This window comes from Nostoc sp. XA010 (genome assembly GCF_020829625.1).
Classification (GTDB): Bacteria; Cyanobacteriota; Cyanobacteriia; order Cyanobacteriales; family Nostocaceae; genus Nostoc.
This window is the reverse complement of record NZ_JAIVFX010000011.1, coordinates 57,672-173,014: the sequence shown is the minus strand read 5'-3', so window position 1 is coordinate 173,014 and position 115,343 is coordinate 57,672. Positions and strand designations below refer to the sequence as shown.

Here is a 115,343-nt window from a genome sequence, read left to right as displayed (position 1 = left end):
GGGGGCAGGGGGCAGGGGGAGTTAGAAGTTAAAGCATTGGCTTAAAGGCTCATTCATCTCCCTCAAAGACTCATTCATCTCCCTCAAAGACTCATTCACCCACCTTAGAACTCCGTTCATCCACCTTAGAACTCCGTTCATCCACCTTAGAACTCCGTTCATCCACCTTAGAACTCCGTTCATCCACCTTAGAACTCCGTTCATCCACCTTAGAACTCCGTTCATCCACCTCAAAACTCCGTTCATCCACCTCAAAACTCCGTTCATCCACTTCAGAACTCCGTTCATCCACTTCAGAACTCCGTTCATCCACCTCAAAGACTCATTCATCCCCACTCCCTACTACTCCCCACTTATGGACAAAAAAGGTCATTCTCGCAATTTTATCTACACAGACTGGATTTTAATCGAAACCCAGTTTGACCCCGATCAATTGCACTCTAAAGAAACCGTCTTTACAATCGGCAATGGATACCTGGGAACAAAAGGCAGTTTTGAGGAAGGTTATCCTCATGCATTGCCAGCTACTTTCATCAACGGTGTCTACGACGATGTGCCGGTGGTGTACACTGAACTGGCAAATTGCCCTGACTGGCTACCTTTGGTAGTGATTGTAAATGGCGAATCTCCTACGGAGACGCTACGCGAACGCTTCCGTCTCGATCAAGGTAAAATATTGCGCTATGATCGTCAGCTTGATTTACGCTACGGACTTCTTAGCCGTTACTTACGTTGGCGCTCTCCCAGTGGAAAGACTATAGATATTCACTTTGAACGCTTTGCTAGTTTTGCAGATCAGCATGTGTTAGCGCAACGCTGCCATTTAACACCAGTAGATTTTGATGGGGTAATCGAAGTTCAGGGAAGTATCAACGGCTATCCAGAAAATCAGGGTTTTAATCACTGGGAAGGACTAGATCAAGGCAAGACTGACCAAGGAATCTGGTTGCAACGCCGCACCCGTCACTCCCGAATTGAACTCGGTATGGGCGCAACTATGAGAATATCAGGCGCTGAAGCATCTTTGCAAGTCAGTACTGCGCCTGGTTATCCAACCTTGAGCATGACCTACCTGGCTAAATCACAACAGACCGTAACGGTAGAAAAAATCGTGACAGTTTTTACTTCGCGGGAGACTGAAACACCAGTTTCAGCAGCTACAGAAAAACTGGCGCACCTGCCAGATTACGCAACACTACTAAAAGCCAATCAGCAGGCATGGGATGAGGCGTGGCAGCAAAGTGACATCCTCATTGAAGGGGATAGCACAGCTGCTTTTGCTGTTCGCTACAATCTCTTCCAACTGCTGATTGCAGGGTCACGCCATGATGACAAGGTGAGCATTCCTGCTAAAACTCTTTCTGGGTTTGGCTATCGCGGTCATATCTTTTGGGATACAGAAATTTTTATGCTGCCCTTTTTTCTGTTCACCCAACCAGCGATCGCTCGAAATTTACTCAGTTACCGTTGGCACACCTTACCAGGAGCTAGACGCAAGGCTGCCCATTACGACTATAAAGGGGCAATGTTTGCCTGGGAAAGTGCTGATACCGGAGATGAAGTAACACCACGTTGGGGACTCAATAGTGATTTTTATGGTGAAGACGTGCGGATTTGGTGCCGCGATCGCGAAATTCATATTAATGCAGATATTCCCTACGCCGCTTGGAACTACTGGCAAGTCACTGCTGATGATGAGTGGATGCAACAGCGCGGCGCAGAGATTATTCTGGATGCCGCTATGTTCTGGGGTAGCCGAGTCGAATTCAATTCTGAGCGCCAACAATATGAAATTCGGGGAGTGATCGGAGTGGATGAATATCATGAATTCGTCCACAATAACGCCTTTACAAATCGGATGGCGCAATGGCATTTAGAGAAAGCGATCGCAGTTTATGATTGGTTGGCTCAAAAGTTCCCCGAACGAGCTACTGAACTAGAACACAAACTCAAACTCACCCCACAAGAGCGAACGCACTGGCAAGATATCATCGCCAAAATGTTGTTTCTCCATGACTCATCAACAGAACTAATCGAGCAGTTCGAGGGATTTTTCCAATTGGAAGATATCAACTTAGCAGATTACCAAGGGCGCGATCGCTCCATGCAAGCCATCTTGAGTATTGAGAAAACCAATAAATGTCAAGTAATCAAGCAGCCAGATATCTTGATGCTCCTTTATTTAATGCGGGAATCAGCAGATTTTCCCTACAACGAAAAAGCATTGCAGACCAACTGGAACTACTACGCACCCCGCACAGACATTACTTATGGTTCGTCCCTTGGCCCAGCAGTTCACGCCATTTTAGCTTCCGATTTGGGCAAATCAACGGAAGCTTACGAAGTGTTTATGCAGGCGTTAATGGTGGATCTTGAAGATAACCGAGGTAACACCAGCGATGGAATTCACGGTGCTACTGCTGGTGGCGTTTGGCAAGCTGTAATTTTTGGATTCGGCGGCATTCAACTCACCGAAAATGGCCCCGTAGCCAACTGCCATCTGCCTGATGCCTGGACACGTCTAAAATTTAAACTGCACTGGCGCGGAAAATGGCACGACTTCGATCTACGCAAAGAACAAGTCGCCCAAGATATAACTCCTCAACTAGAATATCTCCAACTTTCCCTCTCCCCAAATCCCCCAAATTTTCCATCAAAAGCTTCTGAACACCAAACTTCCCGCCCTCCCTCCCCTGCTCCCTCATCTTCCCCAGTCCCTAGTCCCCAGTTCCCAGTCCCCAGTCCCCATTCTCTCAACATCCAAGGATTCATCTTCGACCTAGATGGAGTGCTAACAGATACAGCAGAACTTCATTACTTAGCTTGGCAAAAGCTAGCAGATGAAGAGGGTATACCCTTTAATCATCAAGCTAATGAAGCCCTGCGGGGCGTATCCCGTCGTGCTTCTCTGATGCATATTATTGGAGATAGACCATATTCAGAAGCACAAATCGAGGAGATGATGGAGCGTAAGAATCGCTACTATGTAGAATCGATCCAAAACATGACACCCAAGGATTTGCTACCAGGTGCGATCGCTCTCTTGGATGAACTGCGACAAGCTGGGATTAAAATCGGTATTGGTTCAGCTAGTAAAAATGCCCGCACAGTGATCGAGCGATTGGGCATTGCCGATAAAGTAGATGCGATCGCTGACGGTTATAGTGTACAGCAACCTAAGCCAGCACCCGATCTATTTCTGTACGCAGCCAAGCAGCTAGGACTCGAACCAACGCAATCTGTAGTTGTAGAAGATGCCGTAGCAGGCATTGAGGCAGCTCTAGTCGGTGGTATGTGGGCAGTAGGACTCGGCCCTGCTGAACGAGTTGGAGCTGCTCATATTGTTTTGCCCAGCTTAGAAGGGGTCAAATGGGCAGAGTTAAGAGCTAAATTAAGCAATATTGCCAGATAAAAGGCTTGCTCTTTCTGATCTTTACTAACTGATAACTGTTAACCTCCAAAAGCTAAGATCGTCTGAGAATAGAATCTAAAAGAAAAGGCAAGTTTTAGATATCCAAATTAGGAGTCAGAGAGTGAATTTGGACGGATTAGCTTTACAGATAGAGAAGATGCGTAAGCGCATCGCCCTTTTGCAACGCCAGAGTGAACAGCAAAATGTACAGGAAGATATTGAACTCGTTACCGCAGTATTAAAAGAAGTCCACCTAGCTTTAGAAGAAGTGCAAATAGCTACCATCACCTCCCATGAGTTTCGCACCCCTTTGGCATTGGGAATGTCCATCGTCAAGCAGGCTGTAGATTTACATGGCGGCGAAATTTGTGTCGAAAGTGCGATCGGTGCGGGAACTACCTTTACCGTAACTCTGCCATTTTCGAGAAATTTGAATATATAGCGGCTTGCACAGCTTTTAAATCAATTTACACTTTAGAAAACTTTATAAATAATCAATCACTTTTATTTATTGAATTCAGAATAAAATATAATTGCTTCTATGGTAAAAGGTCTTTAAAGTGGGGTTAGCCGGTCAACAATAGGTTGATTGTAAAGTTTTTCTTAAGAGTAACTTAGGGAAAGCAATTCAAATACTTTGTATATTTAAGTGTGAGTTTAAAATATTACGCCTGTGGTAATCTCTAACAAATCAGAATACGCACTTTTAGCCCTGTTAGAGTTGGCAACCTGCTACCCTAACGGTGAAGCCCTGCAAATTCGAGAGATAGCGGCATTACAAGACATCCCAAACCGCTATTTAGAACAACTCCTAGCCACATTAAGGCGTGGAGGTTTAATTAAGAGTATACGCGGAGCCAAAGGTGGCTACGTTTTAGCACGAGATCCCGGAAAGATTACAGTGTTAGATGCTTTTAGCTGCATGGAAGGATCAGATATCGTGGCCTCTAATCCTGAACCAACTCCCAACACGGTAGAAGGTGAGCTAATTCAGGAAGTCTGGCAGGAAGCACGTCAGGCTGCTAACTCAGTTTTGGAAAAATATACACTCCAAGACCTTTGCGACCGAAGATCAATGCGAAAGCAAAAGGAACTCATGTATTACATTTAGAAAGGATGAAGTAGGAAAATTTTCATTTTTAGTATAAAACTAATAACCTGTGAGGCTGTTATATGCCTGAAGCCAATTCTCAACAGCCTATAAATAGTGTCGCTACTCTTATAGAGAGTTATGCAGCAGGAAAGCGGGACTTTAGTAAAGTAGAACTTGGTAGTGCTGATTTGCAAGGCATTAACTTGAAAGGTTCTGACTTTAGTTATGCTGATTTGAGTGAAGTTAACCTGAGTGGTGCAAATTTGAGGGGAACTGATTTGAGTTTTGCCGATCTAGGTCAAGCTAATCTCAAGGATGCCGATTTGAGGGGAGCATTATTGATGTCAGCGAATCTCCGCCAAGCTGATCTCAAAGGAACGAAGCTGGAAAAAGCAGACTACGATCGCAGCACCCATTTTCCTCAAGATTTCGACCCAGTGAAAGCGGGTATGCAGATTAAATCAGAAAATTGATTGAAGTTCAATGATGCTACTTGCCTCAAGATAGAAGATATTTGTCCTCAAAAAGTTGTACTTTGGTGAAAAAGCCTATCGATGAGGTTGACAATGGAGGCTAAAAGTGAAACCCTCAACCGACGCGCACCAATAATCACTGCTGGAATTTTTCTTGGTGTAGGTATTGGAGGGTTTATTGATGGAATTTTACTGCATCAGATCCTCCAGTGGCATCACATGCTTAGTAATATTCGACCTCTGACAAACATGGCGAATATAGATTTGAATATGGTATGGGATGGGTTATTTCATACATTTAATTGGGTATTCACCGTGATAGGAGTTGTCTTGCTATGGCGTGCGGGAGGACGTGAAGATGTTCCTTGGTCATCACAGACCTTTATTGGCTCAATATTGATTGGTACTGGGTTGTTTGACTTCTTTGAAGGTTTAATTGACCATCAAATTCTCGGTATCCATCATGTAAAATCAGGGCCAAATGAGTTAGCTTGGGATTTAGGATTTCTTGCATTGGGTGCGCTACTTATTGTCATCGGCTGGATAATGATAAAAAAGACAAGAGTCATTAGTCAATAGTCATTGGGCATGGGGCATTACCGCAAGGCGGAAGTCAAAAGTCAAAAGTCAAAAGTTTTGTATATCAAAGCTTTTGCATGGTATTGGGCATGGGTTAATAATCATAGTTCTTATCCCCTTGCCCTCTGCCCCCTACCTCCCCACTCCCCCCTATGACAGATACTTTTGAAAAAACTAGCTGGAGTTGGCAGCTTTCTCAATTTCAACAACAAGCGGGAGAATGGTGGGAATACCAGTTTTACCGCTTTGAACGCGCTTTGCCCGAATTGCCTACTGGATGGTCAATTAGTCCAAGGCTTGGTGAGTTGCTGAAATTCCTGTTTTGGCTAGTACTAGGTTTATTTATAGTTTGGGTGGGTTGGCGATTATGGCAAGAATTCAGTCCTTATGTATATTCTTGGCTGAATAGAAGTGGCAATCTCACTGATTTTCGTGTAAAAAGTCGCTCTAGTGAGTCATCCATAGCCCTTTTGTTGGAGCGATCGCAACAATTTTACCGTCAAGGTAACTACCGTGAGGCTTGCCGTTGTATTTATTTAGCAATGTTGCAGCAGTTGGATAAAAATGCGATCGCACCCCACAAACTCAGCCGCACTGATGGAGAATATCTGCAATTGCTGCGATCGTCTGTGACTCCTATACAGCCTTATGAAACTTTAATTACCACTCATGAGCAATTATGTTTTGGTAATGCCGAGATTTTGTCAGACAATTATGAGCAGTGTCGGCAAGCTTATCGGGAAATTTCCCCAGAGTGAAGAGAACGTGGGGTTAGGGATACTAAAATCATAGAATAGCTAAAAAAACAATAATTTTAAGGAAAATTAATAAAAAAGTAAGGAAAAGCGAGAGACAGGCATAAAGACTTATCCTCGCTTTATGATTACCTAAGCTGTGAGAGTTGCAATCGCCTTATCTACAGCTTCCAAGGCAGTGTTTACTTCCGCTTCTGTGACAATTAGCGGTGGCACAAATCGGACTACTTTTGGGCCGGCAGGTACCAGTAATACACCCTCGTTGATGGCAGCATTGACGACATCTGCTGCGGTTAGTTCAATATTGGCTCGCAACTCCAAACCGTTGATTAAACCCCAACCGCGAACTTCGCCAACCTGCTGAGGATATTTAGCTGCGATCGCCTGCAATCCAGATCGCAATTGTTCACCTCTATCTTGCACATTCTGTAAAATATTTTCCCGTTCCAACGTCTGGCAAACACTAAGTGCTACACCACAGACAAAAGGATTTCCACCAAAGGTGCTGGCGTGTTCCCCTGGTTGAAAAACATCACAGAATTTCTTACTCATCATTGCACCGATGGGGATACCGCCACCTAAGCCTTTGGCACTGGTGAAAATATCCGGTTCAACGCCGAGATGTTCGTAAGCCCATAATTTGCCACTGCGTCCCATACCAACTTGCACTTCATCGAAAATCAATAAAATGCCAGTTTCATCGCAAATCTGCCGGAGCTTTTTAAAATAGGCAACATCTCCTGGACGCACACCGCCTTCTCCCTGCAATGGCTCAATCAGAATTGCCGCTACCCGATAATCGCCTTCATCCAACTCACTAATCGCCACTTCCACAGCGTTAATATCGTTGTAATTTACGTAGTGGAAACCAGGAACCAAGGGATCAAAATATTTTTGATACTTCGGTTGTGCTGTAGCGGTAATCGTTGCCAAAGTCCGTCCGTGGAAACTGGCATTGGCGGTTAAAATAATCGGTTTTTCAATGTCTAATACTGTATGGGCATATTTCCGCGCCAGTTTAATTGCAGCTTCATTAGCTTCAGCTCCAGAGTTGCAGAAAAACACGCGATCGGCACAAGAATGTTCAACAAGCCATTTTGCCAATTCACCTTGCTCAGGAATGTAGTACAAATTAGAGACATGGTGCAGTTTCTGGATTTGGCGTGTCACCGCTTCTACCATAACTGGGTGGGCGTGTCCTAAAGTACAAGTGGCAATTCCAGCCACAAAGTCCAGATATTCTCGCCCCTGTGTATCCCAAACCCGGCATCCAGCACCCCGTTCTAGGGCTAAGGGAAACCGGCCATAGGTAGACATGACAGCTTCATTGAAGCTATCTGCATCAAAGGGACTGGATGCTACAGACCCTGAATCTGGGGGGATGGTGGCTTGTTCAACGAGAGTTTGTAGGCTCACTACCGCTCCTCCTGAGAGTTTTTCATCATATAGTTATTTACTAGTTTCCTAGAAATCCCTAAAAAATACTTTTTACTTAGCACAACTCGTACTTCTTCTTAGGCTAACGCTTATATAACCTCAAAGACATAGCGGTGGTGAAAAAAAACTTTGTACTCAACACTTGAGCAAAAATATCAACGTATCCAAAAAGAGTTAATGACTGGGGCGATCGCTCTTGGCGGTGTTTTCCTGATTGGCACTTTGTGGTACTCGTTAGTGGAGGGCTGGGCATGGGAAGATGCAGCTTACATGACAGTCATCACTTTAGCGACTGTGGGATATGGAGAGACGCATCCACTGGGTAGCCGAGGACGGTTGTTTACAATTGCCTTGATTTTGTTGGGTGTAGTCAATATCGGTTACATTGTCAACAGATTTACAGAAGCGATCATTGAAGGCTACTTTCACGAAGCAATTCGGCTACAGCAGCAGAGGCGGTTAATGGAATCCCTAACAGAACACTACATCATTTGTGGATTTAGCCGGACTGGTCGTCAAATTGCCAAGGAATTTCGGGCAGAAGACGTACCTTTTGTAGTGATTGATTCGGAAATGGAATCTGTGCAAAGGGCGCAGGCGGAAGGTTACACGGCATATCAAGGTGATGCTACCCTAGATGACACACTTCTGAAAGTTGGTATTGAACGGGCGATGTGTATTGTTGCGGCCCTTCCTTCAGATGCCGAAAATTTATACATTGTTTTATCTGCCAAAACACTGAATTCGGCAATTCGGGTGATTGCACGGGCAAGTACAGAAGAGGCTTTGCAGAAGTTACGACGCGGTGGTGCAGATGAAGTCATATCGCCCTATATTACTGGTGGAAAGCGCATGGCTGCTGCGGCTCTCAGACCCCAAGTATTGGACTTTGTAGACGGGATTTTGACAGGTGCAGACCGTCAATTGTATATGGAAGAATTTTTACTCGATCCGGCTTTTTGTCCCTTTGTCGGTCAAACTTTGCAAAAAGCGAGATTGCGATCGCAATCTGGGGCATTAGTTCTGGCAATTCGCCGCGTTGATGGCACTTTAATCGGTGGCCCCACTGGCGATACGGTGTTAATGCCAGGCGATCGGTTAATTGGTATGGGTACAGCAGAACAGTTGCGTAGCCTTAACCAAATTCTTGGCCCAATTGGTTCTCAGCAATTGCGGCGACCGAAAAATAGCTAATGGGGAGCACTGGGAGTGAAGTTAACAGTTATCACCGAAGAGGCGGAGGGGCAGTTCTCGCTCTTAGCAGGGGGAGCAATGCCTGTCCCGTTCGCGCAGCGTCTCTTAGAGTTGCCGTGAAGCGGAGCGGAACATGGGTATTAAGCCCCGCCCTAAAGAAGGCGTTCTCGATTGGTCGGCAGGGCGAACGCACGGTATTTCTGAAACCCTTACTGGGTAAGGATATTGACGAAAAAATAGGCTAAATTTAAAAACGCCGAAACCCTTGTTATTAAAGGATTCTTATACTTTAGATGCGTTTGCCCTGGATTGGTCGGAGCACAAGATCCGTTACTACCTCCCCCCTGCTCCCCGCTCCCTGCTCCCCTGCCTCTTTTGACCATGATGCAAGGTAGCTGTAAAACAAATGCAACTGATAGCGAAAGCTTTCTGGACAAATAGGTTTTGACTAGCCATGTTGATGTGAGTTTGGATCATGCATGCTGCAATTTCTCTTGATTAGTAACTCAGAACCTGGAACTTCGAGTTTAGAACTCGGAGTTTTTAGAATTTTAAAACACCAAGTGAAGATTTGGGTTAAACGAATATGAAGTTCAACCTAAATTTCACTTGAAAGAAAAGAAGGCTAAATACTACCAGACTGCATTAGTTGTCAAGGCTTTTAACCAACATCCTAAAGAATATCTCAAGATTTGATGATTTTAGAGGGAGACAACTATCACATTCGACTTTTAATACCTCTAATATCTCAATTCTTTTCTAGCCACTCCAAAATACTGGCTTTGCTTTCCACCAAACCTTTATAAACCAGTGATTCCGGTGTCATTGACTGAATCGCAGCATACAGCTTAGACCGTAACATTGGGTCTTTTTTCACTACACTACAATCTCGAAAATAAGTACGAATGGTAAAAAGTGCCGCTTCATACTCTGGTAGCCCCCAAATTACTTGGCGCTCAATTCGCAGATAAAGTCTGGGATGCTGTGAATCAAAGCTTCTACCTTCCCATTGGTTAACAGACACACCAGGCGGTGGTTCGGGATGGTGGTTAAGGCGGGTGTCGGTACTCAAACCCCAAGCAAAGCGCACCATCGGTTTGTGGGTAATCATTGTATGAGCGATCGCATCCCCTCGCCGATTAATTTTTTCCATACCAGCCACAGGTGCATGGATTGCGGCAAAATCTTTACCAATTTTCTCCTGGGCTGACCAGTGATTGGGATAGCAGAGATGAACTGCACTCAGCCAGTTGCTACCATCAGCAGACCGACAGATAATTGTCAGGTCTTCTTGTACCTGTGCTGCTAAAGCATCAAGGGTAGAGGCGTAAGCTGGAACAACTGAACTACCCTCAACTTGCTGTAACTGTAATTCTGCATCTAAATAGATGGTTTCTTTGGTAAGTTCGCTGTGAAATGCCACAGTGTTGTCTATTGACTTTTGGTATTGAAAATGCTGTGGGTGTTCTTGGGCGAGGCGATTAATTATCAGACGAGCGAGCGCACCTGCCACAGCTTTAGAATAATTGCTGGTTTGGTAGTACTTGCTCAACCGTTCTCCACGAGCTAAAAGTTTAGCCTGACGGTAGTGGGCAAAATTATCATCAATTTGAAATACCTGCTGATCAGCCTGAGTATTACCAAAACAGGAACCAAAAGCCATCATCCCCGGCTTGACTTCGTAGCGTCCACTCATCAGAGGGAAGTAGTAAGCTGCACTATTAGAGGCTTCGACTGTCTTAGCTTCCTGGAAGAAGTTGTTGTCTAAAGACACAGATTCTATGATGCTTGTTTTTTATTCTCCTCATTTCCAATATATATGAAGCGATAAGGAAGAAATAACCAATGACCAATGACAAATGACCAATAACTAATAATCAATTTCTTTCCACCCATGCATGGCTGCTAAACTTTTTGTAACCCATTCGATCACAACTGGGGGAGCTTCTGATATCAAAATACTAGGATAAACTGCTGCACCCCAATCAGGATGCACTAGCACACGGCATTGATTTTTAATCACTGGATAGTTAAGCAAAGCTTTGACAACTGCTGTGTCATCGTGGGGAATTGCTCCGGGATGAGACAGTAAAGGATAGCCTGTACGAGGGTCGATCAGGTCTGTTAAATAGCCGCGATCGCGCAGATTAAATGCCAAATCGCAGCCAAATCTCATAAACTTTTCTCGCAAGCGTTCTTTCTCTGTCTCTACTTCTGCTGTCTTTTCGACTAGTTGATAACGCGATTGCTGTAAGACAATCACTACTCGTAAAAATGGCTGCTGTTTCCAATCTGGTAATATCCGTTCGCAGTTGGCACAGATATATTGACTGGGAGCATGAATTGAAATTTGAACCGCTTGTCCCATTTCGCCAACTAAATTAATAGGACAGCTCTGCTCCGAAGTGTAAACCTTGGGATAGTTCACTAAATTGATTCGGTTTTGGCAAGTTTTTTAATTTAATCTCCGGTATAGATGATAGCTCTTAAAAGTTCATAAAAATCATCAGTTTTCTATAATATGTTACTTTTTTTGGCAGTATTTGCTAATAATTAGATAATTTTAATCCGATTTTTATCCTTTATTAACCTGTTCTCATGGGATTTGTTGTGATCGCTATCAACATTGGCATAGGTGCAGCGTGTGTTATACAAGCAATGCCTATGGCGGGCTACGCCTATGCTCCTGAAATCTGTTTCATTAAAATCCCAAAAAATGAACTCGATTTCACCCAATTAATTGAGTTTTAAAGAATTCACCGGCACATCATCCCAAGAATCCACTGTCCGCAATCGCGCTACCCAACCAGCTTCCTTTTGCGTCTTGGTCAAATTATTCTGAAATGAATCATGACAATCTTTGGCTTGAGATTCGTTACAAGTAGCAATACAGGCATGAATCATCCCAGACGGATCAATTTGCTCATTTACCCAAATAGTCATAGAATATTTCCTCAAAAACTGTAGCGAAAAAAGTTATTCGTCATTTTAGAATACTATTAGAGCCATTGAACCTCACACCACTAGAAGTGGCGTGATTCCTGCTTCAACGATCTCTGCCGGAATTGCTCCAGGACTTACAAGTTCTCCACAGGCGTATATAGCATCCGGCGCACCGACGGCTGCTGTCAAAATTCTCAACCCTTCACTCAGAATATTTAGACTTGCGTTTACGTCTCTCAGGTTGTAATTACCACAACTAGGGCAAGACCATTCACGCAGCTTTAAGTCTTTAACCAATGGGTTGATTGATTTGCAAGAATTACAAGTCTGAGATGAGGGATAAAATGTACCAACTTTTTGTACAATTCTGTCATGCCAAAAAGCTTTGTATTCCAGCATGGTCACGAACTTAGTCCAACTAGCGTCTGAAATGCTTAAAGCTAATTTGCGATTCTTTACCATATTGGCAACCCGTAAATCCTCGATACAGATAATACTGCTTTCTTTGATTAAACGGGTTGAGAGTTTGTGCAGAAAGTCATCTCTTAAATTCGTAATCCTATCATTTGTACGAGCCAGCTTGATTTTCGCTTTGACTCGGTTGCTACTACCTTTGACACTGCGGGATAGTTTTTTGTGTGCCTTCTGTAACTTCCTATGCAGAGTTCTATAATACTTGGGGTTCTCTACTGTCTCGCCATTACTAGTAGTCAGGTAAGATTTCAGCCCTAAGTCCAATCCAATATTCTGTGTGACTTGAGGATACTTTTCTATCTCTATTTCGCACAAAATGCTAGCAATATATTTACCTCTCGGAGTACGAGTTACGGTAACGTTTACAAGCTTCCCGGTAATGTCTTGAGACTGGTGAAACTTAATCCATCCTAACTTGGGAAGCTTTAAACGATTCTCTATTACCTGAATGTTGCCGTTAGTAAGGTTAGTTTTGTAAGACTGTTTACACCCATGCTTCTTTTTAAATTTAGGAAAACCTACACCCTTCTTACCTTTGATCTTCTTGAAGTCAGCAAAAAAGTTTTTGTATGCTGTCTCTAAATTCTTGAGTGAATTTTGTAAGGCAAACTTATCTACTTCCTTCAACCATTCAATTTCTTTCTTGAGTATAGTTAGCTGTTGACTACAAGCGTTGTAGTTTAAGGTTTTTCCCTCACTTGCATATAACTCTTTCTTCAGTGCCAAAAAGCGGTTGTACACATATCTGGCACAACCAATTATCTTATTGATTAAGACTTCTTGGTTGTGTGTGGGTATGAGAGTAACTTTAAATGCTTTTTGGATGGATGACAATTTATTGAATTTGCTGAATACCTCTCAATTTTAACACAAAGTCATACTTAATATAGAGCGCCTAACTCATGACTGGAAGTCACGAGTGTGCGTCTTGAAGACATCAATTTTGGATTTTGGATTGCCGATTTTGGGGTTTTGCATGAGTGCGGCTCGACTGAGCGATCGCCGAATGTCTCAGTCGAACTATTTTGGATTCATTTTGAATTTTAAATTCTGATCTCCTCTTTCATAGCGACGGCGGTAGAGTAATTCTAACTGTCCACCATATTCTTGAATCCAGGCAATCTGGCGCTGGTAGAGTCCCCGGAAGGTGTTGGCAAATAAAAGTGTAAAGATTGCCACTACCAACCCTGATGCAGTGGATACTAAAGCTTCACTAATTCCAGATGTTACACCTGTTGTTTTAGTACCTCCCACATCTCCGATATTTAGAGAGGCAAAGGAGTTAATTAATCCTAATACAGTGCCGAGAAGCCCTAACAGGGGCGCAAGACCAATAATTGTCTCAAAAATATTTTGCGAGCGCTTGAGTAAGGGGATTTCGGCTTGGGCTTCACTTTCTAATGCCAAACGAAAGTCTTCTGGTGTCGCCTCCTCCAGTTCTAAAGCTGCTAAAAAAATCCGAGCAATGGGTAAATCAGTATTTTTCTGCAATTTATCTAAAGCACCAACTACATTATCAAGGCGATAAAGTTGTAGCACCTCTCGCACTACCTTGTTTTGCCGATTATTTATCTTTACCCAAAAGATGATCCGTTCGATTATCAGCGCCACTCCTAACAAAGAGAACGCAAGCAGAGGCCACATGACTATGCCACCTGCTGTAAACAGATTATTAATTTCCATCTATTATTTTTAACTCACCAACAACGCTAGATTAACAGATCGTTGAGATGAAGCAGTTTAATGCTGCATTGTAGTTACAGCAACTTTTCAGCTATCCTCAGTTTGGCCGATCGCGATCGCAAGTTATTGAGAATTTCTTTTTAGCAGTAACTTTAACCAATCTTAAGGAGTTCAGATTATTCCTACACCAGAACAAAAAACACAGTGCTATATATTGTGCTGCTTGTTTACTAAGCTTTATTTGCCTATTAATATCGTTCGTATGGATGAACGGACAAAAAATCTATTCTTGTTGGCAGGTGAGGAAAATATTATAGAGATATACCCTAACGGTAAATGGAGATACATAGGATGAGCAAGCCTAATTTTCATGCAATGAGTCAGAAAGAGTTACATGATTACGTTCTTGCTCATCGGGAAAATCAGGAAGCCTTCTACGCTTATGTAGATAAGCTGCATGTCGAAGGTAATTGGATTGAAATGCCACCGTTACAGTCAGAACAAGATTTAGAAAATTATCCTAAATTCATTGAGCGTATTCGCAGCATTTCTGAGCCACAAGATGGAGCAGTTTAAGGCTTACAGCAACTTTTCAGCTATCCTCAGTTTGGCCGATCGCGATCGCGGATTCTGACTAATTTCCTCTTCTTGTGCAATAATTGGTTTTTTTGTCAAGACCTTTAATAAAGGTGAATTTCTTAAACCATGTTTCACCGGGCGGTCTTCCAGGCTGTGAAAACTGATAATCGCAATTCTGCCACCAGGGACAAGGGCATTTGGGGCTTTATCCAAAAAGGTTTCTAGGGATTTTAACTCATCGTTGACGACAATTCGCAGAGCTTGAAAAACACGGGTAGCGGGGTGAATTCTCCCATAACGGTATTTCGGGGGAACTGAAGAAGCGATCGCATCAGCCAATTCTGTAGTCGTGTGCAAGGGTCGCCGTTCTACAATGCGACGAGCAATGCGCCGCGATAATCTTTCCTCACCGTATTTAAAGAAAATATCAGCTAATTCTGTTTCATCCCAATTATTAATCACATCAGCAGCAGTTAGCGATCGCCCTCTATCCATTCGCATATCCAAATTTGCAGCTTGGCGAAAGCTGAAACCTCGTTCTGCTTGGTCTAAATGGTAAGAACTTACCCCCAAATCGGCTAAAATACCATCGAAAGTATTAGGGGGAAACTCGTAGTCAGCAAAATTGCTATAAATAAATTGTATGCGAGCCTCCTTCGGAGGAGCTTCGCTAACGCTAAACTCTGCTAATTCTTTCCTTGCTGCTGCTAAAGCATCCTCATCTTGGTCAACTGCCGTTACCCGTACATCGGCAGCAGCTTCTAAAATCAAGCGACTGTGACCACCACCGCCTACCGTCACATCTAAATAATGTCCACCTGGGCGCACCGCCAAACCCTCAATTACCTCCCGTCCCAAAACGGAAATATGAGAAAAAGCCAGTTCTTCTAAATCTAGCGGTGTTTGTAAATCTGATTTCATTTTTAAATTTTAATTTTATTTTTGTTTCTATTTGGTAAAACTTACACCAAAAACCTCTTAAACTTCTATTCCTCCGTGTCCTCTGCATCGCGCCAGTTGCTTCAAGTCGGGGAGCCCGCCCAACACACTGGCTTCTCTGTGGTTCGATTTAAGTCCTGTTTAGCACTTATTTCCAATTCCCAACATCAGGATTTTAAATGCAAAAAGAGATTAGATGAAAAAAAACCTGTGCCTCAATCCCTTGCATATCAAGCTTCCCTATAATAATTGAAGAGGTGCAACGAAATGAAACATCAATTACAACACCTTCGCTGCTATCCTCTCTCCAACATAACCCTGTAGAGTCAAATTTATATAGATTAGATTGCCCCTACAAACCTCATTTTGGCAGACTAGATAAATCGGCTGTGGTTGGCATCTAGGCGGTTCAATTCAAAATTTTCACGAACGGAGAACACGAAATCTATGACCAGACTAGAAACCCGCACTGAACCAATGGTGCTAAACATGGGGCCACACCACCCCTCAATGCACGGCGTTCTGCGGCTAATCATGACTCTGGATGGCGAGGATGTCGTTGACTGTGAACCAGTTATCGGCTATTTGCACCGGGGAATGGAAAAAATCGCCGAGAACCGCACTAATGTAATGTACGTTCCCTACGTCAGTCGCTGGGATTACGCGGCGGGAATGTTTAACGAAGCCGTCACTGTCAACGCCCCAGAAAAGCTTGCAGGTGTTGCTGTCCCCAAACGTGCTAGCTACATCCGCGTCATCATGCTGGAGTTGAACCGCATCGCTAACCACTTGCTATGGTTTGGCCCCTTCCTTGCTGACGTAGGCGCACAAACTCCCTTCTTCTACCAGTTCCGCGAACGGGAGATGATTTATGATTTGTGGGAAGCTGCTACAGGTTATCGGATGGTGAATAACAACTACTTCCGTATTGGTGGGGTAGCAGCCGATTTGCCTTATGGTTGGGTAGATAAGTGTCTGGAATTTTGCGACTACCTATTACCCAAAATTGATGAGTACGAACGTTTAGTAACTGATAACCCCATCTTCCGGCGACGTGTTGAGGGACTTGGTACTATCACCCGTGAAGAAGCAATTAACTGGGGGCTTTCTGGCCCAATGTTACGCGCATCTGGCGTGCAATGGGATTTGCGGAAAGTTGACCATTACGAATGCTACGACGATTTCGACTGGGATGTGCAGTGGGAAACCGCCGGTGATTGCTTTGCCCGTTACGTAGTGCGGATGCGGGAAATGCGCGAATCTGTGAAGATTATTCGCCAAGCAATTAAAGGACTTCCTGGCGGCCCTTACGAAAATCTGGAAGCCAAGCGTTTAGCCGCAGGTAAAAAATCCGAGTGGGACGCATTTGATTACCAATTCATCGGCAAAAAAGTTTCCCCCACTTTTAAGATGCCCAAGGGTGAAATCTACGCCCGTGTAGAAAGTGGCAAAGGTGAATTGGGAATTTATTTGGTTGGCGATGATAACGTCTTCCCCGCACGTTGGAAGATTCGCCCAGCAGACTTCAACAACCTCCAGATTGTCCCACATTTACTGCGGGGCATGAAGGTTGCAGATATTGTGGTGATTCTCGGTAGTGTTGACGTAATTATGGGATCTGTAGATAGGTAGAAAATATCTATCTAACATTTTTTAGAGCAGTTGTGTTACGCAACTGCTCTTTTTTTATAATTTTTAAAGACGCGATAAATCGCCGTCTGTACAACAATCAGTCTTTTGTAGAGGCGGCGATTTATAGGGTCGCTAATCTAGCTATAAAAAATTTTTACTCATATAACAGATGTACGAAATATTTATAGAGGTTTAAAAAAATCCTCGTATTTTTGACAACATAGATTTGCAACTGCTACCGATTTTACGAGAAACTCTCAAAATCTCTTATCGAGCAGATTTTTGTGTTGGCTACTTCAACCTCAGAGGTGGGCGAAGATATTACAAGAAGATTGCTTTTTAGAAACACTAATTATTTGCCCAAAAAACTTACTTGGTTTCAATGGTGAAATTGCCAATAAGTTTCAAATTTATCCAGATTTGATAATTGAAATTTTATCACCTGACCAATTTCCTAACCGGGTGATTGATAAAATTATTTTCTGCATTAATCATGGTACAAAATTAGGTTGGTTTATTGACTCTAACGACAAATCGGTGATAGTATTTCAACCTAATAAATTGCCAGAAGTAAAATATAATAATGAGAAATTGACTGTTCTTGATGTATTAGCAGATTGGCAAATTACGCCAGCAGATATACTTAGTTGGTTAAAGGTTAAATAGTTAAAATGGCAACTGCTCTATTTTTTTTACACTTCAGTTAAGCATTTCTTTCTTCTCCCTGTTCCCTCTGCGTCTCTGCGGTAGCTGCGGCAAGCTCTGCACTCCTTTGTCGCTACCGCTAGCTCAAGACGCTCGTTCGCCCTTAGAAGACTCGCTAACGACGAGAAGCGCTTGGCGCAGCCTCTCGTAGAGAAGACTGCGACCTCCTCACCGCTTTGCCTCTACGTTAAAAAAATTAATTGACTTTGACAAAGACACGACTTAAATAAAAATCGCCAAAAAGCTTAATTTATCGAACCGCCAAGTCGCCAAGAACGCAATGTTGGGTTCCCCTACGGGAAGTTCCTTCTCTTCTCCCTTTTATATTTTATACTTGACAATATTCGTAGTTGTCACGGAAACCGTTGAGTACTTGTGAACACTATACGGGATCTTTTTTCTGTGCATCAGTCAGGCTATTTTTAAATACTCTATCCACGTAACAAACGTATATTTAAGTATGCAATCGATAAACCAAAGAAATCAGTTTCTTGATTACACCAAGGGAATATTAATTTTCTTAGTAGTATATGGTCACATAATTCAATATGTAGCATACAACGGCAATGGATTTTTTCAAGACCCAGTTTTCAAAGCTATATACATATTCCACATGCCATTATTTATGGCTATTAGTGGGTTTATATCTTTTTCTTCTATTGAAAAAAGTACATTTTTTAACATTACTAAAAAACGATTTTTCAATCTTATTGTTCCAATATTATCTTGGTCTATTTTGTATAGCATAACATTTTGTTTAATTGAGAAAGAGTGTACTATGCATAGTTTTATCCGCTATTTAACTAACAATATAACTAGCAATTTTTGGTTTTTATGGGCATTATTTATGTCTATTATCACAATAGCTTTTCTTAAACGCTTTAATTATGACAAATTATACGGGATAGTTTTAAGCTTCTGTGTAGTTCTTCTTATTCCAGACAAAGGGAATATACCTCTATTTAAATATACTTTCCCATTCTTTTGTATTGGATATTTGCTTGCACAGCAAAAAGAGCATTTAGAATTAGAGGTAGCAAATAAAAGTAAGCTATTGCTTACTGGCGCTCTTTTCTTAACCATTTCTAGCTACCTACTTTGGAATACAAAAACTTATATTTACGTTTCTGGAATGACTAATTTTTGGTCAGTTACACTTCGTTACTTTACTGGATTTGTAGCATCAATTCTCGTAATGCAACTCGTTTGGAAATTTTACAAATTTAGTTCTAAATCTTTCCGTTGGTTTATATGTGAAATTGGCAAAGGAAGTCTTTATATATACATCCTCCAAACATATTTTTTTACCTTTGCCTCTAAGTTTCAATATCCACTCCACCATAACTTTTTATTTTTACTTTCTATTTATCCTATGTCAGCTTTCTTATTGAGCTTTTGCTTACTCCAAATTGGTAATTTTTCTGAGCGCAATGCTTTAGTCTCCAAATTATTATTTGGTCGGGTTTCAAGCGGCAATCAATCTATTAAGCAATTTAATAGTAATTCTTAATGACATTACACTTAGTAAAGTGGGACGTTATGAACTCCCAGTCACAGAAAAAGTATAACTACAACGGCATCTCGGCAACCTACGAAGGCGGCGGTATTTATAACGGTGGCATAATGAATGCTAAAAACACCATTATCCTTACAAATACCACATCTTCTAACCAGTATTAAGCCGAGTAATTTTCTGCAATATAGTGTAAAAACCCCTATCTTGTCTGGGTTTGAAAGTTTGCAGCGCTTTTTTTACGTAACGGGACTTAAAGATTCAAAAAGATAAGGGAGTTATTGAAACTCAAATTTTAGAAAAACCAAACATATTATTTGTAAATTTACAAAATTCTTAATTTTAAATTTATAATTTTGAATTTTCTCTGGTGCGAATTAGAAAATTGAGTTTCTTAATAATTTCTTTTAAATTCACCGAAGAGGTTGAATAGTATTATGTTTCGTTAAAATTGAATTGCTGCTACAAATACAAGAACGTATTTAAATAAGGTCTAATAAATTACTATAAAAATCCGGTAGCATTTACTTAGCCGTAATTTTAGAACCGTGCAAATTCATCCTCAGTCCGAATTTCATCATAGGCGCGATCGCCCTGAACAGGGTTTGCAAAATTTGCTCGATCGCCTTGTTAAAACAATGCAGCGCGATGAGTTAGTTCGGCAAACAACCAATCAACTCAGAGAATCGCTTCAGGTTGACCGAGTGGTGTTGTATTATTTTTACAGTCAGTGGCAAGGACAAGTAACTTTTGAATCCTTGAGTTCTAAAGAATTCTCAATACTTGGTTCCACTGGCCCCGATGATTGTTTTAACAGCGAGTATGCTGCTTTATACTTAGCAGGACGCGTAAGAGCGATCGCTGATATTGAATTAGAGCCAATCGAGCCTTGTCACCGAGATTTTTTGTGCAATTTGCAGGTTCGCGCCAACTTGGTTGTACCAATTCTCACACCTAAAGGATTATGGGGATTGCTAGTAGCACATCACTGTCAAGGGCCTCATTATTGGTCGCCATCAGATATAGAAATGATGCAAACAGGGGCACAAACTCTAGCAACAGATCGTAATATTTTGGAGAGTTAAGTCACTGTGTATTCACATAGCATACAGTTAAGTAGCAGAAATCCTCACCAGCGCTGATTTTTCTAGATAAGGAGAAAAAACTGTGAAATTTGCTTACACGGTTATTTGGGTAGACGATGTAGTTAAGACCGTTGAGTTTTACGAAAAAGCCTTTGGTCTAGTTCGTCGCACTCTCGTGGATAAGGGACAATCTATCTGGGCGGAAATCGAAACCGGAAACACCACACTAGCCTTCTCCTCTAGTAGCGAAGCACAAAAGTTATTTCCTGGTGGCTGCCATCACAATGATGCTACACAACCACCGACATTAATCCAAATATCATTTATTACTCCTGATGTTGGTAGCGCTTACATGAGAGCGATCGGAGCAGGCGCAAAAACCCTAGATGCCCCTAAAAGCCAGCCTGGGGGACAAATGATTGCTCGTGTCCGCGATCCCAATGGTGTGCTGGTGTCGTTGGTGAGCGCCTAAGTAGCAAATTGCCTTGAACGCGATTAATTGGGCTGAGGATTGCGATCGCATGGAACTGCAAACTTCCCAAGTTTTGTCTGTCAATAAATGCCAGCGCTTATGCCACAGTGGTCGATATTATAGGGTTTGTAGACCGTTAGGGAAATTAGGAATTATGAATTTTGGTTTGTATCATTCATAATTCATTTGTTTTCTCAACACTTTAATCTCAAATCTCAAATTTTATGGATTCAAATCCAGCATTGTGTGCAGCGATCGCTAATCACATTACCACCAATCCTCAACAACGAATTACTTTTGCCCAATTCATGGACATGGCATTATACCACCCTGAATACGGCTACTATTCCAGCGATGCAGTCAAAATAGGTTTTAAAGATAGTGATTTTTTCACCTCTCCCAACCTCTGTGCTGACTTTGGCGAGTTGCTAGCAGAACAATTTTTACAAATGTGGGAGATTTTAGGAAAACCTGTACCCTTTTCTTTGGTAGAAATGGGAGCAGGTCAAGGATTGCTAGCTTTGCATATCCTTAAATATCATCAACTGCACTACCCAGATTTTTTTACCGCCCTGGAGTACATCATTGTTGAAAAATCCCCAACTTTAAGACAACAACAGCAGCAACGCTTGCAAGATTTCCCGGTGCGTTGGTGCAATCTAGAGGATATACCACCAAATGCGATCGCAGGCTGCTTTTTTTCTAACGAGTTAGTAGATGCGTTCCCCGTGCATCAATTCATCCTAGAAACGGGAGAACTCCGAGAAATTTATGTAACCACAGATCAGAATAATCAAGAAACTAATCCTCCATGTCCATCATTTGTAGAAGTCACAGGAGAACCATCAACGCCCCAACTAGCTGAATATTTGGATTTACTGGAAATCGACTTAACTCAAAGTGCATATCCAGATGGCTACCGTAGTGAAATTAATTTAGCTGCTCTAGACTGGTTGAGTATAGTAGCAGACCGCTTGCAGCGCGGTTATGTGTTAACAATTGATTATGGCTACCCCGCCAGTCGTTACTATAATCCCAGGCGATCGCAAGGAACGCTACAGTGTTATTACCAGCATCGTTTCCATGACAACCCCTATATTAATATTGGGCGACAAGATATCACTGCCCATGTTGACTTTACGGCTTTGGAACGCTGGGGTGAGCGGTGTAGTTTAGAAAAAGTTGGTTTTATCCAGCAGGGATTATTTTTGATGGCGTTGGGGTTAGGCGATCGGATTGCAGCCCTTTCTTCTCAACAGCAATCTCTCTCACAGTTACTACAGCGCCGGGACTCACTACACCAGCTTATAGATCCTACAGGACTCGGCGGCTTTGGAGTCTTAATTCAGAGCAAAGGTCTGGACAATACAGAAATTTCTCAACCACTACTCGGATTGACTTTGCCAAAGTAAACGTAAAGAAAGAAAAGTTAAAACTCTATTTAAGAATGCAGTATCAGTCGGATTTAGACTAGCATAACAGTGATTACTGTAAAGCTAAACACAATACCAAAGTAATAATTATGTCCACCCATGATCTGTTAATGCTAGTAACTTTGCTTACTCCAGGGATTTTACTTTCAGTGATAATTATGGTGACTTTTGCGGCTGGTGGCTAATTGCCAGAGACGTTAGTCATTAGTCAGTGAATAGCTATCAGTATTTAAAGATAACTGTTCACTGATAACTGATATTAAAATCAAACAATGGAAACGCGATGTCTACAACAGGCTACGCCTACGCTGTACCAAAGGAACTTGAAAAATGAAGGTGGCATTTCTGGGAACTGGACTGATGGGACTACCAATGGCTCAAAGGTTATTAGCCGCAGATATACAGCTAGTTGCCTACAATCGCACCCCAGAAAAATTAGCACCACTACAAGCATCTGGGGCTGAAATTGTTACACATCCTCGCCACGCCATTCGTGCTGCTGAGTGCGTAATCCTCATGCTTACTAATGCCCCAGCCATTTATAATGTGTTGCTTTCAGACACTGCTTGGCAAACTCTGGAAGGGCGCACAATCATCCAAATGGGAACAATTACTCCTACAGAAAGCCAGGAAATTAGAGATGCAGTTGTTGCGGGTGGTGGTGAGTATTTAGAAGCACCTGTATTAGGGAGTATCCCAGAAGCAAAAGCTGGCAAGTTGAGTGTTATGGTAGGGGCCGAGCCAGAACAATATGAACGCCACTTAAAGTTACTCCAAAATTTTGGGACAGAACCTTTACTTATTGGGCCAGTGGGATCTGCGGCGGCGCTCAAATTGGCGCTAAATCAACTAATAGCTTCCTTGACAACTAGCTTTGCTCTGAGTTTGGCTTTTATCCAGCGTCAAGGTGTTGATGTGGATGTGTTTATGCAAATATTGCGCGACAGTCCACTCTACGCACCTACCTTTGACAAAAAGCTACAACGGATGTTGGATGGCAATTATGCTGATCCGAATTTTCCCACAAAACACTTGCTCAAAGATACAGAATTATTTATCTCGGAAGCGAAATCTCGGAGTTTGGATCTCAGCAGTATTAAAGGTGTTCGGCAAATCTTGCAAACAGCCGTAAAAATGTCATTTGCTGATGATGATTACTCATCACTATTTTCTGTAATTAAAGAATGGGGAGAGTGATCGAGGAATAAGCTTTCGTAAGGTAGCACAGCTAACTGTGCTACCCTACTTGAAAAATATTTTTGAGACACATTGAGGAAATCTCCCTACACCCCGGCATCCCTGATATGCTTTTTGAAAATGCTGAATCAAAAGGTTTTAACTGAATTGTTAATAAGGATATTACTGCCCATTAGTAGTTGATTGAGGAAATGGTAGAGATTCGGGCTGAGGCTGAGGCTGGGGTTCTGGTTGAGGATTGAGAAATTCCTGCCAAGCCCTAATTTGCTCTTGCGCCGCACTATAAGCAGCACTACCTCGTGGAATCGATTTGGCAATATCAATCCCTCTGCCAATATCAGACTGACCTTGAGAGCGTGCTATTTCTAACAATTGCTGACTCCACTGGTCAATAGCCTGATTCGCATCCATACGTAAGATGCTATTATTTGAAACCCGATCTGCCAGCCGAATTGCCTCAATTAATGCTTCTGGCGTGCCAGCTGCGCCCACTTGCTGCGCTTTTTTCCAGTTTTCTCTGGTGCGGATTTCCCCTTCCCAGCCATTTATAGCAGTTTGTGCTTCTTGTGAAAGCGCCCTTCCCGACGAGGCAATTTGTTGAGCTACGCTAATGGCGGCGGTGAGATCTCCACTTTGAGCCAGTTCTTGTGCCTGATCTAAGTAAGGTTGGTCTTGAATTCGCTGAATTTTTCCTACCCAAGTGCGAATTTTTTTCCGTGCTTCTGGATATAATGCACGACCTCTACGAATTTCGCTAGCCTGGGCGATCGCAGCTTGCAAAGAGTTGATATCATCAAATATTGCTATCTGTTCGGCGCGTTCTAAATAAGGTTGGTCTTCAATTGTCTCCACTTGGGCACGCCAGCGACCCATTTCTTGCCTAGCTTCTTTAGCGCGGGGATTATTCGCAGGGATCAATTGCACTTGAGCGATCGCTGCTGTTAAATTAGGGACTGTTCCCTGGCTAGCTAATATTCTCGCTTTTTCTAAATTGGCAACATCTTCAATTTCTAACTGCCAACGAGCAATCAACTGCTGTGCTTCGTTATACACTGGTCTGGAAGGATCAATTTGTTGTGCTTGAGCGATCGCTGCCTCTAAACCAGAAACATTACCTATCCAAGCACTTCTTTTCGCGTCAGCTATGGCGATAAAGTCATCTGTTTCACCCTGTAGTTTCGCAATCTCTGGAATTTGTCTAGCAATATCTAGTGCTGCATCCGCATCCTGCTTGTCTAGTTTTGCCTTTGCCAATTCCAGCATTTTGCGTCCAAATACCGGAATCGCTTCCTGAGCTTTTTGGTAAATGTAACTTTCTTGCCCAATAGACTGAGCTAACTTGATAGCTTCTAATAAATTATCGACAACTTTGCTGTTTGCTAAATTTTCAGCTTTTCCTAACTTATCGCCATCTTCCCGTGCTGAGGCAATTAGACGATTCAATTGGTCGTATTTAGTACCCGCCCAGTATTGATTGTCTACGCGCAGCATTTTGGCGGATAACATAAATGCCGATTGCCATCGCCGTTCCTTAACTTCAGCGATCGCACCGTTGTATGTGGCTTCTGCCTTTGACCAAATTGACTGCCACTTGTCAACTTGTTCATCGACTAATTTATAAGCTGCCACATCTTCAGGTATCTTACGAGCAGTAGCGATCGCTTCCTCTAAATTACCTGTTTGGAAACTTTCATCAGCTAGCTTCAAAATATCCCGCGACCATTCTTCGATGAAACGATCAATTTCTCCATGTAACGGGTGATTTTGTGGTAGTTGCTTCACCAGAGCGATCGCTTGCAATAAATCGTTCACTGTCTGTTTAGAAGCCGCCAACTGAGCGCAGTGTAGCCGCACCGAAGCACTAGCTAGCGGCCAGAAAATCGAGGGGCAATTAGGGGCAGAGGGCAACTTTAGCAGCATTGCCATTGCCAAAAATCCTACACTGCCGGGAACCAACATTAGTAGTACCAGCCACAATGTCCAGCTTTTCATCCAGCGTGGCCATTTCCCAGGACTTTTACTGAGTTGAGCAGTTTCTTTTGAATTACTATTTATATGTAATCCTTTCGTATGGTTTTTTTTTCGCCGCTTCACTGACTTGGAGTTAGAACCAGTAGCTGGGGAATCAAATGGCTGAGTTTCACCGAATTGTTCTGTTCGGGATAATCTTTTGTTTTGATCTGGCTCTCTTCCACTGGCTGAAGACCAACTGTCTGGAATATCCCGCTCTGTCATCTCTCACACCAAAATAATTGAATAGCGCTCTGTTTTAGGTAGATAATTCCATTGTTGACATAGTAACTTTCTCATCATTAAAAAGCTACTTTTTTGATTATCTCTCTCCACAGAGTACCATTAGCAAGATAAAAATCAGTGATATTTTATACGTTATCCTAAAACAGTAGATTCAGCTTGCAAATCGGCAATTAGTTGAGCTAACTGATCGCTACTTGCCTGATAAACGTTGCCGCAAAATTCGCAAGTTGCTTCAGCACCATCATCTTTAACAATCATATCTTGCAGTTCCGCTTCTCCCAAAATCTTCAGTGCCCCCAAAACGCGATCAAAAGAACAACCACAGTGGAAGCGCAGCATTTGCCGTTCGGGAAAGATTACCAGCCCCATGTCTCCCAACAGGTCGTTAAAGATTTCCGTTAAAGTCTTCCCAGCTTGCAACAATGGCGTAAATCCTGCTAGACCAGCAACCCGTGATTCTAACGTTTCTACTAAAGCTTCGTCTCTAGCAGCTTTGGGCAATACTTGTATCAGTAATCCTCCAGCCGCAGTTACTCCACCTGCTCCCACAAACACACCTAAAACTAAAGCTGAAGGTGTTTGTTCGGAATTCACCAGATAATGAGCCACATCATCGCCAATTTCCCCAGAAACTAGTTCCACAGTACTAGAGTAAGGATAACCGTAACCAATATCCCGGACAACGTAGAGATAGCCACCACCCACTGCACCACCAACATCTAGCTTACCTTTGGCATTGGGAGGCAATTCCACCGATGGATTCCCGACATACCCTCGTACCGTACCATCTAAGCCTGCATCTACCAATATGCCACCCAAAGGCCCATCGCCCTTTACCCGGACATTCACCCTTGACCCAGGTCGCTTCATACTAGAAGCCATTAACAAGCCCGCCGCCATAGTCCGACCCAGTGCTGCCGTTGCCACATAGGAAAGCTTGTGACGTCCCCGTGCTTCTTCTGTTAAACGTGTGGTGATCACACCTACGGCACGAATTCCACCTTCGGCTGCTGTTGCACGAATTAACTGATCCGCCATGAATAACCTTACATTTCTTAACAAGTTCGCTCTTTCTATTCTAAGTTCTCTGCTGGTAGAAATGTGACCCTGCAATAATCAGTGATTGTATTTGCAATATTAGAAGTAGCAATGTCTCACCTTTAGGTAATCCTATAAAAATGCTGGGTAATTTTCAACAAAGCCAACTGCGGATCGAAATTGAAGCATCAACAGATGCAATTCGTGATAGTCTACTGCATCCGGTGCAACTAGAAAAATGGCTCTTAGGGCAACGCTTTGCGCCAGGAATGCCAGAAGAACTGCTTCCCGGATTCCAGTTTACAACCTGGACTGGGCCAGTTGCGATTCATCATCAAGTAGATGTTGTCAAATCAAACTGTCTCCGCTTGGTACTTAGCGGAGGCATTGACGGATTCCACGAATGGTACTGGGGAGAAGGTTGGGTACAGTCCCGCTTAGAAGGAGTTTCACTTTTGCCTTTAAATTTGGGTCAAACTTTGAGTTTGTTGAGCTTACGTCAGTTTTTGGCAACTCAAAAACGTTGATTTAATTGACATAAAGAGATTGGAGATTGAGAATTGGGCATTGGTTATTCTTTGCGTCCCCAGTCAATACGGTTCGGATAAGATCCCCCCGCCTGTGGCGACCCCCTTAAAAAGGGGGATAAATGAGGAAATTAGCCCCCCTTTTTTAAGGGGGGTTGGGGGGATCTTCGCAGGGTAAACAAGCTAACCGAACCGTATTGCATCCGCAGTCCCCAGTTTATGAACTAGAAATAATACCTACAATAATTTTTATCAGCATAAATAAATCTTCTGGAACTTGATAACGTTTCTGGTCTTGAATCACCTGACGATTTGCACGATGGTAAACTCCAAAACGCCAGTCTTCACCAGTCGTAACTGCTCCATATAGAAGTTCAGATGTAGATTTAGTCCATTGATCAAGTGCTATTAATTCAACAGCAAGTTGAGTAAATCCTCGCACTAAATCAGATTGTTTGGCTTCGATAACTAATAAATTTTGAGGGGCTGCAATATAGTAGTCGAGAGTCCCTTTTAGATAATTGTTGACAGCAATAGAATATTCTATATTGAGTCTCTGATTAGTTAAAGCACATACTTCAAACAAAATTGGCCCAATTAAAGCTTCGCGTCTAGTAGTTTCATTAACTAAATCAATATGAGATAAATTACGGCGAAGTTGCTGTTGTAAAAATTGGATATCTAAAATTTCTGATGATTCAGGTAATGTTATATTTTTCCTTTCAATAGTGCAATTTAATTCGGCTAGAATATCATCAATTGTGAAAGGCAATTCAAAATATCGGCTGAAAGTATAAGATTCACCAACTTGGAGAATGCGGCGGGAACTCATAATAAAACCTAAGCCAAATTTATCCTCCTATTTTATATAAACTTCGTCAACTCACGTCTTGCGCCAGAGTAGCTGGCCGATCGCCACATTAGCATCGCTGGGATTCAGCCCCGCCTTAGCCTTTTCTAGTCTCGCAACAGCAGCTTTAAAAGCTTGTCCTGTTTCCTTAATTTGCAGAATAGCGATCGCACCTGTATTCCCATCTGCTGATATTGGTTCATAGATGTGATCGCCTTTTGCATTGCATTGGACTAAGTAGCCATTCTAATTTTTAGGGCTTTGAGTTGTGCGTCGATTTGCGATCGTTGTAACTGATTCTGCTGGGTATTGCCGTCTTTTTTTTAATTGAGCTTTTTTGCAAAACTGCCATAATTTGACGTTTTCGCCCTGGAGGGTGAAAACGATCGCTTTTGCTTTTATTACAGATAAGTGCCTTGACTATATATATTGAGTAGTAAATATCAAGTTTATATACAGCTAGGTTTGATATAGCAATTAGCGCATTTTAGTACAATATCAAATCTTTATAATTTTATCTGAAATTTTATTTTGTCTTTATTTACTTTTAAAAAATTTGTATTAACAGAATAAAGCTTTTTCAAACCAATTAATAATTAAGCAAACTTAGGAGTTTTTCTATCAAGATAAATTATATACATTAAGTTTAATGCTGTATAAAATAATTTAAATAACCACATTTTTATATAAAAATACTTATTCAAAAATCAAAATCGCAGTTTGGAGTTTTATAAAGTTATAATAAGCACGACTTGTATAAAAAGGTTGTTTGGTTTGCTTGATTATATCTTTAATTATGGGTATTTTGGTTAATTTATCAGTATTAATACTTAATAAGCTTCATCTATACATTTTTTGGCAAAATTCAGTTTTTAGAGCGCCATACTTATATCAATATATATTGACACCTACGATTTTTTGGTAAATTCAAACTTATTTTTAATTTACTTTGTATAAATTCCCACTATGTAATATCTGTTCTGAAGATGTGTAATACACATTTCTTAAACAACTAGTTGCTTGACCTATTTAGCAAGAGTAGTAAGATACTTACATGGGCACGAAAAAGTTACCAGATATACAGTTTACGCTTATATCTATTACTTTGGGCTGACCTGACTTTAATCCCAACAATCAAATGAGAACTAAGATTATGGAAAGCACATTGTTTACCGCATTAAGCACCAACGAAGAAGCTAACCTATCGGGCGGATGGGGTTCTTATACCTATAGCCCTACTGTTATTCAGGGCGCAGGCGGTCCTGCTTCTAGCGGTGGTTCCATTAATAATGGAAGTGGAAGTTCTGGATCTGTTAATCTTGGCGGTCCTGGTACCGTTTTTGTTTTTGCTTCTAGATAATAAATGTAAAGACGCGATTAATCACGTCTCTACAGAGATCAAGTGGTAATTCTAAAAGTATTTAACCTGTTTCTTCTGTAGGTTAAGTTACTTTTGAACCAGTCTTAAACAGCTAATTGGCAGGTTCTACGCTAGCCATTAGCTGTTTCTTTATTTTTGCTAGATTAACATACGTTTATTGCCGCCCACACGCTTTATTCAACAAACTTAACAAAGTGCCTGGGCGATATAATTTTTTTCAATTAATAAATATTTCAGCGAGTTAAACGTTTTTATATTAAAAAAAGAAGTTATATCCATTCAAACTTGGGTTGTATACAATAACTACAAAAAAACCGTTTTTACATAAAAATATTTATTCAAAAATGCAGAATCCCAGTTTTGAGTTTTAGATATTTATTTAAGTGGAACTTGTATAAAAATGTTGTTTGGTTTGCTTGACTATATCTTTACTACTGAGACTTTTCATTAATTTACCAGTATTAATATCAGTATTTATATTTAATATAATAAACTTAAATTATACATTTTTTGACAAAATTAAACTACTTGCTTGCAAACTGCTGTATGTTTTTATTTCTTAAAAGAATAATTGCTTGACCTATCTAGCAAGAGCCGTATAATAACTCTGGCGGCACAAAACTGCTATCTTCAGAAATCGACCATATTCATCACAATCTAAAGTTTAATGAACTTAATGAACGACAGCAAAACGCTTTTTACAGAACTGACTTCCAACGAAGAAGCAAGTATGTCTGGAGGTAAAAAAGCTGACAAGAATGAAAAGCCTAATAAGCAGCCGAAAACTGTAAATTATGTCTTTTTCTTTGGAGATATTAATGGCGCAGGCGGTGGTGCAGCTACTGGTGGTGCCATTGGCGGCGACTCTGGATCTGCGGTTGGCGGTACAGGTAACGCATTTATATTCGGTTGATAATTAAAATTTCCAAATCATGCCTGATTAGGAATTAGCAATATTTCTTATTTCATCAGGGTTTTCAAACTTAACAAATTCCGATTGACTGTTTTTTCATAGCTACAGTCAATGGGAATTGGTATAGCTTTTTTCGGAAAATACTGCTTATCTTTTAGTAGTCGATTAGAAAATAAGCGCTATTGTGTACACGGATAAAACCCTGATATTTTTTTGGTTTTTCTCACAATGTTATTGCATATTTGGGTGTAAAATTAAATACCAAGTTTTTACATAACATAGCAAAGAAGATTGTGGAGTAAATTATTTTTAATTTTCAGCCGTCAACACTTGCTCTACTGTTAATTCTAACTCTGGAAAAATTTTAGATTGAATGCATTGAGTACCAACAAACTCGACTGGTTCATATAATTCTTCAATCAATGTGAAAACAGTCACTTTGTTTGTTAATGGATCAACAATCCAATACTCTGGAATATTTAAAACGTTATATTCAACTCGCTTGGCTCGATAGTCTACGGTCTTTGTTGATTCGCTAACCACTTCTACCACCAACAAAGGGGGTGATTCGTTGAGTTCAATAACTGCTTCTCGGTTTCTCAACTCTCGCCACTGAGGTAATGGAATCACAACTACATCTGGAATCCTCGATGTATCCCATCTGCCAGCACGGGGGGAACGAACACCGATAACCATTTGTTTAGAAGTCCAATCTAACTTTAACCGGAGAATTTCTGCTCGGAAACAAACATTGATAAATTCTGTTACTGCACCATGTTGCCCACTTCCTAGACTCATGGGAATTAGTTCTCCATTGACCAATTCATAGCGGGTATCAGTGCCATCATCATATTTCAGGTATTCCTCAAAAGTGAGCTTTGGGGTGGTTATAGTCATTACTTCCCGTTGCAAATTTTTAGCTTGCTTTGACAACTAACACCGAACAATTAGCCTCTTCCACAACTTGACTGCTAACAGAACCCTGAACAATTCGCTTCATCCCCATCAATCCCCGGCTGCCAATTATAATCAAGTCAGTTTTGTAAATATTGGCAAGGCGAATAATCTCTTCGGCAGGATCACCAGTTACCAGTTCTAACTCACTGCTGACTGATAACTTTTGCTGATAGGCTTGCAGTTGTTTTTCAATCTGAAAATAAGAAAATGTTGGTGACTCTGGCTGAGGACGATCGGCAGGTAGTTCCATCTCTGATTCTGGTGTGGGAAACACATGACAAAAAATAACCTTCGCATCTTTTGAGAACGCCAAATCATCTAAAGCCTGAATTACTCGATCTGAAATTTCCGAACCGTCCAGAGCTACCAAAACACTATTTAGCACCGCTCTCGTCTCCTAAAGAGTAGACACCTTACATAAGTATCTAGCAAAATTCGTCGGCAGCGACACTAAAGCAATTTTTTATTTACTTATTAGTTTATATATTTGAGACGGGGCATAGGTCGCTTTCACACCACTTTCATGCTAGCAAATTATAGCAACTGGTCTAGAAAAGCTTTTTTTTCACAAGCTTCTGGGAGAGGAAAACCCTCTTCCAGAAACTACCGTCGGCAATGCCCGACTTGTGGACGCTTAAAGGACATCTGAAGGCAGAATAGTAATGGCGTGCCGCTATCCAAACTTTATAGTTATAAGAAAAAATTAACCATTCCAAATCACTCTTCTTGCTGAACTCGGCGTCGGACTGAATCAGCATGAGAAGGTAAACCTTCTGCTGTCGCTAACACATCAATGGCACTAGCCACATTTTGTAGCGCAGTTTGGGAGTATTGAATAATACTAGAGTGTTTGAGGAAAGTTTCCACCCCTAATGCCGAAGCATAGCGGGCAGCGCCAGAAGTTGGCAGGGTATGGTTAGGACCTGCCAAATAGTCTCCTACAGCTTCTGGTGTCGAGTAACCCAAAAAGATTGCCCCAGCGTGGCGAATCTGTGGTAATAATGCCCAAGGGTCTTTGATTTCTAATTCCAGGTGTTCAGGGGCAAATTCATTTGAGAGTTCTGCTGCTGCTTCGAGCGATTCCACAAGGACAATCAAGCCGTAGTGAGCGATCGCTTTTTCGGTGTCTATTCGCCGTGGATGATCAACTAGCTGTCTTTCCAAGGCTAATTGCACGTTTTTCGCCAAAGCCGCATCTGTTGTCAGCAAAATTGCTGCCGCCATTGGATCGTGTTCGGCTTGGGCTAGCAAGTCAGCAGCTACATGCACCGGATTTGCGGTTTCATCGGCAATCACCAGCACTTCGCTGGGGCCTGCCAAAGAATCAATGCCAACGGTGCCATAGACAAGTTTTTTCGCTAGGGTGACATAAATGTTACCAGGCCCAGTAATCACATCCACTTTCGGAATTGTTTCTGTGCCATAGGCTAAAGCAGCGATCGCTTGTGCGCCCCCAATGCGATAAATTTCTTGCACTCCTGCTTCTTGGGCAGCTACCAAGACTGCTGGGTTAATTGCACCCCCTGGCCCTGGTGGTGTCACCATCACAACGTGAGGTACAGCAGCCACCTTTGCCGGAATTGCATTCATCAGCACTGTACTGGGATAGGAGGCACGGCCACCAGGCACATACAACCCCGCCCGATCTACGGGGGTGTACCGTTTGCCCAACACTACTTCATCGTCGCCAAAGTGTACCCAGCTTTTTGGGACTCGCTGACGATGAAACGCTTCAATTTGGCGGCAAGCTAGGCGAAGTGCGCCCAACAACTCTTTTGACACCTGTTGATAGGCTGCATCTAGTTCCGAGCCTGTGACTCGGAGTTCTTCTGCTTTGAGGGTTTGTTTGTCAAATTCGGCTGTGTAATGCAATACAGCTTTGTCGCCTTGGCGCTTCACTGCTTGCAAAACTTCCCGCACCGTTGCTTCTTTGTGAAGCACCTGTTCGTCATGGGTGCGATCGCAGATCCGTTGTAGTTCTGCTCTAACGTCTGCCTGCTGAGTAATGATTCGCAGCATGGAGTAAGGACAATGCCAAAATTATAATAATATTCACACCTGAGATTTAGTATTGCTCTTGACCCACTGGGGTGTGCAAGCTGACTCTAATTCTCTTCTCTAGCTTAACCTGAATTTTTTTGATACTCTCAAGTCTGCCAGCATCTAGTTTGCTTGACAAGGCCACTTAATTGCTCAGTCAAACCAGCCAGAGGCAGGAAGCAGGCGTGCCATTTCCTGCTACTCTTACGCCCTTATCCTCACTCCTTACGGGGTGCGGGTGGTGTATTTACACATCCAATCCCCCAGATTTACAGGGGGTAGGGTCTGAGTATAATTTTTCTTTTCCTAACTTTTAGTAGTTAACATCTGTACAGAGACGATAATATAGTATCGATTCTATACTTTTAAACCCCTGAAGTTTAGCTATTTACAGTTCCTTGCCTTTGACAATACACCTGTTTTCAGAACAGATTGATTATATTGGCAATCACATTGCTTAATCAGGTGATGAGTTAGCGTTGACTATTTTACATGTACCTTATTTTAACGCATTTCCTTAATTGACGACACACCAAATTAAGGACTGGGGATTCGGGAGCAAAGACTAAAGACTATCTTCCCCAATCTCCAGTACCAAATTTCCAATGATAGATTTTTTTTTAGGAAATTATAACATTGGCAATTTGGATGCTATATTAGTAAGTCTAGTAGTGTGTGTACATATTAATAGTATTTTTGGAATTGACTGTGGCGAATACAAAGTCTGCTCTCAAGCGTGCCCAAATCGCAGAACGTAACCGACTGCGTAACAAAGCTTACAAATCAGCAGTCAAGACGCTGATGAAGAAATACATTAATGCTGTAGCTGTCTATACAGCTAATCCTACCCCAGAATTAAAACAAGAAGCACAAGCTCGCTTATCCGAGGCTTACGCCAAAATCGATAAAGCGACTAAGCGGGGTGTCCTTCACCCAAATAATGGGGCAAGGAAAAAGTCAAGATTGGCTCACAGGCTAAAACCCGTGACACAAACAGCTGAGTAGCCATTGGTCATTTGTCCTTAGTCATTTAGTGATTGGTAACAAAACAAACGACAAATGACGAAGGACAAACAACAAAGGACAAATGATGCAACTGATAGACACGCACGTTCATCTCAACTTTGATAGTTTCCAGCCGGATTTAGCAACAGTGCGATCGCGGTGGCAAGAAGCAGGAGTAGTACGTTTAGTACATTCCTGTGTTCACCCCGAGGAGTTTTCTAGAATTCAATCCATAGCGCACGAGTTTCCTGAAATCAGCTTTGCCGTAGGATTACATCCTTTAGATGCTGAGAAATGGGATCGCGAGACAGCCGAGAAAATCAAAACTTTAGCGAGTTCTGACTCTGGTGTGGTAGCAATTGGGGAAATGGGGCTGGATTTTTACAAAGCTGATAACTATGAGCATCAGCTAATGGTGTTTGAGTCGCAGTTAGCGATCGCATCTGAACTCAACTTACCAGTGATTATCCACTGCCGCGACGCTGCGGTGGCAACCAGAGAAGTGTTGGAAAAATGGCGGGAACTTAAAGGAGAAAGAGTGCGGGGCGTCATGCATTGCTGGGGAGGAACGCCAGAAGAAACTCAATGGTTTCTCGATTTGGGGTTCTACATCAGCTTTAGCGGAACGGTAACGTTCAAAAACGCCAAAGCGATCCAATCCTCGGCGGCGATGGTAAGTAGGGATCGCCTACTGATTGAAACAGACTGCCCATTTCTCGCCCCAGTTCCTAAACGGGGTGAGAGGCGCAACGAGCCTGCCTACGTGCAATATGTAGCCGAGCAAGTAGCTAAACTGCGTCAGGAGACGGTAGAGGCGATCGCCCATCAAACCACCCAGAATGCCTGTGAATTATTTGGTCTGTCAATATAAAGCGTGCAATAATTCTCTTTTATTCCGTTGTGCTAAAAAAAATAAAACTCTAGAGAGGGAAAATATGGTAATATTATTCCCTCAAAAACATTTTGCTTGCGCCATAATGATAAAGGAAGGAACCTAAAATTTCTGAGCCTAATTTTCCATACTCTTATCGGCTTGGCCATCCTCCAAATCTCTACAAGCGGATGCTCTCCACACATGACTAACTGTGCCAACCTAAGTTGAGCAAGATTGCACAATATCGGCTTGGTATGTATCGAACCTATTCAAAATCGTTAAACGAAATTGCCTTGTGAGTACAATCCAGCAAAATGAAGTGATTCTGATTCAAAGCCGACAAGGTGCGGATCATTCCCTCAGTCTTAGGATATCTAGGATATCACTGGGAGTATAAATAGCCGGGTGGATATAAGACACACCGTCTAGAGCTGCGTCAGCAAATTAACGCGCTTTTTGGAGGGGAAATGAAGAAAGTAGATAAAACTCAGGAATATCTCAACTGTATATTCTTCTTAAATCAAGACTATAGTGGGTTTTTGGCGTCTGAGTCCCTGATTTTGGCCGATTACCCCCTTGTCCAAATTGCTCATTCCAGCTTTAATGGCTGCGTTTGCCCACACCTGTAAATAGCAAGTGTGTAAGAAGGAGTTCCCAAACAGCTAAGGACACTAGCTAGCAGTGGGAAGCGTAAAACAGCAGTGTCCAAGGGAAAATTTTACCAGGTTGACAAAGGAAGAGGCATGACTAAAGAAACATACATGGAACCCGCCTTTCTGTTGCCCGACTTGATTGAAATCCAGCGTTCGAGCTTTCGCTGGTTTTTGGAAGAAGGGCTGATAGAAGAACTTAACTCCTTTAGTCCTATTACAGATTATACGGGCAAATTAGAACTGCACTTTTTGGGTCATAACTACAAACTCAAGGAGCCAAAGTACAGCGTCGAAGAAGCCAAGCGGCGGGATAGTACTTATGCCGTCCAAATGTATGTTCCCACACGGTTGATTAATAAGGAAACCGGGGAAATCAAAGAGCAAGAGGTATTCATTGGTGATTTGCCTTTGATGACCGATCGCGGCACGTTTATTATTAACGGAGCCGAGCGGGTAATTGTCAATCAAATCGTGCGATCGCCAGGCGTTTATTACAAATCAGAAATCGACAAAAACGGGCGACGTACTTATTCAGCTAGCTTAATTCCTAACCGGGGAGCATGGCTGAAATTTGAAACAGACCGTAACGATTTGGTGTGGGTACGCATTGACAAAACCCGCAAACTGTCAGCGCAGGTACTTCTAAAAGCTTTAGGGTTATCAGACAACGAAATCTTTGACGCTTTACGCCACCCCGAATATTTCCAAAAAACCATCGAAAAAGAAGGGCAATTCTCTGAAGAAGAAGCCTTGATGGAGTTATATCGGAAACTACGTCCTGGTGAACCACCCACAGTATTAGGTGGACAACAACTCCTAGATTCTCGTTTCTTTGACCCGAAACGTTATGACCTTGGTCGCGTCGGACGCTACAAACTCAACAAGAAATTGCGCCTTTCTGTTCCAGACACAATGCGCGTGCTGACTGCTGGCGATATCTTGGCAGCTGTAGATTACCTGATCAACCTAGAATATGACATTGGTAATATCGATGACATTGATCATTTAGGCAACCGTCGGGTAAGAAGCGTCGGTGAATTGCTGCAAAACCAAGTGCGGGTGGGCTTAAACCGCTTAGAGAGAATTATTCGGGAACGGATGACCGTATCCGATGCTGAAGTGCTAACTCCTGCTTCCTTGGTGAACCCCAAACCATTGGTAGCAGCAATTAAAGAATTCTTTGGTTCCAGCCAGTTAAGTCAGTTCATGGATCAAACAAATCCTTTAGCAGAACTGACTCACAAACGCCGTCTGAGTGCCCTTGGCCCTGGTGGTTTAACCCGCGAACGCGCTGGGTTTGCCGTGCGGGATATTCATCCTAGTCACTATGGACGCATTTGCCCCATTGAGACACCAGAAGGCCCCAACGCCGGATTGATTGGCTCCTTAGCAACCCATGCGCGGGTTAACCTGTACGGCTTCCTCGAAACACCATTTAGACCTGTAGAAAATGGGCGTGTCAGATTTGATGTGCCTCCAGCCTACATGACAGCCGATGAAGAAGACGATCTACGGGTTGCTCCGGGAGATATTCCTGTAGATGAAACCGGGCACATTATTGGGCCACTAGTGCCAGTCCGTTATCGCCAAGAATTTTCCACCACAACACCAGAACAGGTGGACTACGTAGCAGTATCTCCCGTACAGATTGTATCGGTAGCAACCAGCATGATTCCCTTCTTGGAGCATGATGACGCTAACCGAGCGCTGATGGGATCGAACATGCAACGGCAAGCAGTACCTCTGCTTAAGCCAGAACGTCCTCTGGTGGGTACTGGTTTGGAAGCCCAAGGAGCAAGGGACTCCGGGATGGTGGTTGTATCGCGTACTGATGGCGATGTCACTTATGTGGATGCTACAGAAATTCGCGTCCGTCCTAAACCTAATACCCAAGAGATTAAGTACACCCTTTCCAAGTACCAACGTTCCAACCAAGACACCTGTTTAAATCAGAAACCTCTCGTCCGCATTGGTGAACGGGTTGTTGCTGGTCAGGTATTGGCTGATGGCTCCTCCACCGAAGGCGGTGAATTGGCGCTAGGACAAAATATCGTCGTTGCCTATATGCCTTGGGAAGGCTACAACTACGAGGACGCGATTTTAATCTCTGAAAGACTGGTGCAGGATGATGTCTACACCTCAATTCACATTGAAAAATATGAAATTGAAGCTAGACAAACCAAACTCGGGCCAGAAGAAATTACCAGAGAAATTCCCAACGTCGGGGAAGATGCCTTGCGTCAGTTGGATGAACAGGGAATCATTCGCATTGGGGCGTGGGTAGAAGCTGGTGATATCTTGGTAGGAAAAGTTACACCCAAGGGTGAATCTGACCAACCGCCAGAAGAAAAACTGTTGCGTGCAATTTTCGGTGAAAAAGCGCGAGATGTACGGGACAATTCCTTGCGAGTACCAAACGGTGAAAAAGGCCGCGTAGTTGATGTGCGCTTGTTTACTCGTGAACAAGGCGATGAACTGCCCCCAGGAGCCAATATGGTAGTCCGGGTGTATGTTGCTCAAAAACGCAAAATCCAAGTTGGGGACAAAATGGCAGGACGCCACGGTAATAAAGGGATTATTTCTCGGATATTACCGGCGGAAGATATGCCTTATTTGCCCGATGGTTCACCAGTAGACATTGTACTCAACCCCTTGGGCGTACCGAGTCGGATGAACGTCGGACAAGTATTTGAGTGCCTCTTGGGTTGGGCTGGTCAAACCTTGGGAGTGCGATTTAAAATTACTCCCTTTGACGAAATGTACGGGGAAGAGTCATCTCGCCGAATCGTGCATGGGAAATTGCAAGAAGCACGAGACGAAACAGGGAAAGACTGGGTATATAACCCAGATAACCCAGGCAAAATCATGGTGTATGACGGTCGTACAGGCGAACCCTTTGACCGAGCAATTACCATCGGTGTGGCTTACATGCTGAAACTGGTGCATTTGGTGGATGATAAGATTCACGCGCGTTCCACAGGCCCATACTCACTGGTGACTCAGCAACCCTTGGGTGGTAAAGCACAACAAGGTGGTCAGAGATTTGGAGAAATGGAAGTGTGGGCATTGGAAGCCTTTGGTGCAGCTTACACCTTACAGGAATTGCTCACAGTTAAATCTGACGATATGCAAGGACGGAATGAAGCGTTAAATGCGATCGTTAAAGGTAAGGCAATTCCTCGACCTGGAACTCCAGAGTCCTTTAAGGTGCTAATGCGCGAGTTGCAATCATTGGGGTTAGACATTGCCGTACACAAGGTAGAAACCCAAACAGACGGCAGTTCTCTGGATGTAGAAGTCGATTTGATGGCAGACCAATCAGCCCGTCGCACGCCTCCTCGACCCACCTATGAATCTCTTTCGCGCGAATCGTTGGAAGACGACGAATAATCAATAGTCCTTAGTCCTTTGTCATTAGCAAAGGACTAAGGACTAATGACCAATGACCAATGACTAATGACTAAATATGAGACCTGCCCAAACTAATCAGTTTGACTACGTAAAAATCGGCTTGGCTTCCCCTGAACGGATTCGGCAGTGGGGCGAGAGAACATTGCCCAATGGCCAAGTAGTAGGTGAAGTAACCAAGCCAGAAACGATTAATTACCGAACTCTCAAGCCAGAGATGGATGGCTTGTTTTGTGAGCGCATCTTTGGCCCAGCGAAAGATTGGGAATGCCATTGTGGTAAGTATAAAAGAGTTCGTCATAGAGGTATTGTCTGTGAACGCTGTGGGGTAGAAGTCACTGAGTCACGGGTGCGTCGCCACCGCATGGGCTATATTAAACTCGCTGCACCAGTAGCTCACGTCTGGTATCTCAAAGGCATTCCTAGCTATATTTCCATCCTGTTGGATATGCCCTTGCGGGATGTCGAGCAGATTGTTTATTTCAACTCTTATGTTGTCCTGAGTCCAGGTAATGCCGAAACTTTAACTTACAAACAGCTGCTGAGTGAAGACCAGTGGTTGGAAATAGAAGACCAAATTTATAGCGAAGATTCTGTGCTGCAAGGCGTAGAGGTAGGTATTGGGGCTGAAGCGCTGTTGCGTTTGCTTGCCGATATCAATTTGGAACAAGAAGCTGAAAGCCTACGCGAAGAAATTGGCAACGCCAAAGGACAAAAGAGAGCCAAGCTAATTAAGCGACTACGGGTGATTGACAACTTCATCGCTACTGGTTCTAAACCAGAGTGGATGGTAATGGCAGTTATTCCCGTGATTCCCCCCGACTTGCGCCCAATGGTGCAACTAGATGGCGGACGGTTTGCCACCAGCGATTTAAATGATTTGTATCGGCGGGTAATTAACCGCAACAATCGTTTGGCACGCTTGCAAGAAATTTTGGCACCAGAGATTATTGTGCGGAACGAAAAGCGGATGCTGCAAGAAGCAGTAGATGCTTTGATTGACAATGGTCGTCGGGGACGCACTGTGGTAGGGGCAAATAACCGACCCCTGAAATCTTTGTCTGACATTATTGAGGGTAAGCAAGGACGTTTCCGACAAAACTTGTTAGGTAAACGGGTTGACTACTCTGGACGTTCTGTAATTGTGGTCGGACCAAAGCTGAAAATTCACCAGTGCGGTTTGCCTAGAGAAATGGCAATTGAGCTATTTCAACCATTTGTGATTAACCGCCTGATTCGTAGCGGCATGGTAAATAACATCAAAGCTGCGAAAAAGCTGATATCCCGCAATGATCCCAGTGTTTGGGATGTGTTGGAAGAGGTGATTGAAGGACACCCTGTAATGCTAAACCGGGCACCAACATTGCACCGCTTGGGTATTCAGTCTTTTGAACCAATTTTAGTAGAAGGTAGAGCGATTCAACTGCATCCTCTGGTGTGTCCAGCGTTTAACGCCGACTTTGACGGCGACCAAATGGCGGTACACGTCCCTCTGTCATTAGAAAGTCAGGCTGAAGCACGGTTGTTAATGTTGGCTTCTAACAATATTTTGTCACCAGCCACAGGTAAACCTATCATCACGCCTAGCCAAGATATGGTGTTGGGAGCCTATTACTTAACAGCAGAAAATCCCGATGCGACAAAAGGAGCAGGAAATTACTTTTCTTCGCTAGAGGATGTAATTATGGCTTTCCAGCAAGATCAAATTGACTTGCACGCCTATATCTATGTGCGGTTTGACGGGGAAATAGAATCAGACCAACCGGATACAGAACCCGTGAAAGTGACGGAAAACGAGGATGGTACCCGCACATTACTCTATAAGTTCCGTCGAGTCAGACAAGACGCTAAAGGCAATGTACTTTCGCAGTATATATACACAACTCCTGGCCGCGTTATTTACAACAATGCCATTCAGGAAGCACTAGCAAGTTAATTCGTAATTTCTAATTCGTAATTCGTAATTGAAGAATTAATTACGAATTACGAACTACGTAGCTTGCTTCTCGCCAAAGGCGAGTATTACGAATTATTAATTATTGATGACTCAGGACTAATGATTAATGACTAACGAAAAAATGATTTTTCGCAATCGGGTGGTTGACAAAGGTCAACTGAGAAATTTAATTTCTTGGGCCTTTACAAATTATGGTACGGCGCGAACCGCAGTGATGGCGGACAAATTGAAAGATTTGGGATTTCGCTATGCTACCAAAGCAGGGGTTTCCATCAGTGTAGATGACTTGATGATACCACCAACTAAGCGATTGCTCTTAGAAGCAGCCGAGGAAGAAATTCGTGCTACTGAAACCCGTTATCAACGGGGAGAAATCACTGAAGTAGAACGCTTCCAAAAGGTAATCGATACTTGGAATGGTACTAGTGAAGCCTTGAAAGATGAGGTAGTCGTCCACTTCAAGAAGACTAATCCCCTGAACTCCGTATACATGATGGCATTCTCCGGGGCACGGGGTAACATCTCTCAAGTCCGGCAGTTGGTGGGGATGCGGGGACTGATGGCAGATCCTCAAGGGGAAATTATCGATTTGCCCATCAAAACCAACTTCCGTGAAGGACTCACTGTGACGGAATATATTATTTCGTCTTACGGTGCCAGAAAAGGATTGGTGGATACTGCCTTGCGGACGGCTGACTCTGGTTATCTTACCCGGCGTTTGGTCGACGTATCCCAGGATGTGATTATTCGGGAATTTGACTGTGGTACCACCAGAGGAATTCCCATTCGACCAATGACAGAAGGTGCCAAAACCTTGATACCTCTAGGAACCCGCTTGATGGGACGGGTAATTGGCGAAGATGTGCTGCATCCGGTGACAAAAGAAGTAATTGCACCACGCAATACCCCAGTTTCTGAGGACTTGGCGAAGAAAATCGAAAAATCTGGGGTGGCAGAAGTTGTGCTCCGATCGCCCCTAACTTGTGAAGCGGCACGTTCTGTCTGTCAACACTGCTACGGCTGGAGTTTGGCCCACGCTAAGATGGTGGACTTGGGCGAAGCTGTGGGGATTATTGCCGCTCAAAGTATCGGTGAACCTGGTACTCAGCTAACAATGCGGACATTCCACACAGGTGGTGTGTTTACCGGGGAAGTGGCGCAACAAGTACGTTCCAAAATCGATGGAACTGTCAAGCTTCCCCGCAAACTGAAGACCAGAACATATCGTACCCGTCACGGGGAAGATGCCCTCTATGTTGAGGCTAATGGCATCATGCTTTTGGAGCCAACAAAAGTAGGTGATGTTACCCCAGAGAACCAAGAGGTTCATCTTACCCAAGGTTCAACACTATATGTATTTGATGGAAATAAGGTAAAACAAGGTCAGTTGTTGGCAGAGGTTGCCCTTGGTGGACGCACAACTCGGACTAATACAGAAAAAGCAGTTAAAGATGTAGCCTCTGACTTAGCAGGGGAAGTGCAATTTGCCGAAGTTGTTCCAGAACAGAAAACTGACCGTCAAGGTAATACCACAACCACAGCCGCACGCGGTGGTTTGATTTGGATTTTGTCTGGGGAAGTTTATAACTTGCCGCCTGGTGCAGAATTGGTGGTAAAAAATGGTGATGCGATCGCCTCTAATGGAGTTTTAGCAGAAACCAAGTTAGCCAGTTTGCACGGCGGTGTGGTGCGCTTGCCAGAAGCTAACCCAGGTAAGAGTACCAGGGAAATTGAGATTATCACCGCTTCTGTGGTACTAGACCAAGCAACGGTGACAGTCCAAAGTTCCCAAGGGCGTAATAATTACTTAGTCTCCACTGGTAACAACCAAGTATTTAACCTCCGAGCTACACCAGGCACAAAGGTGCAAAATGGTCAAGTAGTAGCTGAGTTAATTGATGACCGCTATCGGACAACTACTGGTGGTTTCCTAAAATTCGCGGGTGTAGAAGTCCAGAAAAAAGGCAAAGCCAAACTGGGTTATGAAGTCGTGCAAGGCGGTACTCTTTTGTGGATTCCCGAAGAAAGCCACGAAGTTAATAAAGATATCTCCTTGCTGTTGGTAGAAGACGGTCAGTTTGTGGAAGCTGGCACCGAGGTAGTAAAAGATATCTTCTGCCAAAACAGTGGTGTGATAGAAGTTACCCAGAAAAACGATATCCTGCGGGAAGTTGTGGTTAAACCTGGGGAACTGCTGATGGTGGACGATCCAGAATCGGTCATTGGGCGAGATAATACCTTCATCCAACCAGGTGAGGAATTCCAAGGCAATGTCGCCACGGAATTGCGTTATATCCAGTATGTAGAGACACCAGAAGGGCCTGCCCTGTTGAGTCGTCCAGTAGTTGAGTTTGCCGTACCCGATAATCCAGATGTGCCATCAACTACATCTGTGAGCCAACAAACCGGGCGATCGATTCAGTTGCGGGCCGTGCAGCGACTACCTTACAAAGATTCCGAACGCGTCAAATCTGTTGAAGGCGTGGAACTACTGCGAACCCAGCTAGTGCTGGAAATTGAGCAAGAAGGTGAACAAGACCATAATGCTTCACCCCTTGCAGCAGATATTGAATTAGTAGAGGATACTGAAGACCCAGAAGTTCAACGTTTACAACTGGTAATTTTGGAATCCTTGGTAATTCGTCGAGACATTACCGCCGATGCCACTCAAGGTAGCACCCAAACCACACTTGAGGTACACGATGGGCTAACCATCGCCCCTGGATCTGTGGTCGCACGTACCCAAATCTTGTGTAAAGAAGGCGGGGAAGTGCGGGGCGTGCGACAAGGAAGCGAAAACGTGCGTCGCTGCTTAGTGTTGCGTGACGCTGACAGGCTGACCATTAATACCAGTACTCAGCCAAAGGTAAAAGTGGGTGACTTGCTAGTAGAAGGTACAGAAGTTGCTCCTGGAGTTTTTGCCCCAGAATCAGGACAAGTAGTGGATATCAAAAGTGCCACTGCTGCATCTGGTGAAGAATCAGCCCTGAGTACTAAAAACTACGTTGTTACTACCCGTATTGGTCGCCCTTATCGAGTCAGCCCTGGTGCTGTGTTGCAGATAGAAGACGGCGATTTGGTACAACGGGGTGATAACTTGGTGTTGCTGGTGTTTGAACGCGCCAAAACCGGAGATATTATTCAAGGTTTGCCCCGGATTGAGGAACTACTTGAAGCTCGTAAACCCAAAGAAGCGTGCATTTTATGTCGCCGGGGGGGTGAAGTTAAGGTAGTTTACGCTGAAAGTGGTGATGAAGCGATCGCTATCAAGGTCGTAGAATCAAATGGCGTGGTAACAGATTATCCTCTAGGCCCAGGACAAAATTTGATTGTGCCAGATGGATCGTTTGTGTTAGCGGGACAACCATTAAGTGATGGCCCATCCAATCCCCACGAAATTTTGGAAATCTTCTTTAGCCTGGGTTCCGAAGATGGAATCTATGCTTGTGCTAGTCATGCTTTGCAGAAGGTACAGTCATTCTTGGTGAATGAAGTGCAAATGGTGTATCAATCTCAAGGGATTGATATTTCCGATAAGCACATTGAAGTCATTGTTCGCCAGATGACCAACAAAGTCAGGATTGATGATGGTGGTGACACCACAATGCTTCCTGGTGAATTGGTGGAACTGCGCCAAGTTGAGCAGGTGAACGAAGCTATGGCAATTACAGGCGGTGCTAGGGCACAGTATACCCCAGTATTGTTAGGTATCACCAAAGCATCCTTGAATACCGACAGCTTTATCTCCGCCGCATCCTTCCAAGAGACAACACGGGTACTTACCGAAGCAGCTATCGAAGGCAAATCCGACTGGTTGCGCGGCTTGAAGGAAAACGTGATTATCGGGCGATTGATTCCGGCTGGTACTGGCTACAATACCTATGATGAACCCGGTGCGATTGAAGATTATGCTGCTGAAATTAGCAGTAGTGTCTTAGATGAAGTCGATGACCCCCTGGATATGGTCTTAGATGACCGCACAGCTCGCACCTATAATTTAGATTCTCCTACTCTTGGGGAATCTGGTTTTGGTAGCAGACGTGCAGAAAGGTCAGTTCTCGATGACGAAGATGAATTAATCGCCGATGAAGTAGCAGACGACGACGATTTCGAGGAAGAAGAGGAAGACGACGAAGATGATTTCGACGATGAATAGAGACTTGAAATTTAACGTCTCTATATAAAAGGTAAAAATTAATAAAGGCAAAAGAAAATCTTCTTTTGCCTTTTTATTTTGCTCTATAAAAACACATTTTTAAATCCTCAATATTCTGGTTTCTACCTTTCGAACTAGTAGTCAGTCAATTATGGGGATTCAAAAGTAACGTCCTCATATAAATCTGCAACAGCACACCGAAAATCTACACTTGCCAAATGAATGATATCTTGTTGTCCATAGGGATAAAGTACCCATTGTCTCTCCGAGTTGCAGCGAAAACACTCAACATTTAACCGAGTTTGACTCACAAGTACATATTCCTGAAGTGACTCCATTTGTCGGTAGTTAGCAAATTTGTCACCTCGGTCAAAGGCTTCTGTTGTCGGAGATAGCACTTCTACAATTAACGGAGGGTAACGCAAAAAGTTGTTAAAAGCTTTATCTCGTTGGTCACAACTTACCATTACATTGGGGTAGTAATAGATATTAATCGACTCAATATGTGCTTTGGTGTCTGAGATATAAGCCTGACAACCACTCCCACGCAAATGATTTCTTAGCATAGCAAACAGATTGCCGCTAATAATTACATGCGTATTACTTGCCCCTGCCATTGCATAAACATGTCCCTGTCTATATTCATGCTTGATAGGGCTAGTTTCTTCTCCTTTGAGATAGTCTTCTGGAGAAATATAGCTAGAATTTGGAGTTGCAACCATCTGTAATGACCTTGTGTGATGCCTTGTATCTAGTTTAAAAGAAGCTTTACGGATTAAATCCGCATAAATCTAGCAATAGCTAGATGCTGTAATTCTCTCAAGAGCTATAATCTACATCTGTTGCACCGAGAGATTAAGTTGTGGATGTCATATTAGAACGATCGCACCAATTAAAACAAGCCTTAGTTGATTTTGTCCTTGATGCTGAAGGCGAACTAGCACAAGCACTGGAAACTTATGCAGCCGCACAGTTGCGCCGTGGAAGTGGGGATAGTACACAGCAGGACTTAACTATCGATAGCTTTCTGACAGCCGGGAAAGTCGGTGATAAATCTCCATTGGAGTTGTTTATCGAAAGCAATCCAGATTTAGAAGAAAGCGATCGCAACCTGATCAACAGTTGGCATCATAGTTTTATTGGCTTATTTGCCATAACGAATATTCTACCTGATGGCTTTGAATTGACGAACTGGTTGACAGATAAACACTACATCGTCAAGCCAAATAATACTCAAACATTACAGGCCATATCTCGGTTGAAAGTAGGAGAAATTTTACTAACTCGCATTTCTCCTGTTACCGATAGCTACTGGATGTTTTCTGGCCCCTACACAATAATGGGTAAATTAGGTAAACCAAAGCTTGCTGTAGCAATTGGTAATTTCAAAGAAAACTATAAAAGTAATCTTTACAGCGATGCTCCAGACTTGCTAGAAGAAGCTTGGCAGTCAGTAGGACAATATCATCAGCAGTTTGTGGACTTTTTCGGTACTGATGAAATCACACTATCTGGATACCAGCTTAATAAAAAAATAGCTGAATTTCAAGAATTAATCACTGAAAAACGCTTTGCAGAAGCAGGAATTGATACTTCTAAATCCTTGGCTGAAGTGGCAGAAGCAGCTGGCATTGGAGACGATGAAATAAAAGCAGCAGCAGAAGAATTTGGTGCTGATTCCAACGTAGTCTCTCAGATGTTTAACAGCAAAAGCAGTAATAGCAAAATGGTTATGCCAAAGGTTGATTTACCTGCGGAACTCAAGAAAGCAGAACAAGTAACAGCTCTTTCTCATCCTCGTTGGGGACAAATGTTTTTACCAACATATAGTAAGGTACAAGCAATTTTATCGGCAGAGGACTGGCAGAGTGTTCAAGGGGCGGAAAAACTTGTTCGTTACTACCTCGAAGATAAAAGTATTAATGCTTTTATTTGGCATCGATTAGCGCAACAGTATCCAAGTAAATTAGAAAATGTGTTGCAAACAGTTCTGCAACGTCCAGAGTTCCGTCTTGAAAGCGACTTAGACGCACTTTTGCAAGAATTCAATAAACCTATTGAGCCAGAGTTACCAGAAATTGCTAGTGTCCCCATACATCTACACAACTTGTTTCAGGAAGCTTTAGGAGAAGTTAACAAATCCAAGCCTAAGAGCAAGGGGCAAAAAAAGCCAACAAAAGGTTTTCAATAAAGTTAACAAATATATCCAATATCTCACCCTAGCCACTTAGGGTTTAGTTTCCAAGTTAAAGTCATTTATAGGAGCGTACAGCTAGCTGTACCTCCCAGCACCTATGGAACTACAAGTATTAAAAGCGACAGAAAGACTAAATATTTATATTTAAATTTCGTTAGATAGCAGGTGAACAATCTCACCTACGATTTCATCTGGACTTTCAAGCTTGACTAAAAATCGATTAAAGCCAGCATTCAAAGCCTTATGACTTGAGACTTCCCGTGTATAAGAAGTGATAGCGATCGCGGGTAACTGTCTTAAGGAGAGGCAAGAATGCACTCGAATTTGCTTAATTAACCAATTTCCATCATGATCGGGCAATTTCACATTGCACAGCAGAATATCGGGATGAAGCGATTCTATCAAGGCAAGGGCTGCTTCTGCATCGCCTAAAGCGATCACCTCTGCACCATCTGCTTCCAAAACGAAGGTGAGCAAATCTGCAATATCTGGCTCATCCTCTACCAGTAAAATCAGGGTTCCAATAAGGTGCTGGAGCGAATTTGACTCAGTTTCTTGATTGATTTTTTGATCGATTGTCATGCCATCCCTTTATTGCCTGCTATAGTCTGCTATGTCTATTGCAACGCATGGGGCTGAATAAATATTCCGCCTAAATACATAAACTTGGGGTGAAAAGTTTTATCAATATGAAGAAGTTAATTCACGGATCACATTCACCGCCCTGTTAGGTAAGCGATCGCCCCGAATAAATTATCTATGACCGATGTGCCTTTGATGAGCCGCGCTAAGTTGGTAAACAGTAAAGCTTTATGAATCAGCTGACTAATATTTTTTGGTAATAGCTAATTGGAGAAAAGCTATTACCCATTACCCATCACTCATTACCGAGGTTCAGCTTGAGTTGAAACTGTTAAAACTTGCGGAGGTGTAGCATCCGGTGGATAGAGGAAGTCAACTTCTACCAAAGAGCGATCGCCTGCTTTCATCTTTAATAAAACTAAGGGTTCCCCTGGTTGACCTCTCTTTTGCACTAAATGCACAAACTGAGTTTGTGGTTGATTTTGGTCATTTCTGTAACGTACCCGCACTGTCCCTCGGAAGAATACTTGACGGGCTGGTGTACTAAAAAAGCGTAACCCTGGTTTGACTAACTGATCCTCCTTGAGTGGTGTTTGTATGGATACACTCACAGTTTGAGGACTTTGAGTATTGTTGTATAGCGGCAACTTGAGATTATATTGAATTCCATAGTTGCCATGAGCGCGATATGCGGTGTCAGGATAGCGCACCAGCATAGTAGCACTTTGAATTTGACCAGTTCCTAATGTGCCACCATGCAGGCTACTTAGAGCGTAAGAAAACGCTTGACCAGCCTGGGGAATAGTTAGATACCTGGCTTTAGGATTATCTACTAATAAAGCTCTCCATCGTGAACCAGCAGCCACTCCAGCAACACGCCCATAAATTCTTGGTTTGCCAGTTTCCTCTAAAGGAGTGGGGGTTTTATCGCGTGGCCCGGACACATCACTATTATTGAGTAAATTTTGCCACTCTTCTAAAGTAGGCGATCGCTCACTGCCATCGGGATTTACACGCGCAAACATGGCTAGGCTAGCTGCATAGACAGTGCCATTACTTTGCAGTCGCATGAACGTAGATCGACCATTGAGAGGTGGTGTTAATCCCTGCACCGGAATTGGTAAATTTAGTAACATCTGACTTTGCCCTGCTGGAATCTCAATTTGGGCAGGGAAAATCTCTTGTCGCCGTCCCCTCAGCACATCAGACATGACGCGATCGCCTGGCCCGGCAAAAACTTTACCTAAAAGATTTTGACTCAAGGATGGTAGCTGAATAAATGGTGCATCCGGTTGACTCAAATAACTCGCCGCCTGCCAAATATTAACCTTCACTGCTTCAGAACTAGGGTTATGCAAAATTATCCCTAGATAGAGCGAGCGCAAATTCTCTGCTGGTTCAGCCCTAGCAATATGGTGGGCAAAAATATCAAATCGTCCTCGAAAGGGAAAATTCAGATGCGCCGTTGGCACTTTTTTGCCCTCTGGTGGAAAGGTAGAGAGTAAAATTCCTTCTTTCAAAACCAATTCTGGACTATTGCTGTTAAACGTTGGCACTGTATCCAATTGGCCTGATAAAGGACGCACTTCTTGTGGTTGTACGACTTCTTCAGGTGGTGGCGTGGCAGGAGTTAATTGGGCAATTGGGAAAATTAGTAACAATGGCAACATACACTTAGATATTTCTTTCACCATACAGACATTAACAACTTGATGAAAGTGCCAGTTTGTTAATAATTAATACGGAATCTGCAAGAATCCCCATCAAATTTTCTTGATTGAGAACCGGAACGTGGGCAAAAATACAACCTACCATGAGTTGCTTTTAGCTTAAGTACTCTTTGCGAGACACTACACCAAGACAAATAAATTTCCCGCAGTCGTGACTAATCTCAATCCCTGCTGCTCCCGTGACTAATTCTTTTAAATCAACTGCTGTTTGCAAAACAATTTCCTTACAGCTAAGTAAAGCGGTGTAAATAATTAAAAGTTTGTAGTGAGGACTTTAGTCCTCAAATGAGGGCTGAAACTCTGACTACAAAATAATCTCAAGAGTTTTTACATTACTTAATCTAATTTGATTTATTCTTGCCTAGTTACTTAGCAACTGCTTCCATACTTAATTATGTACGCCTTACAGCCATGCCACAACAGATGATGTAATCAGGTTGAATTGCATTGATTTTTTCCATTACCTGAGTACTGGCAAGTTGCACATCTACGGGTAACTAGGGTAAAAAACTTAAATCATCTGGTATCAGATCAAGTTTGGTAACTTCAAGTAATTAATCATCAGAAGAATTCGACTGTTGATATTTTAGGCAAATGTCAAAAGAAGTTAATAGAATTCTTCTCTTCATAACAAATATTATTTAGAATAGAAAAACCCTCCATAATAAATTTACAAGGAGCAGGTGAATGCCAGTAATTGCGGTCGTAGATTACGAGATGGGAAATTTGCACTCAGTCTGCAAAGGCTTGGAAAAAGCTGGAGCAACTCCTAATGTTACTTATTCTCCAAAGGAATTAGAGCAGGCAGATGCAATAGTTCTGCCGGGAGTGGGAGCATTTGATCCAGCAGTCCAACACCTGCGATCGCGTGGTTTGGAACAACCAATTAAAGAAGCGATCGCATCTGGTAAACCATTTTTGGGAATTTGTTTAGGATTGCAAATTCTCTTTGAATCAAGTGCAGAAGGTACTCAACCAGGACTAGGAATTATCAAAGGAAAAGTGCGGCGGTTTCGCTCAGAACCTGACATCACTATTCCTCACATGGGTTGGAATCAACTGGAAGTGACTCAACCAAAAAGTATTTTGTGGGAGCATTTACCGTCCGATCCTTGGGTATATTTTGTTCATTCTTACTATGTTGACCCAATAGACCCGCTAATCCGTGCAGCAACTGTCACCCACGGTACTCAAACCGTCACAGCTGCGATCGCCCACGAAAACCTGATGGCAGTCCAATTTCACCCCGAAAAATCCTCTAATATCGGATTGCAAATTTTATCTAATTTTGTTGCTCAAGTCCGCGAAAAAATTCCTGCCTAATACTATTTTTGTTATTTGTTGTTTGTCGTTTGTCTAAAACTTGTGACTAATGACCAATGACTAATGACCAATGACTAATAACCAATGAGCCTGAGAATTTACGGGAATCGCCAGCTAAAAACTTTACCCGGAAAAGAAACTAGACCCACTAGTGCGCGGGTAAGAGAAGCAGTGTTTAATATTTGGCAGGGAGAAATTGCAGGTTGTCGCTGGCTAGATTTGTGCGCCGGTACTGGTTCAATGGGCGCAGAGGCTTTGTGTAGAGGAGCTAGCCTAGTAGTGGGAATTGAGCAATCGAGCCGAGCCTGTGCCACCATCCAACAAAATTGGCAGCAGGTAGCGAATGCCGAGCAAGAACTTCGGGTATTGCGGGGAGATATTTTCCAACAGTTAAAGACTTTATCAGGCAAGCAATTCGATAGAATTTACTTTGATCCACCTTATGCCAGTGGATTGTACCAGCCAGTATTAGAAGCGATCGCTCACTATCAACTTTTAGATCCTAGCGGTGAAATCGCAGTTGAACACACCTCACAAGGTTGGACACCGCCAGAGATTCCCGATTGGGAAATTTGCCGCGAGAAAGTTTACGGCAACACATCACTCACTTTCTATAGAATTGTGCAATAAGAAAAGAGGGGGCAGACAAAGGAGCAGGAGGAGAAAATTTTATTTTGTCTCCCTCATCCCCCTCATTTTCCCACTCAAAACTCAGCACAGGCTAAACCATAGCTATCCGCTAACAAAACTCAGCACTGCTTATCCCCCCAACTGATTGGGGCGCTTATATTGCTTATAGGCAGCGTAAAACAGTCCGGCGAGGGTGACGAAAACTAGACCAAGGACAATACCTGATAGTAGGGGTTCAACCACTGTAAATCTCCTCTTTGAAATTATTAAATATTCGTTGCCTGTTTTTGATTTTACCAAATTTCGTATGAATCCTGCGCCCTACAGCCTTTTTGGAGAGTGACTGCCCACAAGAAAATAGTCTTCTGTGCTTGCAGACACAATCAAGAACTTTTAAGCTATGTGTAGGAAATGAAAACTTTTTAGCACACCTAGATTTTCACAGCAAACCTTTTGGATAACCAGATTACCAAACCTGAAATTTTGATTCAGAGGATCGTTTTATTGACCCTGGCTATACTGCTAGCAGTCTCTTTGGGCTTTTTTGGTGTTCAGTTGGTTCAAGCCTCCGATCCATACGTCAAGAGCGTTTTATCCTTAACAGGAAACCCAGTTCAAGGACACGCGATCTTTCAAATTAATTGTGCTGGTTGTCATGGCTTGGAAGCAGACGGGCGAGTAGGCCCCAGTTTGCAAGCTGTTTCAAAACACAAGTCTCGATATGGACTAATTCGCCAGGTGATCAGTGGTGAAACCCCGCCAATGCCAAAATTCCAAGCTAGTCCCCAAGAAATGGCGGATCTTTTGAATTATTTAGAGTCATTGTAAACGTTAGAATTTTTGGTTGTGGGATGATACATAATAAAACTTTGGGATAGAGGTATAGTGAGCGTAGGCGCAGCCCTTCGTAGACATCGCTCTACCAAAAATATAATTGGAAAAGTCAGATCCAAATGAGACTCGCTATAAAGTGAGTATTTCTGGTTAACTAAAAAACTTTTGTTAGGAGAAGGTGATCTCAAAGCACCCTAGCTCATGATAACTTCGTCTTCTAACTTGCAGTGGCGAGAAGTGTCATTAGTTACTTGAGCGGGAGCATCCCAAATGTGTAAAAACATAATTTGTCATTGCGTACTCCTTTGGAGAACCCGCAGGGTACGTAACGCAGTGAAGCAAAGCAATCGCAATTAACTTGTAACTATTTTGGTAAAATTGCAAAATTGGGAGGCTCCCATTTGACCTTTGTCCTTTTTTTTCACATCTGGTCGTATTTACGTAGAATCTTTGATAAAAGCTCATATAAACTGTATATTTTAAAGTATGTTAAAGCCACTATTTAATTATTACGAAAGTGAAGTTAGCGTACCTAACTCGGTAAGATTAAGACAAAAGCTCCCAGTGAGTGGGCTACGGTTTAGCTTCTTTGACAGACCAGATATTCTTAAGATGCCCGAAAGCTAATGACTGAAGCGATCCAAATCGGTAATCGTACAATCACAGCTAGTGAACTGATTTCCTTACTGGCAAGTTACCAAATGCTGCCACATTTGCAGCGCGAATTGATTATTGATGAGGCAATAGACGAAAATTCACGCTCCGCCAACGTAGCAATATGTACACCTGAGGAAGTAGCCCAAGCTAAACAGCAGTTTTACGCTGAAAAACAGTTCAAAAATGAAGAAGACATCCAGGCTTGGATGGCACATCAAGGACTGACTCCCGAACAACTAGAAGTTATTATCACTCGTAAGCTTAAAATTGAAAAATTCAAGCAGGCTACTTGGGGTAATAAACTGGAATCCTACTTTTTTCAGTCCAAGACAAAACTAGATAAAGTAATTTATTCTCTACTGCGAACCCAGGATGTGGGAATAGCCCAAGAACTTTACTTCCGCATTCAGGCGAAAGAAAACTCTTTTGCTGACTTGGCGCGTGAATATTCACTGGGGCCAGAAGCCCAAACTGGAGGCTTAGTAGGCCCGATTGAACTGAATGCACTACATCCGGTAATGGTGCAAATGCTATCTAGCAGTCAACCAGGTCAGATATTGCCCCCTACCCGCATCGCCGACTGGTTCGTGATTTTGCGGTTGGAAAAATTTATCCCCGCACAACTAGATGAATTTATGAAAGTGCGACTGCTGAATGAACTCTTTGAAACCTGGCTGCAAGAACAGCAAAAGCAAATCATGTCTGCACCACGACCAGAGGCGGGGATGCTACCACACGGAGAGGGCGATCAACCTTTAGCCTAAGTATGGGAGCTGACTGCCATACTTAGGCTTCAAAACCGAAGGTAGCGATCGCTCTTTTAGTTTTCCAGACTGGACGAGCGATCGCTTTTGATGTTGTTCATATAGTAGGTGGAATCCCACCTCATTAATTTTTAAAAAGTGGAATCTCGCTTTTGTCAAAATAAAATAGGGGTAGTTAGACTAAAGATTAGGGAACTTGCAGCAGAAAGAAGTTGCACAATCAAAGAGGTGGCTGAACGTGCCATTATAAGCCCCATGAGTAAAAATAATGAGCCAAGAAATAAAATAATCATCTCAAAAATACCGTTACCCATTTTTTACTATCCTTTTACTAAATAAATGTCAAAAATTTGAGGCTTACCTGTAAAATTTTTAACCATGATTGCGTGCCATTTGTAATTTTGTAAGTTAAAAATTAAATATTAATTTAGGTGAGCGGGTGACAAGTAATAATATTGAGATTGTTTTCAGTTTTGATACAACTGGGAGTATGTACCCTTGCCTTACTCAAGTACGGCGAAAAATCAAAAATACCGTTACCAGACTGATAGACGAAATTCCCTTAATTCGGATTGGGATTATTGCTCATGGTGACTATTGCGATGCAGGTTCAACTTATGTCACCAAAATATTTAACATATCCGGTGATGTTGATGCTATTTGTGATTTTGTGCAAAATGTCGAACCTACTGGTGGCGGAGATGCACCAGAATGTTATGAATTGGTGTTACATGAATCCCAATCTTTATCTTGGTCAAAGTCAGCAACAAAATCATTGGTCTTGATTGGCGATGATATTCCCCATCCTCCAGCACACAATCCTAAAAAACTGAATTGGCGCAAAGAGTTAGATAAATTAGCTGAGGCAGAAATTACAGTTTACGGAGTTCAGGCACTCAATCGTCCTCATGCCACTCCTTTTTATCAAGAACTTGCAGAAAAGTCTGGCGGTTTTCATATTAACTTAGACCAGTTTTCGTATATTAGTGATTTGTTTTTAGCAGTCTGCTACCAACAATCTTCTAATGAACAGCTACAAGCTTATGAACAAGAAGTAATTGACGAGGGACGCATGAGCCGTGGGTTAAATAAAATATTTAACACCATGATGAACCGGGAAGCAACATCCTATTACAAATCGGCTGATTTACGGGCAGTTTCTCCAGGGCGTTTCCAGATTTTAGAGGTTGAACAAGATATTTCAATTAAAGCCTTTGTATTAGAAAATGGTTTAAGTTTTAAAGTTGGGCGGGGTTTCTACGAATTTACAAAAACAGAAACTATCCAGGCTCAAAAAGAAATTATCTTAATGGATCGGGCAACAGGTGATTTATTTGAAGGAGGTGCAGCACGAGAAATGTTAGGTCTACCGATGGATGCAACGATTCGGATTAAACCGAGTAACCTAGAAAAGTATGTTGTGTTTGTCCAAAGTACCTCTGCTAATCGTAAACTGATTGGCAAAACTCGATTTTTATATGAAGTCGAAGACTGGGATCGTTAAATCCCAACGACTACAAGTCACGGCTACCCAAACAAAGCCTGCTCATGCAGGCTATTCTGTTCGCTAGGTATTTTGTAATAAGTCTAATGACCCAGATTAAGCCGGAAGTAAAACGTACAGAAGAACTGCGCCAGTTATTACAACAAGCAAGCTTCGCTTATTACGTTTTAGATGCTCCAATTATGGAGGATGCAGTCTATGACCAGCTATATCGAGAATTGCAACAACTGGAAATTCAATATCCAGAATTGGCAACTCCCGATAGTCCGACTGTGCGCGTGGGTGAAAGGCCAGCAACGCAGTTTACCTCGGTGCGGCATAATATCCCCCTCTACAGCCTGGAGAATGCATTTAATATCGATGAGTTGCAAGCCTGGGATCAGCGTTGGCGGCGACAAGTACCGAAAATAGACTCGGTGGAATATGTCTGTGAACTTAAAATTGATGGTTCTGCTTTGGCTCTTACCTATCAAAATGGCATTCTAGTAAGGGGTGCAACTAGGGGCGATGGGGTGACTGGTGAAGATATCACCCAAAATGTGCGGACAATTCGCTCAATTCCCTTGCGTTTGAATTTTGAAGGGTCAGAAATTCTAGAAAGGGTGGAAGTACGCGGCGAGGCGTTTTTACCGTTGGAAGTATTTAAACAAATTAACGAGGAAAGACAAAAAGCAGGTGAGCAATTATTTGCCAATCCCCGTAATGCCGCAGCTGGTACACTCAGGCAACTAGACTCGCGCATTGTCGCTAAACGGCGATTAGATTTCTTTGGCTACACTCTGCACATTCCTGGTAGAGATGACGCCAGTATTGCCAATACCCAATGGGAAGCATTGGAGTTATTAGAAAAGATGGGTTTTCGAGTCAACCCCAACCATAAATTGTGTGCCTCGATCGCAGAAGTGGCAAAATATTATGAATACTGGGATACGGAGCGGCTGAATTTACCCTACATGACTGATGGGGTAGTAGTAAAGCTGAATTCTTTTAAACTTCAAGAACAGCTAGGGTTTACGCAGAAATTCCCTCGCTGGGCGATCGCTCTAAAGTACCCAGCCGAAGAAGCACCCACTCGTGTAGAAAATATTGCTGTAAATGTCGGACGAACGGGAGCGTTAACGCCGTTAGCCGAGATGCGCCCGGTGCAACTGGCGGGGACAACAGTTTCTCGCGCGACGTTACATAATAGCGATCGCATTACTCAATTGGACATTCGCATTGGCGATACTGTGATTGTCCGCAAAGCTGGAGAAATCATCCCAGAAGTGCTGAGGGTATTAAAAGAACTCCGTCCCTCTGACACTGAACCTTTCGTTATGCCCACCCATTGCCCAGTCTGTGGTCAACCAGTGGTGCGCGAATCAGGTGAGGCGGTGACTCGGTGCGTCAATGCTTCCTGTGCAGCGATTCTCAAAGGTTCCATTGAACATTGGGTAAGTCGTGATGCCTTAGATATTAAAGGCTTGGGGGAAAAGCTGGCGCATCAACTCGTTGATAAAGGTTTGGTGCATTCCGTTGCCGATTTGTATGAGTTGACACAAAGCAAATTGTGTGCATTAGAAAGAATGGGTCAAAAGTCGGCAGAGAAATTGGTAGATGCGATCGCTCAATCAAAAAACCAACCTTGGTCAAGGGTATTGTATGGTTTAGGCATCCGTCACGTTGGCAGCGTGAATGCCCAATTGTTGACTCAGAAATATTTCACTGTAGAACAGTTAGCGACAGCAAAGCAATCAGATATTGAAGGAATTTACGGTATCGGTGCTGAAATTGCCCAATCTGTGTACCAGTGGTTTCGGATTGATGCCAATAAAAAGTTGATAGAACGCTTACAAGCAGAAGGATTGCAATTAGCTGCCACAGAAGAAACAAAAATAGTTGGGGATGTTAATCAAAAGTTCGCAGGTAAAACTTTTGTAATTACGGGAATATTACCAACCTTAAAGCGAGATGAAGCGAAGGCTTTGATTCAAAAAGCTGGTGGTAAAGTGACTGAATCAGTGAGTAAAAAAACAGATTATTTGGTAGTAGGAGAAGATGCAGGTTCTAAATTAGAAAAAGCGCTTTCCTTGGGAATTACGCAATTAAGCGAGCCGCAGTTGTTAAAGATGCTTGAGGATTGATGCATATCTGGCAAACCCGTCACACTCATTAATTGTTAACGTTTATTAAGCTTGGCTTCAGCCTTGATCCTCCCTAACCCTCTTTTTTTAGGAGGGAATTAGAGCAAGTATAAAAATGTCCTAGTTTTATACTACTGTAAATTGCTCGATTTATCGTATAATGCTTTTCAGATGCGATCGCTTCCTTTGGTATGTAGTCATTAAGTGCAAGCAACATACCAAAAGAAACGGACGAGTGCGAAGACTGCGCTATAGATCAAACTATGGAGAATTCAGATGAGCAACAAACACATTGAAGTCAAGCAGGTAGCCGGTTTCATCGGTGCGGAAATCAGTGGCGTAGACCTTTCGCGTCCCTTGCACGATGATGCAGTCAAAGAAATTCGTCAAGCACTATTGAAGTGGAAAGTCGTGTTCTTTCGCGGTCAGAACATCGATCATGCTGCACAGGTTGCGTTCACCGCTCGTTTTGGCGAAGTTACCTACGCGCATCCCCACGAAGATGAGCCAATTGAAGGCTTCTCAGAAATACTGCCGATTGACCGTAGCCGTTACGAACGGCGCAACGGTCTGCGGCGTTCCAGCTACGAGAGCCGTTGGCATACCGATGTGACAGCAGTTGTCAACCCTCCTGCGGCATCGATTTTGCGTGCGGTTAACGTTCCCAGCTTCGGTGGTGACACACAGTGGACTAACTTGGTCGCAGCCTACGAGGGTCTATCAGCACCCCTGCGATCGCTAGCAGATGGATTGAAAGCCGAACATCGCTTCAATGCGCGTTTGAATCTGCCCAGCAATAGCAAAATCGCCCAGCGCATTGCAGCCAATCCCCTGGTTTCAATACACCCAGTCGTCAGGGTTCATCCTGAGACAGGCGAACGAGCATTATACGTGAATCCTAACTTCACCTCGCACATTCTTGATGTGTCACGGCAAGAGAGCGATCTGCTGCTTGAGTTATTCTTCAACCAAATCACCAAGCCTGCCTACACCACCCGCTTCCGATGGAACAACGGTGACATTGCCTTCTGGGACAATCGCGCCACCTCACATTTAGCCCCGCAGGATCTGGATCATCTGGAAGTTGAGCGCGTCCTCTATCGCACCACCATCACGGGAGATGTTCCAGTCGGGCCCGATGGTTTCCGATCGCAAGTGGTTGAAAGTGAAGCGTTCAACAGCCAATTACCAACCGTCTTGAAGAACCAATCTGAGAAGCTGGAAGCACAACCAGTACTTTCGTAAGCTAGAGAGTGGTAAGCAGCACTGCGGAATATGTCCGTAGCCCCTTTACTCAGAATTTGCACCAATCCCAACAACCGCCTCAGAATGGATTCTGCGGCTACTAACTTGCATTATTCTAAAGAAGACTAAATCAGGATTGGATTCCACTTAAGTGGACTTGCGCTATTAGCCAGAGAATTTATTCTCTGGCAAAAAAGTGGGCAGGTGCAAGAATATAAATTTGGATTGCACTGTTATATTTCTCACGAATTTTACCAATACCTTGATAATATTGATAGCGATACCTGCGCTGGGCAAAACCAACGGGTTCAACTCTGGAACCCTAGTACTGCAAGGCGGAAGTCAAAAGTTACGCCTGCTTTAATTTTGCGCTTTTTGCCTGTAACGAAATAGTAGGTTTATTTCCGCCGACCTGTAATAGTAGATCATTTACCCTAAAAATTGTTAAAAGAAAATTTGGAGTTTTATTAAATAAAATCAATGTCTGAACAAAAGCCCATAAGCCCCTGGAACTATAAACCTTGGTGGTGTCAACCGTGGTCTATAGTTCTCACAGGTGTAACCCTGATTGGTGGTAGCTGGTTACTATTTAAAACTATCTGGCTAACAGTTCTCATCTCCATCCCTGTCGTGACATGGATGGGGTTTTTTGTCTTGTTTTGGCCACAACTAATGATTCGCAGTGGGATTTTGGAGTCGTATAAGGACTAATTTGATTATAAACGTCCGAATATTCCCATGTTTATCACCTAGTTGTTTGGAACGCGGTGCGACTACACCGCGCCCTTGCTTGTGACAGTAGCAGATCACTGCAATCCATAAAGAGCTAGATCGAGAGTACCTGCTGAAGTTGGAGAATAAGCAATATCTAGAGAAACACTAGCTTCTATCGTCAGAGGCCCACCAATTAAAGGACTTGTAGCACCTGTTGCAAAAGCTTTATCTGCTACTAGATTAAACTCCAAAGGAGATGGGCTAGGATTCCTAGCTGAGTTAATATCAATGTCAATAATCTTTCCGGGGGTTAACTGCAAGGTACTAAAAACTGCATTAGCCTGAGCTTGGGCGTCTTTAGCCGCTTCGCTAAGAACCTGGAGACGTGCCTGCTGTAATGCTTCGTCTGAGGCAGTGAAGCTTATATCCTGTATTAGATTCGCACCTGCTTGGATAGCTTTGTCAATCGCTGCCCCAGCTTGATTGGTTGGTAACTCAAACTGAAGTGTGTTGAGTCCTCTAAAGCCAGTTAGGGTTTGATTATCATCTTTATCATATTTATAGACGGAATTTAGTTGAATAGATGTAGTTTGAAGTTCTTGCGCCCCAAGCTTTTGCAGCACATCAACTACTGCTGTTGAACGTTGAGCAACTTCTTCTTGAACTTCGGTTGCGGTTTTTCCTTCTACTTGAATCCCCAATTGCACCTCAGTTAAAGTAGTGGGAACGCTGACCTTTCCTTGACCAGTAACTTCCAATATCTGAGCAGTGTTTGAATTAGTGCTACCAGTCAGGGGATCGATAATCCCAAGAGCCTGCTTAATCGCACCTGTGAGATTATCATCAGTAGCCGAAGCGAGAGTCCCTGCTGAATTTGGAGAATAACCGATATCTAGAGAAACACTAGCTTTTATCGACTGAGGACTACCAATTATAGGAGTTGTACTACGTGCTGCAAAAGAATTTACTGCTTCAAACAGCAAAGGAGATGGGCTAGGATTGTCATCTGAGTTAATATCAATGTCAAGAATCTTTCCGGGGGTTAACTGCAAGGTACTAAAAACAGTCTCAGCCTGAGTTTGGGCGTCTTTAACCGCTTCGCTAAGAACCTGTAAGCGTGCCTGCTGCAATGCTTCGTTTGAGGCAGTGAAGCTTATATCCTGTATTAGATTCGCACCTGCTTGGATAGCTGTGTCAATTGCTGCCCCAGCACTATCCGTTGGTAACTCAAACTGAAGTGTGTTAAGTCCTTTAAACCCGATTAGGGTTTGATTATTATCTTTATCATATTTATAGACGGGATTTAGTTGAATAGATGTAGTTTGAAGTTCTTGCGCCCCAAGCTTTTGCAGCGCATCAACTACCGCTGCTGAACGTTGAGCAGTTTCTTGTTGAACTTCGGTTGAGGTTTTTCCCTCTACTTGAATGCCCAATTGCACCTCAGTTAAAGTAGTGGGAACCGTTACCTCTCCTTGACCAGTGACTTCCAATATCTGAGCAGGAGCAGTGTTTGGATTAGTGCTATCAGTCAGAGGAGCGATGATCACAAGAGTTTGATTATCTGTGTTAGCCATCTTATTCTCGTTGCTTAAATAATGATGTTTGAAATCTGTTAATGTTTTAATCTTAGAGGATGTCTGAAAACTCAGAAACCCCACTTAACGCTATCCTCTCAGTAGATAAAAATACTTAAGTATAACAGCGTTACGAGAGCCATTGAGCCATCATACCCAAGTCACTTGACTTAATAGTAGTGGGAATTGTTAATGGGGACTAATTCCAGCAGTTAAAAAAGGCGGTAGAAAACACAGTGTTGACATGTCAGAAGTACTGAATGCAATCTTTTAAGGTCATCTGTGACTTAATATTTCATAACAAATTCGTCGAACTTAAGAGGGTCACAATTGTAGCAATTAAGTCCCTATTGCCATCTGCTACGCCCAAACCAAGTGAGTTATTTTAGATAGATAATCTATTTAGGGACATCCAAGAATTAAATTACTCAATTCCTACATCCAACGTCACTATCCAATTTTTTCTCCCCCTGCCTCAAGAGCTTCCCCTGCTCCCCCTGCCTTCCAAAACGATTGATCATTTTTTAGTTGGAAGTCCCTTATCAGGCAGTGGGTGAGTCTTCTTCAGGCAAGATTTCATCTATGCTGAGTACCCACGGGATACCTTTGTTAGCTGGAGGGGTAACAGTAATTCGACCTCTGTTAGTAAATCTTTTTAACATATCGGTGAATTGGGGAACAGTTCTCATGATGTTCTGATAAGTTTCTATATCTGGGCAAATCATGATTAACATCAGAATCCCACTATTAATTTTGAAATACCAATGGCAACTTGACAATAAAATGCGTGTGATGCGATTGCTCGCGAAGAAAAAGTTTTTCTTCATTGCTTATTCAAGTTGTCTGAACAGTATTTCACTCAATTGAATTGTCAGATTGGAAGGCAAATTATCTGGAGATAGGTAGGGCTGATTCATAAAATTTTTGTACGTTTTAATAAATTAACAAGCTGAAAATTTTGCATAACTAATACTACGCAAAAATCCAGTTTTCATAATTCTTTATTTTGCGTAACAATCCACTGCAAATCTAACCATAATTGAGGATAAACCTTCTTAATCTGCGATTTGGGGTCGTTTAACAGATTTGTAGCATTCACGCAAACAACTTCAACTAGACCCAGATATTCTGCCACTTCTATCAGTAAGTTTTTTTCTGCCACTATAGCAGCGATCAGTCTGTCAGGACAGTAAATCCTTATATATTTGGCATGAGGAATATACGCTCCTTTTGATTTAGAATTTAGCACTTTTAGATAGCACTGGCTTAGTAATTTCCATGCTCTTGGGTGAGCTTGCTCAATAATAAGGGTAAATTGTTGAGCTAAGTCTTCTTCGGTAATCATTACTCTCTCCACTATTATTTCGCTAAAAACTGTAATTTCATCTCATTTATGCACAATAAAGGTAACGCAGCACTGCTAATGCTGTCTGCATTTTTATCTGAGTAAAATTAACAATTTTTAGTTGGGGTAAAATTTACCCATGCGGCAGAATTTGTTGGTAAGTTTTCTACGGTTTTTGTTACTTTCCTATCAAGCATCAAAGCTGAAACCGATTACTAAAACTGTATCAATCGCTGCTTTAAACCAAATTAATTGGTATAAAGCGAAGTTACTGAAAAAAGAATTAAGCAGCCAGAATAAGGGGCTTCCAATTAAAAAAATAATCAATCGCTGTGTAGGCAGGGGAGCAGGGGGCAGGGAGCAGGGCGAAAAGAACGCTCGGATTTTGGGAAGAGGGGCTGATGGTGCAGTCTAGTAATCCGATGGGAATCAGAACAGTTGCCGACTTAGTGCAAGCGGGAGGGACTATTGTCAACCGTGAACCAGGTTCCGGTAGTCGTTTACTTTTGGAACAAACACTTCAACAGGAGCAATTGCCATTCCATGCTGTCCAAGGCTTTGACTGTATTGTTCAAAGCCATCAAGATGTTGCCCAAGCAGTAGCATTGGGGGCTGCCGATGCAGGTATCAGTACGGCATCTGTAGCTACTACCTTTGGGCTAGGATTTATTCCTCTGCATCAGTCACGATATGATTTAGTGATTCTCAAAGAATATCTGCAAGAAGCGCCAGTACAGCAGTTGCTCAGTACTTTAGGACATCGGCTGGTTCACTCGCAATTTGAAGTTCTCGGCGGCTATGACACAAGTAGAATTGGGGAAGTTGTAGCGACCATTTAGAGTGGATTGCAATTTTGGTTGGTTTGGTTATCGGGAAAAACTCTGCATAAATTTGAATTCCTGCTGTAACCACTCTTGAGGCTTGAGCAACCATTTGGGATTTTGTGACAACAGCTGATAATGCTTAGGTCAAAGTTTTCCATGCTTTGATCCCTATATCGAATCATCTCTGCACACAAGCGCAGAGATGATCCAGACTGTGGTGCAAAGTTAAGCGATCGCTTCCACTACATGCGATCGCTCAAGCAGACGCCCAAGGCGAAGCACTAGAAGCACTTGCAAAAGGAAACGTCGAAATCGTTGCTGGTAGCGAGAAAAAGTAAGCCCAGTTCTGTACCCCCACTTTTAAAGCTATTTTCAGGTAAATAGACCACGCACGCCCTACGGGCACAGCATTGCTCTGCCCCTATATAAGCTGTTACGTATACAACTTGCACTATCAGGGCGGGCAAGATGCCCACCCCACAATCATATTGAAAAAAATATTAGTGCAAATTAAAGGCACAACAGCTTACATGTGGTTGAATTAGAGTGATCTAAAACTTTTTATACCGACAAAAGGAATTTTCAAACAACCTCTTAGCGATTTGCTACCAATTTTTGAGCAATTTTTTGCTTAAATAGACGATAAAAAAACAATGGATTACCTATGATATAACGATCCCAGAGACGAGTAGGTTCAGTAACTAAGCGTGTTAACCACTCAAAGCCATTATTTGTCAGCCACTCGGGGCCACGATATGTAGAGTTAGTATAAAAATCTAGACACGCGCCTAAAGGTAAAAATACACGAGCTTCAATTTTATTGAAGTTATCTAAAATCCACCGTTCCTGTAATGGCATACCAAAACCAATATATAAAATATCTGGTCTAAAATTATTGATTTTTTCTATTATTAAATCATTCTCTTTTCCTGATTTATCAAAGTAACCATGATGTCCATCTATCCGAAGCTTTGGTGCAATTGATACCAACTTTGTAATTGCCTCATCCACTACGCCGGGTTTTCCAGCTAATAAAAATAATGAGATATTTTCTTTTTCACATTTCAATGCTAAATCTTCTATATAATCTGGTGCTGTCATGCGATGTACAGAATCCAGCGAATAACCGCTTAAGTTAGCCGCTAACAATACACCAAATCCATCGCAAAATACTAAATCTGCATTATTTAAAAAATCTCGATACCAAGACTTTTCATAAGCAAAATTCATAGCTCTAATATTCACATTTTCGACAATTGTCTTTTTTGGTTTTTTGACTGATTCTACTAAATAATCGATTAATTCTTGTACTTTAACTTTATGGAATCTTGTATCAAATAACTTGATTTCAGGAAAAGTTTTCGTATCCATTGTTTCCATTGTTATTTCCTCTTTGTCTACTTTACACAAGCTTATGGTTAATCAATGATCATCAGAATATGGCTCTTAACCTACGACTGATGCATAAATGTATTTTAAGGATGTAAGATAATTGTTGATATCCAAGTGTTTAACACTTATCCGTGCATTATTTCCTAGAGATATTCTCAAATTCTTATCTGCAATTAAAGATTGCATTGCCTCTGACAACTGTTGAATGTCACCCGGATTAAGTAATAAACCATTCTGGTTTTGAGTAACTACTTCAGGTATCCCTCCTACTTTAGTAGTTATGACAGCTAAACCCCAACTCATTGCTTCTAGTAGTGCCATCGGCAATCCTTCGTTGTAAGAGGGTAAAACAAATACATCAGCTTTAGCTAAAAGCTCGTCGCGTTTTTCTTTGTCTACCCAGTCAAGGATAGTTATGTGGTCAACAAGACTTAGAGTTTGAATCAAACTACGAGCTTTTTCTACATCTCCATCCCCTGCCATAGTCAACTTTGCTTTACTTTTCTCTTGGGCAGGTAGAGAAGCAAATGCGTTAATTAAATCAAATGCACCTTTGCGCTCACCAATACGCCCTAGAAATAAGAAAAATACCTGGTTGGAATCTACATGCTGGGGAATTTGGGCAGGAATTCTTACCGCGTTAGGAAGAACAATAACTTGCTCTGGCTTCAAACCAAGATTTTCAATATAAAATTTTTTCCAGCTATCTGATAAAACAATAAAACGTGTAGATTTCCTAAAAGACCAACTGAGCCATTGCTTAAGCAATTGAGGAAGCTCAGAGTAAAACAAATGAAAGTCAGCACTATGAGCATGAATAATTAGCGGTTTTTTAAATAGCCAACTAATAACACTAGTGATTGAGTGACGAAAAGCGCTACCTCTCTCTGAAACATGAACGTGAATTAGGTCGGCTTTTTTATTTAATAAATTCCAAAATAACTGCCCTATTGCCTGCACAAACACCAATACTTTCTGGGGAGCAGAGCCATTCGGTAAAGTAGTAATATGTGTAAATTTAATATCGGAAGTAGCTTCAGTCGCTTCTTCAAGGATGAGCTTTTGCACGGAAACTATTCCACCTTGCCGCTCCAAGCTTTCGCCTAACATAGTAATCTTTATAGGACTCATAACAAAAGAGCTTATTTAGGGTAGATAAGTTCATTAAATATTTATGTACAGCACATTGTACTTAAACTATAATTAAGTATATGTATTTGTCAATGATAGTCATTAACAGTTTTAATGTAATAAAGATTACCATGTCGCAAAGGCCGGGCTAAACGTTGTTTACCCGTGGCGTGTACTTTATTCTTAAAACTGATTGAATTATCCGTTGACAGACCGGAAAAACTAATGAACTTATTTGAGCTTTTAGCGGGGGAAGACAATCATCTAGCCCTAGTTACGCCTGAGGAGCGATCGCTAACCTATAAGCAATTGCGTGAGAATATTGTTGGACTGGTATCGCAACTCAACAGCTTTGGATTGAAACGGGGCGATCGCATAGCCATTGCCATGACTAACGGTTCACCAATGGCTATTACCTTTTTGGCTGCCGCCCTGTGTGGCACTGCTGCACCCTTAAATCCCAAATACAAACAAGAAGAATTTGCCTTCTACTACGAAGATATCCAAGCAAAAGCACTGATTACGTTGTCTGAGTCGCCAAAAGCAGCCATAGCCGCCGTCACACCCGACATGATGCTGATTAATGCCAAGGTAAATACTGACGGTACACTGAGTTTTGAATTAGTCAAAGAGAAACTTCCCCCTTGCTCGCAGCTAAGAGATCCCTTGCCTCAGCCTGATGATCTGGCGATGATTCTCCACACTAGCGGCACCACCAGCCGTCCTAAGCGTGTGCCGATTCGTCATCGCAACTTAATCGCCTCAGCTGGCAACATCATTGGTGCTTACTCACTCACAGCAGAAGACACTACACTTTGCCTAATGCCCCTGTTCCATATTCACGGATTGGTGGGCTGTTTACTAGCAACTGTAGGATCGGGCGGCACATTAATTTGTCCTAATGGTTTTAATGCCTTGGAGTTTTGGAAACTGGTAGATACCTACAAACCTACTTGGTACTCCGCAGCGCCAACCATGCACCAGACAATTTTGGCCCGCGCTAGCCGCAACACAGAAATTGTCAAAGCTAACCGCTTTCGTTTCATTCGCTCTAGTAGCGCTCCCTTACCCCCAATTATTATTGAACAACTAGAGGCAACTCTGAATGCTCCCGTCGTGGAATCTTACAGCATGACTGAAGCATCTCACTTAATGACTACCAACCCCCTACCGCCAAAAGTGCGGAAACCGGGTACTGTCGGTTATGGCTTCGGTGTGGAAGTCGGCATTATGGACTCCGAGGGCAACTTATTATCTCAAGGAAGCTTGGACGAGGTGGTGGTAAAAGCACCCAATGTTATAGATGGCTACGAAAACAACCCGGAAGCTAACACCACAGCTTTTGTAAACGGTTGGTTCCGCACAGGAGATCAGGGTACGCTGGATGCAGACGGCTACCTCCGCTTGACTGGACGCATTAAAGAATTGATTAACCGGGGTGGGGAAAAAATTTCTCCTTTAGAAGTGGATGATGTTTTGCTGCGCCATCCCACCGTCGCCGAAGCCTTAGCCTTTGCCGTCCCCCACAAATCTTTAGGAGAAGATATCCATGCTGCTGTTGTCCTGAAAGAACAAGTCAGCGAGAAAGAACTTTTAGCTTACTGTTCAACCATGCTGGCAGACTTCAAAGTACCCAAGCAAATTCACATTTTGGATCAACTACCTCGTGGTGCTACCGGGAAACTGCAAAGGTTGGCTATGGCGAAATTGCTTAACATAGGCTGAATCAGCGATACACTAAGGGAAATTCCTTGAGGAAGCTTTGATGGCACGAGCAAACGGGGTTACAAGTGAAATGTCTGCACAGGAATTGCCTACAATATCAAATGAAGATACAGTGACAATTGAAGATTTACCGGAAGCTGTGGAGGATGTCCAGGATATTGACGACATCTTGAACTCACTCAAAACCTTACTGAGTAGCTTAGAAAAACTCCAAAAAGTCCGGCAGGAAGTGGGCGACATCAAACCGTTAATCGGGCGGATGCTTGATGGAGAACTGGTTGCTGGTGAAGAACTTGAGCAACTTAAGACAGGTGTGAGTAGTCTTTCTCGCCTTGTTCGTGCTTATAATGACCATCAAATAGCGTTGGCTAAAGCACAATCTGCTAGAAACTTGCTAGATCAAGTCCTTAAAGAGCGTAAAGCTAATTGAAACAAGAAGCGATCGCATTTTTAAGAGGCGATCGCTCCCATTCTTGTGCGACAACTTGCCCCAAATCATTGAATTGCCTAGATGACCTTACTATGTACTAGATAGTGATAATTTCTTGAGCTTGATATATAAATCAGATTTGATTTTTGAAAAAACTACCTACTTTAAAGCTTATGCATAAAAAAATTGCTATTCCTATTTTCGGTCTGATGTTTGCAATGCTCATGCCTAATGTGGTAGGTGCTGAGACTGTGATGCAAAAGGTAAAAAGAACAGGGGTATTAACAGCTGGTACTAGTAGAGATGCGCTACCCTTTGCCTATGTGGATAGTAAAGGAAAGTTAAATGGCTATTCTGTAGATATGCTGACTCTAATTAAAGAGCAATTAGAAAAAGACTTAGGAAAAAAAATTAAATTGCAATTAGTTGGTCTTAGTCCTTCTGAGCGGATTCCTAAAATAGTTAATCAACAAGTTGATATTGTGTGTGATGCAAGTAGTTTTACATGGAAGCGAGATAAAAAAGTAGATTTCTCTGTCAGCTATGGTGTGACTGGAACGCAATTATTAGTTAAGAAAGGAAGCAATCTAGGTTCCCCTGCATCCCTTATTGGTAAGCGAATTGGCGTGCTGGCGGGAACCACAAATGAGCAGGCGATCGCTCGTGTACAAACCCAAGCTAAACTGGTGTATTTTAAAACGAGGGCAGAGGGATACACAGCTTTGCAACAAGATACTATTGATGCTTTCTCATCCGATAGCATTCTTTTAGAGGCATGGCTGCAACAGCAAAAAAATCCAGATGCTTTTGCAATCGTACCCGATCGCCCCTATTCACGAGAAGGTATCGCTTGCATGGTGCCAGAAAATAACTCAAAACTTTTGGATACAGTCAACTATTCTCTGGTCAAGTTCATGCAAGGATTCGTCAATGGGAATCAGCGATATGTCGCTATTTTTGACCGATGGTTTGGGCCTCAAGGCACTGTAGCGCTGAATCGAGATTTACGTGGTTTGGTAGTGGAAACTATGGAATTGCTCATAGAATTTCGTGAGGAAGTTCCTAAAAGTGATCTATGAGATAATGGGTTTTCCTCATAACATTGTTTAGCTAACTATTCAAAATAGGTTTTTGCACAACTAAGTTTGAAAATAAATGCCAAAATTCTAAAAGGTTTCAAAGGTATTTATACAAGTTCTTTCTTGAAAAATACAGAGTAAGGAACTATAGCTAGATTTTAAACATTAAGTAGACAAAGTAAAAATAAGTTTCTCGGCTCAAAAACTCTATCTGACTGGGAAAACTACGATAGCGGGTAGTAGGTGTGGGAGACGAATGTGCATCCATTCCTAAGCCTCGTGCCATCAATACGGCTCGCTTCATGTGCAATGGATCGCTAACAATAAGAAACTTGGTTAACTGGTGAGCATTTGCTACTTCCAAAGCATTTTTCAGGTTCTGGTGAGTTGTGTGAGATTGAGTTTCAATGAAAATATCAGCAGCTTTTACCTGTTGCGCGATTGCATAATTTTTTCCGACTATAGCTTCAGCTGGTTCATTACTCTCGCCAACTCCGCCAGTAAAAATGATTGTCTTAACAGATCCATTTTTATATAAGTTAATCGCGTGGTTGATTCGCTCCCTGAAAACAGGAGATGGTTCTTCTCCCCAAACTGCCGCTCCTAAAACAATTGCTGCATCTGCCTTAATATTATTAGTACTGCTACCATATAAATAAATACTTAAGGACGTAGATGCGATCGCCAGCAACAAGGCAGATATCAAAGCTACTGTCACCAAAATTAACCATTTTTTGGGAATTTTGTAATTGAGCATAGAGTGTTGTGGTATTTTTCATGCTTATTTTCAATATCTAAGCTAAATGCGTAAGTCCTATGATTGCCCATACCCTCAATAGACACAGGTAAATTATCCAACTTTCCACTCACCTACCGACTAGCGTAGGCGTAGCCCGCCGTAGGCATCGCATATTTTTTCTATTACACTTGTTGTCTAATTTGTCAATGCATAAGTCCTGATTTAGTATAAGCATCGCTATGCCAATTATCCAATTCGGCTATGCGAACAAAGTTATTTTCAAAATCGTATCTATATATAGGACTGATATTTGATTTATGAAAAAGCTCGGTACAGATCGAAAAGCCTAATTCCTTATTCCCTACTCCCCACTCCCCGCCCACATAGATAATTTCAAAAATCAAATACGATTCCTATAAATGCTGCTATACCATAAGTAAATGCTGCAAATTACTCAAGTTGCATTCAGGCGTAGGCTAATCGGCGCGATCGCTCTGCCAATTATCCTGTTATTGTCCTTGTCAGGAGTTTCAATCTGGCAAATTAACCGCCTGCTCAAGGCTATGCAATGGGTTGATCACACTAACCAAGTCATTGCCAGAGCAAATGGCTTACAAAAACTATTACTGGATCTGGAAACAGGAGTACGTGGATACCAGATCACAAGTAAGCCAGAATTTCTTGAACCTTATCAGCAAGCTAACTCTACCATTAATACTACTTTTGATCAGTTGGGTGATTTAGTTTCAGATAATCCCCAACAAACTCAACGCTTAAGGCAAATCAAGGCAGAGCAAACAGGCTGGAAGAAATCTATTTCCCAAGCGATCGCCCGCAAACAAAAAGGTGAAGCTGAACCCCTATCAGCAATTGAGGTTCGCAAACAAAGCATGGACGTGATGCGAAATCAAATTACTGATTTTATTGCTACTGAAGAGCAGCTACGGTATCAGCGCAACCAAGCAGTTCAACAGACTACTGGGCGAGTCATCTTTACCAGTATAATCTTGTCGCTTGCTGCTGGTGGCGTCCTTGCCTTTTATATTCGACGCCAAATTGCACATGTATCTGACAATTACGAGAATGCTCTCAAAACTGCCCAAGTACAAACTGAAAATGTTCAGCTTTCTGCCCAAAGGCTTGCCGCTTTACATAATATTGACCGCGCAATTCTAGCAGCTGAGTCGATCAAATCTCTAGTCCGAAGTGCGCTGACACAAATGCATCAGTTAGTGCCCTATGAGCAAGCATTTGTTGCCCTGTTTGATTTTGAGGCAGGCACATCTGAGATTGTCGCAGGCAACAGCACTAAAGAATTACAACCGCTTGAAGACGCAAAGATGGCAGCATTAGACTTTGCGCCTGAGCAAATACAACAAGACCTTAGTTATGTTAAAGACTTGACAAATGTTGAGCTTTACCCACCTGTTTTAGCACAGTTGCATTCGGCAGGAATGCGTTGTTGTTTGCGGATTCCGATGTTAGTTGAAGAAACGCTGCTAGGGGAACTCAACTTAGCGGCGACTCAGACAGCCGTTTTTGATGCTCAAGCACAAGATGTTGTGGTTGAGGTGGCGGCTCAGTTAGCGATCGCCATCCAACAATCTCTCCTACGCCAACAACTTCAAAATTACGCTTTGGAACTAGAACAGCGTGTTGTCGAGCGTACTGCACAGTTGCAAGAAACAAATCAAGAACTAGAAGCCTTTACTTACACGATATCGCACGATTTACGCGCACCATTACGTACTATGCAAGGCTTTGCTCAAGCATTGCAAGAAGACTACACAGACAAACTAGACTCCGTTGGGCAAGAATACATTCAATATATTACAGAGGGTGCAGTCCAAATGGACACCCTAATTGCCGAACTCTTGGCATACAGCCGCCTCAGCCGTGCCCAAATTCAAATGCAAAAAGTTGATTTAACTAGTGTTGTCGAAGAAGCTTTAAAACAACTCAGCACACAACTTCAGGAACAGCTTGCAGAAGTCACCGTGGCAAAACCCTTGCCGCTAGTGATGGCTCATCGCTCTACGCTTGTCCAGATAGTAACCAATTTACTCAGCAATGCAATGAAATTTGTGCAGCCTGGAATACAGCCAAAAGTTAAAATCTATGCAGAGGAGCAGCAAGATTCGATACAATTATCGATTGTGGACAACGGCATCGGCATTGCGCCAGAACATCAAGAGCGCATTTTTCGGGTTTTTGAACGACTGCATGGCGTTGAAATCTATCCAGGTACTGGTATTGGTTTAGCAATTGTCCGCAAAGGGTTAGAGCGAATGAATGGTCGAGCCGGAGTAGAATCGCAATTAGGTACTGGTAGTCGCTTTTGGATTGCCCTGCCAAAAGCCGAGCCTCACAGTAATGATACGAATGACTCAAGTACTCCGCATTCTGATAATTGATGATAATCGAGGCGATCGCGCTTTAGTAATCCGAGAACTGAGACGAGAATTTCCGCAATTTCAACCTCAAGAAATTCGCGAAGCCTCTGGCTTGGCTATTGCAGTAGCAGCAGGTGAATTCGATTTGGTTATTACTGACTATCAACTGGGCTGGAGTACTGGACTAGAAGTTTTACATACCATTAAGCAGAAATATCCAAACTGCCCAGTGATTATGTTTACTAACACAGGTAGTGAAGAAATTGCGGTAGAGGCAATGAAGTCTGGACTAGATGATTATGTCCTGAAATTACCCAACCGCTACATTCGCATATCAGCTGCTGTGCGAGTTGCACTAGAACGAGCAGAAATCAAAAGACGAACCACCTTACTTGAAATCCGTCTCCAAGGTTTGCTCAACCAATTAAAAGTAGGTATATTTCGTACTTATCCAGATGGAAATTTTATTGAGTGTAACCCAGCGTTCCTGCAATTGTTGGGGCTGGATTCATTATCACAAGCCTCAGCAATGAATCTATTGAACATCCATGAATACTACTCAATACTACAAAAACTGCCGCCACCTCAACAGCAAGAGCAAGAAATTCAATTACAACGAGCAGATGGAAGACTGATCTGGGTAGGATTAAGCATAGCTCTAAATATCCTTGAGGGACAACAGGTAATAGATGCCTTAATTGAAGATATTACATCTCGTAAACAGGCTGAAATTGAAATTCAGCAACTCAACCAGACCTTAGAGGAACGAGTCAGGGAGCGTACTGCTGAATTAGAAGTAGTAAATCGAGATTTAGCGGAGACAAATCAGGAATTAGCACTGGTTAATCAAGATTTAGAAGCATTTACTTATTCAATCTCCCACGATTTGCGAGAACCATTACGCGCTATCCAAGCGTTTGGTTCAATCCTCCTAGAGAACCAGGATAGACAATCTAACCTAGAGAACCAAAAAAACTATTTGCAGCGCATTATTGCAAGTACACAGCAAGCAGACAAGCTTGTTCAGGATCTGCTTGAATACAGTCGCCTCAGCCGGACTGAAATGCCATTACAACCTATTAACTTATCTTTATTGATGATACAAATACTGAAACAGCTAGAACTAGAAATAACGCAGCAACAAGCGAGAGTGCAAGTTGAAGAACCTTTAGGTGAAGTTACGGGAAACCCTACTATTGTGATTCAAGTAGTTACCAATTTGCTAACCAATGCGATTAAATTTGTTGCACCGGGAATTCAACCTCAGTTACGGATATGGACTGAGAAACGTAATAAATTGGTTCGCTTATGGATGCAAGACAACGGCATTGGTATTGAGGAAAAATACCAAAAACGCATTTTCAATGTTTTTGAGCGCCTACACAGCTATGAAGTTTATCCTGGTAGTGGTATCGGTTTAGCAATTGTCCGCAAAGGAGTCGAACGTATGGGTGGGGAAGTTGGTGTAGAATCCCAACCTGGACAGGGAAGCCGATTTTGGATAGATTTACCTATAGTTATAGATGTAAATCCCTAAAATCTTTCAATTGCTTTGATTACGGGCAAACATAAAGTTCTTTCTAGGCTCATATTTGGTGTAAGATCCTTACCCTATGTCATGCCCTAAGGTACACGGTAAGGGATGAAAAACTTTCTTTTCCCCTGCCTCCTACCTCCTGCCTTAAAGACGGAAATTTCATGAGTAAAGAGCAAGACACTATTTTACTTGTAGAGGATAATCACAAAGATGTGCTTCTGCTCCAACGAGCGCTCCGCAAGGCTAACATTGTCAATCCAGTTCAGGTGGTAAATGATGGCGATGCAGCAGTGTTATATCTCTCTGGGCAGGAACCTTATGGCGATCGCACTCGTTATCCCTTGCCTGTACTAATCTTGCTCGATCTAAAACTACCCCGCAGATCCGGGGCTGAGGTTTTGATGTGGTTACGGAAGCAACCAGAACTCAAGCGTTTACCGGTCGTAGTTCTCACCTCATCGAGAGAGTATGCCGACATCAATAATATCTATGACATAGGTGTAAATGCTTATATAGTTAAGCCAGTTATTTTTAATGAATTAGTAGAAATTGTTATAACCCTTAATCTCCACTGGATTATTTTTAACGAAAGACCGCAATTTTGAACTGTTTGAACATTTTTTGGGCATTCTTGTCACTGTTCCCCTTACGTAAACGTAATGTAGTTAGATGTTACGCATTCTTCTAATTGATGATAATTTGAATGATCGCCTACTGGCGATTCATGTACTAGAGCAAGAGTTTTTTGACCTCCAGTTTCACGAAATTGTTCAAGCAAAAGACTTGGAGCAAGCATTGGAGAAAGGACAGTTTGATTTAGTAATAACTGACTATCAATTACGCTGGAGTGATGGCTTAACCGCGATCCGAGCAATTAAAAATCGTTATCCTGATTGCCCAGTAATAATGTTTACCAGTAGTGGAACCCAAGAAGTTGCTGTTGAGGCAATGAAATCGGGATTGGAAGATTACATCATTAAATCTCCTAAGCACTATGTTCGATTACCCGCAGCAGTCCGCCGAGCAATAGAGCGGGCTGAAGCTCAACGTAAAGCAGTCAGGCTAGAATCACGCCTTCAAACTTTGCTGAATAATTTAAATGTGGGAATTTATCGCTTAACGGCAGATGGCACCTTACTTGAAGGCAATCCCGCGTTTCTGCGGCTGTTGGGTTTAAATTCTCTAACTGAAATTCCAGCAAGTCAAACCCTTGAGCCTTATTTCCAACCATTGGACTATGCCCAAGTTCTCAAGCAATTAAAGCAAAATAGCGAAATCCGCGATCGCGAGATGCAATTGCGACGAGCGAATGGTAGTTTCATTTGGGTGCGAATTAGTACAACTTTTACCCAAGTAGATGGTGCAACCGTTATTGACGGCTTAATAGAGGATATTAGCGATCGCAAACAAGCTGAAAAAGCTCTACACCAAAGTGAGGAACGCGCCCGGCTTGCCGTTAATATCAGTCGCCTTGGGACTTGGCATTATGACCCCAGTACGAACCTCGTCGAGTTTGACAAGCGAATGCTTGAGATTTGGGGCGAACCGGATGACACCGGGCTTATCTCTCTGCCGATGGTGATAAAACGCATCCACTTAGATGACCGGGAGCGTGTAGTCAACGCCATCAGCAATGCGCTCGACCCGATATCATCGGGTACTTATGAAATTGACTATCGGATCGTCTGGAACGATGGAACTGAGCGGTGGATATTCGCTAATGGGCAAGTGCAATTTGAGGGAGAGGGGGTATCCAAGCAAGCGGTTAGGTTCCTCGGAACCGCACTCGACATCACCGAACGCAAACGAGCAGAGGAACGGCTGCATCTGCTGTATGAAACGACCAGCGATTTACTGGCCACGGAACATCCCATGCAGTTGATGAATAACTTATTTAACAAGCTCTCAGCCCAGCTAGAGTTACATTATTACTACAACTACATGGTTGAGGAAAAAGACAACCAGCAAATGCTGCATCTGAGCAACTATGGGGGGATCTCTAAGGCAACGGCTCAGTCGCTCGAATGGATTGAAATTGGTCAATATCTTTGCGGACTGGTTGCACAAGAACAGCAGCAAATTGTCTTGGATCGAGCGCAAATCTCCACCCATCTCAACGCGCAGCTTCTCAGCTCAATCGACATCACGGCTTATGCTGGACAACCGTTGATTGTGCAGGGACGGTTATTGGGGACGCTCTCCTTTGCCAGTCGTACCCGCACCTGCTTTACTTCCGAAGAAATCGATTTGCTGCAATCCACCTGCGAGCAGATGGCGATCGCTATTGAGCGGGCAAATTTACTGGCTTCAATCCAGCAACAAGCTCAACAATTGCAACAAGCTAACCGCATTAAAGATGAGTTTCTAGCAGTGTTATCCCATGAGTTGCGATCGCCCCTTAATCCAATTCTGGGTTGGTCTAAGCTGCTCCAAACCTGTAAGCTTGACGAAGCCAAGACCGCTCAAGCCCTGAGCGCGATCGAACGCAATGCCAAGTTACAGTCTGAACTGATTGAAGACTTGCTGGATGTCTCCCGAATTCTGCAAGGCAAACTTAGCCTGAATGTTTACCCAGTCAATTTAGTCTCGATCATTCAAGCTGCAATGGAAACTGTGCAGCTGGCTGCTGAAAGCAAGTCGATTCAAATTCAGATGAGGCTTGAACCAAATGTAGGGCAAGTTTTGGGCGATCCCAACCGATTACAGCAAGTGATTTGGAATCTCCTCTCGAACGCGATTAAGTTCACTGACATCAGGGGACGAGTGGATATCCATTTCAAGCAAGTTAGCTCTTTTGCCGAAGTCACTGTTATCGACACAGGTCAAGGGATTGACCCTGACTTTCTCCCCTATGTGTTTGAATACTTCCGCCAAGCAGATGGTGCTACAACCAGAAAGTTTGGTGGACTGGGGTTAGGGTTGGCGATCGCTCGTCACTTGGTCGAATTGCATGGCGGAACTGTTCAGGTAGAAAGTCCAGGTAAAGGTCAGGGGGCAACCTTTACTGTAAGACTTCCGCTTATGCCAGCTCCACCCCAGAAGAGCGCGGACAGTAAACCGTCTGAGCCATCTTTAAATTTACATGACATCAAAGTTTTGGTGGTAGATGATAATGAAGATACACGGGAGTTTATTGCTTTCATGCTAGAGATGTATGGAGCGAATGTAACAACTGTCACCTCAGCCGTCGAAGCTCTTGCCACTTTTAACCAGTATAGAGTAGACGTGCTACTCAGCGATATTGGGATGCCAGAAATGGATGGCTATATGCTGGTGCGCCAACTGAGAGCCTTGCCGTGCCAACAGGGTGGGAAGATTCCAGCGATCGCCTTAACAGCTTATGCTGGAGAAATTAACTATCAAAAGGCTATAGAGGCAGGTTTTCAAGCCCATCTTCCGAAGCCAATCGATCCAGCAAAGCTGGTTGAGACGATTGCCGACTTGGTTAAAAACAGCCAGTAGTGATTTGGATTCTGCCATTTGACGAATTCGCTTTATATTCTTCCAGCACCTGTAGACTAAATTATTTCCGCAACCGAGTTAAAACCCTCAGAAATCCTCAGAATCTATAAAGAACAGCAATCAACAGAAAGAGGATTTAGATTTATCAAAGACCCGTTATTTTTTGCCGATAGTCTGTTTGTGAAGAATCCAAAAAGAGTAGAGACAATGATGATGTTAATGCCATTATGTCTGTTAGTTTACAATTTAGGATAAAGACAATTAAGAATAGTGTTAAAAACCCAAAAAGCTACAGTTAAAAATCAACTGAAGCAAGACACATAATCCCCTACTTTACGTTGGATATTTCAATGCTTTCAAGGGATTCACCTGATGATTGAACAAGGGTGGTAGAGGATTTTGAACGTAACGGAGTCACGTTATCGAATCCTGCAATTCCTACCCTTAACTTGTCAAAAGTATTATTTATTACCTTAGTTATTAGCTCTCTAATTTAGTATTATTCAGTCTTGATTTTCTATAACTGATTGAACAATTCAAATTAATATTCTTGTCTAATAAGCTTTTTTTACACAATAAAAAAGCTGGAATTTTGATGTGGATACTTTATTTATTTTCTGGTTACTTGATTATTGAAATTCTAATTTTGCATTGTCTGTTCATGTAGTATACTTATGTTACTTGTTGAAGTGCGGTATGTGGGCTACAAATAAGCCCCGCAAAGAGCAATCAAAATCTGCTTAGGGTTGTAGATTTTTATGTCTTAAGCCTAGTTTGTTTTCAACTCAACTTTGCTGGGTCGTTTCTTGTTGCTTAGTCTAAACTCCAGCTAGAAGTCTGATCGCCGACTTCTGGCGATCAGACTCAGTGATTTGCAATTAGAGCTTACCTCTACACAGGAGCAAGGTACGGATAGCGTCTCATAGAGGAGTGATAATTGGCGTTGCTAATTCCATGTATGAAAATGATTTTGCATAATACCAAAATCCTTGTAGAGACGTAGTACTCCTACGTCTCTACATCCAAATTCATACTTTAATTCAGCAACGCCCGATAATCACTATTAAGCTTCTGGAAGTTGACCAACCACTTGTGATTTTAGAGTGCTGATTTCTGTAGTTAACTCTTTCCTGGTTGAGGCTTTGAGTAAATAGCGGTAAACAAACCAAGCAGAGTAACCAATACCGATCAACTCAAAAGTAGGTGCTACCAAGGGGATATCATTCAAAGCATCTAATATTGCCAAGAGTACTTTAACCCCAACAATTGATCCTACAATTAAACCAACAGTGATCAGGGGTTGCTTATATTGATTAAAGAAGCTTCCCAGATATTCTGGTAATGTTGCTAAAAAGCTAGAAATTTGCTCACCATATTTTTGCCATTCATCTTGAGACTGTGCGGGAGGCTGGAGTTTGGTGATGGTTCCTGTTTGGCTGTTGATCTCTGCCACTGTAGTCTCTTTGGATGCGGTTTCGGTAAATTCTTGTTCTGGCATTTTCACTCCTATATATTTGACAGTTGAGTTTTTTAATCTGGATAATTACAACCAAAAGGCTGTTGATTAGGTAATGCACAAGTGCATTAGTACAATTGCGTAAAGGGCACAAAAGGGTTTTAGTGTCCTATAACTATAATTGTCCCGTAATATCTACTGCATCAACTACAAGGTAGACACTCAGGATGAGGATAGAACCAAGAAGGGAGCAGGATGTATTCTGATCAGCTTTCTGAGTTCTTTTGTTGAATAAAGTAAAATCCTCAGGTTATGATTATCCCATTCCGTGTCATTTGCTCATAATCGTACTAAATTTAAGTACAAATCTGGCAAAAATCAGCCCACCTCTCATTTATATAAGCCTAAAACCCGATTTTAGCCGATATTAAAGCTATCTTAAGCCGCATTGGTAAATTAACGCATTCGTATTGATATTAATACGTAATAAAATTTTTTTTGTGTTCACACAGACTAGACTTTTAAGCTATTTTATGATATTCCTGCCTTGGAGATGTGGGAGCAGGGGAGATAAGAGGACAAGGTGACAAAAGGTGAGAATTTGCAACAAGTCTTTCCCTTCTCCTTGTCCCCAAGTCCTCTTCCTAATTCGCAATGCCCCATGCTCAACGAATGTCAAAGCTTTTGTTTTTTTCCTGATTGTATTAATTTTATAAGGAAGCAGTTAAGGTAGAGTAGTGGCATACCTGATGATAATAACTCATTGTTATTAACCGCATATTGAGGAAAGCGTTGTGGTAAGGAGAAGACAGTTTCAGATAGGTCTTGAGTGCAGGGAATTATTTGTTGCTGCTGAAAAAAGTGAATTCTATTCACTCTCAGCAAATATGCTTAGCAATATTGCTATAAAAAGTACATATACCATATAAGTATATGTGAATTATATAGTAAGTAATGATTTGCTATTGCTATAAAAGAAGGTAATGTAAATGTTAATCACCAATTAAAGTGTTTGCACAAGCTAAACTAACTTGGTGATTTTTGCGGGAAGGCAAGGAGGTTTGAGAAATGCCTTCTTCAAAAGCCAACCCCTATCGACAGCAGTTCAGAAAGCAAAAAAGTGTCAGCCGAAGAGCCATCGACAGACGAACTCCCAACTATAGAATTTCCCTCACGAGGGAAACTCAAAGCCAGTTCCTGGCGCATCCATCAAAAAATTGGCTATGGGTACTTTGTAGCTATCGGAATTGGCTTTTTTGGCTCACTGACTGGGCTAGTGATCGCCAATTACTACCGGGGAAAGGAAGTTAGGCAATTCAATCAAGCATACGAACAAGGGCAACTACTGAGTAATTATAAAGATGCAGTAGTCGGAGCGCAATTACATAGCTCTAACCTAGTTGCTGTATTGGAAAATTCACAACAGCTACAAACCAAAAAAGCCGATTTTCTGAAGAATGTTGAAAAAGCCAAGCAACTAGAGTCAAAAATTAGCGGATTTATCGACAGTAAACCTAAAAGACTAGCCGCAACAAGTTCTACTTTACAGACCTTATTGCAGGATTACAAGAAAAATTTAAAAGCTTACGTTGACCAAATCGAGGTTGTTTTACAGAAAATTGACTCTCAAAAAGTGCAGTCTGGGCAGATTTCTTCTGCCCGATCGCAGTTATTGGCAATTATGCGTGGTGATACAGCGATCCAGCTAGAGCAGCTTTCTCAAAGCTTGACTAACATCCTGCAAACTGCCCAAGAACAAGAGCAAGAAAGGCAGAAAGCCGTTGAGCAGGCAAAAATAGTTGAGCGATTGATCGTGATTGTGAGTATGCTGGTTTCGGTGGCGATCGCAGCCATTGTAGCTTGGCGTACCAGTCGAGCGATCGCTGAACCAGTTATCACTGTCACCCAAGTAGCGGAGCAAGTTGCAAGAAAATCTAATTTTGATTTGCGAGCGCCTGTCACTACTGAAGATGAAATTGGCCTACTCGCCAAATCTCTAAATCGTCTGATTGAGCGAGTATCTGAGCGAACAAAAGAACTACAACAAGCTAAAGAATTAGCCGAAGCTGCTAGCAAGGCAAAAAGCGTATTTTTGGCCAATGTCAGCCACGAATTACGCACACCATTAAATGCTGTCATTGGCTTAAGCCAACTTTTACAAGACGACGCTACGGATCTTGGTTTATCGGCAGACTTTATTACAGACTTAGAAACAATTAACTCTGCTGGTAAGCATCTACTGCACTTGATTAACGAAATCCTCGACTTGTCAAAAATTGAAGCGGGGAAAATGACTCTTTATCCAGAGACATTCGAGATTGCGACGCTGATTCATAACGTTGTCCTCACAGTCAAACCAGCTATAGAAAAAAATGCCAATGTTTTAGAAGTGCATTTTGATGAGCAACTTGGCATCATGTACGCCGATCAAACTAGGATGCGGCAGGTATTGTTAAACTTACTAAGCAACGCCAGTAAGTTTACTACAAACGGCAAGGTGACGCTGACAGTCAACAGAGAAAAGGATGAATTCCGACCGGAGGCTCCTTTGGGGATGATTACTTTCACTGTTACTGACACAGGCATAGGTATGTCTCAAGGTCAACAGCAGCAGTTATTTAAACCTTTTACACAAGGAGATACCTCGACTACGAAAAAGTATGGAGGTACGGGGTTGGGGTTAGCAATTAGCCGTCACTTTTGCCAGATGATGGGTGGTGAGATTATTGTCAAAAGTCAGCCGGGAGTCGGTTCTACTTTCACTATTCGTCTGCCAATGACTCTACAGGATTGAATGGGCAAAACAGTGCTGAGTTAGGAGTTAGGAGTTAGGAGTTAGGAGTTAGGAGTTAGGAGTTATTCTCCCCCCTACCCCCTCATCTCCCAAATTAAGCAATAATACTTACCTGGCCTGTATCCAAATCGTAACGACCTCCGACAATTTTTAATTTGCCCGATCGCACTTGCTCAGTTAAAAGCTGCGATCGCTTCAAGCGTTCAATTTGATATTGCACATTTGCCACCACAGCATTCTCAACCGCGTCACCCGGCTGACTCTTGACCTTTTCCACTGCTGGCTTAATTGCCTTCACAAAAGTACTAATATCACCGAGTAACGATTCGTTTTGGACAGCTGCGGTTACAGCCCCGCAACGCTCATGACCCATCACCATCAATAGCGGAGAGGCTAACAAGACAACCGCATATTCAATACTACCGATCGCTTCAGGCGTAGCGATATTTCCGGCAATCCGAACATCAAAGATGTCTCCAATGCCCTGATCAAAAACAATTTCTGCGGGGACTCGTGAATCCGCACAACTAAGAATAGTTGCAAATGGATGTTGAGTTTGAGCAACTTCCTGCAACCGCAGCGCAGATTGATCGGGGTATTGGGGTTGATGAGCAACAAATCGCTGATTTCCCTCCATCAGCTTTTGCAATGCTGCATCGGGACTGAGGGATTCTGGGGAAGTTGAGGGTATTTCGGCAGCTTTAGCCTGTTCCACCCGCCAAAGTAAATCGCTGGCAGATAGGATCATCCCAAACGCCCCGGTCATTCCTAACTTCAAAAAGTCACGACGTTCCATGAAATGTTTCATTCAATTTATAACTCTCTTACATCGACGCAACACATCTGACAGAGCGAATTTCCATCACATCGGAAACGTAGCAAGTACCTCCGAACTTATTAAGGAGTGGTTTGATATTTTCGACAACACGCTTGAGTTGTTCTGGCATACAAAACGCGATGATGTAAACATTATCAAGCATGGTCATGTCTAAATCTTCTGTCGTTCCTTGTAATCCTTTACCAGCAACATTTCGGATTACGGCATGGTTATGTACACCCGATTTGTCTAAATTATCTAAAATTTTGGCAAGCTCAAAGGAGTTGGCGATAATTTCTATCTTTTTAACTAGGTGCATATTATTACCTCCAAAATAGGTTAATTCCGTAGAGATATAACGGAATTCCCACAATAATATTGAACGGAAATGTGACAGCTAGGGCAGTAGAAACATACAGGCTGGGATTTGCTTCGGGGACAGTCATCCGCATAGCCGCAGGGACAGCGATGTAAGAAGCACTGGCACACAATACAGCGAATAACAGCGAATCTCCGCGAGGCATACCGATCAATTTGGCAATCACCAACCCAATGCCTGCATTGAGTATTGGAATTAGTATGGCAAATAAAATTAGGAAAACTCCGGTTTTTTGCAAGTCTTTAATTCTTCTTGCAGCGACTAGTCCCATGTCCAGTAAAAAGAAGGTGAGAACGCCATAAAACAACCCTTGAGTAAAAGGTTCTAATACGTGCCAACCGCGTTCTCCTGTCAAGACACCGATCAAGAGACTACCGACTAATAGAAAAACTGAACTATTAAGAAATGCTTCTTGCAAAACTTCCGGCCACGATAAGTCCCGCTTTCCATCGTTAGTGAATATATTCACCAAAATTAGACCAACTATAATCGCTGGGGATTCCATGAGCGCAAGGGCTGCCACCATGTAACCATCAAAAGGGATGCCAAGCTCAGTTAAAAAAGCGCTAGCCGTGATGAAAGTGACGGCGCTGATAGAACCGTAGGTTGCTGCGATCGCAGCCGCATCGTAAGTATCCAATTTCCACTTCAAGATAAAAAAGGTGTAAATTGGAACAACACAAGCCATCATCATTGCTGCTGCGAGTGTTAGAACTACTTCCTGAGTTACACCGCTTTTGATTAGTTCTACTCCTCCTTTAAAACCAATGGCAAACAGCAGATACAACGAAAAGAGTTTGGGCATCGGTGCAGGAATTTCTAGATCGGACTTGACAAAAACAGCAGTCATGCCTAAAAAGAAAAACAGGATTGGCGGATTCAAAATGTTGGATACAATTAAGCTCAGATCCATATCCACCCATCCTTGTATTGGTTAAACCTGAAATTAAAGAAATTTTTCATCTTTAAAAACTTAATGGTTGAATCGTGATGTATTGTGTATCGCTACCCCATGTCAATTGCTTACTCAAGGAGTGAATTGTCCTATTCGTGACAATACTTATTGATTAAGTGTTAAACGGTGCTGAAAACAGAAAAAGTGAGAGCTTGCCCAACATTTTTTGATGTTGGATTCCCCGTCGCTGATCTTACGACAGAAAGTGTAGGGAGAACTTGTGATCAACCTATTTAGCGTAGAAAAAATTAATGTATTATAGGGGCAATTCATGAATTGCTCCTACACAAACCTTGCTTAAATATCCTGCTTGCTCAAAATGACGGTCAGATGTAAAGGCTTGAGTAATCCAGGCAGATGTGAAGACAAAAACTTTCATCAAAGTTATAATTCTCCCTTTGGTATCGCATAGAGATAATGGTCATGCTGCTGTGCCAAATCGCTAATATCTGTATCAACTGCACAGTTTTGAATCAACTGCCTCAGCTTATTCCAATCTGAGTCTTTTGGCGTTGCTGGCTCAGGTGTGCGGTTTTCTTCGACAAACACAATTATCACTGACTGCCCCTCATGCCCTTAAATTAGTTCATTACGATGAACCACACCGTTTTGCAATGTGCCTTTGACTGACAGCATAGGTTTTTCTTGCTTCTACATAAATCATGATAGAGTACCATTCTGGTTAAGAATATTCCCACACAATCTTTATTGACCAAGTTTCGTTAAGATGTTGTAACCTGGGCAATAGCAACTCTCTATTGATGTGACGCCAGGCAATCGCTTTTTCACATCCATGACAACAACCATCGACTTTCTCAGTCACCTTAACCCTAGCCAACGTCAAGCTGTCGAACATTACTGCGGCCCGTTGCTAGTTGTTGCTGGCGCAGGTTCGGGTAAAACACGAGCGCTGACTTATCGCATTGCGAATCTAATTCTGAACCACAACGTTGATCCAGAACATATCCTGGCGGTTACTTTTACCAACAAAGCCGCACGGGAAATGAAAGAACGGATTCAACGGCTGTTTGCTGAACAACTGGCGATGAAACAACACGGTAAGCAGTTGGATTTGTTGACAGAATATCAACAAATGGAATTGCAATCAAAAGTTTATAAAAGTACGATAAAATTCTTGTGGTGTAACACTTTCCACAGCTTATGTTCTCGTATTCTGCGCTCTGAGCTTGGAAAATATCAAGATGAAAAAGGGCGGCGTTGGACTAACAATTTCTCCATTTTTGACGAATCTGATGTTCAAAGCCTGATAAAAGAAATTGTTACTAAAGACTTAAACTTAGACGATAAAAAACTTGATGCCCGTTCTGTTCGCTACGCTATTAGTAACGCTAAAAACCAAGGTTTATCACCCCAAGACTTTGAGCAAGATCAACCCAATTATCGCGGAAGGGTAATTGCTGATGTCTATAATCGTTATCAAGATAAATTAGCACAAAATAATGCTCTCGATTTTGATGATTTGATTCTAGTTCCTACAAGATTATTTCAGCAAAATGAACAAGTTTTAGATTACTGGCATCGCCAATTTCGCCATATACTTGTAGATGAATATCAGGATACTAATCGCACTCAATATCAACTTATTCATTTATTAGTGACTAATGGTGAAACCAGAAAGAGCGAATGGAAATGGGAAAATCGCTCAGTTTTCGTTGTTGGCGATGCAGATCAATCTATTTATAGCTTTCGGATGGCAGATTTCACAATTTTGATGGGATTTCAGGAAGACTTTGGTGATAGTTTGCTAGATGAGGACACCCGAACGATGGTTAAGTTGGAAGAAAACTATCGTTCTTGTGAAAACATTCTGCAAGCGGCGAATGAACTAATTGAAAATAACACCCAACGGATTGATAAAATTCTGAAAGCGACACGGGGCCCGGGTGAGCAGATTACTTGTCACAAAGCCGATGAAGAACTTGCAGAAGCAGCATTTGTGATTAATCAAATTATCACTTTAGAAAACCAAAATCCAGAGTTAAGCTGGGGTAGTTTTGCCATACTTTATCGGACAAATGCTCAATCTCGACCCTTTGAACAATTGTTAGTAGAAAAACAAATTCCTTACACAGTTGTGGGAGGAATGAGATTTTACGATCGCAAAGAAATTAAAGATGTGATTGCGTATTTAAGAGCGATCGCTAACCCATCTGATACAGTCAGTTTATTACGAGTTATCAATACTCCCCGGCGGGGAATTGGCAAAACCACCATTGATGCTTTAGTGAACGCCTCCCAACAATTAGGGACAACCTTGTGGGAAATACTCAGCGACGAAACATCAGTTAATACATTAGCTGGACGCGCTACAAAAGCTGTAAATAGCTTTGCCGAAATGATTAGCCGTTGGCAAGGACAAATCGGCACGCTTCCCGTCACTGAGGTTTTGCAAGGAATACTAGAAGATTCTGGTTACGTTCAAGACTTGATGAGTCAAGGCACAGACGAAGCCACAGATCGGGTACAAAACGTCCAGGAACTTTACAACGCCGCGCTGCAATTTCAAGAAGAAAACGAAGAGGTTTCCCTGCGAGATTTTCTGAGTAGTGCTGCCCTTAGTTCCGATTTGGATAATTTAAAAGAAGGACAGACAGCCGTTTCTTTGATGACTTTGCACGCTTCCAAAGGTTTGGAATTTCCCGTAGTGTTTCTGGTGGGATTAGAACAAGGGCTATTTCCTGGCTACCGTTCGCTGGGTGATCCTGCATCTTTGGAAGAGGAACGCCGCTTGTGTTATGTGGGAATTACTCGCGCCCAAGAAAGGTTGTATATATCACACGCGCGGGAACGGCGTTTGTATGGTTCTCGTGAACCTGCGATGCGATCGCAATTTCTCGACGAATTACCAGAAGAATTATTAACTACTCAACGCCTGAGTCGTCAAAGTTATACCAAAACTGCCTCTACTTCTAATGGAAAGCAAGACACGAAGCAGAATTGGCAAGTAGGCGATAGAGTATTACATAAAACTTTTGGAATTGGTGAAATTACCCATGTTTTCGGAACGGGTAGTAAGATGTCTGTGGCAATTAAATTTGATAGCTTGGGACAAAAAATTGTTGATCCAAGAGTAGCGCAGTTGCAACGAGTAGAGTGATACAATCGCAGATCCCCGACTTCTTAAAGAAGTCGGGGATCTTGTCTTTTATATTTCAATTTCTTCAAAGTGTTCAACAGTGGGAAATGGCTCATAAAAATGATGCAGAAGTTCTTTCCACTCTTGATACTCAGCAGAACTTCTAAATCCTACAGTATGAGATTCTAAAGTTTCCCATCTGACAAGTAATAAGTATTTACCTTGGACTTCTATACATCTATGCAATTCATGGGATAAATATCCGTCCATTGAGGAAATAATTTTAGAAGCTTTTTTAAAAGCAGCTTCAAAATCAGATTCTAGTCCAGGTTTAACAGGAAGTATAACTGCTTCAAGAACCATCTAAGCTGTTACGCATTTAATTGTACATTTACCTGATGCCTGATGACTGTCAAAAGTTAACGCATCAAGAGTGTTTATTATATACTTTAGACGTTAGGTTTTCAAAGGGAAAATTTTGGAAGGAGCTTTAACCCCTCCCAAAATTGGAAATGTTTTTCCAGTCCCTACCATGTGCCGAACTATTTTGCGGATCGGACTACTACGACGGCTCTGCCGCATAATGGTTACATCAGCCGCAGTTAGCGTAGTTTCCCTGAAGACTAACCATCATGCTTCCTACGTTCACACAGTAGTATGTATTCTATTTGGCTGTAGGCTCCCTCATTACGTCCGTAGGAGGAATCTTAGTACCTGAACGCCATTGACATCCTTACTAATCAAGACGCACGAAAGAATAGTACCTGACCGCCATTGACATCCGTGCTACTCAAGGAACACGAAATGTTCAGCGTGCCATCAAAATCATCAAAAGTAGCGTCACAACTCTCAAATTGACCAGTGAAATTTTTATCTTTCAACCCGCCTCGTAAGTCAACGCGAATTCTGGCTCTACCCCTTTCAATGGTATTGGTAGTAGGAACACTAACTGAAGCACCACCAATTATGCTGGCTGCTTCTTCAGGAGTTAATTCGGTGAATATTTGTTCTTGACCAACAACACAATAGTTAGAAATAGACGTTTTATTGTCGATATTTAACATTGTTTTTCTCCTTGATTAAAATTGAATTAAATTTCTGGAAAGAGTTTTTCCAGATAAAGTTTTTACTTTGAAGGTCAAAATCAAAGTTGCGCTTTCTTCAAAAGTTAATTCGCTTAACAGTTGTTCGTCATCAAGAGAATTTGACTTTATTTATTGGTTTGTTATTCAACATTGTTTTTACTCAAATTAAATTTGAGTAGATATCATCTGCAAATTGCAGAATTTATAGTGGTTATGAATGAAGTTTCAAGGCTTGGCTTGGAGCAGAATTTTGGAGGAGTACCACCCCAAGTATCCTGCCCCATCCAATTGAACCTTATGAACTCGCAAACCAGAACGCAACTTTTGCATCCGCTCTGGGAACTGTTGCTGTAGCCTCAATAGACTTGTCGGGAAATTAGGTTTTGACCCTTGCTACACAAGGTTTTGATACTCATTTGTGGATAAGTCTAATAGAGACGCCGATTCTGTCATATCCCTTTGCGTACTAAAGCAATAAGTAATTCCTCGAACGCTTCGTAGTATCGATTGACTAACTTAAATGCTTTAAATCCTTGTACTCAACAGATAACAAAACAGCTTAACCTTTTTCTCTTCCCTTGGGCTTAGATTTGTATCGTACTTTGGACAGATTTATTCCTGTATTTTGAGCCTGTCTTCCTACTGTGCTGCTAGCTAATTTACACTTTTTCTTTCCCTCTATTCACGCTTTCTACTGAGTCAGGGACTACTCAACTAGAACATAGTCTCTGAAAACGTGCCTAGCAAAATACTATTAATGTACTAGCAATATCCAGAACCATAGAAACAAGACAATGAGCAAAAAAGTAAATTGGCTACTCTAAAGCTGTATTTCTGAACGCGAAGAGGAAGTTATAGAAGAATTGAATACACAAGGATACATTTACAAATAGGTAAAATATCTCAACTTTCGCCTCAAAGAGACAAATAAGAAAAAACAACTAATCAAAAGCAGACTTGACATAAGAAACTGCAAAAGGTGTAATTTTTTCGACAAGATTATTAATTACCTCTCGTTCATATTCAGTCCAAATTCTGGGATGACCAAAAATGCAGGGTTGTAAAATTCCCCACAGTTGACCATTCTGGCGAATATGAGCATGAATAAGGGCGCGATGTCCAAAATTCTTCTGTTCAAATTCCCGATTCAACACTTGAGGTTCAGCAGTTTCCACATCTTCGACAAAGATTGAAGGTTCAGCACGTAGCGCAGCCGCAAACATCGGATCTTCATCTGTTACAAATGGGGGTTGCGGTGCCCAATCTTCATTATAAACAGTAGGTACATCTGGAGTGCGAATCCAACAAAAGGCAACTCTACCAAGGTTATTTTGTGGATTATGCAAGTATAGAAAACATCTATCAGACTGTAAAAAATCTCCTACAGCTGGTAACAGTGCAGAAAATAGAGCGTCTGGTGTTTGAGATGATTCTATAATATTGTTGAGTGCAGAAGGAAGTTCTTGCTGAGTCATATTAAGCTGATTTTAATTGAATAATACCTTTATCAAAAACACGATTATCAGTAGCGATCGCACTTACTTCTATTCTATCTTTATACACCTCATAAGAGGCAAAACTTAAATCACTAGTAGAATACTTTGTCCACTCAGAACGCCCTACAGGACGATTGCCAGCACCCGCACCACAAATTAAATAAGTTGTACCATCAATAGCACGAGTGCGTTCATAATTATGTTCGTGACCATTGATGTAAAGTTGAACGCCGTATTTTTGAAATAGAGGAGTGAAAGTTTTTATAAAATCTGGATTACTCCCATACTGACCCGATGAATAAATTGGATGATGACCAAATACAACTTTCCAAGGAGCTTTACTAAGACTTAATTCTTTTTCTAACCAAGGTAGCTGGTTTTTCCAATCAGCATTACTGTTAGTATCTAAAGCAAAAAATTGTACTTGATTACGTTTAAATGTATAGTAACGTCCCTTCATATTAAAGCCAGCATACTTGACTTGTGGATCGCCATTTTCAGTACGAATATCATGATTACCTAAACAAGCCTGAAATTTCACACCTTGCTTGAGTAAACCTTGATAAGGACGCTCGAAAACTGCACCAATTTTCTCAATTTCGCCGTTGTTGTAAATGTTATCTCCAGCTAGAACAACTAAATCGTAAGGATTTTTTTTATAATATGCGTTCATCGCTCCAGCCACAGCATACTGTCCTTTAGCGCCAGTGCCTGTATCAGCCACAGACACAAAACGTAATAACAAGTCTTTTTTGGCTGGGTTGGCGGCTATAGCGGTTGTTAAATCGGTAATATCAGCAGTTTGATGATTTTTATCAGCTAACATCCAGGCTAAAAATCCTGTACCAATGGCGCTGAAGCTACTTAGAAATAAAAATTGACGGCGTTTGAGGTTCATAACTCACCAAATTTAATAAATAGTCAGTTTAGCTGAAGCAATGTGCAATTGAAGTGATACATTAAGGCAAAAGAAGGCAGCACCAGTAATAATGTACGTTGTTTGTCTTTGATTCGCTGCTTTTGGTGAAAGTTCCATGTCACAAGACAATCAGTCAAAACCGACGAATAAGCAAGTAACTCAACCTCCCCAAAAACCTTACCAGAGAGTTCAGCCATTTTGGAAGGCTAAAATTATCCAACTTCTCCAAGGGACGATTGGCGTTTTAGAAGTAACGGTGGAGAAACTGGAGACAGTACCCCCACCTGGTACTGAGGAGAAACCTGGCTTTTTCCAGCAGTTTCAGTTGTGGTGGGGTGGACTGTTAAGGACAATCCGCTTGTTTTTACCATCAAATTTGTCAACAAAGTTATCAGATACCGCTTTGACGGGAATTGTTACTGGAATTGCTGTAATTATCCTTTGGACAACTGCGAGTCTCTTTTCTGGTAAACCTACTGAAATCGCAACAGTTCCACCCGTTGAAGAAGTTCCTGCACCAACACCGACACCAACAATAACTACTCCACCGGAGTCAGTTACACCAGAACCACAGCCGTCACTGCCACCAAAGGAAATTACGCCGCCAGAAGTAGAAACTCCGCCACCACCAACGCCGGAAGCGAAAGCGGAACCCGAACCAATTCCCACGCCAACGCCAGCGCCAGCGATAGAATTGACACCAGAACAAGCCTTGATTGCGGCTATTGAAAATCAGGTAGCCGAAATTAGCGATCGCATTGCCTCTGGTCTGATAAAGTCAATTCAAGCCAACTTCCGCACCAGCAATCTTACGGTCAAAATTAGCGACGATTGGTACACTCTCAAAGAATCTCAGCAGGACAAACTAGCTGCGGAGATATTACAACGCTCTCAAGAACTGGATTTTACCCATTTAGAAATTATCGACTCCCAAAATAGGTTGATAGCGCGTAACCCAGTTGTTGGTACTGAGGTAGTAATTTTTAAACGGCAAACAACAAGTTAAAATAATTCCTAAATAGTAATTTGGACATTTCAATTTAAGTATTTATGTTAGATAATGTTTCGCTATTGCTTCAAGCGTGTAAAAATTTAAATATCAGTTATGAAATTTTTCAACCTGCTGAAAACTTAATAAAAATTCAACTCAATAACAAACAGCATTATTTTTGTAACTATAGCACTCCATTAATTAATCAAGCAGTAGCAAAAATTGTAAAAGACAAAGAATACACTTACCATATTTTAAATAAAAAGGTCAAACTTCCTCGGACAGTAGGTTTTCTTTCCCCTTTTTGTGACATTCAATATAAAATTTATTTAAAATTTCCAAGTATTCAAGATATCGTATTAGAGATTAAAGAGAAATTTGAAACACCAGTGATTGTGAAAAGAAATTCTGGGTCTGGTGGACATAACGTTTTTTTATGCCAGAATACAGATGAAATTGAAACTGCTTTAAAAGAGATTTTTAATATTAATCAAAAGTATGATTACGTTGCTCTCGCTCAAGAATTTATTCACATTAAATCTGAATATAGAGCAATTTTCTTAAATAAAGAATTAGTTTTGCTCTATGAAAAAGATATAAGTGATGCAGAGTTTGCAGGGAACCTCAGCCCTCTGCACTGGAATGGTGCAAAAGCAAAGTATATTAATGCTCCACAGATATTGTCAGAGGTTGCTAATTTTGCTAAACCAATTTTTGAAGAGTTAGACCTTGATTATGGTGGTTTAGATATAGTTTTAGATCGAGATAACCAATATTGGTTGATTGAAATCAATTCTCATCCAAATTATAGTATTTTTACTAGAGACAATGGAGAGAAGCCTGTGTTGAAAATTTTTGAAAAAATGCTTATTAGCCTAGCTTCAAAATAAAAAACTCAGTGCTTTGGTTAGCTAGAGTCCAATACAGCCCTAACCCCCAACCCCTTCCCTGCAAGGGAAGGGGAGTAAGACTCCTAACTCCTAACTCCTAACTCCTAACTCCTAACTCACCGCTCTCATTGACTGAGTTGGTATCCATACAGTAAAAATTGAGCCAATACTTACACTTGATTCTACTTCAATTCGTCCCCGATGGAGTTCCACTAATTGTTTAGTTAAAGCTAGCCCAAGTCCAGTACCTTCGTAGCGGCGGCGATAGGGTGTATCGAGTTGCTGAAATTTCTCAAACAATAATGGTAATTGTTCATCGGGAATGCCTATTCCAGTATCTTCCACTTGAAAAATAGCAGTATCATCTTCCACCCAAAGACGTAAGGTAACGCTGCCACTTTCAGGGGTAAATTTAATCGCATTAGTTAACAGATTCAAGAGAATTTGTTCTACTCGTTCTCCATCGGCGGTAAAGCGATCGCGCCTCGGATCGATTTGCAAATCAAGGCTGAGATTAATTTTTTCACTGATTGCTCTTTTTCGCAGTGACTCAACAGCATTTTGGGCAACATTTACCAAAGAAAATTCTGAAATATTTAAAGCTGTCTTACCAGCCTCGATTTGCGATAAATCGAGGATGTCATTAATCATTTCTAATAAATGTTCTCCACTGTCGTGGATTGTTTGCAGATAACCCCGTTGTCGTTGACTCAATTCACCCAAAGGCCAACGTAATAATGTAGATGACATCCCAATCACATAAGTTAAAGGCGTGAGCAATTCGTGACTGATAGTAGCGAGAAACTCACTTCTGAGACGGTTAGCAGCTTCGGCGGCGAGGAGAGCATCACGTAATCCTATTGTGCGTTCAATAACTCGTTGTTCGAGCGTTTGTTTCTCTTGGGTAAGGGTTTGCATTAACTCAGCTTGGTGAATTGCGATCGCTAATTGCTCTGCGATCGCAACTAGCAAGTTTTTTTCACTCTCAGTCCACTGGTGTGGATTATCGCACTGATGAGCAATCAGCAATCCCCACAATTTGTCCTCAAATATAATCGGTGCTGCTAACTTAGCCCTAACTTGGCTTTCCCTCAAAAAATTTAACAAACACTCTTCTAGAGCATAAGTTTTTTCGACATCATCCACAGCTAAGGTAAAGCCTTGGCGATACTTTTCCCAACATTGAGAGGTTCGGATAAAGCAATTTCTTTCCGTGTAATTCAACACCGATGTAATAGCATCTGTAGCACGGGCTTCATAGACAATATAACCTCCATAGTTTTGCCAATCTTCTAGTAATGGTTGATTATTCGCTGACACCGAAGGCGAGGGTTTATCCTTGTTCTCTGGTATAGAAAAATAGATTTCGGAAGATTTCCCAACCGACTGTTCCATACCTGTTAGCAGTGCGTTTCCACTGAGGGGAATAGTGCCAGACTGGTATTGTTGAGTATTGACTTTGGAACCTTCAAATTTATAGATTACTAATCTGTCTAATTCCAGAAACTCACGCACTTGTGTAATTGCTGTTGCCATAATCACCGGCAAATCCAGGCTTTTGCGGATCTGCGTTGTTACCTGATTTAACAACCGCTCTTGGGAAATCTGTTTTTTTAAAGCATCTTCCACCGGCTGACAGATATAAATTGTCGGCGCAGTTGAGCTTGGAGGTGCTATTATTTCTTGGTTTGGCTGATTTAGAAGATATTCTAATAACAACAGTGAGAATTGACTTTGGAGCGTAGCATCATTAGGGCGAATAATTTGGCGATAACCTTCGAGATTTTGGTAAGTGGAGGAATCACACTCAAACAAGTCTTTTAATTCGTAGACAAATGTTGCGATCGCCTCTAAATTAAATGTCAAACTAGCATTGAGTGCCGAGTCAATTCCCTGCTCCCCTTCCTCCCCCTGCGCTAAGTTTCCTACCAGAAGCGCACTAAACTGCTCAGAAACCACCAACGTAAACCTTTGCCTTTGCCATTCCACAGGTATGCAAATCCGCATCAACACAGCTTCTGTCAGTATCAGAGCGGCACTTCCCACCGTTTGAGCCATCTGTTCTAACAATTCCCCAAGCTGATTAAATACAACAATAGGCAAGGTTCGAGAAAAGCTCAAATCAGGAGAACTAAGCATTTTAAATCATTACTGGTAAGAGGGGGCTGAATGCAGGGAAAAACTTTGTATTTGATTGTGCAATAACCAATAGTTTAAGACGGTAATACAGCATTATGCATCGTACAAGTAACATATCGGGTGGATGGAATCAGTCAGAGGGCTTAATTTTTTTAGAACAAACTCCAGCGCCTTTCGTGTTGATTACGGCTGCTGATACCGACATTCAAACTTTGGCAGTTGCAGTGACAAAATTACCTACAAGCTTTCCTGCATTAAGAGTCGCCAATCTCTTGCAGTTACAGCAACAGTTAAGCATAGATACTTATGGGGAGCAAGTTTTAGAACTTGCCCAAGTAATTATTTTGCGCCTTATAGGAGGACGTTCCTACTGGAGTTATGGTTTAGAAGTAGTGCAAGAAATTGTACAACGTAATGGTAGAACCCTCATTGTAATGCCAGGGGACGACGCTTTTGATCCCGACTTAATTTCTCAGTCTACCGTGCCTCTGAGTATTGTTAATCAGGTATGGCAGTATTTCAGCGAAGGCGGCGTAGAAAATTTCGTTAATGCTTTGCAATTTATCTCTGATACTTGTCTGTTAACTGCATATAATCCGCCGTTACCCCGGCCGATTCCGCGTGTCGGATTGTATGAATGGGCAGGGGGAGCATGGGAGACAGGGGAGCAGGGGAGCAGGGGAGAGTTAGAACTCCATTCATCCAGCTTGGAACTGGATTCATCCACCTCAGAACTCCGTTCATCCAGCTTGGAACTGGATTCATCCACCTTGGAACTCCGTTCATCCACCTCAGAACTCCGTTCATCCACCTCAGAACTCCGTCCATCCACCTCAGAACTCCGTTCATCCACCTTGGAACTCCGTTCATCCACCTCAGAACTCCGTTCATCCACCTCGGAACTGGATTCATCCACCTCAGAACTCCGTCCATCCACCTCGGAACTGGATTCATCCACCTCAGAACTCCGTTCATCCACCTCAGAACCACAAATCTCCCAATCCCCACTCCCCAAAATCGGCATCCTTTTCTACCGCGCTCATTATTTAGCTGGAAACACAAAGGTAATTGACGCTTTATGCGAAGCTTTGGTGCAGAAAAATTTACAACCTGTGCCAGTGTTTGTTTCTTCATTGCGTGAACCTGATGTGCAAGTTGAGTTGAGTGAATTTTTTCAACCCAAAGAAGGCGAATCAATAGCTGTACTGCTGAATACCACCAGTTTTTCTCTAGCACGCTTGGAAAGCGAAACACCCCAAACTGAACTGTGGGAAAAACTAGATGTGCCTGTGTTGCAAGTAATCCTCAGTGGCGGATCAATTGAGCAGTGGGAGTCACAGTTTCAAGGGCTTTCTCCCCGCGATATTGGGATGAATGTGGCGCTACCAGAAGTAGATGGGCGAATTATTACTCGTGCTGTGTCTTTTAAAGCCGTACAAACTCGTAATCCCCATCTAGAGACAGATGTAGTAATTTATGAACCAGTAAGCGATCGCATCGAGTTCGTTGCTAAACTAGCAGCAAATTGGGCGCGTCTACGTTCCAAACCACCCCAAGAACGCCGAATTGCCCTAATTCTGGCAAACTATCCCAACCGCAATGGCCGCCTCGCCAATGGTGTAGGACTCGATACCCCAGCTAGTTGTGTAGAAATCCTGCAAGCTTTACATCAGGCTGGTTATGAAGTCGAAAATCCACCTGCTCAAGGAGACGAGTTGATTCAACAGCTGACAGATGGCGTAACCAATGATCCAGAAGGTAGAGAATGGCTTCCCGTACACCAAAGTGTTTCTTGGGAAGAATATCAAGAATATTTCGCTTCATTACCGCCAGCAGTTCAGCAAGGTATTAGGGAAAGGTGGGGACTAGGGGAAGAAGCAAGGGAGCAGGGAGCAGGGAGCAGAGGAGAAAAGTTTTCACCCCCGCCCCCTGCACCCCGCCCCTCTGCCTCTATCCCCGTTCCCGGAATTCAACTCGGCAACGTTTTTGTGGGAATTCAGCCAGCAAGGGGTTATGATAATGACCCCAGTTTGAATTATCATGCGCCGGATTTAGAACCAACTCATGCTTATTTAGCTTTCTACTATTGGGTAAGAGAAACTTTTGGTGCTGATGCTGTAGTTCATGTAGGGAAACACGGAAATCTAGAATGGCTACCGGGTAAAAGTGTGGCTTTATCGAGTAATTGTTATCCAGAAGTGGCTTTTGGCGCACTTCCCCACCTGTACCCGTTTATTGTGAATGATCCTGGTGAAGGTTCCCAAGCTAAACGTCGCGCTCAAGCGGTGATTATAGATCATCTAACGCCGCCAATGACTCGTGCGGAACTCTACGGTTCTTTGCAGCAGTTGGAAAATTTAATTGATGAGTATTATGAAGCAGACAGTTTAGATCCCTCGCGTTTGCCAGTAATTCGCGATCGCATCCACGAACTGGTGATCAAAGAAAATCTCCATTTAGATTTAGGAATCCAAAATGAAACAGAAATTTTTAAGTCTGAATCCTTAATTTTGAATTCCATCGGTGGCTATCTGTGTGAATTAAAAGAAGCCCAAATCCGCGATGGGTTACATATTTTTGGGCAATGTCCCCAAGGAAGGCAGCTACGAGACTTAATAGTAGCGATCGCTCGCATACCCAATCGCCATTCTTCAGGTATTACCCGTGCGATCGCTCAAGATTGGGGGCTAGATTTCGACCCCCTCACAGCTGATTTGTCAATGCCTAGTGGTGAATACTCAATAGTCAATAGCACAGAATGCCGTACCCTCGGTGATATCGTCGAAGTCCTAGAAGAACACGCCGCCCTTTTAGTCGAACAACTAATAAATCAAAACTCTTGTACAGACGCGATTCATCGCGTCTCCCCCCCCAGCACAGACGCGATGAATCGCGTCTCTAACTGGATACGCGATCGCCTCCTTCCCGCCTTACAAAAAACCCACCAAGAAATCACCCACTTGTTACACGGACTTGATGGCGGTTACGTCCCCAGCGCTCCATCTGGCGCACCCACACGCGGCCGCCCAGAAGTTCTACCAACAGGGAGAAACTTTTATTCTGTCGATATTCGTGCCATTCCCACAGAAACAGCTTGGGATATCGGTAGAAAAGCTGCTGAAACCCTAGTTGAATATTACACTCAAGAGCATGGTGAGTATCCCAAAACACTAGGCTTATCATTGTGGGGAACAGCCACTATGAGAACAGGCGGTGATGATATAGCCGAAGCCTTAGCTTTACTCGGAGTCCAACCTGTCTGGGATGGTGCAGCACGGCGAGTAGTGGATTTTGAAATTTTGCCCTTGGCGATTTTGGGGCGTCCTCGTGTAGATGTCACCTTGCGAATTTCGGGATTCTTCCGCGATGCTTTTCCCAACTTAATTGATTTATTCGCTCAAGCAGTGTCAGCAGTGGCAGACTTGGATGAACCGCCAGAACAAAACCCTCTCGCGGATGCAGTTCGCCAAGAAACTGATTTGTGGACAAGCCAAGGATTAACTGTAGAAGAAGCAGTGGTGCGATCGCGCTATCGCATCTTTGGTTCTCGCCCAGGTGCTTACGGCGCCGGACTCCAAGGTTTAATCGAATCGCAAAACTGGACAGATGACGAAGATTTAGCCCGCGCCTACATCAACTGGAGTTCTTACGCCTACTCTTCGGGAACAGAAGCAGGGGGAGCAGGGGAGAATAAAATCTCCAGCCCTCAATCTCCACTCCCCACTCCTAACTCCTCACTCCTAACTCCTAACTCCTCACTCCCCACTCCCCACTCCCCACTCCCCTCCCCCGAAGCCTTCAAGCAACGCTTGGCGCAAATGCAAGTTGTCCTACATAATCAAGATAATCGTGAACACGATCTACTAGATTCTGATGATTATTACCAATTTCAGGGTGGCTTAACTGCGGCGGTGCGTTCTCTACAGGGGAAAAATCCCGAAACTTATTTTGGTGATAATTCTATACCCGCTAAACCACGAGTCCGCCAACTGAAAGAAGAAATTGCCCGGGTGTATCGTTCTCGCGTAGTCAATCCCAAGTGGATTGCAGGAGTTATGCGCCACGGATACAAAGGAGCCTTTGAAATGGCAGCGACGGTAGATTTTTTATTCGCCTACGATGCAACAGCTCAATGTGTCGAAGATTACATGTATCAAGGTATAGTAGAAGCTTACTTGCTCGATCCAGTAGTCTCGGAATTTATTCAGGAAAAGAACCCTTATGCACTGCGTGATATAGCTGAAAAATTATTAGAAGCACACAAGCGCAATTTGTGGGAGGATGTAAATATAGGAACATTAGAAGCTTTGAGAAACCTAGTACATCAAGCTGAAGCAGTGATCGAAGAAAAATCAATGGTGTAGGAAACAAATATGGAAAATCTTGCGTATTTGCACCTAGCTTTCGCCTACGAAGACAGCACACCCAGTGAATTGGTCTCCCTTAGTTCCTTGTTTAAGGACGCAGCTGCACCAGACTGGAAACGGCTTTCAGGTAGGGCTTGGAAGTATATGTTGCCCCTTGCTCTGTCCTTGTCTATTCTTGGCGCCCTTAACAGCGTCATGGCACTGGAACAAGGCGATCGAGGCCCTTCTGTCAGAAATCTACAACAAAAGTTGAAAACAGCAGGTTTTTACCAATCTTCTGTTACCCAAGTATATGACGTATCCACACAAGAAGCTGTGCGGCGCTTTCAAAAGGCCGCTGGTTTACCAGTGGACGGCATTGTTGGAGCAAACACCCTGCAAAAATTAGAAAGTTGGCAAGGGAAAAAAACTACTGCTGTAAGAAGCGCACAAGCCAAAAAGCGCAGTACTACTAGTTCAGTAAGTTCAGCAACTAGCCAACGCCGTAATTCCAGCTACCTTGCTAAAGGGGCTGAAGGTGAAGATGTCAGAGCTTTGCAAGAACGCTTAAGAGTCGCAGGCTTTTATTACGGAAATGCCACAGGAATATTTGGCCCAATTACCGAAGAAGCTGTGAAGCGATTCCAAGATTCTTACAAATTAAGCGTTGACGGTATTGTTGGCCCAGCAACATTAGCTAAATTGCCGGGAACTGGCATTGGTGATGGAGAAGAGGCTCCCACAAAGGTAGTCAATCGAAATAAACTTCGTGTAGGCGATCGCGGTGAGCCAGTTAGAGTACTTCAAGAACAGTTAATCCAAGCAGGATACTTAGAGGGAGAGCCAAATGGCTACTATGGCCCTTACACTGCCGATGCTGTACGGAGATTCCAAGCAGCTAATTACTTGTCAGCAAGTGGTGTTGCTGGCCCAACTACGCGAGCTAAGTTATATAGCTCAGTTAATACTACTAGCAAAAGCGAATTTAATACCTTAGAAATCCAAACGCGACTACGGGAACGGGGTTTTTATAAAGGCAAGCTGAACGGTGTGATGGCCGCTGACACCAAAAAAGCAATTAAACAAGCCCAAGAATTCTACGGCATCAGTCTCAAGGATCTTAAGAGCGGACGCTTTTAACATCCGCTTTGGCGTTGTTAGTATCAGTCCCCAACTGGTTGCTTGCCTCCAGTAACAGCAAATTACGAACTGCTCAAAATTCCATTTATTTGGTTAATTTGAGTAGTTTTGTTTTTTATCTACCCAAGTGCTAAAGCGGCATTAGTGCCCGTTGGCACTTGGGACACACCGCATGGATGGTCATTTGACAGTCCAGCAGGTGAAAACCTTCTTTTTGAGCGGTTTTCGACCCAATTTTTAAAATTGAGTCATTTTTAAACTCAATAGTTGAGTTGCATCTAACACAAATTAAGTGATGGTGGTGATGGGGATAGGGCTGGTTGATTTCATAATGCTTATGTCCCTCACCCAGTTCTAGTTCCCGTAAAATTCCCATTCTTGCCATCAACTTTAAAGTCCGATAAATAGTTGACAGACTGATCCCTTCACCATCAGTTTCTAGCCGATGATAAAGATCCTCTGCGCTTAGATGTTCACCTTGCGGAAGTTCTTGAAAAATGTGTAAAATTGTTTCGCGCTGGGGAGTTAATCGCCAGCCTCGTTCATTCAGTTCTGCCTTGAGTGAAGTAGTTGTGTAAACAGTCATACTAATATTTCTCAACAAAGCTCGTTAATTGAGAATATAACAAATCTTGGGAGCAATTTGCAACAATCATTGCCTATTGAGAATATATGCTAAATATTTAAGAACAATTCATCAAATCTTGAGCAAAAATCAAGTAATAAGCTGTAGTGCATTTAATTTGCATACAGCTAATAGTTAGGATACTTGTAACGATTGCATCCCTTGACTTTGAATTTTGTATAAGTTAATTTTGAATTGTTCAGTTGATCCCCACCTTTAAGATATTTGAGCAAAGGTCTGGGGAAACTCTTGTACAACTAAATGCAAATAATTTGCTACAAGCCTTTAAAAGGCTTTTTACAAGGGGATCAAATCAGTCTTTTGTCCGTAGTCATTTGCCAAGTATAGTTTTATAATGACAAATGACTAATGACAAATGACTAAGTTAAAGATTCCAAATAGTCGCGGATGAGGTTGCGACGCTTGGGTTGACGTAACTTTTGCAAAGCCTTGGATTCTATTTGTCTGACTCGTTCCCGTGATAAATCGAGAGCGCGACCAATTTCTGCTAATGAGTAAGGATGACCATCTGCCAAACCAAAGCGCATCAAAATTACATCGCGTTCCCGGCTAGTCAAATCTGACAGAAGATGATGCAAATCTCTTTGTAAAGATTCTCGCATTAACATCTCTTCTGGGGTTACACAGTCAGTTTCGAGTAATTCGCCTAACTCAGTGTCTTTATCTTTACCTACTTTGGTTTCCAAAGAAACGGAGCGAGGAACCCGCAACAAAACTTCTCGTACTTGGGCCGGTGTCATCTCTAACTCAGTTGCTAAATCTTCTAGAGTAGGGGTGCGACCTTTCTCTTGAGCAATTTTGCGTTGAGCCTTTTTGATTTTGTTTAACTTTTCGGTAATATGGACAGGGAGGCGAATGGTGCGACTAGAAGTAGCGATCGCCCGTGTAATTCCCTGACGAATCCACCAGTAAGCATAGGTACTGAAGCGATAACCCTTAGTTGGGTCAAATTTTTCTACAGCCCGCTCCAAACCAAGTGTGCCTTCTTGGACTAAATCCAACAATTCCAAACCGCGATTTTGATACTTTTTAGCAACAGACACAACTAAGCGAAGATTCGCCTTAATCATGTGTTCTTTTGCTTGGAGTCCTTGGTACTGAACTTGCTCCAACTCTTCTACAGTCAACTTGGCGATTTCAGCCCAGCGACGTTTGCCATCTGCCAAAGTCGGCCTAAGATCGGATAAAACTATATCAGCAGTAGCAGCCCATCTTTCCAAAGACGGCCGATGTCCCAGTTCTGAGGTAAGTCGTTCTTGAACCTCAATTAACCGAAGATAGGGGGTAATCACTTCATCCCCTTCCTTGGCGGCCTTAGCAAGTACTATCCGCATCCGCAAGTAGCGTTGGACTTTTTGAGCTTCTGAAACCTCTTCATCGCGCCCCAACAAGCGAACCCGACCAATTTCTTGAAGATATAGACGTACTAGGTCTGTACTCCGACGGTTAGTGTTAGCAGCAAAGTTAGCATTGTCAGCAGAAGCAATCTCTAGCTCCTGTAGGTCATCTACCGATAACTCACTTTCGTCAACCGTGAGATCCGAGTCCAAAGCCTGGCGGGACTTTTTGGTATTGTAGGGGGCATCTGCATAAAAAGATGTTGCTGGCATAAGATCGTCTCAATGGCTCCAGGTAACAATAGATTTCGGTCAGCTTAGATTACGGTCAGCTATTCAACTGTTGCTATTGTTCCCGTGATTTACGATGAACTAACATGGTTGAACGTTCCATTACAGTTTTTTTTGAAATTAACTGTAATGGTTTTATTGGATACAGCATTACTGAACTTAATCGGCTGCTAAACTTTTGATTAAACCAATAGCTATTCAAATCGGCAGCTAGGTTTTCAATATTTCAACTACTTAGTTAACACTTCAACCTTGATGGTTTTTGATAGTAACTTTTATAACACGGTATAAACATCCTTAAGTGAATGTCATCTTTATATTTGGCATAGTCACATTTACATGCCTACAAAAGTAATATCCTGACGATTTAGCAATTTTTTCTCAGGATTATTCAGGTATAAGTAGAGCTAATAGATATTGAAGAAGTGATTAGTATTAACGGCAAGAATTCTATCGACACTGAGATAGAAGAGGTTGCAATAGGGTTTGGTCTACTGAAGTTATCTGTTGAGGTGAGCAGGGGAAGAAGAAGAGCAGGGGGAGAAAAAATATAATTTAATACGCTTGTGTTAAGGAACGAACCACAAAGATGCATTCGCACAGTGTCTCGTTGGTGCAGCCTCTCGTAGAGAAGAAAAGAAGAGAAATTGAAGAATTTATCTACTCGTCAAAGTTGAATTCACAGACTATTAGTAGTTGCAATACGGTTCGGATAAGCAGGGGAGGAAAGAGGCTTATTGTTCAGTAATTCTCTCTCCCCCTGCCTCCCCTGCCTGCCTCAACCAAAAAATTCCTTAACCAAAGGGTATTGCTAATAGTTGTACTCTGGCTTGATATCTCGCAGCATCAGTTCATCAAGGGCTTGTCGAGGTGTGACTTCACCCTGAAGTAAACGATAAACTTGCTCAGTAATTGGAACAGGAATATTTTCATGCTTGGCTCGTTGCATCAAAACCCGGCAAGTGTTCACTCCTTCAGCAGTTCCTTGTAAATTTGCAAGAGTTTCTGTAAGTGACTTACCACCAGCTAGCTGATAGCCGACTTGGTAATTGCGACTTAAGGGACTATTGCAGGTTGCTAACAAATCTCCTAGACCTGATAAACCATAGAATGTTTCTGTCTTCGCACCCCAGTTGTTGCCGATGCGAACCATTTCTGTAAGTCCACGAGTGACTAAAGCAGCTTTGGCATTGGTTCCTAGTTGTAAACCATCGCACACACCGGCTGCGATCGCAATCACATTTTTCAGTGTTCCCCCCAATTCCACCCCCAAAGGATCGGGATTGGTATATACCCGAAAACGCCCAGAAGAAAATACTAACTGCACTACTTCCGCAGCCGTGGGAATATTACTAGCTACCACCGTTGCTGCTGGTAATTCTAGTTGAATTTCTTTAGATAAATTAGGCCCAGACAGGACAACCACTGCATGGTTAGGGAATACTGTTTGCCAAATTTGCGACGGCGTGCAGGTGGTTTGGGGGTCTAAGCCTTTCGTCGCTGTGACAAAAATTGTCTCTGGAGAAAGGGGGAAAGACTGGACTTGGGAAGCGACATCCCTCACACCAATCATCGAGATAGCGGATAGGACGATTTGGACATCTTTTAAAACTGCTTGGATAGTTTGCGAACCTTGACGCGACCACACGCGCACCTGATGACCATTTGCTGCGGCGAGATTTGCCAGAGATGCACCCCAAGCACCCGCACCAAGAATTGCTACAGTTTTTGGATTAGTCATTAATCAAAAGTCTCCCCATCACCGAATTTTAGATTTTAAATTTTGGATTTTGGAATTGAATAATTCAAAATCCAAAATTTAAAAAGGTCTGAATGCGAACAGCATCTCTAAGAGTTGTGCCCGAATTTAAACGCAAGAACAAATCTAAAATCTAAAATTGGCTGCGGGGATAACGTTGCATTAATTCCCTGACTTGTTCTGCATGATATGAGCTTCTTGTCAATGGTGAAGAAACAACTTGTAAAAATCCTATTTCTTCGCCGAATGCCTTCCAAGCAGCAAATTGTTCTGGATTGATAAATTCATTTACTTGCAAATGTTTTTGACTGGGTTGGAGGTATTGCCCAATTGTCAAAATGTCGCAATCTACAGTTCGCAAGTCTTGCATGACCTGGCGAATTTCGGCATCAGTTTCACCAAGTCCAACCATAATACCGGATTTAGTATATGTGCTAGGAGAAACTTGGCGAGAGCGGTGCAATAATTCTAATGTGCGATCGTAGTTTCCTTGGGGACGCACCCGGCGATACAGGCGTGGAACAGTTTCTGTATTGTGGTTTAATACCTCTGGTGCAGCTTGTAGAATCAACTCTAGAGCATTCCAATTACCGCACAAGTCAGGAATTAGTACCTCAATTGTGGTGTTAGGTGAAACAGTACGAACCGCATTAATACAGGCTATAAACTGAGACGCACCACCATCTGGCAAGTCATCTCGGTTTACAGAAGTGATCACAACATGATTAAGTTTCATGCGGCGAACAGCTTCTGCTAGTCGTGCAGGTTCCGTGGGGTCTAGTGGTTTGGGTTTTTTCTCAAAATCAATATCGCAGTAGGGACAAGCGCGTGTACAAGCCGGGCCCATAATTAAAAATGTGGCAGTCCCAGCATTGAAGCATTCACCAATATTTGGACAGGACGCTTCCTCACAAACTGTATTGAGGGCTAAATCCCGCAAAATATCTTTAACGTTACCAATACGCTCACGCCCAGGTGCTTTTACCCGCAACCAGTCTGGTTTTACAGTCACAATCCGCTTTTACCACTAGAGTTATACAAATTTAATCGTAGCAAGCAAAGCCTTGGGTAAAGTGATCATATATATATAGATGTAATTCTGTCATTTTGCACGGGTTATGATATTGTTAATTTATCATGGCATTTTTATGCCGGGATGTGGCGCAGCTTGGTAGCGCACTTCGTTCGGGACGAAGGGGCCGCTGGTTCGAATCCAGTCATCCCGATTTTTGTTGTAGAGTGTACATTCGCAAATTAAATGTCGCTATTCGCAAATTAATGTCGCGTTGGCGAATAACTAATTATGTTGCTCCAATAACTCTAGGCAAGGTGCTGCCTTGTCTACGCTTCTCTCTAACTCGAAGCACTGGTATAAAACCTCAATGCAAATCGCCAAAACCAAGTGGAAGCGAAAAACAACGCTACTGCTAATATTGCCGCACCTATTAACCAGCTAATGTCACTTCGGCCCAGTAGCGCTTGGGCTGGTACTGTAGTTAAAAACGCTACTGGCATTACAAAGGTGAAGAAAAAGCGGTAAGCAGTAGGATATGCTGCGATGGGATATCGTCCAGCTTCTAACAAACCACGTAATACTTCGGTAACGTTGTATATTTTGACGAACCAGATACTCATCGCTCCGAGCATAAACCACAGGCTGTACAGAATCACAAAGCTGAACAATAACGGCAGCACACCAAGTAGATAGTCGGCTATCCCTACACCAAGGCGTTTACCTGCGTAGCCAATAATAATACTACCAAAAATTATATCTGGTAGTCCCCAAGGTGAAAGGGTATGGGTGGAAAGCCAAAACTGACTGCGGATAGGTTTTAATAATATAAAGTCTAAAGTGCCTTCTTGAACATGCCGGACAATGCGATTCAAGTTCGACGCCAGAAAAGTAGCAGAAAATCCTTGTAATAAAGTAAAAATTCCTAGAACTACTAAGGCTGCTTCCCATGACCAGCCACTAAAAGTATAACCAGTCCGGTAAAACAAGAATAATCCAAAGAGGCTACCTGCAAGATTTCCCAAGCTGCTGAGGGTAGCTATGAAAAAGTTAATCCGATACTCTAACTCAGCTGCGATCGCAGCACTCCAAAATAGTCTTAGTACTTTCAAATATCTTTGCATCTTGCACATATACCCTAAAATGTACCATCTGTCACTATAGTTTTAAATATTACACAATAACTTTACGTAAATTTAATATTACTTTTTATTCACGAAAATTGCTAAACGTTAAGATGTTGTGGATCTATTATTGAAAGCTAAAAAATTTTATGCATCTGGATTTACCACAACTGATAAAATCAATCGGTTATTTTGGAGTCTGGGCGATTGTCTTTGCTGAATCTGGCTTATTAATTGGTTTTTTCCTACCTGGAGATAGTTTATTGTTCACTGCTGGATTTGTCGCATCTCAGAATTTACTGAACATTTGGGTTCTGATTTTTGGTGCTTTTGCTTGTGCAGTCTTAGGTGACAATGTTGGTTATTTTACTGGACATAAATTTGGCAGAAGACTATTTCAGAAGGAAGATTCATGGTTGTTTCATAAAAAACATCTTGTTAAAACCCAAAACTTTTATGAACAGTACGGTAAAAAAACGATTGTTTTAGCACGTTTTTTACCTATTGTACGGACTTTCGCGCCAATTGTGGCTGGGATTGGTGCGATGAATTATCGCACATTTATGTCTTACAACTTAATCGGTGGCTTTGTTTGGACATTCGGCATCACTATATTAGGGTTTTTCTTAGGAAAATCTTTGCCACCTGAACAGGTAGATAAGTATTTATTACCGATTATTGGATTAATTATAGTTGTTTCTTTAGTGCCATCGATTATTCATCTAATACAAGAGAATAGAGCAAACAAAAGTTGAAAGAGTTTTTGTGTTTTGTGTAAATATATAGTTTTTTAGATGCTATGTAACCTCTGTATTCCTCTGACCTGATTAACTTGGTATTGCTAGGGTAAATTCAGTAATCGAGATTTGAGGTGGAATCTCGGACTAAGACTATTTACTCCCTTAAAAATTATTGGCGCTGATCTAGTAAAACATCAAAATGTTTAACCTTGGTTTCTGGTTCAATCAGATACTGGTTATCTTTAGGCAGAGGGTGTACTTGTTCTATGTCATTGCCAGCAAAGGCACGAATAGCATCGCGTGACTCCCAATAAGAGATAACAGTAAACTCTGTAATTGTGCCATTAGTTCGACGAAATACTTGCGCTCCTCGATTTCCAGGAATCGATTGGATTTTCTTAATTCCAGCTTCAGTTAAATATTTATAATATTTTTCTGCTTTATTCGTCAGTGTTTGACCATGCCAAATACGTGCAACTACTGTTTTGGATTGGGTCGTACTGCCATTAATTTTAGATGGAACTGCGCCAGGCTCAGTCTGTGCAACTGTTACACAAGGTAAAGAAGCAAGTAATAGCGCAGATGCAAGAAATATGCCGAAAGTTTTTTCTCTTCTCATTGTGAATCTTTTGCTAAAGTTAGAAGATTTGAGCGATGATATTTTTTTCATAACATTATCAAGTTTAAAAAATAGATTACAAGATATTGGTAAGCAACAGCAAAGTGGATTTGGTGGAGTAGGAGTATCTTCTTTGCCACGCCCGAATCAACTCTCAACGATTGGAATTATAAAGCAGATGACCTCATGCTAGCTAGTGATAACGGAGGATGTCGGATGTAGTGCTGCTGTTGACCTAAAGCCATCGGGGAGCATGGATTGTAGGGGGTAGAGTAGTTAGGGAGGAGCGTTTACATTAAAATCCCGTACTGCAAAATCTGAAGATAAGTGATTTCGAGGTAGAAGTGTGTGCAAATCCAAATAAATTATTAAGGCAATACCCAGGTAAGATGGGTAAAAATTGGGTAGTTCTGCGCTATCTTTCAGCAAATGATTGAGCGATGATTATGTGTATAGAAAGCGCTGGCAAAGATTTTTAGCTGGCATTTAATAAACCGGATATAAAACAAAGCCCTGGATTTTTACCAGGGCTTTTTAAATTGAAAACTCAATTTTCAGAGTCCGCGCTCGTGACTAGAAACCGAGAGCTTGTCAAGATTCCTCGAATAGGCGGTCGCCTTTATGTAACCGATAAGCGATTTGATAGGTTTGTGCTTGCGATCGCATTGTGGGAGAATGGGCTGCTAAATACCGAGCAGCAGCAACTAATACATGAATACCAGCAGGAGTGTCACCTAATAAAGATCTGCAATACTTTTATCATTAGCCGTGATTTTTGCTAACAAATCCTCCTGAGATAAGGCTTTGGTATTGCGGCTTTTCTGAGGAGATTGAGCGATCGGTAAACAACTTCCGCCTGTTTCGTACTCACATCCTGCTGCTGCTTTTACGTTCTCCTTCAGTTCAGCTACATCATAGTGCAGAATAATTTTGCAACTAGCGAGTAATTGTTGAAACGATTTTTGAATTTTTAATTAGACCGTAGCTACGCTCAACCCACTTCAATTAAGCTTCGTTCAGGTAGGGTGACTCGGTGAAGTAAACAGTGGTGCAAATCGACCCCAGTCAGGTCTACTTCCGTAAAATCAACGTAACTTAGATCAGTTTTGTACAAAATAGCTTTGGTAAGACTAGCATGGCTCAGGTCTGTATTGCTCAACTTTGCGCCAGTCAGGTTTGCACCATTGAGATTTGCCCTAGCCAAAAAAGCACCGCTTAAGTTAGCATAACGCAAATCTGCCCCAGCTAAGTTTGCATTACTCAGGTCAGCATCATGCAAGTCTGCTAAACGTAGGTCTGCTCTCATTAGAGAAGCCTTATGTAAGTCTACCTTCCTAAGAGTTGCCCGTATCAGATTAGCAGCCTTGAGGTTTGCCAAAATCATATTTGCTCCACTGAAGTCGGTTCTCCAGAGAACCGCCGCAGTTAAATTTGCTTCGATCAGGTTTGCTTGGCGCAGGTTGGACTGTGATAAAGTCGTATTAGCCAAGTTAGCTCGATTCAAATTGATTCCAGCTAAACACACCTCGCTGAGGTTAACTAAGTGCAGGCTTACTTGAGGGAAATTTCTCTCTCCTACACAATAGCGTTTGAGAAGTTCATCAGCATCCATACACCCCGCCTCCCAAATCTCCATTTATCACCTGAAAATTACAGTATCTAATCGATAATTGCTGGAAATAGCTCTCATTCGGAGGCTTTTAATAACTCCGCACCAACCTTAAAACTATTTAACAATCTTTTACAATATTGCCAATCGAATCGGTTGTTTTCAACAGCGATCGCACAACGAAAATACCAAATAAGCCCTTATTAAGTTTCTTTAGTTTAAGCATACAGAGGTAGCAATGTTTAGGACGGGCTATGACGCTCGTTCGCCTTTGGCGTCTCCCCTTCTCCCAAAGGGAGAGGCTAGCGCCAAGGGAGAAGACTCGCTACCGCAACTCTTAGAGACGCACTCGCGTTCGCTATCGATGTCGCTCCTTCAAGTTTTTCGTAGGGGCACGGCACTGCCGTGCCCTTAAAAGAGTGGTTTATTTACGTACTAGGTTAAGCAGTTCTTTCGGAGAAGCGAGCAAGTCAATGGCTACAAAAAAGATTTTGCCTTGGGGATCTATCAAAAACCGCCATGCAATATTCATCCCCACGCTGGCGCCGAACCAAGGGGTTTGGACTTTCCCTGTGACTTTAATCTGGGTATAGCCATCTTCCACTGGCTCAGATATACCACGCTCTGGGATCATCTTTAATCCCTGGCATTCTTCACGCATATAAGCGCGGATTGCCTCTTGACCAACAATCGGTCTTTCAAAGGGGGGTTGCAACGCACCTTCAGAGCGAAACAGAGCAACCGCAGCATCAAAGTCATTGGCATTCATGTTGTTGATATAGCCCAACACTGTAGCGTTGTTGATACCCTCAATGGTGACTTTAGTCCGAAATGCTGGTGCAATGGGTGGAGATACTGGCTCTGAGACTTTTTTGTAACTACCAGGAGCGTTCGGGTCAAATCCCATGCTCACTACGGTATTGCGTAAAATTGTGATTTGTTGACCTGAATCAGCATTGCGGATGGCTTCTAACACATCAGCAGCTTTAGGAGAAAGCTTGTAGCCCTCTGGGATAGGAGCAACGATTCCCTGAGCCATCCATTCTCCTAACTGATACCAAAAGCCCAATTTGATGTTCACGGTGAAGGATGCATAGGAACGGCACAGGGGAGTGTCAGCACGGTTAGCCAGATCGTACATGACTTGCGTTTGAGCCTCAAAAGGCATCTGCTTAATTTGTTCGAGTAAGCCTTGTGCGAGGATCATGTTAGCTGCTCCTGGAGCGGCAACCGTAATACTTCTACCCATCTCGGTATAGGCAAACCAGAGTAATGCTAGTTGATCTTCAGCATTGAGCTGAGAGAATGATTCGACAACAGTTGGAACAATGTCAGCAACTAGGGTGCCGGGAAAAATACTTTGAGCCGACTGGATGGTAAAAGACATAGCAGATGTTCCCAAAAAAAAATTACAGTTGTATCGAATGTGAAAATCAAATGTGCAAAGACGGAAAGTAAATGCGTCTAGCTGTTAACAAAGGCACTCAGGAGTCTTGGCGTAGACATCGCTTTACCAAAGGCATAGCGATTCTCTTGCCGTTGATGGATACTCGGCAAAGTACATTGCAGGCTCAACTGCATAGTTATCTAGAAAACCTTGATCAACAGTGGTTTAACGCATTCAGGTTGCTTTTATATCTTTATGTAAAGAAACATAACAATTTCGTTACAAATAAGCAATACTTCCTCAGTTATTAATTTATAAGTTCTGTCTATAGTAAATATAAGCTTTACTTAAAACAGCTTATGCATAATTGGTGGCTTTGTGCGTATTAACTTCTAACAGCGACGTCAAATAGCCCGTCGTAGACATCGCACGTCTCTACAGGCATCAAATTTTGATAAATAATTCTTAACTGAAGCGATCGCGTCTTTTGGAGAAGCTAAAGCGAGTCTTATTGTGCGATGGTCTAGATTCTCATACAGCAAATCGAACTGTTACCGAAAAATTGGGTTTAGAGCTACGTCGTTCTACGACGGCTTTCTTTCAATTAATTAGTGTATCAATATACTATACTAATGATAGTGGAAAGGTAATCAACCACTTAAAAAACCTAGCAGTCGAAAGACAAAGCACTGAACCTTGATAATTGAATCTATGCGGTTCTACTGCATTGTTCTAGTTTCCTCCTAGCAGTAGGCAAAAGATTCATAGGGGCTAGACGACTCAGAATTTTGGAACTATTTGTTTCAAACTAAACAGGACTTGCACGGCAGTTGCTTCAAGTCGGCATAGCCGCCCAACGCACTGCCTCAGCAATGCAACTAGGGTAGGGCATACCCAAAGTTAACGCTTGGGGAGAGTCCCACCTCTGGGCTAGGTAACGCAAAGAACCACGTTTTAAGTGGTCTCATTGAACCAAGAATCCCCGTCGATTTATCGCGGGGAGTGTCAATGTACTTATATCAAGCCCGATTTTACAATTAACCAACAAAAATCAGTGTGCAATTAATTGCCGAAAGTAACTATACAAACAAGGGGCAAAATCCCATTGTTAAAGGTAGGCAAATCGCCCCAGTCTAGTAGTAAGTAAGTCTGCACAAAAGCAAACTGTGTGAATAAAAATAAACAAGATTAAAACCCTCTTTCCCCCTGCTCCCTGCCCCCTGCCCCCTGCCTTTTTTAATCCTGCTGCCGTCGTTCTTCCATTCCTTGAGTAGAAATCATACTGGTGACATTCTCTACATCTGCCATCATCAAAACTGCTCCCTGCATTTCAATGCCAAGCAATGGAGTGATCGCCAGGTAACATTTTATTTGCCTACCCCGACGATTGGTAGCATCGAGAATCATTTCTTGAAACTGTCTTTTTCTCGATAGGGAGTCGCGGATGGGCGATCGCAACTGCTCGACGGGTAGCCCAATATCTAGGCTGAAGATAGACTGTCCTAAAACTTCATCAGTTCGCAAACCCCATAAATCTTCTACCATATAATTCCAAATTGATATATTAAAGTTGCTATCAATTACTACTATTCCAGTTTGGAGGCTTCTGAGAATAGAGATCAGGAAAATATTAGTACGATTCAATTCTGCGGTGCGCTCGCTCAACTCGCTATTAATTGTCTGTAATTCTTCATTAGTAGATTGTAATTCTTCATTCATCGTCTCCAATTCTTCGTTAGTGGATTGGAGTTCTTCGTTGGTAGTTTCTAATTCTTCATTGGTGGATTGGAGTTCTTCGTTAGTAGTTTCTAATTCTTCGTTAGTGGATTGGAGTTCTTCGTTAGTAGTTTCTAATTCCTGTCGAGAGCGTTGCAACGCTTCTTGGAGTTGAATGTAACGGGTGACATCATGAAAAGCGATGCTTACACCTAAGAAATTGGTGTCGGTGTCTTGCAAAGGCGTAATCCGCACATCTAGATATTGGGTTTCTGTGTTGGATAAGTAGCGCTCTACATTTGTCAAGGTGATGGGGCGGCGTTCATTATAAGCCCGTTCAATTAGCGATCGCAACTCAATTGGTCGATAGGAAAGTTCCAGATCCTGGAAGGGACGAGCTAAATCTTTGGAGGAAAGGGCGAATAAATTCCGCGCTTGCTCGTTCACCAGCACCAGAGTTCCATTGTTATCAATGACTACTTGGGCAATTGGTGCTGTGTCGAAACCCATATCTCGCAACCTGATATTTCGAGATAAACGGCTGCTAGATTCGTCATCTACGGAACTTGGCATAATTAGGAGGCGATTACGGATATTTACCGAGGATACCTTCGTAAATATCCGGTTTTTTAAGTCTAGTGGCGTAAACAGACTAGAATGCATCAATAGCATCTCTGCTTTCCCCAAAAACAGATAGCCTGCATCATTTAATGCAAAATGAAACCGAGCCAGAATTCGCCCTTGAGTCTCAGAATTAAAATACATCATGGTATTGCGGCTAACCAGCAAATCTAAGCGCGAAATGGGTGCATCCTGAAGCAGATCGTGGCGACCAAAAATCACTGAGCGGCGCAAGTCTTGGCGGAAGATATAGCGGTTCCCGACAACCTCAAAGTATTTCTGCCGCAGTTGATCTGGCACAGCCTGGATTTCTTTTGCTGAATACGCAGCAAGACGTGCCTGGTTGAGAGCCTCTTCATCTACATCTGTGCCATAGATTTTCACTCGTTGGCGAAATTCGTCTGCTCCTAATATTTCAGCCATCAAGATTGCCAGGGTATAAGCTTCTTCCCCAGAAGCACAACCAGCACTCCAGATACGGATTTGGTCAGAACTTTTTTTATTTTTAATCAGATTAGGCAACACTTGCTCTGCTAGATATTCCCAAGCTGATGAATCTCGAAAAAAAGCGGTGACGTTAATTAGGATAGTGTTGAAAAGATAATTGAATTCTTCTGGATCAACTTCTAGGTAGTCTAGATAATCTCCAAAGTTCTCTACGCTCAATGACTGCATTCGCTTGCATACGCGACGCATCAAGGTTGAGCGCTTATAGCCTGTAAAATCGAATCCCCGGCTTTGTCTAAGATAAACTAGTAGATTTTCAAATTCGGGGTCTTTTTCTGCGGAAGTCATAGGGCTGGGGGCAAATGAGTGGAGTTCTGAAGTGTGTCTGCGAGTATCAAAGCCTCATTAAAGGAGTTTTAAGCCTCATTAATGACGTTAACCCAGAACTTGCACCAGTCCCAACAACCGCCTCAGAATGAATTCTGAGGCTTATATATAGCTAAAGTCTTCTTTAGAAGACTGAATAAGGAAGGATTGGAGTCCACGCTTAGTAGACTTAACGCTATTAGCCAGAGAATTTATTCTCTGGCAGGAAAGTGGGCAGGTGCAAGATATAACTTAAACTATGTTGACACCAAGTTGCATTTTAAAATATATTTCTTCAGCCCCTCAGCTTAGTAAGATTCTCCCATGACTAAAGTTACTAGGACGCTGAAGATTTCATCGAGGGGAAGAATAAAATCTACATTGCCAGTTTGAATTGCGGCGGAAGGCATCCCGGAAAATTCGGCGGTTTTTGCGTCTTGAACAATGATGATACCACCCATTTTTTTGATTGGTTCTACTCCCATCGCGCCGTCGCTACCCGTTCCAGTTAGCACAACACCGATCGCGGCGGTAAATTCTGGAGGTATCGATAGCACTTTAATTAAAGCAGTTAGACCGCCTGCTGAGGCTGCGATCGCCACAATATCAAAGGCAGCATTCTTAAAGTGAGGTAGATAATTTTTGGCATTTTCTGCCATCTGAGCCATGATTTTTTGCCTGTCACTATTAGACAAACTTATTTAGTTATAAAAATCATTAATAAATTTAAAACTTTTCATTTTTAACCCTATACTATACAGCATATTTATGTTATTTTAACCCTTTCTTTATTAAAAGAATAACTCAATCTTCCTGTTCTAAAATGCGTTTTGCCTGCAAAAGTTGCTGTTTATGTTCCTCACTAACTTTTGGGTATTGCAAATTTAGTTCTTGTAATTTTGTACAGATGATATTGGCAACAGTCAGCCGTGTAAACCATTTGCGATCGGCAGGAATAATATACCACGGGGCCCATTCTGTACTAGTGTTATTAAAAACTTCTTCGTAAGCATTCATATAATCATCCCAAAAAGCTCGTTCTCGGGCATCGCTATCTGAAAACTTCCAATTTTTCTCAGGAAAATCAATCCGTTCTAAGAAGCGTTTTTTCTGCTCTGTTTTTGAGACATTCAGAAAAAACTTCAGGACAATCACACCATTATTTACCAAATATTTTTCAAAATTATTAATTTCTTCAAAACGCTGCTTCCATATCTTATTCCCTTCAGGTAAGTGGGGAATTTGTTGCTTTTTCAGCATTTCTGGATGGACACGAACCACTAATACTTCTTCATAGTATGAACGGTTGAATATTCCAATTCGACCTCTTTCTGGTAAAGCCTTAGTTGTTCGCCACAAGTAGTCATGGTCTAATTCTTCCGCACTGGGCCCCTTGAAACTAAACACCTGAAATCCTTGCGGGTTCACACCAGAGGTCACATGTTTAATTGTGCTATCTTTACCAGCAGCATCCATTGCCTGAAAAATAATCAACAAGGAATATGTGTTTTGAGCGTAGAGAATATTTTGGTAATTTGCTAGTCGTTCAATATCTGCCTGTAATTTAGTTGCAGCATCAGCTTTTTCATGAAACTCAGTTTTATAGGCTGGGTCATAG

98 protein-coding genes, 1 tRNA gene and 2 pseudogenes (1 of these 101 only partly in view) are annotated in these 115,343 nt (G+C 42.3%); 54 read left to right on the top strand and 47 right to left on the bottom strand.

The window, feature by feature from the left end; genetic code table 11:
* Positions 1-91: 91 nt before the first annotated feature.
* Positions 92-313 carry a hypothetical protein gene (locus LC608_RS18150; RefSeq protein ID WP_229554851.1) on the bottom strand — a complete coding sequence of 74 codons (222 nt, stop codon included), beginning with the start codon at positions 311-313 and terminating at the stop codon, positions 92-94.
* A 42-nt stretch (positions 314-355) separates the two neighbouring features.
* Here LC608_RS18150 and pgmB point away from each other — a divergent pair, with 42 nt between their 5' ends.
* From pgmB to LC608_RS18120, 6 genes are all read left to right on the top strand, one after another.
* Entirely contained in the window at positions 356-3,412 is a 3,057-nt protein-coding gene (gene pgmB, locus LC608_RS18145) for a beta-phosphoglucomutase (RefSeq protein WP_229554850.1), read from the top strand.
* Positions 3,413-3,533: 121 nt separating this feature from the next.
* The gene (locus LC608_RS37300; RefSeq protein WP_229554909.1) at positions 3,534-3,854 is read left to right on the top strand and encodes an ATP-binding protein; all 321 of its coding nucleotides are present in this window, start codon (positions 3,534-3,536) and stop codon (positions 3,852-3,854) included.
* A 231-nt stretch (positions 3,855-4,085) separates the two neighbouring features.
* Entirely contained in the window at positions 4,086-4,523 is a 438-nt protein-coding gene (locus LC608_RS18135) for an Rrf2 family transcriptional regulator (protein ID WP_229554849.1), read from the top strand.
* 62 nt (positions 4,524-4,585) lie between these two features.
* The gene (locus LC608_RS18130; protein WP_229554848.1) at positions 4,586-4,978 is read left to right on the top strand and encodes a pentapeptide repeat-containing protein; all 393 of its coding nucleotides are present in this window, start codon (positions 4,586-4,588) and stop codon (positions 4,976-4,978) included.
* 93 nt (positions 4,979-5,071) lie between these two features.
* Positions 5,072-5,557: a DUF2243 domain-containing protein gene (locus LC608_RS18125; protein ID WP_229554847.1), complete on the top strand. Its 486-nt coding sequence runs from the start codon at positions 5,072-5,074 to the stop codon at positions 5,555-5,557.
* A 152-nt stretch (positions 5,558-5,709) separates the two neighbouring features.
* A complete protein-coding gene (locus LC608_RS18120; protein WP_229554846.1) occupies positions 5,710-6,315 on the top strand; it encodes a DUF4129 domain-containing protein in 606 nt (201 codons plus the stop codon).
* A 129-nt stretch (positions 6,316-6,444) separates the two neighbouring features.
* Here LC608_RS18120 and LC608_RS18115 read toward each other — a convergent pair whose 3' ends face one another.
* A complete protein-coding gene (locus LC608_RS18115) occupies positions 6,445-7,728 on the bottom strand; it encodes an aspartate aminotransferase family protein (protein ID WP_229554845.1) in 1,284 nt (427 codons plus the stop codon).
* Positions 7,729-7,878: 150 nt separating this feature from the next.
* On the opposite strand from LC608_RS18115, the gene LC608_RS18110 reads away from it, so the two are divergent.
* Complete coding sequence (locus LC608_RS18110; RefSeq protein WP_308189889.1) at positions 7,879-8,943, top strand: potassium channel protein; 1,065 nt, start codon at positions 7,879-7,881, stop codon at positions 8,941-8,943.
* A complete protein-coding gene (locus LC608_RS18105; RefSeq protein ID WP_229554844.1) occupies positions 8,943-9,188 on the top strand; it encodes a hypothetical protein in 246 nt (81 codons plus the stop codon). The genes LC608_RS18110 and LC608_RS18105 overlap by 1 nt, the downstream gene beginning before the upstream one ends.
* 503 nt (positions 9,189-9,691) lie before the next feature.
* On the opposite strand, the gene LC608_RS18100 is transcribed toward LC608_RS18105, so the two are convergent.
* From LC608_RS18100 to LC608_RS18080, 5 genes are all read right to left on the bottom strand, one after another.
* Positions 9,692-10,639, bottom strand: a complete 948-nt coding sequence (locus LC608_RS18100; protein WP_229554905.1) for a DUF3445 domain-containing protein — start codon at positions 10,637-10,639, stop codon at positions 9,692-9,694.
* Between the two features lie 174 nt (positions 10,640-10,813).
* Entirely contained in the window at positions 10,814-11,371 is a 558-nt protein-coding gene (locus LC608_RS18095) for a methylmalonic aciduria and homocystinuria type D protein (RefSeq protein WP_229554843.1), read from the bottom strand.
* Positions 11,372-11,679: 308 nt separating this feature from the next.
* A complete protein-coding gene (locus LC608_RS18090) occupies positions 11,680-11,886 on the bottom strand; it encodes a glycogen debranching protein (RefSeq protein ID WP_229554842.1) in 207 nt (68 codons plus the stop codon).
* A gap of 72 nt (positions 11,887-11,958) precedes the next feature.
* Positions 11,959-13,194, bottom strand: coding sequence for an IS200/IS605 family element RNA-guided endonuclease TnpB (tnpB, locus tag LC608_RS18085; protein ID WP_229554841.1), 1,236 nt, complete (start codon positions 13,192-13,194; stop codon positions 11,959-11,961).
* Between the two features lie 186 nt (positions 13,195-13,380).
* Positions 13,381-14,043 carry a MotA/TolQ/ExbB proton channel family protein gene (locus LC608_RS18080; RefSeq protein WP_229554840.1) on the bottom strand — a complete coding sequence of 221 codons (663 nt, stop codon included), beginning with the start codon at positions 14,041-14,043 and terminating at the stop codon, positions 13,381-13,383.
* 214 nt (positions 14,044-14,257) lie between these two features.
* Here LC608_RS18080 and LC608_RS37575 point away from each other — a divergent pair, with 214 nt between their 5' ends.
* Together LC608_RS37575 and LC608_RS18075 are read left to right on the top strand one after the other, a co-directional pair.
* Positions 14,258-14,398: a hypothetical protein gene (locus tag LC608_RS37575; RefSeq protein ID WP_374108409.1), complete on the top strand. Its 141-nt coding sequence runs from the start codon at positions 14,258-14,260 to the stop codon at positions 14,396-14,398.
* Positions 14,395-14,619 carry a hypothetical protein gene (locus LC608_RS18075; RefSeq protein ID WP_229554839.1) on the top strand — a complete coding sequence of 75 codons (225 nt, stop codon included), beginning with the start codon at positions 14,395-14,397 and terminating at the stop codon, positions 14,617-14,619. Before LC608_RS37575 ends, LC608_RS18075 begins: the two co-directional genes overlap by 4 nt.
* Before the next feature lie 3 nt (positions 14,620-14,622).
* On the opposite strand, the gene rsmH is transcribed toward LC608_RS18075, so the two are convergent.
* On the bottom strand, positions 14,623-15,543 hold the full coding sequence (rsmH, locus tag LC608_RS18070; RefSeq protein ID WP_229554838.1) for a 16S rRNA (cytosine(1402)-N(4))-methyltransferase RsmH: 921 nt from the start codon (positions 15,541-15,543) through the stop codon (positions 14,623-14,625).
* Positions 15,544-16,008: 465 nt separating this feature from the next.
* Here rsmH and LC608_RS18065 point away from each other — a divergent pair, with 465 nt between their 5' ends.
* From LC608_RS18065 to LC608_RS18030, 8 genes are all read left to right on the top strand, one after another.
* Complete coding sequence (locus tag LC608_RS18065) at positions 16,009-17,193, top strand: NAD(P)H-quinone oxidoreductase subunit H (protein WP_229554837.1); 1,185 nt, start codon at positions 16,009-16,011, stop codon at positions 17,191-17,193.
* A 282-nt stretch (positions 17,194-17,475) separates the two neighbouring features.
* Positions 17,476-17,859, top strand: coding sequence for a Uma2 family endonuclease (locus LC608_RS18060; protein ID WP_229554836.1), 384 nt, complete (start codon positions 17,476-17,478; stop codon positions 17,857-17,859).
* Between the two features lie 499 nt (positions 17,860-18,358).
* On the top strand, positions 18,359-19,408 hold the full coding sequence (locus LC608_RS18055) for an acyltransferase family protein (protein WP_229554835.1): 1,050 nt from the start codon (positions 18,359-18,361) through the stop codon (positions 19,406-19,408).
* A gap of 29 nt (positions 19,409-19,437) precedes the next feature.
* Positions 19,438-19,578, top strand: coding sequence for a hypothetical protein (locus LC608_RS18050; RefSeq protein WP_229554834.1), 141 nt, complete (start codon positions 19,438-19,440; stop codon positions 19,576-19,578).
* Between the two features lie 381 nt (positions 19,579-19,959).
* On the top strand, positions 19,960-20,496 hold the full coding sequence (locus LC608_RS18045; protein ID WP_229554833.1) for a GAF domain-containing protein: 537 nt from the start codon (positions 19,960-19,962) through the stop codon (positions 20,494-20,496).
* 82 nt (positions 20,497-20,578) lie between these two features.
* Positions 20,579-20,968: a VOC family protein gene (locus LC608_RS18040; RefSeq protein WP_229554832.1), complete on the top strand. Its 390-nt coding sequence runs from the start codon at positions 20,579-20,581 to the stop codon at positions 20,966-20,968.
* A 224-nt stretch (positions 20,969-21,192) separates the two neighbouring features.
* Positions 21,193-22,380, top strand: a complete 1,188-nt coding sequence (locus LC608_RS18035) for a class I SAM-dependent methyltransferase (RefSeq protein ID WP_229554831.1) — start codon at positions 21,193-21,195, stop codon at positions 22,378-22,380.
* Between the two features lie 351 nt (positions 22,381-22,731).
* Positions 22,732-23,598 (top strand): NAD(P)-dependent oxidoreductase, encoded by an 867-nt coding sequence (locus LC608_RS18030; protein ID WP_229554830.1) that lies wholly within the window; start codon positions 22,732-22,734, stop codon positions 23,596-23,598.
* A gap of 162 nt (positions 23,599-23,760) precedes the next feature.
* On the opposite strand, the gene LC608_RS18025 is transcribed toward LC608_RS18030, so the two are convergent.
* Complete coding sequence (locus tag LC608_RS18025; RefSeq protein ID WP_229554829.1) at positions 23,761-25,833, bottom strand: chromosome segregation ATPase; 2,073 nt, start codon at positions 25,831-25,833, stop codon at positions 23,761-23,763.
* Positions 25,834-25,986: 153 nt separating this feature from the next.
* Complete coding sequence (gene hslO / locus LC608_RS18020) at positions 25,987-26,892, bottom strand: Hsp33 family molecular chaperone HslO (protein ID WP_229554828.1); 906 nt, start codon at positions 26,890-26,892, stop codon at positions 25,987-25,989.
* Between the two features lie 140 nt (positions 26,893-27,032).
* On the opposite strand from hslO, the gene LC608_RS18015 reads away from it, so the two are divergent.
* Positions 27,033-27,419: a hypothetical protein gene (locus tag LC608_RS18015; protein ID WP_229554827.1), complete on the top strand. Its 387-nt coding sequence runs from the start codon at positions 27,033-27,035 to the stop codon at positions 27,417-27,419.
* 217 nt (positions 27,420-27,636) lie between these two features.
* Here LC608_RS18015 and LC608_RS18010 read toward each other — a convergent pair whose 3' ends face one another.
* The gene (locus LC608_RS18010) at positions 27,637-28,251 is read right to left on the bottom strand and encodes a hypothetical protein (protein WP_229554826.1); all 615 of its coding nucleotides are present in this window, start codon (positions 28,249-28,251) and stop codon (positions 27,637-27,639) included.
* Between the two features lie 58 nt (positions 28,252-28,309).
* On the opposite strand from LC608_RS18010, the gene LC608_RS18005 reads away from it, so the two are divergent.
* The 3 genes from LC608_RS18005 (at position 28,310) to LC608_RS17995 (ending at position 30,563) form a co-directional block, all read left to right on the top strand.
* Positions 28,310-28,474 carry a hypothetical protein gene (locus LC608_RS18005; RefSeq protein ID WP_229554825.1) on the top strand — a complete coding sequence of 55 codons (165 nt, stop codon included), beginning with the start codon at positions 28,310-28,312 and terminating at the stop codon, positions 28,472-28,474.
* Positions 28,475-29,422: 948 nt separating this feature from the next.
* Entirely contained in the window at positions 29,423-29,629 is a 207-nt protein-coding gene (locus LC608_RS18000) for a hypothetical protein (RefSeq protein WP_229554824.1), read from the top strand.
* A 697-nt stretch (positions 29,630-30,326) separates the two neighbouring features.
* The gene (locus LC608_RS17995) at positions 30,327-30,563 is read left to right on the top strand and encodes a hypothetical protein (RefSeq protein ID WP_229554823.1); all 237 of its coding nucleotides are present in this window, start codon (positions 30,327-30,329) and stop codon (positions 30,561-30,563) included.
* A 309-nt stretch (positions 30,564-30,872) separates the two neighbouring features.
* On the opposite strand, the gene LC608_RS17990 is transcribed toward LC608_RS17995, so the two are convergent.
* From LC608_RS17990 to hisD, 3 genes are all read right to left on the bottom strand, one after another.
* Entirely contained in the window at positions 30,873-31,460 is a 588-nt protein-coding gene (locus LC608_RS17990; RefSeq protein ID WP_229554822.1) for a Uma2 family endonuclease, read from the bottom strand.
* A gap of 19 nt (positions 31,461-31,479) precedes the next feature.
* Positions 31,480-31,905 (bottom strand): universal stress protein, encoded by a 426-nt coding sequence (locus tag LC608_RS17985; RefSeq protein ID WP_229554821.1) that lies wholly within the window; start codon positions 31,903-31,905, stop codon positions 31,480-31,482.
* Positions 31,906-32,237: 332 nt separating this feature from the next.
* The gene (gene hisD / locus LC608_RS17980) at positions 32,238-33,539 is read right to left on the bottom strand and encodes a histidinol dehydrogenase (RefSeq protein ID WP_229554820.1); all 1,302 of its coding nucleotides are present in this window, start codon (positions 33,537-33,539) and stop codon (positions 32,238-32,240) included.
* Between the two features lie 729 nt (positions 33,540-34,268).
* Here hisD and rpsT point away from each other — a divergent pair.
* The 5 genes from rpsT (at position 34,269) to LC608_RS17955 (ending at position 45,613) form a co-directional block, all read left to right on the top strand.
* Positions 34,269-34,565, top strand: coding sequence for a 30S ribosomal protein S20 (rpsT, locus tag LC608_RS17975; RefSeq protein ID WP_229554819.1), 297 nt, complete (start codon positions 34,269-34,271; stop codon positions 34,563-34,565).
* An 85-nt stretch (positions 34,566-34,650) separates the two neighbouring features.
* Positions 34,651-35,436, top strand: a complete 786-nt coding sequence (locus LC608_RS17970) for a TatD family hydrolase (protein ID WP_229554904.1) — start codon at positions 34,651-34,653, stop codon at positions 35,434-35,436.
* Positions 35,437-36,182: 746 nt separating this feature from the next.
* The gene (rpoB, locus tag LC608_RS17965; protein ID WP_229554818.1) at positions 36,183-39,482 is read left to right on the top strand and encodes a DNA-directed RNA polymerase subunit beta; all 3,300 of its coding nucleotides are present in this window, start codon (positions 36,183-36,185) and stop codon (positions 39,480-39,482) included.
* Positions 39,483-39,558: 76 nt separating this feature from the next.
* Positions 39,559-41,436, top strand: coding sequence for a DNA-directed RNA polymerase subunit gamma (locus tag LC608_RS17960; protein WP_229554817.1), 1,878 nt, complete (start codon positions 39,559-39,561; stop codon positions 41,434-41,436).
* A gap of 127 nt (positions 41,437-41,563) precedes the next feature.
* The gene (locus LC608_RS17955; protein ID WP_229554816.1) at positions 41,564-45,613 is read left to right on the top strand and encodes a DNA-directed RNA polymerase subunit beta''; all 4,050 of its coding nucleotides are present in this window, start codon (positions 41,564-41,566) and stop codon (positions 45,611-45,613) included.
* Positions 45,614-45,762: 149 nt separating this feature from the next.
* On the opposite strand, the gene LC608_RS17950 is transcribed toward LC608_RS17955, so the two are convergent.
* Positions 45,763-46,335, bottom strand: a complete 573-nt coding sequence (locus LC608_RS17950; protein ID WP_229554815.1) for a Uma2 family endonuclease — start codon at positions 46,333-46,335, stop codon at positions 45,763-45,765.
* 140 nt (positions 46,336-46,475) lie between these two features.
* Here LC608_RS17950 and LC608_RS17945 point away from each other — a divergent pair, with 140 nt between their 5' ends.
* Positions 46,476-47,804 carry a hypothetical protein gene (locus tag LC608_RS17945; protein WP_229554814.1) on the top strand — a complete coding sequence of 443 codons (1,329 nt, stop codon included), beginning with the start codon at positions 46,476-46,478 and terminating at the stop codon, positions 47,802-47,804.
* Positions 47,805-47,954: 150 nt separating this feature from the next.
* Here the strand turns inward: LC608_RS17945 and LC608_RS17940 are convergent, their stop codons facing one another.
* The 3 genes and pseudogenes from LC608_RS17940 to LC608_RS17930 all read right to left on the bottom strand — a co-directional run.
* Positions 47,955-48,392: a response regulator gene (locus LC608_RS17940; RefSeq protein WP_229554813.1), complete on the bottom strand. Its 438-nt coding sequence runs from the start codon at positions 48,390-48,392 to the stop codon at positions 47,955-47,957.
* A 302-nt stretch (positions 48,393-48,694) separates the two neighbouring features.
* Entirely contained in the window at positions 48,695-50,062 is a 1,368-nt protein-coding gene (locus LC608_RS17935) for a DUF3370 domain-containing protein (RefSeq protein ID WP_229554812.1), read from the bottom strand.
* 455 nt (positions 50,063-50,517) lie between these two features.
* A pseudogene (locus tag LC608_RS17930) lies at positions 50,518-50,751 on the bottom strand (peptidase C15); the annotation flags it as partial.
* A gap of 58 nt (positions 50,752-50,809) precedes the next feature.
* Here LC608_RS17930 and hisH point away from each other — a divergent pair.
* Both hisH and rsmD read left to right on the top strand, forming a co-directional pair.
* On the top strand, positions 50,810-51,445 hold the full coding sequence (gene hisH / locus LC608_RS17925) for an imidazole glycerol phosphate synthase subunit HisH (protein ID WP_109006740.1): 636 nt from the start codon (positions 50,810-50,812) through the stop codon (positions 51,443-51,445).
* A gap of 84 nt (positions 51,446-51,529) precedes the next feature.
* Entirely contained in the window at positions 51,530-52,075 is a 546-nt protein-coding gene (gene rsmD / locus LC608_RS17920; protein ID WP_229554811.1) for a 16S rRNA (guanine(966)-N(2))-methyltransferase RsmD, read from the top strand.
* Positions 52,076-52,204: 129 nt separating this feature from the next.
* Here the strand turns inward: rsmD and petG are convergent, their stop codons facing one another.
* A complete protein-coding gene (petG, locus tag LC608_RS17915) occupies positions 52,205-52,318 on the bottom strand; it encodes a cytochrome b6-f complex subunit V (RefSeq protein ID WP_063721252.1) in 114 nt (37 codons plus the stop codon).
* Positions 52,319-52,528: 210 nt separating this feature from the next.
* Here petG and LC608_RS17910 point away from each other — a divergent pair, with 210 nt between their 5' ends.
* From LC608_RS17910 to LC608_RS17885, 6 genes are all read left to right on the top strand, one after another.
* Positions 52,529-52,903, top strand: a complete 375-nt coding sequence (locus tag LC608_RS17910) for a cytochrome c (RefSeq protein WP_229554810.1) — start codon at positions 52,529-52,531, stop codon at positions 52,901-52,903.
* Positions 52,904-53,535: 632 nt separating this feature from the next.
* Complete coding sequence (locus tag LC608_RS17905; protein WP_229554809.1) at positions 53,536-54,330, top strand: peptidylprolyl isomerase; 795 nt, start codon at positions 53,536-53,538, stop codon at positions 54,328-54,330.
* A gap of 490 nt (positions 54,331-54,820) precedes the next feature.
* Positions 54,821-55,834, top strand: a complete 1,014-nt coding sequence (locus LC608_RS17900) for a hypothetical protein (protein WP_229554808.1) — start codon at positions 54,821-54,823, stop codon at positions 55,832-55,834.
* 86 nt (positions 55,835-55,920) lie between these two features.
* On the top strand, positions 55,921-57,957 hold the full coding sequence (gene ligA, locus LC608_RS17895; RefSeq protein ID WP_229554807.1) for an NAD-dependent DNA ligase LigA: 2,037 nt from the start codon (positions 55,921-55,923) through the stop codon (positions 57,955-57,957).
* 276 nt (positions 57,958-58,233) lie between these two features.
* A complete protein-coding gene (locus LC608_RS17890; RefSeq protein WP_229554806.1) occupies positions 58,234-59,202 on the top strand; it encodes a TauD/TfdA family dioxygenase in 969 nt (322 codons plus the stop codon).
* Positions 59,203-59,682: 480 nt separating this feature from the next.
* Complete coding sequence (locus LC608_RS17885; protein WP_229554805.1) at positions 59,683-59,913, top strand: DUF6737 family protein; 231 nt, start codon at positions 59,683-59,685, stop codon at positions 59,911-59,913.
* Positions 59,914-60,008: 95 nt separating this feature from the next.
* On the opposite strand, the gene LC608_RS17880 is transcribed toward LC608_RS17885, so the two are convergent.
* The 3 genes from LC608_RS17880 to LC608_RS17870 all read right to left on the bottom strand — a co-directional run bounded on the left by LC608_RS17880 (position 60,009) and on the right by LC608_RS17870 (position 62,835).
* A complete protein-coding gene (locus tag LC608_RS17880) occupies positions 60,009-61,490 on the bottom strand; it encodes an SIMPL domain-containing protein (RefSeq protein ID WP_229554804.1) in 1,482 nt (493 codons plus the stop codon).
* A 542-nt stretch (positions 61,491-62,032) separates the two neighbouring features.
* Positions 62,033-62,224: a hypothetical protein gene (locus LC608_RS37295; protein ID WP_308189888.1), complete on the bottom strand. Its 192-nt coding sequence runs from the start codon at positions 62,222-62,224 to the stop codon at positions 62,033-62,035.
* A gap of 257 nt (positions 62,225-62,481) precedes the next feature.
* Complete coding sequence (locus LC608_RS17870) at positions 62,482-62,835, bottom strand: hypothetical protein (RefSeq protein WP_229554803.1); 354 nt, start codon at positions 62,833-62,835, stop codon at positions 62,482-62,484.
* 139 nt (positions 62,836-62,974) lie between these two features.
* On the opposite strand from LC608_RS17870, the gene LC608_RS17865 reads away from it, so the two are divergent.
* The gene (locus tag LC608_RS17865) at positions 62,975-63,250 is read left to right on the top strand and encodes a hypothetical protein (RefSeq protein ID WP_229554802.1); all 276 of its coding nucleotides are present in this window, start codon (positions 62,975-62,977) and stop codon (positions 63,248-63,250) included.
* Positions 63,210-63,674 (top strand): annotated as a pseudogene (locus LC608_RS17860) (substrate-binding domain-containing protein); the annotation flags it as partial. The gene LC608_RS17865 and the pseudogene LC608_RS17860, both read left to right, overlap by 41 nt.
* Positions 63,675-64,253: 579 nt before the next feature.
* Here LC608_RS17860 and LC608_RS17855 read toward each other — a convergent pair.
* Both LC608_RS17855 and LC608_RS17850 read right to left on the bottom strand, forming a co-directional pair.
* Positions 64,254-65,039, bottom strand: a complete 786-nt coding sequence (locus LC608_RS17855; protein WP_229554801.1) for a WecB/TagA/CpsF family glycosyltransferase — start codon at positions 65,037-65,039, stop codon at positions 64,254-64,256.
* A 66-nt stretch (positions 65,040-65,105) separates the two neighbouring features.
* Complete coding sequence (locus tag LC608_RS17850; protein ID WP_229554800.1) at positions 65,106-66,182, bottom strand: glycosyltransferase family 4 protein; 1,077 nt, start codon at positions 66,180-66,182, stop codon at positions 65,106-65,108.
* Between the two features lie 225 nt (positions 66,183-66,407).
* Here LC608_RS17850 and LC608_RS17845 point away from each other — a divergent pair, with 225 nt between their 5' ends.
* The 3 genes from LC608_RS17845 to LC608_RS17835 all read left to right on the top strand — a co-directional run bounded on the left by LC608_RS17845 (position 66,408) and on the right by LC608_RS17835 (position 69,416).
* Complete coding sequence (locus tag LC608_RS17845) at positions 66,408-67,907, top strand: acyl--CoA ligase (RefSeq protein ID WP_229554799.1); 1,500 nt, start codon at positions 66,408-66,410, stop codon at positions 67,905-67,907.
* A 40-nt stretch (positions 67,908-67,947) separates the two neighbouring features.
* Entirely contained in the window at positions 67,948-68,337 is a 390-nt protein-coding gene (locus LC608_RS17840) for a hypothetical protein (RefSeq protein ID WP_229554798.1), read from the top strand.
* 173 nt (positions 68,338-68,510) lie between these two features.
* Positions 68,511-69,416, top strand: coding sequence for an amino acid ABC transporter substrate-binding protein (locus tag LC608_RS17835; RefSeq protein ID WP_229554797.1), 906 nt, complete (start codon positions 68,511-68,513; stop codon positions 69,414-69,416).
* Between the two features lie 151 nt (positions 69,417-69,567).
* Here the strand turns inward: LC608_RS17835 and LC608_RS17830 are convergent, their stop codons facing one another.
* Positions 69,568-70,173 (bottom strand): YdcF family protein, encoded by a 606-nt coding sequence (locus tag LC608_RS17830; protein ID WP_229554796.1) that lies wholly within the window; start codon positions 70,171-70,173, stop codon positions 69,568-69,570.
* Between the two features lie 422 nt (positions 70,174-70,595).
* Between LC608_RS17830 and LC608_RS17825 the strand changes: the two genes are divergently transcribed.
* From LC608_RS17825 to LC608_RS17810, 4 genes are all read left to right on the top strand, one after another.
* Positions 70,596-72,569, top strand: coding sequence for a CHASE3 domain-containing protein (locus LC608_RS17825; protein WP_229554795.1), 1,974 nt, complete (start codon positions 70,596-70,598; stop codon positions 72,567-72,569).
* Positions 72,538-74,085, top strand: a complete 1,548-nt coding sequence (locus LC608_RS17820; protein ID WP_229554794.1) for an ATP-binding protein — start codon at positions 72,538-72,540, stop codon at positions 74,083-74,085. Before LC608_RS17825 ends, LC608_RS17820 begins: the two co-directional genes overlap by 32 nt.
* A gap of 161 nt (positions 74,086-74,246) precedes the next feature.
* Positions 74,247-74,690 (top strand): response regulator, encoded by a 444-nt coding sequence (locus LC608_RS17815; RefSeq protein ID WP_229554793.1) that lies wholly within the window; start codon positions 74,247-74,249, stop codon positions 74,688-74,690.
* Between the two features lie 64 nt (positions 74,691-74,754).
* The gene (locus LC608_RS17810) at positions 74,755-77,547 is read left to right on the top strand and encodes a response regulator (protein WP_229554792.1); all 2,793 of its coding nucleotides are present in this window, start codon (positions 74,755-74,757) and stop codon (positions 77,545-77,547) included.
* Between the two features lie 1,063 nt (positions 77,548-78,610).
* Here LC608_RS17810 and LC608_RS17800 read toward each other — a convergent pair.
* Positions 78,611-79,045, bottom strand: a complete 435-nt coding sequence (locus LC608_RS17800; RefSeq protein ID WP_229554791.1) for a CAAD domain-containing protein — start codon at positions 79,043-79,045, stop codon at positions 78,611-78,613.
* 1,078 nt (positions 79,046-80,123) lie between these two features.
* Between LC608_RS17800 and LC608_RS17795 the strand changes: the two genes are divergently transcribed.
* Positions 80,124-81,797, top strand: coding sequence for an ATP-binding protein (locus tag LC608_RS17795; protein WP_229554790.1), 1,674 nt, complete (start codon positions 80,124-80,126; stop codon positions 81,795-81,797).
* Between the two features lie 94 nt (positions 81,798-81,891).
* Here the strand turns inward: LC608_RS17795 and LC608_RS17790 are convergent, their stop codons facing one another.
* The 5 genes from LC608_RS17790 to LC608_RS17775 form a co-directional block, all read right to left on the bottom strand.
* On the bottom strand, positions 81,892-82,593 hold the full coding sequence (locus LC608_RS17790; RefSeq protein WP_229554903.1) for a carbonic anhydrase: 702 nt from the start codon (positions 82,591-82,593) through the stop codon (positions 81,892-81,894).
* Between the two features lie 28 nt (positions 82,594-82,621).
* Positions 82,622-82,933, bottom strand: a complete 312-nt coding sequence (locus LC608_RS17785; protein ID WP_229554789.1) for a P-II family nitrogen regulator — start codon at positions 82,931-82,933, stop codon at positions 82,622-82,624.
* Positions 82,934-82,937: 4 nt separating this feature from the next.
* Positions 82,938-83,906 carry a sodium-dependent bicarbonate transport family permease gene (locus tag LC608_RS17780; RefSeq protein WP_229554788.1) on the bottom strand — a complete coding sequence of 323 codons (969 nt, stop codon included), beginning with the start codon at positions 83,904-83,906 and terminating at the stop codon, positions 82,938-82,940.
* 298 nt (positions 83,907-84,204) lie between these two features.
* A complete protein-coding gene (locus tag LC608_RS36895) occupies positions 84,205-84,327 on the bottom strand; it encodes a hypothetical protein (protein ID WP_267871113.1) in 123 nt (40 codons plus the stop codon).
* A gap of 5 nt (positions 84,328-84,332) precedes the next feature.
* A complete protein-coding gene (locus LC608_RS17775) occupies positions 84,333-84,497 on the bottom strand; it encodes a hypothetical protein (RefSeq protein WP_229554787.1) in 165 nt (54 codons plus the stop codon).
* Positions 84,498-84,741: 244 nt separating this feature from the next.
* Between LC608_RS17775 and pcrA the strand changes: the two genes are divergently transcribed.
* The gene (gene pcrA / locus LC608_RS17770; protein WP_229554786.1) at positions 84,742-87,066 is read left to right on the top strand and encodes a DNA helicase PcrA; all 2,325 of its coding nucleotides are present in this window, start codon (positions 84,742-84,744) and stop codon (positions 87,064-87,066) included.
* A gap of 48 nt (positions 87,067-87,114) precedes the next feature.
* On the opposite strand, the gene LC608_RS17765 is transcribed toward pcrA, so the two are convergent.
* The 4 genes from LC608_RS17765 to LC608_RS17750 form a co-directional block, all read right to left on the bottom strand.
* Positions 87,115-87,408: an antibiotic biosynthesis monooxygenase gene (locus LC608_RS17765; RefSeq protein ID WP_229554785.1), complete on the bottom strand. Its 294-nt coding sequence runs from the start codon at positions 87,406-87,408 to the stop codon at positions 87,115-87,117.
* 377 nt (positions 87,409-87,785) lie between these two features.
* Positions 87,786-88,109, bottom strand: coding sequence for a hypothetical protein (locus LC608_RS17760; protein ID WP_229554784.1), 324 nt, complete (start codon positions 88,107-88,109; stop codon positions 87,786-87,788).
* A gap of 962 nt (positions 88,110-89,071) precedes the next feature.
* The gene (locus tag LC608_RS17755) at positions 89,072-89,605 is read right to left on the bottom strand and encodes a GAF domain-containing protein (RefSeq protein ID WP_229554783.1); all 534 of its coding nucleotides are present in this window, start codon (positions 89,603-89,605) and stop codon (positions 89,072-89,074) included.
* A gap of 1 nt (position 89,606) precedes the next feature.
* Positions 89,607-90,524: a metallophosphoesterase gene (locus LC608_RS17750; RefSeq protein WP_229554782.1), complete on the bottom strand. Its 918-nt coding sequence runs from the start codon at positions 90,522-90,524 to the stop codon at positions 89,607-89,609.
* A gap of 136 nt (positions 90,525-90,660) precedes the next feature.
* Here LC608_RS17750 and LC608_RS17745 point away from each other — a divergent pair, with 136 nt between their 5' ends.
* Both LC608_RS17745 and LC608_RS17740 read left to right on the top strand, forming a co-directional pair.
* The gene (locus LC608_RS17745) at positions 90,661-91,551 is read left to right on the top strand and encodes a hypothetical protein (protein ID WP_229554781.1); all 891 of its coding nucleotides are present in this window, start codon (positions 90,661-90,663) and stop codon (positions 91,549-91,551) included.
* A 44-nt stretch (positions 91,552-91,595) separates the two neighbouring features.
* Positions 91,596-92,426 carry a RimK family alpha-L-glutamate ligase gene (locus LC608_RS17740; protein WP_229554780.1) on the top strand — a complete coding sequence of 277 codons (831 nt, stop codon included), beginning with the start codon at positions 91,596-91,598 and terminating at the stop codon, positions 92,424-92,426.
* Positions 92,427-92,537: 111 nt separating this feature from the next.
* Here the strand turns inward: LC608_RS17740 and LC608_RS17735 are convergent, their stop codons facing one another.
* Positions 92,538-94,565, bottom strand: coding sequence for a GAF domain-containing sensor histidine kinase (locus tag LC608_RS17735; protein ID WP_229554779.1), 2,028 nt, complete (start codon positions 94,563-94,565; stop codon positions 92,538-92,540).
* A 95-nt stretch (positions 94,566-94,660) separates the two neighbouring features.
* Here LC608_RS17735 and cobN point away from each other — a divergent pair, with 95 nt between their 5' ends.
* Both cobN and LC608_RS17725 read left to right on the top strand, forming a co-directional pair.
* On the top strand, positions 94,661-98,929 hold the full coding sequence (cobN, locus tag LC608_RS17730) for a cobaltochelatase subunit CobN (protein WP_229554778.1): 4,269 nt from the start codon (positions 94,661-94,663) through the stop codon (positions 98,927-98,929).
* Positions 98,930-98,938: 9 nt separating this feature from the next.
* Positions 98,939-100,051 (top strand): peptidoglycan-binding protein, encoded by a 1,113-nt coding sequence (locus LC608_RS17725; RefSeq protein ID WP_229554777.1) that lies wholly within the window; start codon positions 98,939-98,941, stop codon positions 100,049-100,051.
* A gap of 130 nt (positions 100,052-100,181) precedes the next feature.
* Here LC608_RS17725 and LC608_RS17720 read toward each other — a convergent pair whose 3' ends face one another.
* The 4 genes from LC608_RS17720 to lipA all read right to left on the bottom strand — a co-directional run bounded on the left by LC608_RS17720 (position 100,182) and on the right by lipA (position 105,096).
* A complete protein-coding gene (locus tag LC608_RS17720) occupies positions 100,182-100,637 on the bottom strand; it encodes a Fur family transcriptional regulator (RefSeq protein WP_012407750.1) in 456 nt (151 codons plus the stop codon).
* 419 nt (positions 100,638-101,056) lie between these two features.
* Complete coding sequence (gene sigC, locus LC608_RS17715) at positions 101,057-102,307, bottom strand: RNA polymerase sigma factor SigC (RefSeq protein WP_229554776.1); 1,251 nt, start codon at positions 102,305-102,307, stop codon at positions 101,057-101,059.
* 829 nt (positions 102,308-103,136) lie between these two features.
* On the bottom strand, positions 103,137-104,066 hold the full coding sequence (locus LC608_RS17710) for an NAD(P)H-dependent glycerol-3-phosphate dehydrogenase (protein ID WP_229554775.1): 930 nt from the start codon (positions 104,064-104,066) through the stop codon (positions 103,137-103,139).
* A gap of 151 nt (positions 104,067-104,217) precedes the next feature.
* Positions 104,218-105,096, bottom strand: coding sequence for a lipoyl synthase (lipA, locus tag LC608_RS17705; protein WP_229554774.1), 879 nt, complete (start codon positions 105,094-105,096; stop codon positions 104,218-104,220).
* Between the two features lie 140 nt (positions 105,097-105,236).
* Between lipA and LC608_RS17700 the strand changes: the two genes are divergently transcribed.
* Positions 105,237-105,310: transfer RNA gene (locus tag LC608_RS17700), tRNA-Pro, on the top strand.
* Positions 105,311-105,437: 127 nt separating this feature from the next.
* Here the strand turns inward: LC608_RS17700 and LC608_RS17695 are convergent.
* Positions 105,438-106,220 (bottom strand): ABC transporter permease, encoded by a 783-nt coding sequence (locus LC608_RS17695; protein ID WP_229554773.1) that lies wholly within the window; start codon positions 106,218-106,220, stop codon positions 105,438-105,440.
* A gap of 149 nt (positions 106,221-106,369) precedes the next feature.
* Here LC608_RS17695 and LC608_RS17690 point away from each other — a divergent pair, with 149 nt between their 5' ends.
* Complete coding sequence (locus LC608_RS17690) at positions 106,370-106,975, top strand: DedA family protein (protein WP_229554772.1); 606 nt, start codon at positions 106,370-106,372, stop codon at positions 106,973-106,975.
* Positions 106,976-107,129: 154 nt separating this feature from the next.
* Here LC608_RS17690 and LC608_RS17685 read toward each other — a convergent pair whose 3' ends face one another.
* The 3 genes from LC608_RS17685 to LC608_RS17675 form a co-directional block, all read right to left on the bottom strand.
* A complete protein-coding gene (locus LC608_RS17685) occupies positions 107,130-107,579 on the bottom strand; it encodes an antibiotic biosynthesis monooxygenase (protein ID WP_229554771.1) in 450 nt (149 codons plus the stop codon).
* Between the two features lie 991 nt (positions 107,580-108,570).
* A complete protein-coding gene (locus tag LC608_RS17680) occupies positions 108,571-109,215 on the bottom strand; it encodes a pentapeptide repeat-containing protein (RefSeq protein WP_229554770.1) in 645 nt (214 codons plus the stop codon).
* Positions 109,216-109,612: 397 nt separating this feature from the next.
* Complete coding sequence (locus LC608_RS17675) at positions 109,613-110,575, bottom strand: orange carotenoid-binding protein (RefSeq protein WP_229554769.1); 963 nt, start codon at positions 110,573-110,575, stop codon at positions 109,613-109,615.
* A 71-nt stretch (positions 110,576-110,646) separates the two neighbouring features.
* Between LC608_RS17675 and LC608_RS17670 the strand changes: the two genes are divergently transcribed.
* A complete protein-coding gene (locus LC608_RS17670; RefSeq protein WP_229554768.1) occupies positions 110,647-110,886 on the top strand; it encodes a hypothetical protein in 240 nt (79 codons plus the stop codon).
* 925 nt (positions 110,887-111,811) lie between these two features.
* Here LC608_RS17670 and LC608_RS17665 read toward each other — a convergent pair.
* The 3 genes from LC608_RS17665 to LC608_RS17655 all read right to left on the bottom strand — a co-directional run.
* Positions 111,812-113,707 (bottom strand): CheR family methyltransferase, encoded by a 1,896-nt coding sequence (locus LC608_RS17665; protein ID WP_229554767.1) that lies wholly within the window; start codon positions 113,705-113,707, stop codon positions 111,812-111,814.
* 326 nt (positions 113,708-114,033) lie between these two features.
* The gene (locus LC608_RS17660; RefSeq protein WP_229554766.1) at positions 114,034-114,393 is read right to left on the bottom strand and encodes a chemotaxis protein CheB; all 360 of its coding nucleotides are present in this window, start codon (positions 114,391-114,393) and stop codon (positions 114,034-114,036) included.
* 136 nt (positions 114,394-114,529) lie between these two features.
* Positions 114,530-115,343: the 3' portion of a polyphosphate kinase 2 family protein gene (locus LC608_RS17655; RefSeq protein WP_229554765.1), read on the bottom strand. It continues 56 nt past the right edge of the window; 814 of the gene's 870 nt are visible here — the last part of the coding sequence; the start codon falls outside the window, past its right edge — the gene reads right to left on this strand; its stop codon occupies positions 114,530-114,532.

Bases quoted from the DNA above. Each gene is read 5' to 3' on its own strand.
- pgmB (WP_229554850.1), top strand. From the start codon at position 356: ATGGACAAAAAAGGTCATTCTCGCAATTTTATCTACACAGACTGGATT.
- LC608_RS18130 (WP_229554848.1), top strand. From the start codon at position 4,586: ATGCCTGAAGCCAATTCTCAACAGCCTATAAATAGTGTCGCTACTCTT.
- LC608_RS18125 (WP_229554847.1), top strand. From the start codon at position 5,072: ATGGAGGCTAAAAGTGAAACCCTCAACCGACGCGCACCAATAATCACT.
- LC608_RS18120 (WP_229554846.1), top strand. From the start codon at position 5,710: ATGACAGATACTTTTGAAAAAACTAGCTGGAGTTGGCAGCTTTCTCAA.
- LC608_RS18105 (WP_229554844.1), top strand. From the start codon at position 8,943: ATGGGGAGCACTGGGAGTGAAGTTAACAGTTATCACCGAAGAGGCGGA.
- LC608_RS18100 (WP_229554905.1), bottom strand. From the start codon at position 10,639: ATGAGTGGACGCTACGAAGTCAAGCCGGGGATGATGGCTTTTGGTTCC.
- LC608_RS18090 (WP_229554842.1), bottom strand. From the start codon at position 11,886: ATGACTATTTGGGTAAATGAGCAAATTGATCCGTCTGGGATGATTCAT.
- LC608_RS18080 (WP_229554840.1), bottom strand. From the start codon at position 14,043: ATGGAAATTAATAATCTGTTTACAGCAGGTGGCATAGTCATGTGGCCT.
- LC608_RS18075 (WP_229554839.1), top strand. From the start codon at position 14,395: ATGAGCAAGCCTAATTTTCATGCAATGAGTCAGAAAGAGTTACATGAT.
- rsmH (WP_229554838.1), bottom strand. From the start codon at position 15,543: ATGAAATCAGATTTACAAACACCGCTAGATTTAGAAGAACTGGCTTTT.
- LC608_RS18065 (WP_229554837.1), top strand. From the start codon at position 16,009: ATGACCAGACTAGAAACCCGCACTGAACCAATGGTGCTAAACATGGGG.
- LC608_RS18055 (WP_229554835.1), top strand. From the start codon at position 18,359: ATGCAATCGATAAACCAAAGAAATCAGTTTCTTGATTACACCAAGGGA.
- LC608_RS18050 (WP_229554834.1), top strand. From the start codon at position 19,438: ATGAACTCCCAGTCACAGAAAAAGTATAACTACAACGGCATCTCGGCA.
- LC608_RS18035 (WP_229554831.1), top strand. From the start codon at position 21,193: ATGGATTCAAATCCAGCATTGTGTGCAGCGATCGCTAATCACATTACC.
- LC608_RS18030 (WP_229554830.1), top strand. From the start codon at position 22,732: ATGAAGGTGGCATTTCTGGGAACTGGACTGATGGGACTACCAATGGCT.
- LC608_RS18025 (WP_229554829.1), bottom strand. From the start codon at position 25,833: ATGACAGAGCGGGATATTCCAGACAGTTGGTCTTCAGCCAGTGGAAGA.
- hslO (WP_229554828.1), bottom strand. From the start codon at position 26,892: ATGGCGGATCAGTTAATTCGTGCAACAGCAGCCGAAGGTGGAATTCGT.
- LC608_RS18015 (WP_229554827.1), top strand. From the start codon at position 27,033: ATGCTGGGTAATTTTCAACAAAGCCAACTGCGGATCGAAATTGAAGCA.
- LC608_RS18010 (WP_229554826.1), bottom strand. From the start codon at position 28,251: ATGAGTTCCCGCCGCATTCTCCAAGTTGGTGAATCTTATACTTTCAGC.
- LC608_RS18000 (WP_229554824.1), top strand. From the start codon at position 29,423: ATGGAAAGCACATTGTTTACCGCATTAAGCACCAACGAAGAAGCTAAC.
- LC608_RS17995 (WP_229554823.1), top strand. From the start codon at position 30,327: ATGAACGACAGCAAAACGCTTTTTACAGAACTGACTTCCAACGAAGAA.
- LC608_RS17990 (WP_229554822.1), bottom strand. From the start codon at position 31,460: ATGACTATAACCACCCCAAAGCTCACTTTTGAGGAATACCTGAAATAT.
- hisD (WP_229554820.1), bottom strand. From the start codon at position 33,539: ATGCTGCGAATCATTACTCAGCAGGCAGACGTTAGAGCAGAACTACAA.
- LC608_RS17970 (WP_229554904.1), top strand. From the start codon at position 34,651: ATGCAACTGATAGACACGCACGTTCATCTCAACTTTGATAGTTTCCAG.
- rpoB (WP_229554818.1), top strand. From the start codon at position 36,183: ATGACTAAAGAAACATACATGGAACCCGCCTTTCTGTTGCCCGACTTG.
- LC608_RS17960 (WP_229554817.1), top strand. From the start codon at position 39,559: ATGAGACCTGCCCAAACTAATCAGTTTGACTACGTAAAAATCGGCTTG.
- LC608_RS17955 (WP_229554816.1), top strand. From the start codon at position 41,564: ATGACTAACGAAAAAATGATTTTTCGCAATCGGGTGGTTGACAAAGGT.
- LC608_RS17950 (WP_229554815.1), bottom strand. From the start codon at position 46,335: ATGGTTGCAACTCCAAATTCTAGCTATATTTCTCCAGAAGACTATCTC.
- LC608_RS17940 (WP_229554813.1), bottom strand. From the start codon at position 48,392: ATGACAATCGATCAAAAAATCAATCAAGAAACTGAGTCAAATTCGCTC.
- LC608_RS17935 (WP_229554812.1), bottom strand. From the start codon at position 50,062: ATGTTGCCATTGTTACTAATTTTCCCAATTGCCCAATTAACTCCTGCC.
- hisH (WP_109006740.1), top strand. From the start codon at position 50,810: ATGCCAGTAATTGCGGTCGTAGATTACGAGATGGGAAATTTGCACTCA.
- rsmD (WP_229554811.1), top strand. From the start codon at position 51,530: ATGAGCCTGAGAATTTACGGGAATCGCCAGCTAAAAACTTTACCCGGA.
- LC608_RS17905 (WP_229554809.1), top strand. From the start codon at position 53,536: ATGACTGAAGCGATCCAAATCGGTAATCGTACAATCACAGCTAGTGAA.
- LC608_RS17900 (WP_229554808.1), top strand. From the start codon at position 54,821: ATGTACCCTTGCCTTACTCAAGTACGGCGAAAAATCAAAAATACCGTT.
- ligA (WP_229554807.1), top strand. From the start codon at position 55,921: ATGACCCAGATTAAGCCGGAAGTAAAACGTACAGAAGAACTGCGCCAG.
- LC608_RS17890 (WP_229554806.1), top strand. From the start codon at position 58,234: ATGAGCAACAAACACATTGAAGTCAAGCAGGTAGCCGGTTTCATCGGT.
- LC608_RS17885 (WP_229554805.1), top strand. From the start codon at position 59,683: ATGTCTGAACAAAAGCCCATAAGCCCCTGGAACTATAAACCTTGGTGG.
- LC608_RS17880 (WP_229554804.1), bottom strand. From the start codon at position 61,490: ATGGCTAACACAGATAATCAAACTCTTGTGATCATCGCTCCTCTGACT.
- LC608_RS37295 (WP_308189888.1), bottom strand. From the start codon at position 62,224: ATGTTAATCATGATTTGCCCAGATATAGAAACTTATCAGAACATCATG.
- LC608_RS17870 (WP_229554803.1), bottom strand. From the start codon at position 62,835: ATGATTACCGAAGAAGACTTAGCTCAACAATTTACCCTTATTATTGAG.
- LC608_RS17865 (WP_229554802.1), top strand. From the start codon at position 62,975: ATGCGGCAGAATTTGTTGGTAAGTTTTCTACGGTTTTTGTTACTTTCC.
- LC608_RS17855 (WP_229554801.1), bottom strand. From the start codon at position 65,039: ATGGAAACAATGGATACGAAAACTTTTCCTGAAATCAAGTTATTTGAT.
- LC608_RS17850 (WP_229554800.1), bottom strand. From the start codon at position 66,182: ATGAGTCCTATAAAGATTACTATGTTAGGCGAAAGCTTGGAGCGGCAA.
- LC608_RS17845 (WP_229554799.1), top strand. From the start codon at position 66,408: ATGAACTTATTTGAGCTTTTAGCGGGGGAAGACAATCATCTAGCCCTA.
- LC608_RS17840 (WP_229554798.1), top strand. From the start codon at position 67,948: ATGGCACGAGCAAACGGGGTTACAAGTGAAATGTCTGCACAGGAATTG.
- LC608_RS17835 (WP_229554797.1), top strand. From the start codon at position 68,511: ATGCATAAAAAAATTGCTATTCCTATTTTCGGTCTGATGTTTGCAATG.
- LC608_RS17830 (WP_229554796.1), bottom strand. From the start codon at position 70,173: ATGCTCAATTACAAAATTCCCAAAAAATGGTTAATTTTGGTGACAGTA.
- LC608_RS17825 (WP_229554795.1), top strand. From the start codon at position 70,596: ATGCTGCAAATTACTCAAGTTGCATTCAGGCGTAGGCTAATCGGCGCG.
- LC608_RS17820 (WP_229554794.1), top strand. From the start codon at position 72,538: ATGACTCAAGTACTCCGCATTCTGATAATTGATGATAATCGAGGCGAT.
- LC608_RS17815 (WP_229554793.1), top strand. From the start codon at position 74,247: ATGAGTAAAGAGCAAGACACTATTTTACTTGTAGAGGATAATCACAAA.
- LC608_RS17810 (WP_229554792.1), top strand. From the start codon at position 74,755: ATGTTACGCATTCTTCTAATTGATGATAATTTGAATGATCGCCTACTG.
- LC608_RS17800 (WP_229554791.1), bottom strand. From the start codon at position 79,045: ATGCCAGAACAAGAATTTACCGAAACCGCATCCAAAGAGACTACAGTG.
- LC608_RS17790 (WP_229554903.1), bottom strand. From the start codon at position 82,593: ATGGAACGTCGTGACTTTTTGAAGTTAGGAATGACCGGGGCGTTTGGG.
- LC608_RS17785 (WP_229554789.1), bottom strand. From the start codon at position 82,933: ATGCACCTAGTTAAAAAGATAGAAATTATCGCCAACTCCTTTGAGCTT.
- LC608_RS17780 (WP_229554788.1), bottom strand. From the start codon at position 83,906: ATGGATCTGAGCTTAATTGTATCCAACATTTTGAATCCGCCAATCCTG.
- LC608_RS36895 (WP_267871113.1), bottom strand. From the start codon at position 84,327: ATGAAAGTTTTTGTCTTCACATCTGCCTGGATTACTCAAGCCTTTACA.
- pcrA (WP_229554786.1), top strand. From the start codon at position 84,742: ATGACAACAACCATCGACTTTCTCAGTCACCTTAACCCTAGCCAACGT.
- LC608_RS17765 (WP_229554785.1), bottom strand. From the start codon at position 87,408: ATGGTTCTTGAAGCAGTTATACTTCCTGTTAAACCTGGACTAGAATCT.
- LC608_RS17760 (WP_229554784.1), bottom strand. From the start codon at position 88,109: ATGTTAAATATCGACAATAAAACGTCTATTTCTAACTATTGTGTTGTT.
- LC608_RS17755 (WP_229554783.1), bottom strand. From the start codon at position 89,605: ATGACTCAGCAAGAACTTCCTTCTGCACTCAACAATATTATAGAATCA.
- LC608_RS17750 (WP_229554782.1), bottom strand. From the start codon at position 90,524: ATGAACCTCAAACGCCGTCAATTTTTATTTCTAAGTAGCTTCAGCGCC.
- LC608_RS17745 (WP_229554781.1), top strand. From the start codon at position 90,661: ATGTCACAAGACAATCAGTCAAAACCGACGAATAAGCAAGTAACTCAA.
- LC608_RS17740 (WP_229554780.1), top strand. From the start codon at position 91,596: ATGTTAGATAATGTTTCGCTATTGCTTCAAGCGTGTAAAAATTTAAAT.
- LC608_RS17735 (WP_229554779.1), bottom strand. From the start codon at position 94,565: ATGCTTAGTTCTCCTGATTTGAGCTTTTCTCGAACCTTGCCTATTGTT.
- cobN (WP_229554778.1), top strand. From the start codon at position 94,661: ATGCATCGTACAAGTAACATATCGGGTGGATGGAATCAGTCAGAGGGC.
- LC608_RS17725 (WP_229554777.1), top strand. From the start codon at position 98,939: ATGGAAAATCTTGCGTATTTGCACCTAGCTTTCGCCTACGAAGACAGC.
- LC608_RS17720 (WP_012407750.1), bottom strand. From the start codon at position 100,637: ATGACTGTTTACACAACTACTTCACTCAAGGCAGAACTGAATGAACGA.
- sigC (WP_229554776.1), bottom strand. From the start codon at position 102,307: ATGCCAGCAACATCTTTTTATGCAGATGCCCCCTACAATACCAAAAAG.
- LC608_RS17710 (WP_229554775.1), bottom strand. From the start codon at position 104,066: ATGACTAATCCAAAAACTGTAGCAATTCTTGGTGCGGGTGCTTGGGGT.
- LC608_RS17695 (WP_229554773.1), bottom strand. From the start codon at position 106,220: ATGCAAAGATATTTGAAAGTACTAAGACTATTTTGGAGTGCTGCGATC.
- LC608_RS17690 (WP_229554772.1), top strand. From the start codon at position 106,370: ATGCATCTGGATTTACCACAACTGATAAAATCAATCGGTTATTTTGGA.
- LC608_RS17685 (WP_229554771.1), bottom strand. From the start codon at position 107,579: ATGAGAAGAGAAAAAACTTTCGGCATATTTCTTGCATCTGCGCTATTA.
- LC608_RS17680 (WP_229554770.1), bottom strand. From the start codon at position 109,215: ATGGAGATTTGGGAGGCGGGGTGTATGGATGCTGATGAACTTCTCAAA.
- LC608_RS17675 (WP_229554769.1), bottom strand. From the start codon at position 110,575: ATGTCTTTTACCATCCAGTCGGCTCAAAGTATTTTTCCCGGCACCCTA.
- LC608_RS17670 (WP_229554768.1), top strand. From the start codon at position 110,647: ATGCGTCTAGCTGTTAACAAAGGCACTCAGGAGTCTTGGCGTAGACAT.
- LC608_RS17665 (WP_229554767.1), bottom strand. From the start codon at position 113,707: ATGACTTCCGCAGAAAAAGACCCCGAATTTGAAAATCTACTAGTTTAT.
- LC608_RS17660 (WP_229554766.1), bottom strand. From the start codon at position 114,393: ATGGCTCAGATGGCAGAAAATGCCAAAAATTATCTACCTCACTTTAAG.